At 74.9% G+C, this 115,343-nt stretch carries 96 protein-coding genes and 1 riboswitch (2 of these 97 cut by a window edge); of the genes, 40 read left to right on the plus strand and 56 right to left on the minus strand.

Annotation, left to right across the window (positions count from 1 at the left end; translation table 11 throughout):
• Together ACYVQV_RS09785 and ACYVQV_RS09790 are read left to right on the plus strand one after the other, a co-directional pair.
• A protein-coding gene (locus tag ACYVQV_RS09785) for a SpoIID/LytB domain-containing protein (protein ID WP_461023095.1) crosses the window boundary here: on the plus strand, positions 1-1,715 show its 3' portion. 970 nt of this gene lie to the left of the window's left edge; 1,715 of the gene's 2,685 nt are visible here — the last part of the coding sequence; its start codon lies beyond the left edge, outside the window; its stop codon occupies positions 1,713-1,715.
• Complete coding sequence (locus ACYVQV_RS09790) at positions 1,712-2,707, plus strand: glycosyltransferase family 2 protein (protein ID WP_461023096.1); 996 nt, start codon at positions 1,712-1,714, stop codon at positions 2,705-2,707. The genes ACYVQV_RS09785 and ACYVQV_RS09790 overlap by 4 nt, the downstream gene beginning before the upstream one ends.
• A gap of 3 nt (positions 2,708-2,710) precedes the next feature.
• Here ACYVQV_RS09790 and ACYVQV_RS09795 read toward each other — a convergent pair whose 3' ends face one another.
• From ACYVQV_RS09795 to ACYVQV_RS09825, 7 genes are all read right to left on the minus strand, one after another.
• Positions 2,711-5,230 (minus strand): glycosyltransferase, encoded by a 2,520-nt coding sequence (locus ACYVQV_RS09795; protein ID WP_461023097.1) that lies wholly within the window; start codon positions 5,228-5,230, stop codon positions 2,711-2,713.
• Positions 5,227-6,435: an ABC transporter ATP-binding protein gene (locus tag ACYVQV_RS09800; RefSeq protein WP_461023098.1), complete on the minus strand. Its 1,209-nt coding sequence runs from the start codon at positions 6,433-6,435 to the stop codon at positions 5,227-5,229. Before ACYVQV_RS09800 ends, ACYVQV_RS09795 begins: the two co-directional genes overlap by 4 nt.
• Positions 6,432-7,268: an ABC transporter permease gene (locus ACYVQV_RS09805; protein WP_461023099.1), complete on the minus strand. Its 837-nt coding sequence runs from the start codon at positions 7,266-7,268 to the stop codon at positions 6,432-6,434. The genes ACYVQV_RS09800 and ACYVQV_RS09805 overlap by 4 nt, the downstream gene beginning before the upstream one ends.
• On the minus strand, positions 7,265-8,215 hold the full coding sequence (locus ACYVQV_RS09810) for a class I SAM-dependent methyltransferase (protein WP_461023100.1): 951 nt from the start codon (positions 8,213-8,215) through the stop codon (positions 7,265-7,267). The genes ACYVQV_RS09805 and ACYVQV_RS09810 overlap by 4 nt, the downstream gene beginning before the upstream one ends.
• Positions 8,216-8,338: 123 nt before the next feature.
• On the minus strand, positions 8,339-11,059 hold the full coding sequence (locus ACYVQV_RS09815) for an N-acetylmuramoyl-L-alanine amidase (RefSeq protein WP_461023101.1): 2,721 nt from the start codon (positions 11,057-11,059) through the stop codon (positions 8,339-8,341).
• A 127-nt stretch (positions 11,060-11,186) separates the two neighbouring features.
• The gene (locus tag ACYVQV_RS09820; RefSeq protein WP_461023102.1) at positions 11,187-12,173 is read right to left on the minus strand and encodes an LLM class F420-dependent oxidoreductase; all 987 of its coding nucleotides are present in this window, start codon (positions 12,171-12,173) and stop codon (positions 11,187-11,189) included.
• Positions 12,174-12,267: 94 nt separating this feature from the next.
• Entirely contained in the window at positions 12,268-13,758 is a 1,491-nt protein-coding gene (locus ACYVQV_RS09825) for an LCP family protein (protein WP_461023103.1), read from the minus strand.
• Between the two features lie 134 nt (positions 13,759-13,892).
• Here ACYVQV_RS09825 and ACYVQV_RS09830 point away from each other — a divergent pair, with 134 nt between their 5' ends.
• On the plus strand, positions 13,893-14,336 hold the full coding sequence (locus ACYVQV_RS09830; protein WP_461023104.1) for a CoA-binding protein: 444 nt from the start codon (positions 13,893-13,895) through the stop codon (positions 14,334-14,336).
• A gap of 19 nt (positions 14,337-14,355) precedes the next feature.
• On the opposite strand, the gene purE is transcribed toward ACYVQV_RS09830, so the two are convergent.
• The 4 genes from purE to ACYVQV_RS09850 form a co-directional block, all read right to left on the minus strand.
• On the minus strand, positions 14,356-14,841 hold the full coding sequence (gene purE, locus ACYVQV_RS09835; protein WP_461023180.1) for a 5-(carboxyamino)imidazole ribonucleotide mutase: 486 nt from the start codon (positions 14,839-14,841) through the stop codon (positions 14,356-14,358).
• A gap of 62 nt (positions 14,842-14,903) precedes the next feature.
• The gene (locus tag ACYVQV_RS09840) at positions 14,904-16,100 is read right to left on the minus strand and encodes a 5-(carboxyamino)imidazole ribonucleotide synthase (RefSeq protein WP_461023105.1); all 1,197 of its coding nucleotides are present in this window, start codon (positions 16,098-16,100) and stop codon (positions 14,904-14,906) included.
• 493 nt (positions 16,101-16,593) lie between these two features.
• The gene (locus ACYVQV_RS09845; RefSeq protein ID WP_461023181.1) at positions 16,594-17,499 is read right to left on the minus strand and encodes a hydroxymethylglutaryl-CoA lyase; all 906 of its coding nucleotides are present in this window, start codon (positions 17,497-17,499) and stop codon (positions 16,594-16,596) included.
• A 119-nt stretch (positions 17,500-17,618) separates the two neighbouring features.
• Positions 17,619-18,422: an enoyl-CoA hydratase/isomerase family protein gene (locus tag ACYVQV_RS09850; RefSeq protein WP_461023106.1), complete on the minus strand. Its 804-nt coding sequence runs from the start codon at positions 18,420-18,422 to the stop codon at positions 17,619-17,621.
• Positions 18,423-18,654: 232 nt separating this feature from the next.
• On the opposite strand from ACYVQV_RS09850, the gene ACYVQV_RS09855 reads away from it, so the two are divergent.
• Entirely contained in the window at positions 18,655-20,022 is a 1,368-nt protein-coding gene (locus ACYVQV_RS09855; RefSeq protein ID WP_461023107.1) for a CAP domain-containing protein, read from the plus strand.
• A 31-nt stretch (positions 20,023-20,053) separates the two neighbouring features.
• Here ACYVQV_RS09855 and ACYVQV_RS09860 read toward each other — a convergent pair whose 3' ends face one another.
• From ACYVQV_RS09860 to ACYVQV_RS09875, 4 genes are all read right to left on the minus strand, one after another.
• On the minus strand, positions 20,054-21,205 hold the full coding sequence (locus ACYVQV_RS09860) for an adenylate/guanylate cyclase domain-containing protein (RefSeq protein WP_461023108.1): 1,152 nt from the start codon (positions 21,203-21,205) through the stop codon (positions 20,054-20,056).
• Positions 21,202-21,759: a PH domain-containing protein gene (locus ACYVQV_RS09865; protein WP_461023109.1), complete on the minus strand. Its 558-nt coding sequence runs from the start codon at positions 21,757-21,759 to the stop codon at positions 21,202-21,204. Before ACYVQV_RS09865 ends, ACYVQV_RS09860 begins: the two co-directional genes overlap by 4 nt.
• A 3-nt stretch (positions 21,760-21,762) precedes the next feature.
• A complete protein-coding gene (locus ACYVQV_RS09870) occupies positions 21,763-22,620 on the minus strand; it encodes a biotin--[acetyl-CoA-carboxylase] ligase (protein WP_461023110.1) in 858 nt (285 codons plus the stop codon).
• An 86-nt stretch (positions 22,621-22,706) separates the two neighbouring features.
• Complete coding sequence (locus ACYVQV_RS09875) at positions 22,707-24,485, minus strand: DUF5585 domain-containing protein (RefSeq protein ID WP_461023111.1); 1,779 nt, start codon at positions 24,483-24,485, stop codon at positions 22,707-22,709.
• A 343-nt stretch (positions 24,486-24,828) separates the two neighbouring features.
• On the opposite strand from ACYVQV_RS09875, the gene ACYVQV_RS09880 reads away from it, so the two are divergent.
• The 6 genes from ACYVQV_RS09880 to ACYVQV_RS09905 all read left to right on the plus strand — a co-directional run bounded on the left by ACYVQV_RS09880 (position 24,829) and on the right by ACYVQV_RS09905 (position 31,703).
• The gene (locus ACYVQV_RS09880) at positions 24,829-26,466 is read left to right on the plus strand and encodes an acyl-CoA carboxylase subunit beta (protein ID WP_461023112.1); all 1,638 of its coding nucleotides are present in this window, start codon (positions 24,829-24,831) and stop codon (positions 26,464-26,466) included.
• Complete coding sequence (locus tag ACYVQV_RS09885; protein ID WP_461023113.1) at positions 26,463-26,999, plus strand: hypothetical protein; 537 nt, start codon at positions 26,463-26,465, stop codon at positions 26,997-26,999. The genes ACYVQV_RS09880 and ACYVQV_RS09885 overlap by 4 nt, the downstream gene beginning before the upstream one ends.
• Positions 26,996-27,229, plus strand: coding sequence for an acyl-CoA carboxylase subunit epsilon (locus tag ACYVQV_RS09890; protein ID WP_461023114.1), 234 nt, complete (start codon positions 26,996-26,998; stop codon positions 27,227-27,229). The genes ACYVQV_RS09885 and ACYVQV_RS09890 overlap by 4 nt, the downstream gene beginning before the upstream one ends.
• 56 nt (positions 27,230-27,285) lie before the next feature.
• The gene (locus ACYVQV_RS09895; RefSeq protein ID WP_461023115.1) at positions 27,286-28,968 is read left to right on the plus strand and encodes a DUF885 domain-containing protein; all 1,683 of its coding nucleotides are present in this window, start codon (positions 27,286-27,288) and stop codon (positions 28,966-28,968) included.
• A 66-nt stretch (positions 28,969-29,034) separates the two neighbouring features.
• Positions 29,035-31,032 (plus strand): M15 family metallopeptidase, encoded by a 1,998-nt coding sequence (locus tag ACYVQV_RS09900; RefSeq protein WP_461023116.1) that lies wholly within the window; start codon positions 29,035-29,037, stop codon positions 31,030-31,032.
• Positions 31,033-31,073: 41 nt separating this feature from the next.
• Complete coding sequence (locus tag ACYVQV_RS09905; protein ID WP_461023117.1) at positions 31,074-31,703, plus strand: Maf family protein; 630 nt, start codon at positions 31,074-31,076, stop codon at positions 31,701-31,703.
• A gap of 117 nt (positions 31,704-31,820) precedes the next feature.
• Here ACYVQV_RS09905 and ACYVQV_RS09910 read toward each other — a convergent pair whose 3' ends face one another.
• Positions 31,821-32,624 carry a hypothetical protein gene (locus ACYVQV_RS09910; protein WP_461023118.1) on the minus strand — a complete coding sequence of 268 codons (804 nt, stop codon included), beginning with the start codon at positions 32,622-32,624 and terminating at the stop codon, positions 31,821-31,823.
• Positions 32,625-32,860: 236 nt separating this feature from the next.
• Between ACYVQV_RS09910 and ACYVQV_RS09915 the strand changes: the two genes are divergently transcribed.
• Positions 32,861-33,889 (plus strand): DUF4190 domain-containing protein, encoded by a 1,029-nt coding sequence (locus tag ACYVQV_RS09915; RefSeq protein WP_461023119.1) that lies wholly within the window; start codon positions 32,861-32,863, stop codon positions 33,887-33,889.
• A gap of 33 nt (positions 33,890-33,922) precedes the next feature.
• Here the strand turns inward: ACYVQV_RS09915 and ACYVQV_RS09920 are convergent, their stop codons facing one another.
• Positions 33,923-35,509 carry an acyl-CoA carboxylase subunit beta gene (locus ACYVQV_RS09920; RefSeq protein WP_461023120.1) on the minus strand — a complete coding sequence of 529 codons (1,587 nt, stop codon included), beginning with the start codon at positions 35,507-35,509 and terminating at the stop codon, positions 33,923-33,925.
• A gap of 53 nt (positions 35,510-35,562) precedes the next feature.
• Positions 35,563-36,750 carry an acyl-CoA dehydrogenase family protein gene (locus tag ACYVQV_RS09925; RefSeq protein ID WP_461023121.1) on the minus strand — a complete coding sequence of 396 codons (1,188 nt, stop codon included), beginning with the start codon at positions 36,748-36,750 and terminating at the stop codon, positions 35,563-35,565.
• Positions 36,751-36,895: 145 nt separating this feature from the next.
• On the opposite strand from ACYVQV_RS09925, the gene ACYVQV_RS09930 reads away from it, so the two are divergent.
• The 3 genes from ACYVQV_RS09930 to ACYVQV_RS09940 all read left to right on the plus strand — a co-directional run bounded on the left by ACYVQV_RS09930 (position 36,896) and on the right by ACYVQV_RS09940 (position 40,608).
• On the plus strand, positions 36,896-37,315 hold the full coding sequence (locus ACYVQV_RS09930) for a MerR family transcriptional regulator (protein ID WP_461023182.1): 420 nt from the start codon (positions 36,896-36,898) through the stop codon (positions 37,313-37,315).
• Positions 37,316-37,379: 64 nt separating this feature from the next.
• Positions 37,380-39,194 (plus strand): acetyl/propionyl/methylcrotonyl-CoA carboxylase subunit alpha, encoded by a 1,815-nt coding sequence (locus ACYVQV_RS09935; RefSeq protein ID WP_461023122.1) that lies wholly within the window; start codon positions 37,380-37,382, stop codon positions 39,192-39,194.
• 907 nt (positions 39,195-40,101) lie between these two features.
• A complete protein-coding gene (locus tag ACYVQV_RS09940; protein WP_461023123.1) occupies positions 40,102-40,608 on the plus strand; it encodes an endonuclease domain-containing protein in 507 nt (168 codons plus the stop codon).
• A gap of 238 nt (positions 40,609-40,846) precedes the next feature.
• On the opposite strand, the gene ACYVQV_RS09945 is transcribed toward ACYVQV_RS09940, so the two are convergent.
• Complete coding sequence (locus ACYVQV_RS09945) at positions 40,847-42,277, minus strand: NAD(P)H-quinone dehydrogenase (protein WP_461023124.1); 1,431 nt, start codon at positions 42,275-42,277, stop codon at positions 40,847-40,849.
• A 133-nt stretch (positions 42,278-42,410) separates the two neighbouring features.
• Between ACYVQV_RS09945 and ACYVQV_RS09950 the strand changes: the two genes are divergently transcribed.
• The 3 genes from ACYVQV_RS09950 (at position 42,411) to ACYVQV_RS09960 (ending at position 45,491) form a co-directional block, all read left to right on the plus strand.
• The gene (locus tag ACYVQV_RS09950; protein ID WP_461023125.1) at positions 42,411-42,860 is read left to right on the plus strand and encodes a gamma-glutamylcyclotransferase family protein; all 450 of its coding nucleotides are present in this window, start codon (positions 42,411-42,413) and stop codon (positions 42,858-42,860) included.
• Between the two features lie 97 nt (positions 42,861-42,957).
• A complete protein-coding gene (locus tag ACYVQV_RS09955; protein ID WP_461023126.1) occupies positions 42,958-43,794 on the plus strand; it encodes a purine-nucleoside phosphorylase in 837 nt (278 codons plus the stop codon).
• Between the two features lie 11 nt (positions 43,795-43,805).
• Positions 43,806-45,491 (plus strand): phospho-sugar mutase, encoded by a 1,686-nt coding sequence (locus ACYVQV_RS09960; protein WP_461023183.1) that lies wholly within the window; start codon positions 43,806-43,808, stop codon positions 45,489-45,491.
• A 115-nt stretch (positions 45,492-45,606) separates the two neighbouring features.
• Here ACYVQV_RS09960 and ACYVQV_RS09965 read toward each other — a convergent pair whose 3' ends face one another.
• Positions 45,607-46,272 (minus strand): hypothetical protein, encoded by a 666-nt coding sequence (locus ACYVQV_RS09965; protein ID WP_461023127.1) that lies wholly within the window; start codon positions 46,270-46,272, stop codon positions 45,607-45,609.
• A gap of 176 nt (positions 46,273-46,448) precedes the next feature.
• Between ACYVQV_RS09965 and deoC the strand changes: the two genes are divergently transcribed.
• From deoC to ACYVQV_RS09980, 3 genes are all read left to right on the plus strand, one after another.
• Positions 46,449-47,387, plus strand: a complete 939-nt coding sequence (deoC, locus tag ACYVQV_RS09970; protein ID WP_461023184.1) for a deoxyribose-phosphate aldolase — start codon at positions 46,449-46,451, stop codon at positions 47,385-47,387.
• A 67-nt stretch (positions 47,388-47,454) separates the two neighbouring features.
• A complete protein-coding gene (locus ACYVQV_RS09975; RefSeq protein ID WP_461023128.1) occupies positions 47,455-48,900 on the plus strand; it encodes an aldehyde dehydrogenase family protein in 1,446 nt (481 codons plus the stop codon).
• Positions 48,897-49,829, plus strand: coding sequence for an aldehyde dehydrogenase family protein (locus ACYVQV_RS09980; protein WP_461023129.1), 933 nt, complete (start codon positions 48,897-48,899; stop codon positions 49,827-49,829). The genes ACYVQV_RS09975 and ACYVQV_RS09980 overlap by 4 nt, the downstream gene beginning before the upstream one ends.
• Before the next feature lie 115 nt (positions 49,830-49,944).
• Here ACYVQV_RS09980 and ACYVQV_RS09985 read toward each other — a convergent pair whose 3' ends face one another.
• A complete protein-coding gene (locus ACYVQV_RS09985; RefSeq protein WP_461023130.1) occupies positions 49,945-51,453 on the minus strand; it encodes a diguanylate cyclase domain-containing protein in 1,509 nt (502 codons plus the stop codon).
• A 78-nt stretch (positions 51,454-51,531) separates the two neighbouring features.
• Here ACYVQV_RS09985 and ACYVQV_RS09990 point away from each other — a divergent pair, with 78 nt between their 5' ends.
• Entirely contained in the window at positions 51,532-52,170 is a 639-nt protein-coding gene (locus ACYVQV_RS09990) for an ATP-binding protein (RefSeq protein WP_461023131.1), read from the plus strand.
• Between the two features lie 32 nt (positions 52,171-52,202).
• Here ACYVQV_RS09990 and ACYVQV_RS09995 read toward each other — a convergent pair whose 3' ends face one another.
• From ACYVQV_RS09995 to ACYVQV_RS10045, 11 genes are all read right to left on the minus strand, one after another.
• Positions 52,203-53,342: an adenosine deaminase gene (locus tag ACYVQV_RS09995; RefSeq protein ID WP_461023185.1), complete on the minus strand. Its 1,140-nt coding sequence runs from the start codon at positions 53,340-53,342 to the stop codon at positions 52,203-52,205.
• A 50-nt stretch (positions 53,343-53,392) separates the two neighbouring features.
• On the minus strand, positions 53,393-56,278 hold the full coding sequence (locus ACYVQV_RS10000) for a BTAD domain-containing putative transcriptional regulator (protein ID WP_461023132.1): 2,886 nt from the start codon (positions 56,276-56,278) through the stop codon (positions 53,393-53,395).
• 63 nt (positions 56,279-56,341) lie between these two features.
• Positions 56,342-56,851, minus strand: coding sequence for a pilus assembly protein TadG-related protein (locus ACYVQV_RS10005; protein ID WP_461023133.1), 510 nt, complete (start codon positions 56,849-56,851; stop codon positions 56,342-56,344).
• Positions 56,848-57,219, minus strand: a complete 372-nt coding sequence (locus ACYVQV_RS10010; protein WP_461023134.1) for a TadE/TadG family type IV pilus assembly protein — start codon at positions 57,217-57,219, stop codon at positions 56,848-56,850. Before ACYVQV_RS10010 ends, ACYVQV_RS10005 begins: the two co-directional genes overlap by 4 nt.
• Before the next feature lie 56 nt (positions 57,220-57,275).
• Positions 57,276-57,704 carry a TadE/TadG family type IV pilus assembly protein gene (locus tag ACYVQV_RS10015; protein ID WP_461023186.1) on the minus strand — a complete coding sequence of 143 codons (429 nt, stop codon included), beginning with the start codon at positions 57,702-57,704 and terminating at the stop codon, positions 57,276-57,278.
• 38 nt (positions 57,705-57,742) lie between these two features.
• Positions 57,743-57,943, minus strand: a complete 201-nt coding sequence (locus ACYVQV_RS10020) for a hypothetical protein (RefSeq protein WP_461023135.1) — start codon at positions 57,941-57,943, stop codon at positions 57,743-57,745.
• Positions 57,944-58,003: 60 nt separating this feature from the next.
• Positions 58,004-58,915 (minus strand): type II secretion system F family protein, encoded by a 912-nt coding sequence (locus ACYVQV_RS10025; RefSeq protein ID WP_461023136.1) that lies wholly within the window; start codon positions 58,913-58,915, stop codon positions 58,004-58,006.
• A complete protein-coding gene (locus tag ACYVQV_RS10030; protein ID WP_461023137.1) occupies positions 58,912-59,808 on the minus strand; it encodes a type II secretion system F family protein in 897 nt (298 codons plus the stop codon). Before ACYVQV_RS10030 ends, ACYVQV_RS10025 begins: the two co-directional genes overlap by 4 nt.
• The gene (locus ACYVQV_RS10035; protein ID WP_461023187.1) at positions 59,805-61,097 is read right to left on the minus strand and encodes a CpaF family protein; all 1,293 of its coding nucleotides are present in this window, start codon (positions 61,095-61,097) and stop codon (positions 59,805-59,807) included. The genes ACYVQV_RS10030 and ACYVQV_RS10035 overlap by 4 nt, the downstream gene beginning before the upstream one ends.
• Positions 61,098-61,122: 25 nt before the next feature.
• Positions 61,123-61,896 carry a hypothetical protein gene (locus ACYVQV_RS10040; RefSeq protein ID WP_461023138.1) on the minus strand — a complete coding sequence of 258 codons (774 nt, stop codon included), beginning with the start codon at positions 61,894-61,896 and terminating at the stop codon, positions 61,123-61,125.
• On the minus strand, positions 61,896-62,624 hold the full coding sequence (locus tag ACYVQV_RS10045) for an SAF domain-containing protein (RefSeq protein ID WP_461023139.1): 729 nt from the start codon (positions 62,622-62,624) through the stop codon (positions 61,896-61,898). The genes ACYVQV_RS10040 and ACYVQV_RS10045 overlap by 1 nt, the downstream gene beginning before the upstream one ends.
• A gap of 341 nt (positions 62,625-62,965) precedes the next feature.
• On the opposite strand from ACYVQV_RS10045, the gene ACYVQV_RS10050 reads away from it, so the two are divergent.
• Positions 62,966-63,268: a WXG100 family type VII secretion target gene (locus ACYVQV_RS10050; RefSeq protein WP_461023140.1), complete on the plus strand. Its 303-nt coding sequence runs from the start codon at positions 62,966-62,968 to the stop codon at positions 63,266-63,268.
• Between the two features lie 307 nt (positions 63,269-63,575).
• Here the strand turns inward: ACYVQV_RS10050 and ACYVQV_RS10055 are convergent, their stop codons facing one another.
• The gene (locus tag ACYVQV_RS10055) at positions 63,576-68,027 is read right to left on the minus strand and encodes an FtsK/SpoIIIE domain-containing protein (protein WP_461023141.1); all 4,452 of its coding nucleotides are present in this window, start codon (positions 68,025-68,027) and stop codon (positions 63,576-63,578) included.
• A gap of 213 nt (positions 68,028-68,240) precedes the next feature.
• On the opposite strand from ACYVQV_RS10055, the gene ACYVQV_RS10060 reads away from it, so the two are divergent.
• Both ACYVQV_RS10060 and ACYVQV_RS10065 read left to right on the plus strand, forming a co-directional pair.
• The gene (locus ACYVQV_RS10060) at positions 68,241-68,537 is read left to right on the plus strand and encodes a hypothetical protein (protein ID WP_461023142.1); all 297 of its coding nucleotides are present in this window, start codon (positions 68,241-68,243) and stop codon (positions 68,535-68,537) included.
• 11 nt (positions 68,538-68,548) lie between these two features.
• Positions 68,549-70,903, plus strand: coding sequence for a DUF6571 family protein (locus ACYVQV_RS10065; RefSeq protein ID WP_461023143.1), 2,355 nt, complete (start codon positions 68,549-68,551; stop codon positions 70,901-70,903).
• 55 nt (positions 70,904-70,958) lie between these two features.
• Here ACYVQV_RS10065 and ACYVQV_RS10070 read toward each other — a convergent pair whose 3' ends face one another.
• The 11 genes from ACYVQV_RS10070 to ACYVQV_RS10120 all read right to left on the minus strand — a co-directional run bounded on the left by ACYVQV_RS10070 (position 70,959) and on the right by ACYVQV_RS10120 (position 84,036).
• A complete protein-coding gene (locus ACYVQV_RS10070) occupies positions 70,959-72,287 on the minus strand; it encodes a thymidine phosphorylase (RefSeq protein WP_461023144.1) in 1,329 nt (442 codons plus the stop codon).
• On the minus strand, positions 72,284-72,727 hold the full coding sequence (locus ACYVQV_RS10075; RefSeq protein WP_461023145.1) for a cytidine deaminase: 444 nt from the start codon (positions 72,725-72,727) through the stop codon (positions 72,284-72,286). The genes ACYVQV_RS10070 and ACYVQV_RS10075 overlap by 4 nt, the downstream gene beginning before the upstream one ends.
• A 4-nt stretch (positions 72,728-72,731) precedes the next feature.
• On the minus strand, positions 72,732-73,997 hold the full coding sequence (locus tag ACYVQV_RS10080) for an ABC transporter permease (RefSeq protein WP_461023146.1): 1,266 nt from the start codon (positions 73,995-73,997) through the stop codon (positions 72,732-72,734).
• Complete coding sequence (locus tag ACYVQV_RS10085; protein WP_461023147.1) at positions 73,994-75,124, minus strand: ABC transporter permease; 1,131 nt, start codon at positions 75,122-75,124, stop codon at positions 73,994-73,996. Before ACYVQV_RS10085 ends, ACYVQV_RS10080 begins: the two co-directional genes overlap by 4 nt.
• Positions 75,121-76,749, minus strand: coding sequence for an ABC transporter ATP-binding protein (locus ACYVQV_RS10090; protein ID WP_461023148.1), 1,629 nt, complete (start codon positions 76,747-76,749; stop codon positions 75,121-75,123). Before ACYVQV_RS10090 ends, ACYVQV_RS10085 begins: the two co-directional genes overlap by 4 nt.
• Before the next feature lie 94 nt (positions 76,750-76,843).
• Complete coding sequence (locus ACYVQV_RS10095; protein ID WP_461023149.1) at positions 76,844-77,905, minus strand: BMP family lipoprotein; 1,062 nt, start codon at positions 77,903-77,905, stop codon at positions 76,844-76,846.
• Between the two features lie 211 nt (positions 77,906-78,116).
• Positions 78,117-79,274, minus strand: coding sequence for an amidohydrolase (locus ACYVQV_RS10100; RefSeq protein WP_461023188.1), 1,158 nt, complete (start codon positions 79,272-79,274; stop codon positions 78,117-78,119).
• A gap of 92 nt (positions 79,275-79,366) precedes the next feature.
• Positions 79,367-80,419: a hypothetical protein gene (locus ACYVQV_RS10105; protein WP_461023150.1), complete on the minus strand. Its 1,053-nt coding sequence runs from the start codon at positions 80,417-80,419 to the stop codon at positions 79,367-79,369.
• 22 nt (positions 80,420-80,441) lie between these two features.
• Positions 80,442-81,089 (minus strand): hypothetical protein, encoded by a 648-nt coding sequence (locus ACYVQV_RS10110; RefSeq protein ID WP_461023151.1) that lies wholly within the window; start codon positions 81,087-81,089, stop codon positions 80,442-80,444.
• 74 nt (positions 81,090-81,163) lie between these two features.
• A complete protein-coding gene (locus tag ACYVQV_RS10115; RefSeq protein WP_461023152.1) occupies positions 81,164-82,819 on the minus strand; it encodes an acyl-CoA mutase large subunit family protein in 1,656 nt (551 codons plus the stop codon).
• Between the two features lie 98 nt (positions 82,820-82,917).
• Positions 82,918-84,036 carry a mannose-1-phosphate guanylyltransferase gene (locus ACYVQV_RS10120; RefSeq protein ID WP_461023153.1) on the minus strand — a complete coding sequence of 373 codons (1,119 nt, stop codon included), beginning with the start codon at positions 84,034-84,036 and terminating at the stop codon, positions 82,918-82,920.
• Between the two features lie 114 nt (positions 84,037-84,150).
• On the opposite strand from ACYVQV_RS10120, the gene ACYVQV_RS10125 reads away from it, so the two are divergent.
• The 6 genes from ACYVQV_RS10125 (at position 84,151) to ACYVQV_RS10150 (ending at position 90,588) form a co-directional block, all read left to right on the plus strand.
• On the plus strand, positions 84,151-85,359 hold the full coding sequence (locus ACYVQV_RS10125; protein WP_461023154.1) for a glycosyltransferase family 4 protein: 1,209 nt from the start codon (positions 84,151-84,153) through the stop codon (positions 85,357-85,359).
• A 170-nt stretch (positions 85,360-85,529) separates the two neighbouring features.
• Positions 85,530-85,928 (plus strand): succinate dehydrogenase, cytochrome b556 subunit, encoded by a 399-nt coding sequence (sdhC, locus tag ACYVQV_RS10130; RefSeq protein ID WP_461023155.1) that lies wholly within the window; start codon positions 85,530-85,532, stop codon positions 85,926-85,928.
• 3 nt (positions 85,929-85,931) lie between these two features.
• Positions 85,932-86,378, plus strand: coding sequence for a succinate dehydrogenase hydrophobic membrane anchor subunit (locus ACYVQV_RS10135; RefSeq protein WP_461023156.1), 447 nt, complete (start codon positions 85,932-85,934; stop codon positions 86,376-86,378).
• Between the two features lie 25 nt (positions 86,379-86,403).
• A complete protein-coding gene (gene sdhA / locus ACYVQV_RS10140; protein WP_461023157.1) occupies positions 86,404-88,188 on the plus strand; it encodes a succinate dehydrogenase flavoprotein subunit in 1,785 nt (594 codons plus the stop codon).
• Positions 88,189-88,481: 293 nt separating this feature from the next.
• Positions 88,482-89,180, plus strand: coding sequence for a succinate dehydrogenase iron-sulfur subunit (locus ACYVQV_RS10145; RefSeq protein ID WP_461023189.1), 699 nt, complete (start codon positions 88,482-88,484; stop codon positions 89,178-89,180).
• Between the two features lie 124 nt (positions 89,181-89,304).
• Positions 89,305-90,588 (plus strand): D-alanyl-D-alanine carboxypeptidase family protein, encoded by a 1,284-nt coding sequence (locus tag ACYVQV_RS10150; RefSeq protein WP_461023158.1) that lies wholly within the window; start codon positions 89,305-89,307, stop codon positions 90,586-90,588.
• Here the strand turns inward: ACYVQV_RS10150 and ACYVQV_RS10155 are convergent.
• From ACYVQV_RS10155 to ACYVQV_RS10185, 7 genes are read right to left on the minus strand one after another with little or no spacing between them, the layout of a single operon-like run.
• Complete coding sequence (locus ACYVQV_RS10155; protein WP_461023159.1) at positions 90,560-91,636, minus strand: YihY/virulence factor BrkB family protein; 1,077 nt, start codon at positions 91,634-91,636, stop codon at positions 90,560-90,562. The genes ACYVQV_RS10150 and ACYVQV_RS10155 overlap by 29 nt on opposite strands.
• Positions 91,633-92,196 (minus strand): 2'-5' RNA ligase family protein, encoded by a 564-nt coding sequence (locus tag ACYVQV_RS10160; RefSeq protein WP_461023160.1) that lies wholly within the window; start codon positions 92,194-92,196, stop codon positions 91,633-91,635. Before ACYVQV_RS10160 ends, ACYVQV_RS10155 begins: the two co-directional genes overlap by 4 nt.
• Positions 92,196-93,257: a tryptophan--tRNA ligase gene (trpS, locus tag ACYVQV_RS10165; RefSeq protein ID WP_461023161.1), complete on the minus strand. Its 1,062-nt coding sequence runs from the start codon at positions 93,255-93,257 to the stop codon at positions 92,196-92,198. Before trpS ends, ACYVQV_RS10160 begins: the two co-directional genes overlap by 1 nt.
• 13 nt (positions 93,258-93,270) lie before the next feature.
• Positions 93,271-95,550 carry an alpha-galactosidase gene (locus tag ACYVQV_RS10170; protein WP_461023162.1) on the minus strand — a complete coding sequence of 760 codons (2,280 nt, stop codon included), beginning with the start codon at positions 95,548-95,550 and terminating at the stop codon, positions 93,271-93,273.
• The gene (locus ACYVQV_RS10175) at positions 95,547-96,464 is read right to left on the minus strand and encodes a carbohydrate ABC transporter permease (RefSeq protein WP_461023163.1); all 918 of its coding nucleotides are present in this window, start codon (positions 96,462-96,464) and stop codon (positions 95,547-95,549) included. Before ACYVQV_RS10175 ends, ACYVQV_RS10170 begins: the two co-directional genes overlap by 4 nt.
• Complete coding sequence (locus ACYVQV_RS10180) at positions 96,461-97,396, minus strand: carbohydrate ABC transporter permease (protein WP_461023164.1); 936 nt, start codon at positions 97,394-97,396, stop codon at positions 96,461-96,463. Before ACYVQV_RS10180 ends, ACYVQV_RS10175 begins: the two co-directional genes overlap by 4 nt.
• 59 nt (positions 97,397-97,455) lie before the next feature.
• Entirely contained in the window at positions 97,456-98,784 is a 1,329-nt protein-coding gene (locus tag ACYVQV_RS10185) for an ABC transporter substrate-binding protein (protein WP_461023165.1), read from the minus strand.
• A 309-nt stretch (positions 98,785-99,093) separates the two neighbouring features.
• On the opposite strand from ACYVQV_RS10185, the gene ACYVQV_RS10190 reads away from it, so the two are divergent.
• Genes ACYVQV_RS10190 through galK form a run of 4 tightly spaced genes read left to right on the plus strand, consistent with a single transcriptional unit; the run spans position 99,094 to position 104,340 of the window.
• Positions 99,094-101,109: a beta-galactosidase gene (locus ACYVQV_RS10190; protein ID WP_461023166.1), complete on the plus strand. Its 2,016-nt coding sequence runs from the start codon at positions 99,094-99,096 to the stop codon at positions 101,107-101,109.
• Between the two features lie 9 nt (positions 101,110-101,118).
• Entirely contained in the window at positions 101,119-101,961 is an 843-nt protein-coding gene (locus ACYVQV_RS10195) for a DeoR/GlpR family DNA-binding transcription regulator (protein WP_461023167.1), read from the plus strand.
• A gap of 35 nt (positions 101,962-101,996) precedes the next feature.
• On the plus strand, positions 101,997-103,106 hold the full coding sequence (gene galT, locus ACYVQV_RS10200; RefSeq protein ID WP_461023190.1) for a galactose-1-phosphate uridylyltransferase: 1,110 nt from the start codon (positions 101,997-101,999) through the stop codon (positions 103,104-103,106).
• A gap of 25 nt (positions 103,107-103,131) precedes the next feature.
• Entirely contained in the window at positions 103,132-104,340 is a 1,209-nt protein-coding gene (galK, locus tag ACYVQV_RS10205) for a galactokinase (protein WP_461023168.1), read from the plus strand.
• Between the two features lie 46 nt (positions 104,341-104,386).
• Here galK and ACYVQV_RS10210 read toward each other — a convergent pair whose 3' ends face one another.
• The gene (locus ACYVQV_RS10210) at positions 104,387-105,013 is read right to left on the minus strand and encodes an ArsR/SmtB family transcription factor (RefSeq protein WP_461023169.1); all 627 of its coding nucleotides are present in this window, start codon (positions 105,011-105,013) and stop codon (positions 104,387-104,389) included.
• A 53-nt stretch (positions 105,014-105,066) separates the two neighbouring features.
• Here ACYVQV_RS10210 and ACYVQV_RS10215 point away from each other — a divergent pair, with 53 nt between their 5' ends.
• A complete protein-coding gene (locus tag ACYVQV_RS10215) occupies positions 105,067-106,374 on the plus strand; it encodes an MFS transporter (protein ID WP_461023170.1) in 1,308 nt (435 codons plus the stop codon).
• 34 nt (positions 106,375-106,408) lie between these two features.
• Here the strand turns inward: ACYVQV_RS10215 and ACYVQV_RS10220 are convergent, their stop codons facing one another.
• Together ACYVQV_RS10220 and ACYVQV_RS10225 are read right to left on the minus strand one after the other, a co-directional pair.
• Positions 106,409-107,089: a CAP domain-containing protein gene (locus ACYVQV_RS10220; RefSeq protein ID WP_461023171.1), complete on the minus strand. Its 681-nt coding sequence runs from the start codon at positions 107,087-107,089 to the stop codon at positions 106,409-106,411.
• A 75-nt stretch (positions 107,090-107,164) separates the two neighbouring features.
• Positions 107,165-107,968 (minus strand): exodeoxyribonuclease III, encoded by an 804-nt coding sequence (locus ACYVQV_RS10225; RefSeq protein WP_461023172.1) that lies wholly within the window; start codon positions 107,966-107,968, stop codon positions 107,165-107,167.
• Between the two features lie 84 nt (positions 107,969-108,052).
• Between ACYVQV_RS10225 and ACYVQV_RS10230 the strand changes: the two genes are divergently transcribed.
• Together ACYVQV_RS10230 and ACYVQV_RS10235 are read left to right on the plus strand one after the other, a co-directional pair.
• Complete coding sequence (locus tag ACYVQV_RS10230) at positions 108,053-109,267, plus strand: M20 metallopeptidase family protein (protein WP_461023173.1); 1,215 nt, start codon at positions 108,053-108,055, stop codon at positions 109,265-109,267.
• 124 nt (positions 109,268-109,391) lie between these two features.
• The gene (locus ACYVQV_RS10235) at positions 109,392-110,165 is read left to right on the plus strand and encodes a DUF4190 domain-containing protein (protein WP_461023174.1); all 774 of its coding nucleotides are present in this window, start codon (positions 109,392-109,394) and stop codon (positions 110,163-110,165) included.
• A gap of 76 nt (positions 110,166-110,241) precedes the next feature.
• On the opposite strand, the gene ACYVQV_RS10240 is transcribed toward ACYVQV_RS10235, so the two are convergent.
• Both ACYVQV_RS10240 and glyA read right to left on the minus strand, forming a co-directional pair.
• Positions 110,242-111,123 carry a bifunctional methylenetetrahydrofolate dehydrogenase/methenyltetrahydrofolate cyclohydrolase gene (locus tag ACYVQV_RS10240; RefSeq protein WP_461023175.1) on the minus strand — a complete coding sequence of 294 codons (882 nt, stop codon included), beginning with the start codon at positions 111,121-111,123 and terminating at the stop codon, positions 110,242-110,244.
• A complete protein-coding gene (gene glyA, locus ACYVQV_RS10245) occupies positions 111,120-112,466 on the minus strand; it encodes a serine hydroxymethyltransferase (protein WP_461023176.1) in 1,347 nt (448 codons plus the stop codon). Before glyA ends, ACYVQV_RS10240 begins: the two co-directional genes overlap by 4 nt.
• Before the next feature lie 39 nt (positions 112,467-112,505).
• A riboswitch (ZMP/ZTP riboswitch) is annotated at positions 112,506-112,594 on the minus strand.
• Positions 112,595-112,630: 36 nt separating this feature from the next.
• On the opposite strand from glyA, the gene purU reads away from it, so the two are divergent.
• From purU to ACYVQV_RS10260, 3 genes are all read left to right on the plus strand, one after another.
• Complete coding sequence (gene purU / locus ACYVQV_RS10250; RefSeq protein ID WP_461023177.1) at positions 112,631-113,539, plus strand: formyltetrahydrofolate deformylase; 909 nt, start codon at positions 112,631-112,633, stop codon at positions 113,537-113,539.
• Positions 113,540-113,606: 67 nt separating this feature from the next.
• Positions 113,607-114,440, plus strand: coding sequence for an aldo/keto reductase (locus ACYVQV_RS10255; RefSeq protein WP_461023178.1), 834 nt, complete (start codon positions 113,607-113,609; stop codon positions 114,438-114,440).
• 91 nt (positions 114,441-114,531) lie between these two features.
• Positions 114,532-115,343, plus strand: partial view of a metal-dependent hydrolase family protein gene (locus tag ACYVQV_RS10260; protein ID WP_461023179.1) — the 5' portion only. The gene runs 391 nt beyond the window's last position; 812 of the gene's 1,203 nt are visible here — the first part of the coding sequence; it begins with the start codon at positions 114,532-114,534; the stop codon falls past the right edge of the window.

The following is a 115,343-nucleotide window of genomic DNA, read 5'->3' on the forward strand; positions in this document are numbered from 1 at the left end:
CGTCCAACGGCGGGTGGACCGTCGCCACCTCCCACCCCGCGTTCGTGGCGAGGGCCGACCCCTACGACGCCATCGGTACCGGGGCCGCCGGCACCACCGACTCCGTGCACCGCTGGGCGGACCAGCGACGCAACATGGCCGACCTGGAGTCGCGGTACGCCCTGGGCACCCTGCGCGAGATGCGCGTCGTCCAGCGGGACGGCAACGGCGAGTGGGGCGGCCGCGTGCTGAACGTCCAGCTCGTCGGGACCAGCCGCACGGTCAACGTCACCGGTGACGCCATCCGCTCCGCCTGGAGCCTGCGCAGCAACTGGTTCGACGTCCGCCCCGTCGTCGCGCCACCCAGTGCACCCGGCCAGGTCGCCGCCGACCCGGCCCCCGGCGCCGTGTCGACCTGGTGGACCCCCGGCGAGGGCGGCGGACCCGTCGACCACTGGTGGGTGTCCCTGCAGCCCGGCAACCGCGTGGCCAAGCTCCCCGCGGGCACCCGCGAGTACCTGTTCGACGGCCTCGACCTCAACACCGCCTACACGGTGACCGTCACGGCCGAGGGCCCGGGCGGCGCGTCAGCCCCGAAGCAGGGCCCGACCGTCGTCCCGGGCCCGGAGCTCGGCGAGTACGTCCCGCTGGACCGGCCCCACCGCCTGCTCGACTCGCGGACCGAGGGCGCCGCGGGACGGCTCGCTCCCGGGACCACCCGCCTGGTCGGGGTGGCCGGCAAGGGGCCCGTGCCCGGCAGCGCCACGGCCGCCGTCCTCAGCGTCGTCGCCGTGGGCACGAGCCGCGAGGGCAACGTCTCGGTCTGGCCGGCCGGCTACGTGCAGCCGCCCACGTCGAACGTCAACTGGACGACGGCGGAGACCGTGACGGCCAGCGTGTTCGCCGACCTCGGCGCCCTCGGCGCGGTGTACCTGCGCAGCCAGGGGGACTCGCCGTACGTCGTCGTGGACGTCGTCGGGTACGTCACACCCCAGCCGGGAGGCGGGCAGCGGTACACGGCCCTGGACAGACCCTCCCGCGTCTACGACACGCGCCCGATCGCCCGCCCGTTCAGCACGCCCCAGGAGACCCGGGCGATCCCGCTCGCCGGCCGCGGTGGGGTCCCGGCCGGCGCCCGCGGGGTGCTGACCACGGCGACCGCCGTGGGCGTCACCGCACCGGACACCCACCTGAGGCTGTGGCCGACCGGCCAGCCCCCGGCCCCGACCTCGGTGCTCACGATGCAGCGTGGCGACACGCGGGCGGTCACCGCCCCCGTGGCCCCGGGCACGGGCGGCCAGGTCACGGCCTACGTCGCGACCCCGTCCACCCACCTCGTGCTGGACGCCACCGGGTGGTGGGGTGACGCAGGGAGCCGGTTCAGCCCGCTGTTCCCGCGGCGCGTCGTCGACACGCGCTCCGGCCTCGGCGGTGGGGCCCTGACCAACGGCGGGGAGCTCGTGGTGGACGCGCGCGCCGCCGGTGCCCCGGCGAACGCCACGGACGTCGTGCTGAACCTCACCGCCCCCCGCGGGTCCGGGACCGGCTACCTGCAGGCGTGGGACGGGCAGGGCGCCGCCCCCGCCACCTCCGTGCTGAACACCATGCCGAACCGGACGACGGCCAACGTGGCGGTCGTCCCCATCGGACCGGACGGCACGGTCCGGATCCGGTACGCCAGCGACGGCCCGTCCCGTCACCTCGTCGCCGACGTCCAGGGGTTCTTCGCCCCGTGACCCGACCCGTCCCCGGGGGCCGGTGGCCCACCACGCGCGTCGTCGTGGTCACCTACGGTTCGCCGCAGCTGCTCGACCGGTGCCTGGAGTCGTTGGCCGGTCAGAGCGTGGGCCGTGAGGCGCTCGACGTGGTGGTCGTCGACAACCTCGGCGACCCCGCCACCGCCGAGGTCCTCACCCGGCGCCCGTGGGTCGGCGTCCGCCGACCCGAGCGCAACCTGGGGTTCGCCGGGGGCGTCGCGCTCGGACTGGCCGACAACCCCCACCCCGTGGCGGTCCTCGTCAACGACGACGCGTGGGCCGAGCCCCGCTTCGTCGAGGCGCTGCTGACCCGCCTGGCCGACCCCGCCGCCGCGGGCGTCGGCGCCCTCACCGGACTCGTCCTGCTCGACGGCGAGGGCACGCGCGCGAGCGGCGACGACGCCGTCGTCAACTCCACCGGCAACCTCGTCGACCGCTGGGGCAACGGGCGCGACCGCGACTGGCTCGTGCGCCGCGGCGAGGAGAGCCCGGCCGGGCCGGTGTTCGGCTTCTGCGGCGCCGCCGTGGCACTGCGCCAGCAGGCGCTCGAGGAGACCGGCGGCTTCGACCCGTCGCTGTTCCTCTACTACGAGGACACCGACCTGTCGTGGCGGCTGCGGGCCCACGGCTGGCAGGTGGAGTACTGCCCGGAGGCGGTGGTGCACCACCGGCACGCGGCCACGTCCACCGAGGGCAGCCCCCTGTTCACGTACTACAACACGCGCAACCGGGCGCTCGTCGCCGTGCGCAACGCTCCCGCGGCGACGGCCGTCCGCGTGCTCGCGCGCGCCGTCCTGGCCGCGTTGGCCGCTCCCCTGCTCGGACGGCGGCTCGGTCCCGTGGAGCGGGCACGGCTGCGCGGGGTCCGGGACGCGCTGCTCGCCCTGCCCCGCGCGCTGCGCGGACGCCGGGACCTGTGGGCGGGCACGCCCACGGGTCGCCGCCGGGAGGTCGCCCGCCTGCTCGCCTGAGGCTCAGTGGGCCGCGCCGGTGAGGCGCTGGCGCAGGATGCGGCGCACCCGGCCGAGACCGCGGCGCACCACCTCGCGGGCGCCGCCCTCGGAGAGGTACCGACGGGCGAGCGCGACGTCGTCGCGCACCGTGGGCCGCGGGGCCTTGAACGTCCGGCCACGGACCACCGGCTGCCCGAGGGCGTCCACGAGGTCGGCCGCCCGCCGCGGGTCGCGGCAGAACGTCGTGAGCGGCTCGAGCGTGCGGCTCCAGTGGAAGTCGGTGGCGATGTCGGCGACCGCGGCCCGCGCCGCGGCCACCGCCTCCTCGTCGTAGAGCATCCGCTCCAGCGCCTGCTCCAGCGCCTCCACGTCCTGGGCCGGGACGGTCACGCCCAGCCCTCGCTCGCGGATCAGCGAGCCGAAGGTGTCGCCCTCGGTGGCCACGACGGGCAGTCCCGCCCACAGGTAGTCCAGGATCCGGGTCCGGAAGGAGAACGCCGTCTCGACGTGCTGCAGGTGCGTGCTCACGCCCAGGTCGGCGTCCAGCAGGTACTCGGCGCGCCGCTCGTAGGGGACCCACCCCTCGTTGAAGAACACGACCTCGTCGGTCAGGCCCAGCCGGTCCGACAGGTCACGGGTGTCCCAGCCCATCTTCATGTCCGGCACGCCGGGGTTGGGGTGCCGGGTGCCGAGGAAGAACAGCCGGACCTCGGGGCGACGCTCACGCAGCCGGGCGACGGCCTGCACCAGGGTCAGCGGGTCGAACCAGTTGTAGATCCCGCCGCCCCACAGGATGACCTTGTCGTCCGGCCCGATGCCGGGGACGACGCCCTTGATCGCGCCCCGCTCCCGCGTCGGCGGCGTGTCGGGGATCCCGAACGGCACGACGGCGATGAGCGAGCGCAGGGACTCGTCCTGGTCGTAGGTGGCGGGATTCAGCCGGCCCAGGGCGGCCATCTGGCCCATCCAGAAGTCCCGCTGCTTCTCGGAGGCGCACAGGATGAAGTCGCCACGCTCCAGCTGCTCGTTGAGCATGCGGGTGGTCTCGGCGACCATGTGCTCGCGGCCCTCGGGGCCCTTGTCCTTGGCCTGCTCGAGCTGCTCGAGGTGGATGGGGTCGTAGACGTCGACGACGATCGACTTCCGGGTCTCCTTGACCCACGGGAAGCTCTCCAGCAGGAACCCCTGGAAGATGATCACGTCCGACCAGGCGACGTGACCGCGCAGGTCGCTGCCGCTGGCGTAGGACACCTCGTAGTCCGCCGCGGTGACCTTCGCCCCGGCGAGCGAGACCAGCCGCACGTCGTGCTCGGTGGACAGGGTCCGCGCCATCTCCCAGGCGCGGATAGCCGGCCCGGCCATCCGCTCGGACAGCGGCTCCCCGGTGACCACGAGGATGCGCCTGCGGGTGGCGAACAGCTCCTCGATGCCCGCCGCCTCGACGACGTGGGTGTGGGCCTCCAGGTAGCTGGCGACCGGGTACGCGGGCTCCATCGCCTGGCGGAAGAGCGGGAAGAGGTCGCGGTCCGAGCGACGGCGCGCCTTCTGCAGCCGCCGCCGCTCCTCGGTCAGGCCGGGGAGCTGCTCGACGAGGTAGTCGATGGCGTAGGGGCCGGTCAGCGCCGTCTTGTCGAGCGTGAGCGTCGGCACGTCCTCCTGGCCCGGCGAGCGCTGCAGGTCCAGCGCGGTGGTGTCGGTGTCGGTGCGGGCCAGGCTCCGGCGGACCGCCAGCGCCATCGCGGCGGGCAGCACGCGGGCGAGCGTCTCGTCCGAGTAGTTCTTGTACATCGACAGCAGAGCGTTGCGCTCGAGCAGGTACGTCTCGCGGTAGCTGCCGAACTTGTTCATCGTCGCGTGGTGGCGGTGGTAGGCGATCGACCTCGGCTCGTAGCGCACCCGGTGCCCGAGGAGGTTCAGCCGCCACCCGAGGTCGACGTCCTCGTAGAACATGAAGAAGCGCTCGTCGAAGCCGCCGACCTCCCGGAAGAGCCGCGCCGGCATGAGCATCGCCGCACCGGTGCCGAAGAGGACGTCGCGGGGGACGTCGTACTCCGGCGAGTCGGGTCGGGTGACCTCGCGCTTGTACCCCATGCCGAACCAGGTCATCGACCCGTCGACGTAGTCGATGGTCTGGCCCTCCCAGTCCAGGACCTTGCTCGCGACGCAACCGATCCCCGACTGGCGGGACAGCGTCTCCACCGCGGCGGAGACCCACTGGGGGTGGGGACGGGCGTCGTTGTTGAGGAAGGCGACGACGTCCCCGGACGCGTGCGCGACGCCCAGGTTGCAGCCGCCCGCGAAGCCCAGGTTGGAGGGTGCCTCGACGAGGACGACGTCGGGGCACTCGCGCCGGATGACCTCGGCGCTGTCGTCGCCGGAGGCGTTCTCGACGACGACCACCTCGAGCTTGTCGGCGGGCCAGTCGAGGTCGGCCAGCGAACGGACGCAGGTCACGGTGTCCTGCGCGCCGCGGTAGTTGACGACGACCACGCTGACGGTGCCGGGGCGCGTCACCTTGCCGCCGACGTGCTGGTTGCTCACGAAGTGGTCTCCTCCAGGTCGGTCCAGCGGGCGCCGAAGGCCACGATGCCGCCGGACTCGCGCGGCTGGCCGAGGTGCACGTCGAATCGGTAGCAGTGCCGCAGGAAGTCGAAGACGTGCTGGGTGGTCCAGTCCACGACCGAGGCGATGACGTCGAACGTACCGGGCTGCAGCGGCAGGCTGGGCACCCGACAGTCGACGTGGCCGGTGCCGCTGATGCTGTCGTAGACGACGCCGGCGTCCCGGCTGTTGTACGCCCACACGTACACGCCGTCGACGTTCTCCAGCGCCAGGCCGAAGACCGGCTTGGTGATCGTCTCGTCGGCCCGGTAGTGCAGCCGGATGGTCATCTCCTCGCCCGTGCGGACGGTCGAGGTCTCCCGGCCCTGGCCGTCGAGGACCTCCACCTTCGTCAGCCGCGCCTCTCCGGAGCCGTGCCGGGCCTGGGCCGACACGTCGGGCTCGACCCGGTCCTCACGGGTCTCGTCGACGTACTCGTCGACGAGCTGGTCCGCGCGCCCGGCGCGAACGAGGCGCCCGTGCTCCAGCCAGGCCGCCTCGTCGCACATCGTCCGCATCGTGCCCATGGCGTGGCTGACGATCACGACGGTCTTGCCCGCCCGGCGGAAGTCCGCGAACTTCTCCATGCACCGCGCCTGGAAGGACGCGTCGCCGACGGCGAGCACCTCGTCCACGAGCAGGATGTCCGGGTCGACGTTGATGGCGACCGAGAAGCCCAGCCGCACGTACATGCCGGAGGAGTAGTTCTTCACCGGCTGGTCGATGAACTGCTCGACCCCCGCGAACTGGACGATCTCGTCGAAGCGCCGCTCGATGTCGGACTTGCCGAGACCGAGGATCGAGCCGTTGAGGTAGACGTTCTCGCGCCCGGTCAGCTCGGGGTGGAAGCCGGAGCCGAGCTCCAGCAGGGCCGCCACGCTGCCCGTGGAGCGGACGCTGCCGTGGTCGGGGGTGAGGATCCGGGCCAGGCACTTGAGCAGCGTCGACTTGCCCGAGCCGTTCTCGCCGATGAGCCCGAACGTGCTGCCCACCGGCACCTGGAAGCTGACGTCGCGCAGGGCCCAGAACTCGTCGTACTTGGCCCTCCCGCCACGCATCAGCGCCGCCTTGAGGGACTGGTTGCGCTCCTTGTACAGGCGGAAGCGCTTGGAGACGTCGCGGACGTCGATCGCGACCTCGCTCACAGCTCCTCCGCCAGGGCGTGCGCACGGCGCCGGAAGACCCACGTCCCGACCACCAGGCTCACGGCGGCCGCCCCGACGCACCACAGCACGTCGTCCGCGGCCGGCGCGACGTTGTCGTAGAGCATGGCCCGGAAGGCCGAGACGAAGTGCTCCACCGGGTTGAGCCCCCACAGCTGCTCGAGCGGCACCGAGCGGCCGAGCCGCTCGGCCAGCGCCTCCTCGGCCTGCCGGACGTAGGGCAGCGGGTACAGGATCGGCGTCAGGTAGAACCAGACCTGCAGGGCGATGGTCGTGAAGTGGCGGGTGTCGCGGAAGTAGACGTTGGCCACGGCGAGCAGCATCCCGAGCCCGAGGGCGAAGCACAGCAGCAGCAGCATGAAGACCAGCACCAGCGGGATCCACACGAGCAGCTCGGAGCCGAACAGCAGCAGGGCCACGACGAGCACGAGCATCTCGGTGCAGAAGGTCACCCCCAGCGCGAGCACGGCCGAGCCGACCAGCACCTCCCGCGGGAAGTAGACCTTCTTGACGAGGTTCGCGTTGCCGACGACGGAGTCCAGACCGGCCGTGATGCCACCGCTGAAGAAGGTCCACGGGACCAGACCGCACAGCAGCCACAGGGCGAACACGTCGATGCCGGTCTTCTCGCCCGGTGGCACCTGGACGCGCAGCAGCAGCCCGAAGACGACCGTGTAGATCAGCATGGTCGCGAGCGGGTTGATGAGCGACCAGAGGTTGCCCAGCAGCGTCCGCTTGTAGCGGCCGCGCACCTCGCGCATGGTCAGGTTGAGCAGCAGCTCCCGCGACGCGACGGCGTCCTGGAGGACGCTCACGACCCGTTGGCCGATCGCAGGCGGCCGTACACCGCCCGCACCAGCCGGGTCGAGCGCAGGGTCCGGGTCGCGTACAGGCGCTCCACCTCGGAGCCGGCGTGCTCGGCGGCGTGCTCGGCGGCCTCGGCGCGACGCTGCTCGCGGTCGAGGTCGGCCCGCAGCCGCTGGACGAGCCGGTCGCGCTCCCCCAGCTCGCGGTGCGCACGCGCGAGGCGCTCACCCGCGACCTGCAGCTCGAGGTTGAGCTCGTGCAGGCGCTTGACCGCCTCCGAGCCGCGGTGCGGCACCGCGCTGAGCACGAACTGGTAGGTGGTGGCGTCGGCGTCCTGCTCGATCCGCTCGACGAGCTCGGGCGGGAAGTCCTCGCGCCGGACGCCGAGCTCGGTGGTGAACAGCGGCGTGGTGGTGCGCCGGAAGTCGGCGGCCACGAAGCCGGACTCGGAGAGCATCTGGTGCACCGCCGAGCGGGTGAAGAACCGCAGGTGCGTGCTGTCCAGCAGACCCGTGGGGGTGTAGTCGAAGCGACCCTGCAGCAGCGCGAGGCGGACGTCGCCGTGCGCCACGTGCGGCAGCGAGATGACGACGTACCCGTCGGGGGTCAGCAGGTCCGCGGCGCGGCGCAGCACCCGCTGCGGGTCCTTGAGGTGCTCGAGGACGTCGCCGAAGACCACGACGTCGAACGTGTCGGCACCGCAGACCTCGACCAGGTCCACGGTCTCGAGGTCGGCGACGACGACCTTCTCCAGCACGTCCTCGGCCTGGGCCGCGGCCTCGGGGTCGTACTCGACACCGACCACCGTGCAGCCGCGGTCCATGAGCACGCGGCCGAGGTAGCCGCTCGCGCACCCGACGTCGAGGACGCGCTTGCCGGTGCCGACCAGGTCGACCATGAGCCCGTGGCTCGACGACAGGTTCGTCGGGTCCACCGTGGTGTCGTACTTGGACATCGTCCTCCAGCCGTCGCTGCCGGTTCGCCGCCACCGGTCGTCGCCGCCGGGCGTCGCGGCGTCGAGCAGTGTAGGTGGCCCGGCGGACCCCCGGCCAACCAGGTCAGCGACGGCTGGAGGGCCTCAGCGGTAGTAGCCGAGGACGTCGACCACGAGGTGCGTCCCGCCCGTGGTGTAGAGGTTGATGCGTCCGTCCGCGCCGACCGGGACCACGGCCAGGTTCGCCTGCTCGCGGCCCGAGCCGATGTTGAGGTCGGACGTCGCGGTGCGGGGCTGGCCGCTCGCCCACGCCGTGACGTAGGCGGTCCGCGCCGTCGTCCCGGTCGAGGTCAGCGTCACCACGGCCGCGGACACGCCCGCGGGCAGCGGCCGGCCGGTGCCCGCGACGGGCACCGCGCGCGTCTCCTGGGCGGCGAGGGCGCCGCCGCTGCTGCGGGTGTCCAGGGCACGGACCGGCGCCACCGGGGTGAACGTCCGGCTGCCGGAGGACCCGAACGTCCCGACGACGTCGACCACCACGTGCGCCTGGCTGCCCGAGGTGTACAGGGCGATCCTGCCGTCGCGCACCGGCACGATGGCGCGGTTGGCCACGTCGGCACCCTGCTGGTAGTTGGTGGTGGAGGTGCCGGGGACGGCGGTGCCCGCGGCGTACGCGGTCACGAAGCCCTCGCCCTTGGCAGCGGTCGTGGTGACGTTCACCATCACCGCCGACGCCGAGGACCCGCCCGGCAGCGAGCGGACGTCGACCGTCCGCACCTGGCCGTGGCCGACGGGACCCGTCGCCCGCGTGTCGAGCACCCGGGAGGCGGGCAGCGGCGTGAAGCGGCCGCCACCGGAGACCGGGAAGTAGCCGACGACGTCCACGACCACGTCGGTGCTGCCCTGGCCGTTGGTGACGGTCACCTTGCCGCCGGAGCCGACCGAGGTCGTCACCAGCGCCGCGGCCGACCGGCCGGCGTCGAGGTTGACCGCCGACGTCGAGGAGCCGGAGGTGCCCGTCGGGGCGACCGTCAGGTAGGTCGTCGTCGTGGCGCACGTGCCGGTGACGTTCAGCGCGACCGCCCCCACGCCGGAGGACGGCACGCCGGCCCGGCCCAGGACGGGGACGTCGACCCGCTGGTGGGCGTTCAGGGCGTCACCGTCCCGGGTGTCGAGGAGCCGGGTGGGGGTGACGGGCACGTAGCCGAGCTCGCCGCGCACGGGCGCCGGCGAGGCCTGCGGCGGCGCCGCCCCGGTGACGGTGAGCGGGAAGGTGTAGGGCAGGCCGGAGGTGCTGCCCGCCCAGGTGAGCAGCTCGACCCGGTACGCACCGCTGCCGAGCACCCGCCCGTCGTGACCGCGTCCGTCCCAGCCGATGGTCACCCGTGCGCCGCCGGGCGCGGAGGACTGCCGCGCGGCCACCTCCCGGCCGGTGCACAGCTCGATGACGCGCAGCCGGTACCCCTGGTGGGTCAGCAGCCCGGCCGTCACGGTCAGGCCGGCGCCCTTCTCGACGGTGGTCGCGCTGGCGGTCGGAGCCAGCAGGCTCGGCCCGACCAGCGCTCGCGCGGCGGTGCGGATCGCCCGCATCTGCGCGTACAGGTTCTTGCCGGGGCAGGCGGTGGACTTCACGTCGCGGTGGGCGAAGACCGTCGGCAGCGTCACGACGCGACCGGCGGGGTAGCTGCTGCTGCCGCCGGCGCTGGTGAGCTGGACGCTCGCCGCGGGGTCCACGAACGCGTTGCCGAGCTTCCAGGCGATGACGCGGGTGATGGCGTCGACCATGACCTGCGGTGCGGCGGCGGTCTCGTAGTTGCCGATCGCGGAGACGCCGACCGTGGAGGTGTTGAAGCCCCCGGCGTGCGCGCCGATGACGTTCTTGTCGATCCCGCCCGCGCGGCCCTCGTAGATCCGGCCCCACTTGTCGACGACGAAGTTGTAGCCCACGTCGGACCACTGCAGGGACTGGGTGTGGTACGCGTAGATGGAGCGCATCATCCGCACCGCGCCGGCCTGGTCGTAGTTGTTGGTGTCCGCCGTGTGGTGCACCGTGGCGGCCTTCAGCGTGGCGCTGTAGGACGGCGCCCCGCGGGTGAGGCGCTCGTCGGCCCCCCACTGCGCGCGGCTGATGATCTGGGGGGCGCCCACGGCCGCGTCGGCGGAGGCGAGCGGCGTGCGGCCGGTGACGTGCTCGTCGGTGGGCGAGTCGCCGGCGTCGACGAGCTCGACCTTCATCCCGGCCGGCAGCGTGCCGTCGACGGCGTCGTCACCGGCGACCCGCACCTGCACCCCGTCGGCGCCGTCGGCGAACAGCGGTGCGGTGCCGGCCCGGGTGGCGTTGCGGGCCTCCTCGCTGCCCGGGTCGGGGCCGGAGTCCTCGACCTCGAGCGCGTACCAGTCGGACCAGGTGCCCTCCTCCAGGACCCTGACCTCGACCGCCAGGTCGACGCCCGGGGTCTTGTCCCAGGTGACCGCGACGAGGTCGAACTCGTCGGTGCGCTGGGCGGCGGTCACCAGCGGGGCCGGCTCGGTGCCCGGCCGCGGGGCCGCCTGCGCGCCGGCCAGCAGCCCGGCGCCGTCGCCCGCGTCCTCGGCTGCGTCCCGCTCGGCGTCCGCGCCCTGCTCGTCGGCTGCGTCCTGCTCCTGGACCGCGGCCTGGCCGGCGCGCTCCCGGGCGTCGGCCTCGACCCCCGCGAGGGCCTGGGCGGTCGGCTCGCCGGCGGCGTCGGTCAGCTCGAAGCCGCGCAGGTCGGGCGTCACGGCCTGCGCGGGTGCGGTCGGCAGGCTGAGCACCGGGAGCCCGACGGAGGCGACGGCGAGCCCGCTCGACACGGCGATGGACAGGAGGGCACGTCGAAAGCTCATGACCGTCTTCTCGGCGTGGGACGGGTGTGACTGAAGAGCCGAATCGTGCCCGCTCCCGACCCGAGCGGTCAATCACCGAAAGTCACGAGCAACAACTGATTGTCAATGCCGGATCACCCGGTCGCCCTCACCCCAGGGCGGGCACGACCGCCTGCTCGAACAGCCGCACCGACGTCAGGTCGTAGGCCGCGTCGACGAAGTAGCAGATCGCGTACGTCATCCCCAGGCCCTCGAGCTCGCTCAGCCGCTCGGCCACCTGCTCCGGGGTGCCGACCAGGGGGCCGGTGCGGAACTGCTCGACGACCCGGTCGGCCCGCTCCGGCACCGTCCGGGCGTAGTGGTCGCGGATCCAGGCCAGCCGGTCCTGCACGTCCCGCTCGGTCTCACCGACCACGACGTTGTAGTTGGCCGAACGGGTGATCTCGGCGGGGTCGCGGCCCAGGTCGCGGCAGTGCCCCGCGAGCACCTCGCTCTTGTGGGCGAACCCCTCGGGGGTGCCGTCGAAGTTCGTGTACGCCGCGTGCTGCGCCGCGATCCGCAGGGTCTTGCGCTCCCCCCCTCCGGCCACCCACAGCGGGATGCCCCCCTCCTGCAGGGGCAGGGGGCGGCAGATGGCGCCGTCGACCTGGTAGTGGCGCCCGTCGAGCGTCGCCGTGCCGGTCTCCCACAGCTGGCGCATCACCTGCACGCCCTCGTCGAGCATCCGCAGCCGGTCCCCCGCCGACGGGAAGCCGTACCCGTAGGCGCGCCACTCGTGCTCGTACCAGCCGGCGCCGATGCCCATCTCGACCCGCCCCCCGGAGACGACGTCCACGGTGGCCGCCACCTTCGCCAGGTAGGCCGGGTTCCGGTAGGCCGTGCAGGTGCACATCTGCCCCAGCCGCACCCTGGACGTCGAGGCGGCGAGCGCCGCCATCAGCGTCCAGGCCTCGTGGGTGGCCTCCTGCGTGGGCTCCGGCACCGTGTGGAAGTGGTCGTAGACCCAGACCGACTCCCAGGTCGTGCCCGCGTCGGCGTGCTCGGCGACGGCGTGCATCGCGGACCACTGGTCGGCCGGGTCGATGCCGGTGAGGTCCAACCGCCAGCCCTGCGGGACGAACAGCCCGTATCTCATGCGGCGACCCTAGTGCGGCCGGCCGGGAGCGGGCAGGTCTAACCCGGGCAGGTCGAACCCGGGCAGGTCGAACCCGGGCGGCCGGCCCGCCGGGTCAGGCGGAGCAGACCGCCTCCACGGGCTGGGGTGCGGGCGCCGGGACGCCCTCGTCACCGGGGCCCTCGTCACCGGTCCCCTCGTCCGCCGGCTCGTCGGCGCCGCCAGCGGCCGAGCCCGACCCGCCGTCGTCCGCGCTCCCCGCGCCGTCCTCCCCCGCCGCCTCCGAGGCCGCCACCGCGTCGGCCACCATCTGCCGGGTCACGTCGAAGTCCGGGTCCCCGGTGTCCACGGCGGGAGGCACCAGCTGCACGCTGGTGATCGTGCGACCGCGGGCCTCGAGGGCCAGGTCCACGAAGTCGCCGAGGTGGGACTGCGGGATGTCGGTGCTGACCGCCTGCGGCGAGGCGGCGGCGACGTCCTGGAAGCGCAGGAGGAGGGTCTGCGGGTCGAGCTGGGCGAGCATCGCGGACATGACGCAGCGCTGGCGCGTCATCCGCTCGTAGTCGCTGCTCTCGAACCGCGACCGGGCGAACCACAGCGCGTCGTGCCCGTTCAGGCGCTGGCGACCGGGCTCGATCCAGGCGGTCGCCCGACGGGCGGTGACCGCCGCCTTCGGCACGCGCTGCTGGACGTCCACCTCGATGCCGCCCATCGCGTCGATGAGCTGCTCGAAGCCGCGCAGGTCGATGAGCGCGTAGTACTGGACCTCCAGCCCGGTGACACCCTCGACGGCGTCCTTGACGGCCTCGGCGCCGGGGTCCTTCGCGTCGCCGAAGAGCTCCGGGTGCTCGGAGCCGTACTTGTAGACGGCGTTGAAGTACCCCTCGTCGGCGGTGAAGCCGTCCGGGAACTGCGCCGCCAGCGGCGAGTCCGCGGGGAACGGCGCCCCGACCAGGTTGCGGGGGATGCCGACCTGCACGGCGGCGCCGGTGTCCGCGTCGACGCTGACGAGGATGTTGGTGTCGTTGCGCAGACCGAGGCGGTCCTCGCCCGCGTCCCCGCCCATCAGCAGCACGTTGTAGCGGCCGTCGACGGCGTCCGCCCGTGCGCCGCCGCCGAACACGTCGACGACGAGGTCGCGCTGGGCGGAGACGAGGTAGCCGCCGTACAGCAGGGGGCCGGAGGTGACCAGGACCATCACCGCCGTCACGCCGGTGAGCGCCTTGCGCGCCCGCGGCCCGAGCCGCCCGGGGCGCGCCAGCCGCCAGGCGTCGAGGAACAGCACGGCCCAGAGCAGGCCCATGGCGACGAGGACGACGACGAGCAGCAGCAGCGCGAACGGGTGCGTCAGCAGACCGAAGACGACCGACCGGTCCAGCCACACGAGCAGGGCCACCAGCGCGGCGGCCGCCAGCACCCCGAGGAACACGCGCAGGCCGAGGCGTCCGAGCCGCCGGTCCCCCGCCACCACCTGCGCGCTGCCGGGCAGCACCAGGGTCATCGCCACCAGCCAGAAGGCACGGCGGCTGCGCACCTGCTCGGGCGCCCCCTCGGGGTCCCGCAGCGGGTCGGTGGTCGGTCGGCGCGACCGGTGGGTTGTGCTCACGACCGACCAGTATCCGCTCGCGGCGCCCGCGCGCCGGTACCGACACGACACGCCCCCGTCACGTGCACACGCCCTGCACGCCCGTCCCCGGTCACCGGGTGCCCGGGCGGACCGGCCCGGCTAGCGTCGGCCGGGTGGAGACCCCCGACGCCAGCAGCCCGCACGCCAACGACCCGGACGTCGTCCGGCGCCTGCTCGCCACCCGGGGCCGGTGGGCCGTGGTCGGGCTGAGCGCCAACCGGGCGCGCACCGCCTACTCCGTGGCCGGCTTCCTGCAGGAGTCGCTCGGGATGACGGTGCTGCCGGTGCACCCCCGTGCCGAGGAGGCGCTCGGCAACCCGGGGTACGCCTCGTTGCGCGACGTCCCGGGCCCCGTCGACGTCGTCGACGTCTTCGTCCGCAGCGAGCTGGCCGGGGCCGTGGTCGACCAGGCGATCGAGGTCGGCGCCGGGGCCGTGTGGCTGCAGCTCGGCGTGGTGGACGAGGCAGCGGCCGCCCGGGCCGCCGCTGCGGGTCTCGACGTGGTCATGGACACCTGCCCGGTCATCGAGGCACCCCGGGTGGGTCTGCGGGGGTGACCCGGCCGGCCCGGTGACCTCAGCGCCCGGCGCGGGACCGCAGGCGCGCGCCCTTGTCGTGGGCGCTGCGGCGCAGGTCCTCCTGGAACCGCGTCATCCGCTCCCGCAGGCCCGCCCCCGCCTCACCGGCGTCGACGCCGAGGACGCGCACCGCGAGCAGGCCCGCGTTGCGCGCACCCGCCACGGACACCGTCGCGACGGGCACCCCGGCAGGCATCTGCACGATCGACAGCAGCGAGTCCATCCCGTCGAGGTGCTTGAGCGGCACGGGCACGCCGATCACCGGCAGGGGTGTGACGGAGGCGAGCATCCCGGGCAGGTGGGCCGCGCCGCCGGCGCCCGCCACCAGGACGCGCAGGCCGCGCTCGGCGGCGCCGCGCCCGTACTCGATCATCTCCACCGGCATCCGGTGCGCGGAGACGACGTCGACCTCGTAGGGGACGTCGAACTCCTCGAGCGCCTCGGCCGCGGCCTGCATCACCGGCCAGTCCGAGTCCGAGCCCATCACGAGCCCGACCAGCGGCTGATCGTCCACCAGGTGCCTCCCGTCCGTGCCGCGCGTCCGCGTCAGCCGTCGATCGTGCCGGTGATGAAGTCGGCGGCGTGGCGGGCACGGGCGCGCACGTCGTCCAGGTCGTCTCCGCAGACGGTCACGTGCCCGACCTTGCGGCCGGGCCGGACGGCCTTGCCGTACAGGTGCACCTTGACCGCGGGGTCGTGGGCCATCACGTGCAGGTAGGACCGGTAGAGGTCCTCGTGGTCCCCGCCGAGGACGTTCGCCATCACCGTCCACCGCGCGCGGGGGCGGGTGTCGCCCAGCGGGAGGTCCAGGACGGCGCGCAGGTGCTGCTCGAACTGCGACGTCACCGAGCCGTCGATGGTCCAGTGGCCCGAGTTGTGGGGCCGCATCGCCAGCTCGTTGACGAGCACGTGGCCGTCCCGGGTCTCGAAGACCTCCACGGCCAGCACGCCGGTCACCCCGAGCTCGCCGGCCAGCCGCAGGGCGGTGGCGGTGGCCTCGGCCGCCGTGTCCTGCGCCAACCCCGGCGCGGGCGCGAGCACCTCGGTGCAGACGCCGTCGGTCTGCACGGTCTGCACCACGGGCCAGGCGGCAGCCTGGCCGGAGGGGCTGCGCGCGACGAGCACCGCGAGCTCGCGGACGAAGTCGACCGCCTCCTCGGCCAGCAGCGGCTCGCCCGCGGCCCGGTCGAACCAGTCGGCGGCCGCCGCCGCGTCCGCGGCGTCGGCGAGCAGGCGCACGCCCTTGCCGTCGTAGCCGCCCCGCGGGGTCTTGAGCACGACCGGCCAGCCCACCTCGGCGCCGAAGGCCCGCAGGTCGGCGACGTCCCGGACGGGTGCCCACCGCGGGCACGGGACGCCGAGGTCGCCCAGGCGGGCGCGCATGACCAGCTTGTCCTGGGCGTGCAGCAGGGCGCCCGGCGGCGGCTGCACGCTGACGCCGGCCTGCTCGAGCGCGACCAGGTGCTCGTGCGGCACGTGCTCGTGGTCGAACGTGAGGGCCGCCGCACCGCCGACGAGGTCCTGCAGCGCGGCCAGGTCGGTGTGGTGGCCCACGCTGGTGTCGACGACGACCTGCGCGGCGCTGTCGTCCGGGTCGACCGTCAGCAGGCGCAGCCGGACGCCGAGCCCGACGGCCGCCTGCTGCATCATCCGGGCCAGCTGCCCGCCGCCGACGACGGCGAGGACCGGGAAGCCCGGACCGCCCGTCGGCGTGGTGGGGGTCGACGATGACGATCCGGTCACGATGCGAGCCTAGCCGCGTCCCCGGATGCGCCCCCCGAGGGGCCGGGACAGACTGGTCGCGCGACCCCGGAGCGGCCGGCACCTGGTCCGGACGGGGCACTCGTCCCAGCGACGGGTTCGCGAGCGGGACGCCGGCGGGGCGGCGTCCGGGGCACCGGGAGGACCCGGGGCCGGCCACCGGCGGGGCACAGCGACCGACCGGAGCAGAACCGGACGACAACCGGACGACCGAGGGGAAACCTGAGACATGCTCGAGATGGCAGCCGTCGTGCTGGCCGTCGTCGGAGCCCTGGTCTTCGTCATGCGGATGGACGACGACCCGACCCGTTGGGGGGCTCGGACGGACGGGACCGGAGGAGGACGTCACCGCGCGGGTCGGGGGGTGGCCTCACCCGTCGCGGACGCGGTCGCCGATCCCGCGCCCGCGAGGGCGCGCGCCGACTGACCGCCGCGCCGCCCGACAGGCCGACCGGCTCTCGCCGCCCGGCGTCGCTCAGGCGGCGACGGTGCGGCTGCGCGGTCCGGCCTTGAGCACACCGCTCGGCAGGTCGTGACCGACGACCTCCTGGGCGTAGGCCGCGGCCTCGAGCAGCGCGTCGAGGTCGACCCCGGTCCCGACGCCCATGTCCTCGAGCATGTGCACGACCTCCTCGGTCGCGACGTTGCCCGACGCGCCCGGCGCGTAGGGGCAGCCGCCGAGGCCGCCGACGCTGGCGTCGAACTCGCGGATCCCGTGCTGCACCGCGGTGAGCAGGTTGGCCAGGGCGGTGCCGCGGGTGTTGTGGAAGTGCATGAGGACGTCGACGTCGGGGTGCGCCCCGCGGACGGCGTCCGCCAGGGCGGCCACGCGGGTGGGCGTCGCGACGCCCGTCGTGTCCCCGAAGGCCAGCCGGTCCGCGCCCGCGTCCACCGCGCGCCGGACGACGTCCAGCACGCGCCGCACCGGGACGTCGCCCTCGTAGGGGCACCCGAACGAGGTGGCGACGATGACCTCGAGGCTGGCCCCCGCGTCGTGCGCGGCGGCCGCGACCTCCGCCACGGCCTCCAGGGACTCCTCGGTGGACCGGTTGAGGTTCTTGCGGTTGTGCGTGTCGGAGGCTGACACGACCACCTCCAGCTCCACGAACCCCGCCGCCAGCGCGCGCTGCGTCCCCCGCAGGTTCGGCACCAGCGCGGAGTAGCGCACGCCCTCGACCTTGTCGGCGGCGGCCCACACCTCGGCCGCGTCGGCCATCTGCGGGATGGCCCGCGGGTGCACGAAGCTGACCGCCTCGATGCGACGCAGGCCGGTGCGGGAGAGCATGTCCAGCAGCCGCACCTTCGCGTCGGTGGGCACGGGCGGCTCGTTCTGCAGCCCGTCGCGGGGTCCGACCTCGCGCAGGCTCACGCTGCGGGGCAGCTCGCTCATCGTCCTCGTCCTCTCCTCCGGGCGCTCACCCGGTGCCAACCAGCCGCGGTGCCCGGGTAGTCCCCGGGGCCGTCGGCCGTCGTGCGTCGCGCCGTCGTCCGCCGGGTCGCTCAGACGCCGGGCCAGCGGGGGCGGCGCTTCTCGGCGAAGGCGCGCACGCCCTCCGCCCGGTCCGCGGAGAAGGCGGTCGCGCGCCACGCGCCGTCCTCGACGTCCAGCCCGGTCGGCAGGTCGACGTCCATGCCGCGGCGCATCGCCCGCTTCGCCTGACGCAGCCCGACCGGCGAGTGGGCGGCCACCTGCGCCGCCAGCTCGAGGGCCGCGGCCCGGGCGGTGCCCGCGTCGACGAGCCGGTCCACCAGCCCGATCCGGTGACCCTCCTCGGCGCTCACGCGCCGGGCCGTGAACACGAGGTCCGCGGCCCGGGACCAGCCGAGCCGGCGGGTGAGCAGCTGGGTGCCGCCGCCGCCGGGGATGACGCCGACGGAGACCTCCGGCAGCCCGAGCACGGCGTCCGCCCCGGCCACGAGCAGGTCGCAGGACAGGGCGATCTCGAGGCCGCCGCCGAGAGCGAACCCGTCGACCGCGGCGACCGCCGGCACGGGCAGGTCCAGCACGCCGCCGTACGCGCGCCGGGTGACCTCCCGCTGCCGGCGCAGGTCGTCGTCGGTGAAGCGGTTGCGCTCCTTGAGGTCGGCGCCGACGCAGAACGCGCGAGGCGAGGACGAGGTCACCACCACCACCCTGGTCGCCGGGTCGTCGGCCAGGCCCCTCGTGGCGTCCGCGAGCGCGGACGCGAGCGCCGTCGAGACGGCGTTCATCGCGTCCGGCCGGTCCAGGACGAGCTCACGGACGCCGTCCGGGTGCTCCTCGACGCGCACGGGGCCGGGCTGGGACGCGGTGGGGTCGGTCATGGACGCCGGACCCTAGCGGCGCGACAGCGGCCGACTCCAGCGGCCACCGGCGACGTGCAGCGCTGAGTCGGGCTGTGAGCCTGCGGCTGAACCGGCCTGGTCCGCCCACCGGCCTGCCGAGGCCTGCGCGGTGCGCGCCCGTTTTGCGCACACCCGAACGGATGAAATACTCTGGGTGTCCGTGCGAACACGTTCAGTTGCTCTTGCGGCCCTCCTCGTCGCCGTCACGTGGATGAGCGCCCTCGTGGCCCCCTCCCCGGCGAGCGCCTCCCCGCAGCTGCTGTCCCTGGTCAACCAGGAACGCGCGGCGGCCGGTGTCGCGCCGCTGGCCCGCGCCGCCGACCTCGACCAGGTGGCGCAGCGCTGGAGCGAGCGGATGGCCGCCGAGAACCGGCTGCGCCACAACCCCTCCCTGTCCAGCGAGGTGGGCGGGTGGCGGCGGATCGCCGAGAACGTCGGCGTGGGCGGCAGCGAGGCCCAGGTGCACGGCGCCCTGATGGCCTCCGCCGGGCACCGCGCGAACATCCTGGACAGCCGTCACAGCCAGGTCGGGATCGGCGTCGCCACCGGGCACGGACGCGTCTGGGTCACCCAGGTCTTCCGCCAGCCGGTCGACGGCGCCGCGCCCGCCCCGGTCGCGCAGGCGCCCGTCGGCGCCGTGGACGTCGCGCGGGCCACCGCCCCGGGCCGCGCCGAGGTGCGCGTGGCCGGGTGGGCGCTCGACCCCGACGGGGGCACCACCTCGGTGCACGTCTACGTCGACGGCGGCTGGGGGACGGCGCTGGCCGCCGACCGCAGCCGGCCCGACGTGGCCTGGTCCTACCCGGGGCACGGCGACCGGCTGGGCTTCGACGGCACCGTCGCGGTGGGTCACGGCACCCACCGGGTGTGCGTGTTCGCCATCAACACCGGCCCGTCCGCGCCCAACCCCCTGCTCGGCTGCCGTCAGGTGACGGTGAGCGCCAACCCCTTCGGCACCCTGGACCGGGTGGCGGCCTCGGCGACCGACGACCGCGTCGCCGTCAGCGGCTGGACGATCGACCCCAGCAGCACCGCGCCGACCACCGTCCACGTGTACGTCGACGGCAGGTGGGGCACCCAGCTCGCGGCCGACCGGTCCCGGCCCGACGTGGCCGCGGCCTACCCCGGGCACGGTGACCGCCGCGGCTTCGCCGGCGAGCTGCGCCTGCCCGACGGCACCCACCAGGTCTGCGCGTTCGGCATCAACGTCGGGGCGGGCGACGCCAACACCCTCCTCGGCTGCCGGCGCGTCTCGGTCAACCGCAGCCCCCTCGGCTCCTTCGACAGCGCCAGCGCGCAGTCCGGAGGGGTGCGGGTGACCGGCTGGGCCGGCGACCCCGACAGCGCCGCCCCGACCAGCGTGCACGCCTACGTCGGCGGCCGCTGGGGCGGCGCCTACCCGGCCGACGTCCTGCGGCCCGACGTGCGCCGCGTGCACCCCGGCCTCGGCGAGCGGACCGGCTTCTCGGCGGTCGTGCCCGCCCGTGCGGGCGAGCAGGTGTGCGTGTACGCCATCAACGTCGGGCCCGGGTCCACGAACCCGCTGCTCGGCTGCCGGACGGCGGCTCCCTCGTCCTGACCGGCGGGCATCCCGCCAGCCCGCTCGACCGCTAGCCCGCCGGCACCTCGGGCGCGTCGTCCGGCGTCCCCGTCCCGTCCTCGGGGGCGACCGGCCCCGACTCCGCCCCGCGGACGACCCGGCGGGTCACCCGGTACGGCGTGACGGGCCCGATGCCGCGCAGCGTCCGGCGCGGCATCGCCTGCACCGAGAAACCCGACACCTCGTTGAGGGCGTTGGCCGTCGCCTCGTCCACGAGCACGGCGCCGGCCTGCGTGAGCGCCGTGAGCCGGGCCGCCCGGTTCACCGTCGTGCCGAAGACGTCGCCCAGACGGGCGACCACGGGCCCGGTCGCCATCCCGACCCGGACGTCGGGCAGCACCGGGTCGTGGGACATCTCCTCCGCCACGTCGAGCGCGATGCCCGCGGCCGACGACGCCCGCTGGGCCACGAAGAGGACCTCGTCACCCACGGTCTTGACCACCCGCCCGCCGTGCGAGGCGACGATGTCGGACGCCGTCGCCTCGAAGCGCTGCACCAGCGCCGCGAGCTCCCGCTCGCTCAGCCGGCGCACCACGCGGGTGAACGACACGAGGTCGGCGAAGCCCACGGAGCGCGACACCGCCTGCACCTCCTCGTCGGGCGCGTGCTCGACGACGAAGCGGCGCACGTGCGCCTCGAGGTGCCGGCGCCAGGCGTAGACCACCAGGGACTCCAGCCGGTCCGCGAGCGCCATCACCTCCTCGGCGACGCCGGCGGCGGCGTCCTCGCCGGTCCCCGAGGCACCGCCCTGCCCGCCGGCGGCCCGGCGGGCGGCGCGGCGCTCGTCGTGCACCTCGGCGACGAGCTGCAGCTGCCAGGACGCCATCCGGTCCACCGTCCGGCCGACCGCACGGGTCAGACCCAGCGCCGTCGCCTCGTCGACGAGGCCCTCGCGGACGAGGCCGGAGACCTCCCGCAGCGCCGCCACGTCGGCCTCCCCGAAGGCCGCCGCGCCCTCCTCGACGTTGGGGAAGCCCAGCGCGCGCCAGAACTTGCGCGCCGACAGCAGCGAGACGCCGGCCTCTCCGGACACCTCCCGGGAGCGCAGCCGGCGACCCGAGGTCCGCTCCCCGCTCGCCCGGTCCGTGACCGCGTCGCAGTCGCAGCGCGGAGGGTCCCCCTGCAGCGGGCGGCCGTGGTCGCAGTCGCCTCCCGAGGTCACCACGCCTCCTCCGCGCCCGTCGTCCCGCGCTCGGCCCGCCGGCAGTCCGCGGCCAGGGTGGACAGCCGGTCCTGCAGCCGCTGCGACCACGGCAGGCCGGCCAGCACCACCTCGGAGCGTCCCTCCCCCGCGCCCTCCACCTGCAGCACGAGGGTGCCCGCGCCGGTCAGGCGCTGGCGCAGCGTGCGGCGCAGGTCGACGGCCACGACCCGGCTCAGCGGGACGTCGCGCCGGTGGCGCGAGAACGTCCCCGTGCACAGCACGAGCCGACGGGTGGTGAGGCGGGTCGTCGTCGTCCACCACCGCGCGAACGGCCGGACGCAGAACCGCAGCACCACCACGGCCAGGACGGCGGCCACCGCGGCCCCGAGCGCGGGCGGACGGCCGTCCAGGAGCCCCACGAGCACGCCGGTGAGCGCTCCCACCAGGACGAGGACCAGCGCGGGTGGGACGAGGCAGGAGGCGTGCGGGCGGACGGTGACGACCTCCTGCTCCGCGGCTCCCCCGCCCGTCGCGCCGTCCGCGCGGTGCTCGTGCACCCCCAGCCCTCCCACGGCTCAACGCTCCTGCGGGCGCAGGTGGACGACCTCCCCGGCGGAGACCGCCACGGGACCGGCCGCCGTCGCGACCACGAGACGGCCCTGCGCGTCGACCTCCCGCGCCGTCCCCAGCAGCGGCGGCCTGCCCCCGGGGAGCTCCACCCGCACCGGCCGGCCCAGGGTCAGGCACCGCTCACCCACGGCGGCGTGCAGACCGCTGGCCCGTGCGTCGCCGTCGGCCGCGCACCAGTCCCGGTAGCGGCGGACGAGCCGGTCGAGGACGGCGGCGAGGACCGCCGGCGGGTCGGCCTGATCGGCGCCCGCGAGCAGGAGCGAGGTGGCCGTGGGCACCGGCAGCCGCTCCGCCGGCTGGCGGACGTTGACCCCCGCGCCCACGACGACCGCGTCGCCTCGGGGCGCGACCTCGGCGAGCACGCCGCAGACCTTGCGGTGCGCCCCGTCGGGCCCGGGGACGAGCACGTCGTTCGGCCACTTCAGACCGGCGTCCACCCCGGCCACGGACCGCAGCGCGTCGACCACCGCGAGGCCCGTGAGCAGCGGAACCCACCCCCAGCAGGCGACCGGCGGCGACGGGCGCAGCAGCACCGAGACCGCCAGCGCGTCACCCGGGGGCGTGGTCCAGGTGCGCCCCAGCCGGCCGCGGCCGGCGCGCTGGTCGTCGGTGACGAGCACGGACAGGTCCGGCCACGCCGGGTCCCCGGCGACCGCCAGCAGGTCGGCGTTGGTCGACGCCGTCGAGGCGACGACGTCCAGGCGCGTCACGGGCCCGGCCGGGCCGGCGAGCAGCCGGCGCAGGGCGGCTGCGTCCAGCTCCCGGCGGCTCCCCGCCTCGGCGGCCCCCATGACGTCGGTCACGCCGACAGCCTAGGCCGCCGGCCCGGCCGTCCCGTGGACGGCACGCTCGCCGTCCCCCGGGCGGCCGGGCCGGGTGGCGGGTCGGCTCAGGACGCCGCCCCGAAGTAGCCGAGCACGTCGACCAGGACGTCGGCGGACCCCTCGTTGAGGCGGATGCTCGCGCGACCCTGCGAGTCCAGCGGCACCACGGCCATGTTGGCCGCGGGCAGGCCGGGGGCGACGTTGACGTCGGAGGTCGGCGGCTGCGGCCGCCCCGCCTGCCACGCCGTCGCGTAGGTCCAGGTCGTCGCGCCGTCCAGGGTCAGGCTGACCACGGCCGCGCTGGCCCCGGTGGGGACGCCGCCGCGGCCACCGAGCTGCACGGTGCGGGTGGTCCCGGCGGTGAGCCGGGGGACGCCGCCGGTGCCGTCGCGCGAGTCCACGACCCGCGACGGGGACAGCGGGCGGTACCCGGCTCCCGCACCGGGCGCGAAGTACCCCGTCACGTCGACGACGCCCCGACCGCGGGCCGAGCTGAAGACGGACAGCCGGTCACCGGACAGGCCCATCAGGCTGCGGTTGGCCACCGCGGTCCCGGACCGTGCGTTGACGCTCGAGGTCGACGGCCCGGCGCCGCCCGGCGTCCCCGGGGCGAGGGTCAGGAAGCTCTCGCTGGGGGCGACGACGGTGGCGTTGGCGCTGACCGCCGTGGCTCCGGCCGGGACGCCGGGCGGCACCGCCGTCCACGTGCCCGGAGCCAGCGTGGCGTCCAGGGCGCGCGACGCCGGCAGCGGGGTGTAGCGGGCACCGGAGCCGTCGGCGGGGTGGTAGCCCACCACGTCGGCGACCAGGTCGGTGCGGGCGCCACCGGTCCGCAGGCTGACCTCTCCACCCGTCCCGACCGGCACGGTGACGAGGGCGGCGACCGAGCCGCCCGCGCTGGAGTTGAGGCTGGACGTACCCTGGTACGTGGCGCCGGCGGCGTGCGCGCCGACCCACAGGGCGCCGGCCGCGTTGGCGGCGGTGACGTTGAGGACGACGGCGGCGACGCCCGAGGCCGGCACCCCGCCGGTGCCGGTCACGGCGACGTCGACCCGCCCGAACCCGGGCACCCAGCACGCGCCGTCCACACCCGTCCCGTGCCGGGTGTCGAGCACCCGGTGCGGCTGCACCGGGACGTAGCCCAGGGCGGCGGTCGACGGCGCCGGCGGGGCCTTCGGGGTCGGCGGCGTGACGCAGGGCTCGCGGGTCTCACCGGCGAGCGTGTACCAGGTGGTCTGCTGGTGGGCGCCCGCCCAGCTCAGCGAGATGTGCACGTGGTTGCGGTGGCAGATGTTGTCGAACTCCGGCCCGGTCCGGACCCGCTGGCAGTCGCTGTACTCCCGCCAGTAGGCGCCGTTGCGGCTCAGGGAGAAGGTCATGCTGTCGTAGATGATGTACGAGACGCCGAGGCGGCGGGCCATGGCGTTGGGGTTGCCGTGCTGGTCGGTCGCCAGCAGCCACGTGATCAGCTCGTCGGCCATCGCGTCCTGGGCCGGGATCCGGGCGTTGGTCATCCAGTCGATGGAGCGCCCCTCCTCGTGCCCGCTGTTGCTCGCCGTGCAGCTGCGGCTGATGTTCGAGCCGGGTCGGCTGCCCCACGTGCGGTGGATCAGCGCCTGCAGGCTCAGCGCCCCGGGCTTGGCGGTGGGGTCGCACCCCGACTCGGTCTCCCAGCCGGCGTACGCGTCGATGTACCGGGGGAACACGGGCGTGGCGGGGGTGGCGGCGCCCGCTGTGGGGGCGACGGCGACCAGCCCCGCGACGGCGAGGACGGCGGTGACCAGCACCGCGACGAGCCGGCGGGGCGCCGCGGCGCGGCGACGAGGGGTCCTGGGGGTGGGCACGAGCGGGTTCTCCTGCGGTTCGGGGACGCGTGCGGGCGCCGTGGGGCCCGTGGTGGTCTCGGCACCGACGGCGCGGACCTTGAGCCCGCGGACCGGACGAACCCAGGTGATTTCGGTACACGCTGGACATATCGGGCAGCACATCCTCGCACGCGTCCCCCGGCTCGACGGCCCGCCCCGCACCGAGGCCGCACCGACACCGAGCTCCTCGGGTGTGGCCGACGCCATGCGGCCGCCCCGTGCGCGCCGCACTAGGCTTCGCGGCCAGGACGCCCGAGCCCGCCGTGCGCACCGCACGCCGCCGGGGGGCGTCAGAGGTCCGCACGCCAGAAGGAGCCCGAGCATGGCCAGCCCCCTGACCGAGCCGTCCCCGACTCCCGACGGCGACGCCACCGAGCCCGACCTGCACAGCACCGCGGGCAAGGAGGCCGACCTGCGCCGCCGCATCGACGAGGCGGTGCACGCCGGCTCCGCGCGGGCCGTCGAGAAGCAGCACGCCAAGGGCAAGAAGACCGCCCGCGAGCGGATCGAGGCGCTGCTCGACGAGGGGTCCTTCACCGAGCTCGACGAGTTCGCCCGGCACCGCTCCACGAACTTCGGCCAGGAGGCGAACCGCCCCTACGGCGACGGCGTGGTCACCGGCTACGGGACGGTCGACGGCCGCCCGGTGTGCGTGTTCGCCCAGGACTTCACCGTCTTCGGCGGCTCGCTCGGCGAGGTCTTCGGCGAGAAGATCGTCAAGGTGATGGACCTCGCCATCAAGACCGGCTGCCCCGTCATCGGGATCAACGACTCCGGCGGCGCGCGGATCCAGGAGGGCGTGGCATCCCTCGGCCTGTACGGGGAGATCTTCAAGCGCAACGTGCACGCGTCGGGCGTCGTGCCCCAGATCTCCCTGATCATGGGCCCGTGCGCGGGCGGCGCCGTGTACTCCCCCGCCATCACCGACTTCACCGTCATGGTCGACCAGACCTCGCACATGTTCATCACCGGCCCGGACGTCATCAAGACGGTGACCGGCGAGGACGTCGCGATGGAGGACCTCGGCGGCGCCCGCACCCACAACACCAAGAGCGGCAACGCCCACTACATGGGCACCGACGAGGACGACGCGATCGAGTACGTCAAGGAGCTGCTCTCGCACCTGCCCTCGAACAACCTGTCGGACCCGCCGGTGCTCGGCGGCGACGACCCCGCCGCCCTCGAGGTGACGGACGCCGACCGCGAGCTCGACGGGTTCATCCCCGACTCGGCGAACCAGCCCTACGACATGCACACCGTCATCGAGCACGTCCTCGACGACGGCGAGTTCCTCGAGACCCAGCCGCTGTTCGCCCCGAACCTGCTCACCGGCTTCGGGCGGGTGGAGGGACGCAGCGTGGGGGTCGTGGCCAACCAGCCGATGCAGTTCGCCGGGACGCTGGACATCGACGCGTCCGAGAAGGCCGCGCGCTTCGTCCGCACCTGCGACGCCTTCAACGTCCCCGTGCTGACCTTCGTCGACGTCCCCGGGTTCCTGCCCGGCACCGACCAGGAGTGGGACGGCATCATCCGCCGCGGCGCGAAGCTCATCTACGCCTACGCCGAGGCGACCGTCCCGCTGGTCACGGTCATCACGCGCAAGGCCTACGGCGGCGCCTACGACGTCATGGGGTCCAAGCACCTGGGGGCCGACGTCAACCTCGCCTGGCCGACCGCCCAGATCGCGGTCATGGGCGCCCAGGGCGCGGTGAACATCCTGTACCGCAACCAGCTCAAGGAGGCCGCCGAGCGCGGCGACGACGTCGAGGCGGCGCGCCAGCGGTTCGTCACCGAGTACGAGGACACCCTCGCCAACCCCTACGTCGCCGCCGAGCGCGGGTACGTCGACGCGGTGATCCAGCCCTCGTCCACGCGCAGCATGGTGGTCAAGGCCCTGCGGATGCTGCGGACCAAGCGCGAGTCGCTGCCGACGAGGAAGCACGGGAACATCCCCCTGTGAGCGACGGACGACGCGGCCCCGACCCCACCACCGGCGACGACCTCGACGCCGCCGTCGAGGACGCGGTGGCCGCGCTGCGCTCGTACGTGACGCTGGCACGCGGGGTGCGCGGGGAGTTCGACCCCGAGCAGGCCGACCTCGACCCGAGGGTCGAGGAGTCGGCCGTCTCGCTCGGTCTGGCGCTGGGGCGCCTCGAGGACGAGTTCGAGTCGACGGTCGGCTTCGTGCCCACCATCGAGCCGATGTGGGAGGACGACGGCGGGCCGGTCGAGGACGACGAGCCGGAGGCCGTCCCGCCGCTGGCCGCCGACGCGTTCAGCGTCGGGCTGGTCGTCGGGGTGGACGAGGGACGCTCCCCGGACCAGCTGGACGGCGTGATCGAGGTCCTCGACGAGGCGGCGGGCGACCTGGTCGCGCGCCTGGAGGCCGACGGCTTCGTGGTCTCGGAGTACTTCGTGGCCCGCGGCGAGCACGCCGGGGGCGGCCCGGGTGACGACGAGGGCCCGCTGGGCCCCGACGAGGAGGACCGGTGAGCGACCACGAGAACGCCGCGGACACCGCGCGCCCCGCGCTGCGGGTCGTGCACGGTGCGCCGACGGCCGAGGAGGTCGCCGCGCTGGTGTGCGTCCTCGCGGCGACGGGCGGCGCGACCGGCTCCGCGGACGCCGGGCCCACGAGCGCGTGGACGCACCGCGAGCTGGCGCTGCGGGGCACCGTGTCCCCCGGGCCCGGCGCCTGGCGCGCGTCGGCGCTGCCCCGCTGACGGGGCGCCACCCCGGCGCGGCCTTCCCCGGGGCGGGACGTCGGTAGGGTGCGCGCGTGACGAGCCAGCGAGACCCGCGCCCCACCAGCAGGATCGACGAGATCGCGAACGCGTACGTCGACGACGTCTGCGCCCTCGACCCCTTCACCGCCACCTACCTCGGCGTCGCCGGGCACGACGACGAGGTGACCGACCTGTCGCCGGACGCGGTCGACGAGCGCGCCGCGCTGGCCCGACGGTTCCTCGAGCAGGTGACCGCGGCCCGGCCCGCGGACGCGGTGGACGAGGTGACCGTCTCCGCCGTCCGCGAGCGCGTCGGCCTGGAGCTGGAGATCCACGACGCCGGCCTGGCGTACGGCGGGCTCAACGTCATCGCCTCCGACGCGCAGACGATGCGCGACGTCTTCGACCTGATGCCGACCGCCACCCCGGACGACTGGGCGACGGTGGCCCGCCGCATGTCGCGGCTCGGCCACAGCGTCGACGGCTACGTGGCGGGCCTGCGCCGCGCCGTCGCCGACGGCAACGCCCCGGCGCGCCGGCAGGTCGAGGCGGTCCTGGAGCAGGTCTCGCGGCTGTCGGAGCCGGGGTCCGGCTTCTTCGCCGACCTCGCCGGCCGCGGCGGGACGGGCGCCGGCCCCGCGCTGGCCTGCGACCTGGACGCGGGCGCGCGGTCGGCCGCCGAGGCGTACGGGCGGCTCGGGGCGTACCTGCGCGAGGAGCTGCTGCCCGCCGCCCGCGCCGAGGACGCGGTCGGTCGCGACGCCTACCAGCTGTGGTCGCGGTACTTCCTGGGCGCCACGGTCGACCTCGACGAGACGTACGCGTGGGGGCAGGAGGAGCTCGCCCGGATCGAGGCGGAGATGCGGTCCGTGGCCGACCACGTCCTGCCCGGCGGGTCCATCGAGGACGCCGTCGCCCACCTCGACGCGGACCCGGCGGTGAACATCGAGGGCAAGGAGGCGTTCCGCGACTGGATGCAGGAGCGCGCCGACGCGGCCGTCGAGGCGCTGGCCGGCGTCCACTTCGACGTCCCGGACCCGGTGCGCCGGATCGAGTGCATGATCGCCCCGACCAGCTCGGGCGGGATCTACTACACCGGCCCGTCGGAGGACTTCTCCCGTCCCGGCCGGATGTGGTGGGCGGTGCCGGACGGCGTCACGACGTTCGCCACCTGGCGCGAGACGACGACCGTCTACCACGAGGGAGTCCCCGGCCACCACCTGCAGGTGGGCCAGACGATGGTCCGGGCCGAGCTGCTCAACCGGTGGCGCCGGATGATGTGCTGGACGTCGGGGCACGGCGAGGGGTGGGCGCTGTACGCCGAGCGCCTGATGGCGGACCTCGGCTTCCTCGACGAGCCGGCGGACCGGCTCGGGATGCTCGACGGATCCGCCTTCCGCGCCATGCGCGTCGTCGGCGACATCGGCCTGCACTGCGGTCTGGAGGCGCCGGCCGAGCTCGGTGGCGGCACGTGGGACGCCGACCGGCTGTGGGCGTGGATGACCGCCCACACCCGCCAGCAGGAGGAGTTCCTCCGCTTCGAGCACCTGCGCTACCTGGGCTGGCCCGGCCAGGCGCCGTCCTACAAGGTCGGTGAGCGCCTGTGGCTGCAGCTGCGCGACGAGGTGCGCGCCCGCGAGGGGGAGGCCTTCGACCTCAAGGCGTTCCACCGTCGCGCGCTGGACGTCGGCTCCGTCGGGCTGGACACGCTGCGGGAGGCGCTGCTGCCGCGCTGAGCGCCCGCCCGACCCGTTCCCCTCACGCACTGTCCGCGGGACGTGACGGCGGGTTAGTGTCCCGGCATGGAGGCCAGGACGTCACGCCCGCGGGCGCTCGCCACCGTGCTCGCGGCCCTGGCGGTCGCCGCCGCGCTGGTGGTGGCCCCGTCGAGAGGCCAGGGACCGGCCGACGCCGCGGCGCCCACGCCCGCGTTCACCGGCTCGGTGCACCGGGTCACCTCCGCCGACCTGCCGTCCTCCTGGCGCGCGGGGTGCCCGGTCGGCCCGGCGGACCTGCGGCTGCTGCGGCTGCTGCACCACGGGTTCGACGGCGCGGTGCACCAGGGCGAGCTGGTCGTGCACGCCGACTCGGCGCACCGTGTCCTGCGGGTCTTCCACACCCTGTACCGCCAGGGGTTCCCGATCGAGCGGATGCAGCGCGTCGACGCGTTCGGCGGCTCGGACGACGCGTCCATGGCCGCGAACAACACCTCGGCGTTCAACTGCCGGCCCGTCGCCGGCGGCACCTCGTGGTCCGAGCACGCCTACGGTCGCGCCATCGACCTCAACCCGGTCCAGAACCCGTACGTGTCGGGCTCCACGGTGCTGCCACCGGCGGGCCGCGACTACCTGGACCGCCGGGTCGTGCGCCCAGGGATGGTGCTGGCCGGGGACGCCACGACCCGCGCCTTCGCCGACCAGGGCTGGGGCTGGGGCGGCTCGTGGACCCGACCCGTTGACTACCAGCACTTCTTCGCCGGCAGCGACGGCCGCAGGCCCCACCCCGACCCCGGGACGGCGCCCGTCGGCGCCGTCGACGGCGTCTGGAGCGACGGCAACACGGTCACCGTGTCGGGGTGGGCCCTCGACCGCGACCACCCCTGGGAGTCGATCCCGGTCGCGTTGTACGCCGACGGTCGCGGGGTCGGCTGGTACGCCACCGAGGTCCACCGCGCCGACGTCAACGCCGCGTACGGGGCCAGCGGCAACCACGGCTTCGTGCTGGAGGCGCTCCTGCCCGACGGGGTGCGGGAGCTGTCGCTGTACGGGATCGCCGTCGGGCCGGACGCCGGCGCCAACCCCCTGCTGGGACGGGTCGTCCACCACGTGAACCCCGCGCACCCGCCGGTGGGCAGCATCGACTCGGTGAGCACCGTGGCCGAGCGCCCGGGCGGCGAGAGGGTGCGCGTGCGCGGGTGGGCGGTGGACCGCGACGACCCCGCCGCGGCGATCTCGGTGGCCGTGTTCGTCGACGGCGCCGGCGTGGCGTGGTTCCCGACCGGGGTCCCGCGGCCCGACGTCAACCGCGTCCTCGGGGTCACCGGCGACCACGGCTTCGACCTCGAGCTGGACCTGCCCGACGGGCGCCGGCGCATCGACGTCGTCGGCATCGCCGTCGGGGCCGACCGCGGCCGCAACCCGATCCTGGGCACCCGCGTCGTCGACGTCGGACCGCGCGCGCCGTTCGGTCGCGTCGACAGCGCGGTCGGCGCCGGGGGCCAGGTGACCCTGCGCGGTTGGGCGCTCGACCCGGACACCCCGGCGGACCCGGTCACGCTCGTCGTGCGGCGCGACGGCGCCGTCGTCGCCGAGGTGGTGACGTCGCAGCCCCGTCCGGACGTGAACCGGGCGCACGGCACGACCGGGGACCACGGCTTCGAGGCGCGGTTCCCCGCGCCGGTCGGCCCCTCCGGCCTGACGGTCCACGCCCGGGACACCGCCGGGCGGCTCGCCGACGTCCTCGTCGACAGCCGGACCGTGAGCGTGGCGCCCCTGGGGCCCCTGGGCAGCGTCGACGCCGTCACGGCCGTCCCCGGGGGCCTGGAGGTCCGCGGGTGGGCGCTGGACCGCGACACCCCGGCCGCCGACGTCCCGGTGGCCGTCTACCTCGACGGCGTCGGCGTCGCCTGGTTCCCGACCGGCATCCCGCGGCCCGACGTCAACGCCGCCTTCGGGACGGCCGGCGACCACGGCTTCGCCGTCCGGCTGGACGCCGCCGCCGGCCGGCGGACCGTGACCGTGTACGCGATCGGCGCGCACGGCACCGCGCTCGCCGGGTCCGGCACGGTCACCGTCCCCTGACCGCGTCGCGGGCGCACCCGCCACCTCCGTAAGGTGGCCGCGTGCCCACGCTCGTCCTCGCCTCAGCGTCCCCTGCCCGCCTCGCGACCCTGAGGCGCGCCGGTCTCGACCCGGTCGTCGTGGTCTCCGCGGTCGACGAGGACGAGGTCGTCCGACGCTACGGCGTCACCGACGCCCAGGACGTGGCGCTGGTGCTCGCCCGCGCGAAGGCCGAGGACGTCGCCGGCCGCGAGGACCTCCCGGACGACGCCGTCGTCCTGGGCTGCGACTCGGTGCTGGAGCTCGACGGCGAGGTCCACGGCAAGCCCGCGGACGCGGCCGAGGCCGTGAGCCGCTGGCGGCGCATGCGCGGCGGCTCCGGCATCCTGCACACGGGGCACTGGGTGGTCGACGAGCGCGCCGAGGACGGCTCCGGCGCGACGCTGGGCGCGGTGGCGTCGACGACCGTCCACTTCGCCGACCCCACGGACGTCGAGATCGAGGCCTACGTGGCCACCGGGGAGCCGCTGCGGGTGGCCGGTGCGTTCACGGTGGACGGTCTCGGCGGGGCGTTCGTCCGCGGTCTGGACGGCGACCACCACAACGTCGTCGGGGTGAGCCTGCCGCTGGTGCGCGACCTGCTCGGCGAGCTGGACCTCACGTGGACATCCCTGTGGGCCGACCGGCCCTGACCCCGGCCGGCCTGACCGGGGTGGCGCTGCGCCACCCCTGCCGCGTCCGGACGCGGCACGCCCCCGGGTGCGGCGTGCACCCGGGGGCGTCCCCCGTCCGGCCGGACGGCGCCGACCTCAGCGCTCGTCGGTGCGGTGCTCCGCCCGGGTGTCGTGCTCGGTGAGGTCGACCCGGTGCGGGTCACTCTGCGCGTCGTCACGGCGCGCGTCGTCACGGTGCGCGTCGTCACGGTGCTCGTCGTCACGGTGCTCGTCGTCGGGGTGGCCGTCGTCCGTGGTCGGACCGCCGGCGGGCGGGTCGTCCGGCGTGCGGGCCTGGTGACGCCCGCCGCCGCTGGTGCTGTCGGCTGCCCCGCCCGCGGTGTCGGCGTCACCGACGAGCCGCTCGACGAGCGAGCGGTAGTGCACCATCGCCCGGCGCAGCTCCTCGGTGGTCGCCTCGTCACCGGCGTCGTGGTGACGATGTCGCGCGTCGAGCGCGGCCCGGTAGTCGCGGACGACGTCCGGGTGGTCGGCCGCGACCATGTCGGCGCGGGTGTCCATGTCGTCGACCGGGTAGCCGCGCTCACGCATCAGGTCGACGACGAGCGCGTCGGCGGCGTCCACCGACTCTCCCGGCCGGTCGACGAAGTCCGCCTGGACCGTCTGCCAGCGCTGCAGGTACCGCTCTCGGGCCGCCGGGGCCAGGTCACGGATCCGGACCTGCTCCCGCCGCTCCTCGACCTGCGACAGGTGACGGCGCGCGGCCCGCTCGTCGCCGGACTCCTCGACCCGGCGGTCGTACTCGTCACCGAAGCGCTCCCGCAGGTGCTCCTGCTGCCGGCGCTCCGTGCGCTTGCGCGTCAGGAACCACACCAGCAGCCCCACGAGCAGCAGCGCGGCCACCGCCACGACCACCCAGATCACGGTGTCGTCGTTCACGAGTCCTCCCTCGACGTCCTCCGCACCAGCCGGTCCGGCACGGTCGCAGGCCCCCGAACCCGCACCGATCTTGCCGCCGGAACCGAGGTCCCGCTCGTCGGAGCACGCGGCCCGGGCGGCGAGGTGCCGGCGACCGGGTGACGCCGAGGAGATGACGCCGAGGAGGTGACGCCGAGGAGGTGACGCCGACGCCGTGCGCAGCCACCCGGCAGCTCGGGCCCTCTACGCTCCCGCCCGTGACCGAACCGTCCCCACCCCCGGCGCCGCCGACCCCACCGCCGTCGGACCCCTTCGCCGTCTGGCAGCCGCCGACGGCGCGCGAGCCGGGCGACGGGACGCCCGAGACGTCGCCCGACGCCGGTGGGACCGGTGCCTCGACCTCCACCACGACGCACCCGTCCGCGCAGACGCCACCTCCGCCCGGGCCGTACCCGTACGCGCACCACCCGCACCCGGGCAGCACCCCGGCACCACCCCCTGCGCACGCAGCCGCCCCCCACGCAGCCGCCCCGTACGCAGCCGACCCCTACGCAGCCGCCCCGTACGCAGCCGACCCCTACGCAGCCGCCCCGTACGCCACGAACCCGTACGCACTCGGGCCCTACGCCCACCACCCCCACGGCTACCCGGGGCCGGGGTACCCCGCGCACCCCGTGGCCCCACCGGCCGGCCCGACCAGCGGGACGGCCGTCGCCGCCCTCGTCACCGGCGTCCTCGGCCTCGTCCCCGTGGCCCTGGCCCTCGGGACGGTCGCCCTCGTCCGGATCCGCCGCAGCGGCGCGGCCGGCACGGGGTTCGCGGTGGGCGGCATGGTCGCCGCCGCCGCGTGGACCGTGGTGGGTGCCCTGGTCGCCGTCGCGTTCCTCGGGTTCTCCGACCTCGACGACCCGTGGCCCCCCGCCGGGCCCGCGGCCGTGGTCGCGGACCTGGACGTCGGCGACTGCTACACCCTCCCGGGCCGCGGGCAGACCAGCGCGACGGCGGTGCCGTGCTCGTCACCCCACGACGGGGAGGTCTACCACCGCTGGACGCTCACACCGTCGGCCTCCAGCTCCGAGGACGACCTGCGCTGGCAGGCCGACGACCGGTGCTGGAGCCGGTTCGCGTCCTACGTGGGTACCGCCTGGGAGGACTCCGAGCTGAGCTACGAGTACTACCTCGCCGACCCTGCGGAGCGCGCCGACGGCGTGCGTGACGCGACGTGCGTCGTCGTGCCGTGGGAGGACGAGTCACTCAGCGGGTCCGCCCGCGGCTCCGGGCGCTGAACCGGGGCGCTGGCCGGGCCGCGGGGCGGAACCTCAGACCGGTGGGACGCCCCGCCGGCGCTCGGAGAACCGGCGGTCGCGCCGCGCCGCGTACCGCAGCCGCAGCACCAGCTCGGAGCGCAGGTCCTCGGGCTCGACGACCCCGTCCAGGACGAGGTCGGCCAGCAGCCGCTCGAGGTCGACGTCCTCCTCGTACTCGGTGCGCCGGGCCGCGACGAACGCCTCGCGCTCCGCGTCGTCCTCGATCGCCGCGATCTTGTTGGCGTACACCGCGTTCACGGCCGCCTCCGGCCCCATCACGGCGATCCGCGCCGTCGGCAGGGCGATGCACGCGTCCGGCCCGAAACCGGGCCCGGCCATCGCGTACAGCCCGGCGCCGTAGGCCTTGCGGACGACGACGCTCACCTGCGGGACGGTGGCCTCGGACACCGCGCTGACCATCTTGGCGCCGTGCCGGATGATGCCGCCGCGCTCGACCTCGCTGCCGATCATGAAGCCGGGGACGTCGGCCAGGTACACCAGCGGGATGCCGAACGCGTCGCACCACCAGATGAACCGGGCCGCCTTGTCGGCGCTGTCCGCGAACAGCACCCCGCCCTTGACGGCGGAGTTGTTCGCGACGATGCCGACCGTGCGGCCCTCGAGCCGGCCGAAACCGGTGACCAGCTCGGCCGCGAACAGCGGCTTGACCTCGAAGAAGGAGTCGTCGTCCACCAGGCCGTCGATGACGTCGTGGACGTCGAACGGCTGGCTCTCCACCTCCGGCACGACCCCCGCCGTCAACGGCTCGGACGGAGGCTCGGGCAGGTACTCCGGCGGCTCCTGCCGCCAGCTGCCCGGCAGGTAGGAGAACAGCAGCTTCGCCTGCTCGATCGCGTCCTCGTCGTCCGAGGCCAGCAGGTCGCCGCACCCGGAGACCGAGCAGTGCATCCGCGCCCCGCCCATCTCCTCGAGCGTGACCCTCTCCCCCACGACCATCTCGGCCATCCGCGGGCTGCCGAGGTACATCGACGCGTTGCCCTCGACCATGATGACGACGTCGCAGAAGGACGGCGTGTACGCGCCACCGGCCGCGCTCGGGCCGAACAGGCAGCAGATCTGCGGCACCCGGCCCGACAGCGCGACCTGGTTGTGGAAGATCCGGCCCGCGCCGCGCCGTCCGGGGAAGAGCTCGACCTGGTCGGTGATCCGCGCGCCGGCGGAGTCGACGAACCAGAAGACGGGCAGCTCCTCGCGCAGCGCGGCCTCGGTCGCGCGGACGATCTTCTCGACGGTGCGCGCACCCCACGACCCGGCCTTCACGGTGGGGTCGTTGGCGATGACGATCGCCGGCCGGCCGCCGACCGTCCCGCGGCCGGTGACCACGCCGTCGGCGGGCAGCCCGTCGGCCAGCGCGTTGGCGTAGCGGCCGTCCTCGACGAAGCTGCCCGCGTCGAACAGCAGGTCGATCCGGTCGCGGACGTAGAGCTTGCCCTGCGAGGCCAGCTTGTCGGCCGCCTTGGACGTGGGGGCGGCGGACGCCGCGTGCGCGGCGTGCAGCCGCTCGCGGACGTCGGCGACCCGCGGGTCGGCGGGGTAGCCGGTCGCGGTGCCCTCGGCGGGCTGGGGACGTGCGGTCACCGGGCATCACCTTCCGGGCCGTGGACGGGGCTCCTGCTCATGGTCGCCGCCTCTCAGGCCGACGGCAGGCCGAGACCGCGGGCGATGACCATCCGCTGCACCTCGCTGGTGCCCTCGCCGATCTCGAGGATCTTCGCGTCGCGGTAGAAGCGCGCGACGGGGTACTCCTCCATGAAGCCGTTGCCACCGAAGACCTGGGTGGCGATCCGGGTGGCGGTGACCGCGGCCTCGGTGGAGTAGAGCTTGCACACCGCGGCCGCCTGCTTGACCTCGGCGCTGCTGCGCCGCCCGGCGGCCAGCTCGTCCTTCAGCCACGCGGCCTTGTACGTCAGCGTGCGCGCGGCCTCGACCATGACGGCGAGGTCGGCGACCTGGAACGACACGCCCTGGTTGACGCCGATCGGCTTGCCGAACGCCGTGCGGGTGCGCGCGTAGTCGGTGGTCAGCTCCAAGCACGCCTGCGCCAGGCCGACCGCCAGCGCGGAGATCGCCACCCGGCCGTCGTCCAGGGTCGCCAGGAACTGGCGGAAGCCGTCGCCGCGGCGTCCGAGCAGGTGGTCCTCGGGGACGCGGCAGCCGTCGAAGGTCAGGCCGTGGGTGTCGGAGGCGTGCCAGCCGAGCTTGTCGTAGGCCGGTTCGACGGTGAAGCCGTCGGTGCCGGCGGGGACCATGATCGCGCTGATCTCCGCGGACCCGTCCTCGCGCGTGCCCGTGCGGGCGGTCGCGGTGACGACGGACGTGATGTCCGTGCCGGAGTTGGTGATGAACGCCTTGGCGCCGTCGAGGACCCACTGCCCGTCCTCGAGCCGGGCGCGGGTGCGGGTGGCGCCCGCGTCGGAGCCGGCGTCCGGCTCGGTCAGCCCGAACGCGGCGAGCGCCCGGCCGGCCACGAGATCGGGCAGCCAGCGCTCCTTCTGCTCCTGGGTGCCGAAGGTGAGGATCGGGTTGATGCCCAGGCCGACGCCGGCGGACAGGGTGATGCCCACGGACTGGTCGACCCGGCCGAGCTCCTCGATCGCGACGCACAGCGAGGTGAACGCCCCCTCGTCGGCGCCGGCGCCGCCGAACTCCTCGGGCGCGACGAGGCCGAACAGCCCCAGGTCCCCCATCCTCGGCACGAGGTGCACGGGGAAGTGGTGCTCCCGGTCCCACTGCGCGGCGTGCGGGGCGACCTCCGACTCGGCGAAGTCGCGGACGGCGCGGCGGAAGGCCTCGTGCTCGGGGCTCAGCTCGAACGACATGGGACAGCTCCTTGTGGGCGCTTGACGTTGACGTCAACGTAAAGCAGGCTGGTGGACCGTGGCAAGGCACGCGACCGAGCCGGTCGAGCAGCCCCCGCCGTCCGAGGAGCACGACCCGGACGGCGGCGACGGGCGCGCCTGGACCATCGCCGAGGTCGCCGAGGAGTTCGGCGTCACCCACCGGACCCTGCGGTACTACGAGGACAAGGGGCTGGTCACCCCGGAGCGCCGCGGCACCCAGCGGCTCTTCCACCCCCGCGACCGGGTCCGCCTGGCCCTCGTGCTGCGCGGCAAGCGGCTCGGCTTCCCCCTCGACGAGATCGCCACGATCGTCGACATGTACGACCAGACGCCCGGCGAGGTGGGGCAGCTGCGCTACCTGCTGGCGCAGATCGACGACCGGCGCGAGGACCTCGAGCGCCGCCGCGCGGACGTCGAGGCGGCGCTGGCCGAGCTCGCCACCCTGGAGCGCCGGTGCGCGGAGCAGCTCGCGGACCTGGGCGCCGGCCGGGAGACGACGGCAGCGGCACGGACACGGGACGACGCGCACGGGCGACCGACGTGACGCTCCCGACATCGGACGGAGGTCCGGCGGCCGATAGGCTCCGGACCCGCTGGGAGGAGCGTTGATGACCACGAGTGAGGCGGAGAGCATGGGACGTCGCGGGAACCGGGTGATCACCAAGGTCCTCATCGCCAACCGCGGTGAGATCGCGGTACGGATCGCACGCGCGTGCAAGGACGCCGGCATCGGCTCGGTGGCCGTCTACGCCGACCCCGACCGGGACGCCCTGCACGTCAAGGTCGCCGACGAGGCGTACGCGCTGGACGGCTCGACGCCCGGCGACTCCTACCTCGTCCAGGAGAAGCTGCTCGACGTCGCGGCCCGGTCCGGCGCCGACGCCGTCCACCCCGGCTACGGCTTCCTCGCGGAGAACGCCTCGTTCGCCCAGGCCGTGCTCGACGCCGGCCTGGTGTGGATCGGCCCCTCCCCCGAGGCGATCGACGCCCTCGGCGACAAGGTCAAGGCCCGGCACATCGCCGAGCGCGCCGGTGCTCCCCTGGTCGCCGGCACCAAGGACCCGGTCGCCGGCGCGGAGGAGGTGCTCGCGTTCGCCGACGAGCACGGCCTGCCCATCGCGATCAAGGCCGCCTACGGCGGCGGGGGCCGCGGCCTGAAGGTCGCCCGTGAGCGCGGCGAGGTCGCCGAGCTCTTCGACTCCGCGGTCCGCGAGGCGGTGTCGGCGTTCGGCCGCGGCGAGTGCTTCGTGGAGAAGTACCTCGACCGCCCGCGGCACGTCGAGACCCAGTGCCTGGCCGACAACCACGGCAACGTCGTCGTCGTCTCGACCCGCGACTGCTCCCTGCAGCGCCGTCACCAGAAGCTCGTCGAGGAGGCGCCCGCGCCGTTCCTGTCCGAGGAGCAGAACGCCGAGCTGTACCGGGCGTCCAAGGCGATCCTGCGCGAGGCCGGCTACACCGGCGCGGGCACCTGCGAGTTCCTCGTCGGCCAGGACGGCACCATCTCCTTCCTCGAGGTCAACACCCGCCTGCAGGTCGAGCACCCCGTCACCGAGGAGGTCTCGGGCATCGACCTGGTCCGCGAGCAGCTGCGGATCGCCGCGGGCGAGGAGCTGGGCTACGACGACCCGCCGCTGCGCGGGCACTCGATCGAGTTCCGCATCAACGGCGAGGACGCGGGGCGCAACTTCCTGCCCGCGCCCGGCGGGGTGTCGCGGTTCGAGCCGCCGTCCGGCCCCGGTGTCCGGCTCGACTCCGGCGTCGTCACCGGGGACGTCGTCGCGGGCGCGTTCGACTCCATGCTCGCCAAGCTGGTCGTGACGGGCGCCACCCGCCAGCAGGCCCTCGAGCGGTCCCGCCGCGCGCTGGACGAGTTCGTCGTCGAGGGCATGCCCACCGTCCTGCCGTTCCACCGCACGGTGGTGCGCGACCCCGCCTTCGCCCCCGAGGACGGCACGCCGTTCACGGTGCACACCCGCTGGATCGAGACCGAGTTCGACAACACCATCGAGCCGTGGTCCGGTGACGCCGCCGAGACCCCGGAGGCCGAGGAGCGGCAGCGGGTCGTCGTCGAGGTCGGTGGCAAGCGCCTCGACGTGGTCCTGCCCGCCGGACTGGCGCTCGGTGGCGGCGGCGCGGCGGCCCCCGGCCGCCAGAAGGCGCCGAAGCGCTCCCGCGGCGGCAAGGCCGCGGCGGCCGCCGGGGGCGACGCGCTGCCCTCGCCGATGCAGGGCACGATCGTCAAGCTCGCCGTCGCCGACGGTGACACGGTCGCCGAGGGCGACCTGGTCGTCGTCCTCGAGGCGATGAAGATGGAGCAGCCGCTGACCGCGCACAAGGCGGGTGTCGTGACCGGGCTGACCGCCGAGGTGGGCCAGACCGTCACCTCCGGCGCCGTCGTCTGCGAGATCAAGGACTCCTGAGCGCGACCTGAAGCACCGCACCACGCGGACAGGACCCGAGCCCGCACCACGCGCGCACGACCTGAGCCCGCACCGCGCGGACGGGGCCCGAGCCCGCACCACGCGCGCACGACCTGAGCCCGCACCGCGCGGACGGGGCCCGAGCCCGCACCACGCGCGCACGACCTGAGCCCGCACTGCGCGGACGGGGCCGTCTCCCTCCCGGGAGGCGGCCCCGTCCGCGTCCACCCGCCCCGTCGACCGCACCTTTCCACCAACCTGCGGGCCCTGACCCTCTAGCGACCGCACCTTTCCACCAAGCTGCGGGCCCTGCCCCTCCCGCGACCGCACCTTTCCACCAACCTGCGGGCCCTGCCCCTCCCGCGACCGCACCCTTCCACCAACCTGCGGGCGGGTCCCTCGCTCCGCGAGTCGGGCCGCACGCACGGCGAGTCGTCCACAACCCCCGAGGTGGTCGACGTCGTCCACAAACCGCCCTGGGTTCGCTGACGTCGAGCGAGGTCGCTGCCCCATCCTGCATCGCGTGCGCCGACGCCGAGATGCCCCTGTCCTCCCCGACGTCTTCCGGGGCCGTGACGCCGTCGACGAGGGCGTGCTCACGCCTTCGCAGCTGCGGTCGTCCGGTCTCGTCCGCGTGCTCCACGGCGTCTACCGACCGGTCGGGGTAGCAGACAGCCACGAGCTGCGATGCCGGGCGGCTGCACTCGTCCTGCCGCGGACGGCGCGATTCACCGGTCGCTCGGCAGCGCACCTCCTGGGCTGCTCGTCCTCGAGAGCCAGCGACGACATCGAGGTGCTCCTGCCCGAGGGCGTCCCCTGCAAGACGCGACCGGGCGTTCGCATCCGTCGGAGCAGGTTGCCGATCGACGGCGGGCCGACGACGGCCGACGGCTTGCGCCTGGCCCCCGTGCAGCGCATCGCCTTCGACCTCGCTGCGAGAAGATCACTGCCGGACGCCGTAGGTCACCTCGATGCGTTCGTGCGCTCCGGCACCTTGACGGCGGCGGACTTCCGGGACTGGTGCGACACCGTCCGTCTCAACGACGTCGTCGCGGTGCGTGCCGCCGCGGCGCTGGTCGACCCACGATCCGAGTCCGTCCCCGAGAGCCGGCTCCGAGTCGTGCTCCACCTCGCCGGGATCGACCTCGAGCCTCAGCACGTCGTGCGCGACGGTGGACGGGCGGTGGCGAGAGTCGACCTCGCGGACGTCGAGCGCCGGGTCGCCGTCGAGTACGACGGTGTGTGGCACGTCCTGAAGGAGCAGCTGGACCGAGACCGGCGGCGCCTCAACGCGCTGCGGGCGCTGGGGTGGTCCGTCGTCCACGTCACGGCCGAGATGATGGGCACCCCGGACGAGGTCGTCCACACGGTCCGCCGGGCCTTGCAGAGCGCAGACCGCCGCGACCTGGCGTAGCACTCGCAGGTTGGTGGAAAGGTGCGGTCACCACCGGTTCCGCAATCGCACGTTGGTGGAAAGGTGCGGTCACCACCGGTTCCGCAATCGCACGTTGGTGGAAAGGTGCGGTCACCACCCGTCCCGCAATCGCACGTTGGTGGAAAGGTGCGGTCACCACCCGTCCCGCAGCCGCAGGTTGGTGGAAAGGTGCGGAGGGTGCGGCGGGTCCGAACGGGGTGGCGATGGGGACGCGCGGTCAGTCCGTGACGTGCAGGCGCCGAGCGGCCTCGGCGATGGAGCCGGACAGCGACGGGTAGACGGTGAAGGCGTGGGCGACGTCGTCCACGGTGAGCCGGTGCTCGACGGCGAGCGCCACCGGGAAGACGAGCTCGGAGGCCCGCGGGGAGACCACGACGCCGCCGATGACCGTCCCGACGCCCTTGCGGCAGAACAGCTTCACGAACCCGTCGTGGATGCCCTGCATCTTCGCCCGGGCGTTGCCGGCCAGCGGCAGCTTGACGACGTCCCCGGCGACCTCCCCCGACTCGATCCGCGCCTGGCTGACGCCGACGGTCGCGATCTCGGGCGCCGTGAAGATCGTGGCCGACACCCGGCTCAGGCTCAGCGGCTGGACGGCGTCCCCGAGCGCGTGCCACATCGCGATCCGGCCCTGCATCGCCGCGACCGAGGCCAGCGGCAGGACGCCGGTGCAGTCCCCGGCGGCGTACACGCCGCGCGCCGACGTCCTCGACACCCGGTCGACCTCGACGTGCCCGCTGGGCGACAGACGCACCCCCGCCTCCTCCAGGCCCATCCCCTCGGTGTTCGGCACGGAGCCCACGGCCAGCAGGCAGTGCGAACCCTCCACGGTGCGCCCGTCCGACAGCGTCACGAGCACGCCGTCGTCCGTGCGCTGCACCGACTGGGCGCGCGAGCGCGACAGCACCGTCATCCCGCGGCGACGGAACACGTCCTCGATCACCTCGGCGGCGTCGGCGTCCTCCCCGGGCAGCACACGGTCGCGGCTGGACACCAGCACGACGTCCGCACCGAGGGCGTCGTAGGCACTCGCGAACTCGGCGCCGGTGACACCGGACCCGACCACGACGAGGCGGGAGGGCAGCTCGGTCAGGCCGTACAGCTGCGTCCAGGTCAGGATCCGCTCGCCGTCGGGCATGGCGTCGGGGAGCGTGCGCGGGTGCGCCCCGACCGCGACGAGGACGACGTCCGCGTCCAGCGTGCTCGTCGAGCCGTCGCGGGCCTCCACCACGACCCGGTGCGGGCCGTCCAGCCGCCCGCGCCCCTGGACGACGGTCACGCCGTCGGCGCGCAGCCGGCGCTCGATGTCGGCGGACTGGGCCTGCGCCAAGGCGTTGACCCGCTGGTTGACCACGCCGAGGTCGACCCCGACGGAGGACTCCGGGTTGTCGGAGGACCCGCGGCCGGGGAAGCGGACGCCGAGCTCGACGGAGTCGTCGACGAGCGTCATCACCTCGGCGGTCGCGATCAGCGTCTTGGACGGCACGACGTCGGTCAGGACGGCGGACCCGCCGCAGCCGGCGTCCTCGACGAGCGTGGTGCGCGCGCCGAGCTGCGCGGCGACGAGGGCGGCCTCGTAGCCGCCGGGGCCGCCGCCGACGACGACGACGTGGGTCTGCGGGGCGGGGGCGTCGGCTGGAGTGCTCATCGGGACCCATTGTGCCGGTCCGTGACCGGGACCACCGCCCCGCACACCGGCCGCACACCGGCACGCGCCCGGGCGGGTGCACCCGGGGTGGAGGTCACCGCGCGTGACCCGCTGGTCGCTAGGCTGCCCGCCCGTGGCCCTGTACGCGGCGTACGCCAGCAACCTGCACCCCGAGCAGATGCTCCGGCGCGCTCCCCACTCGCCCTCCCGCGGGACGGGGTGGCTGCACGGGTGGCGGCTGACGTTCGGCGGCGAGGAGCGGGGCTGGGACGGCGCCCTGCCGACCGTCGTCGAGGACGCCGACGGCTCGGTGTACGTGGCCCTGTACGACGTCACGGACGCCGACGAGGACCGTCTGGACGACTGGGAGGGCGTCGGGATCGGCCTGTACCGCAAGCTGCGGGTGCGCGTGGCGACCCTGGACGGCGAGCAGCTGGCCTGGGTGTACGTGCTCGACGACTACGAGGGCGGCCTGCCCAGCGCCCACTACGTCGGGCTGCTGGCGGACGCGGCCGAGGCGGCCGGGGCCCCGGACGAGTACGTCGCGGCGCTGCGCACGCTGCCCTGCCGCTCGGTCGGCTGACGGCACGCCGCCGCGCGCGCGTTAGCACGTCGAGGCGCCGCGCGGGGGCGCACGTTCACCTCCTGCCTCCCCGCCGTCGTCGCTAGCATCCCGACCCATGACTGCTGAGCGCCTGGACGACCCGGCGACCGACCCCAGGGACGTCGCCCGCGCCGCGGCCGACGTCATCGCCGAGCGCACCGGCGCGCAGCGGCACGACGTCGCCCTGGTGCTGGGCTCGGGCTGGGCCGCGGCCGGCGACCTGCTCGGGGAGACCCTGGCGGAGGTGCCGGCTCCCGAGGTCCCCGGCTTCCCGCCGCCCGCGGTGGAGGGGCACGTCGGCACGATCCGGTCGATCGCCGTCGGGGACACCGGTGCCCGGGCGCTGCTGTTCGGCTCCCGCACCCACCTGTACGAGGGTCGCGGCGTGCGCCGGGTCGTGCACGGGGTGCGCACCGCCGCCGCGGCGGGGTGCCGCACGGTCGTGCTGACGAACGGGTGCGGTGGGCTGAACCCCGCCTGGCCGCCGGGGACGCCGGTGCTGATCAGCGACCACATCAACCTGACGGCCACCTCACCGGTCGAGGGCGCCAGCTTCGTCGACCTCACGGACCTGTACAGCGCGCGGCTGCGGGCGCTGGCGCACGAGGTCGACCCGTCCCTGGCCGAGGGCGTGTACGTGCAGTTCCGCGGTCCCGACTACGAGACCCCGGCCGAGGTGCGGATGGCGGGCGTCCTGGGCGGTGACCTGGTCGGCATGTCGACCACGCTGGAGGCGATCGCCGCCCGTGAGGCCGGCATGGAGGTCCTCGGCATCTCCCTGGTGACGAACTTCGGGGCCGGCATCAGCGAGACGCCGCTGCACCACACGGAGGTCATCGAGGCCGGACGAGCCGCCGGACCGCGCATCGGCGCCCTGCTCGCCGAGGTGACGCGCCGGCTGGTGGTCGCGTGAGCGCCGTCCCGCTGGGCGAGGACCTGGAGCGCACCGCGCGGGCGTGGGCCGCGCAGGACCCGGACCCGCAGACCGCGGCCGAGCTGCGTGACCTGCTCGCGGCCGCCGCGTCGGGTGACGGCGGCGCGGCCGCCGACCTGGCGGACCGGTTCTCCGGCACGCTGCAGTTCGGGACGGCGGGGCTGCGCGGGGCGCTGGGCGCCGGGCCGAACCGGATGAACCGGGTCGTCGTGATCCGCGCCGCAGCCGGCCTCGCGGCCTTCCTGCACCGGCGGGTCGGCGCGGCCCGCGTCCGGCCGCGCGTCGTGGTCGGCTTCGACGCCCGGCGCAACTCCGACGTCTTCGCCCGCGATACCGCCGCCGTGCTGACCGCGGCCGGCGTGGACGCCCTGGTGCTGCCCCGGCCGCTGCCCACGCCGGTGCTGGCGTTCGCCGTCCGGGACCTCGGCTGCGACGCGGGCGTCATGGTGACTGCCAGCCACAACCCGCCGCAGGACAACGGCTACAAGGTGTACCTCGGCGGCCCGGGTGAGGAGGGTGCGCAGATCGTGCCGCCCGCGGACGCCGAGATCGCCGCGTGCATCGACGCGGTCGGCGACGTCACCGACGTGCCCCGCGCCGACGGCGGGTGGACGACGCTGGACGGGTCGGTGCGCGAGCGCTACCTGGCCAGGGCCGCGTCCGTCGCCCGCAGCACCGGACCGCGGGACGTCTCGCTCGTCCTGACCCCCTTGCACGGGGTGGGTGGCGACACCGTCGTCGACGCCCTGCACCGCGCGGGGTTCACCGACACGTACGTGGTGCCGGAGCAGGCGGAGCCCGACCCCTCTTTCCCGACGGTCGCGTTCCCGAACCCGGAGGAGCCGGGCGCGATGGACCTGGCGCTGGCGGCGGCGCGCGACCGGGTCGCGGACCTCGTCGTCGCCAACGACCCGGACGCCGACCGCTGCGCGGTGGCGGTGCCCGACCCCTCGGCGGACGGCGGCTGGCGGGTGCTGCGGGGCGACGAGGTGGGCGGTCTGCTCGGGGAGCACCTGGCGCGCCGCGGCCTGCCGGAGGGGTCGGTCCTGGCGTGCTCGGTGGTCTCCTCGCGGCTGCTCGCGCGGATCGCCGCGGAGCACGGTCTGGAGAGCGCGGTGACCCTGACCGGCTTCAAGTGGATCTCGCGGGTGCCGGGCCTGGCCTTCGGGTACGAGGAGGCCCTCGGGTACTGCGTCGACCCCGACGCCGTGCGCGACAAGGACGGCGTCAGCGCGGCGGTGCTCGTGGCCGAGCTGGCCGCGGGCCTGAAGGCCGAGGGCCGCACCCTGCTGGACGCGCTGGACGACCTGGCCGTGCGGCACGGTCTGCACGCCACCGACCAGCTGTCGGTGCGGGTGGAGGACCTCGCCGTGATCGCGACGGCGATGCGCCGCCTGCGCGAGACCCCGCCACCGGCCCTCGCCGGCTCCCCCGTGGTGTCCGCGGTCGACCTGGCGGAGGGCGGCGAGGAGCTGCCGCCGACCGACGGCCTGCTCTACCTCACCGAGGACGACGCCCGGGTGGTGGTGCGGCCCAGCGGCACCGAGCCGAAGCTCAAGTGCTACCTCGAGGTGGTGGTGGCCGTCCCGGGCGGGGACGCGGCGTCGGCGAGGGCCTCGGCGGCTCGACGGCTGGCAGCCCTGCGCGCCGACCTGGCGGCGGCGCTGGGTCTGTGACCCGCGGCTGACGCGCCGGCCCGGCGTGCGGTGACCGCGCTGGCCGCCCGCCGCCGCACGGTCGGCGCAGCCGGACGGTCGGCGCGCAGCCGGGCGGTCGGTCGGAGCAGGAAGGTCAGAGCAGGAAGGTCAGAGCGGTCAGCACCGCGGACACCGCGAGGACGGCGGCCAGGGGCGTCACCCACGTGACCCGCGGGCCGGCCGGACCCGCCGTGGACGCCGTGCGACCCGGCCCGTCGTGGCGCTCCTGCCACCGCAGCCAGCGGCTCTGGACGAGCAGCGCCGCGCCGCCGGACTCGGTGTTCGGTGCCGACGACGCCCGCAGCCCGTGCTCGACGTCGACCCCGAGGTGCCGGACGACGGCCCCCTCGCTGCGGGACAGCCCCATGGCCGAGAACCGCCCGGGGGCGGGCGCCGCCCACGCCGACCAGCGCCGTCCGCCGGACTCCAGGCTGAGCGCGTACCGGGTGTCGACGACGTCGAGGGCGGCGAACGGCACGCGCACGTCCCGCAGCACGTTGACCAGGGTGACCGCGTCGTCGTCCACCACGACGCAGGGGCGCCACAGCAACGCGTAGGCGGCCGCGCCGACGAGCACGAGCGCCGGGGCGGTGACCGCGAGCTGGCCCGCTCCCTCGAGCACGGCCAGGCCGGCGAACAGGGCGAGCAGCACCCACACGACGGCGGCGAGGACGCGCACCAGGACGGGGCGCAGCACCCTGCGCCCGTCCAGGTCACCGGGCGACGGGACCTCACGGCGCCCGGGACGTCGGCTGCTCACCCGCGCATCGTGCCACGCCCCGCGCGGACGTCGGTGAGGCCGACGTCGGCCCCGCACGGCGCGGGTAGACTCCCTTGGTGACCACGACGGCGTCCTCACCGGCAGACGCGCGCGCCTCCGACGGCGCTGCGCACCCCGCGGCGTCCGCGGACCTGGCCGCCCGCGCCCGCGAGGTGATGGGGGTCGCCACCCTCGACGACGCCTCGCTGCGCCGGTTCCTGCACGGCCTGCCCGGCGTGGACCAGGTGGGGGCCGAGCAGCGCGCCGCCGGCCTGGGCACCCGCTCGATCAAGACGACGGCCAAGGCCTGGGCCCTGGACACGACGATCCGGATGGTCGACCTCACGACCCTGGAGGGCGCCGACACCCCGGGCAAGGTGCGCACCCTCTGCGCCAAGGCGCGCGTCCCGGACGCCTCGGACCCGACCTGCCCCCAGGTGGCCGCGGTCTGCGTCTACAACGACCTGGTGCCCGTGGCGGTCGAGGCCCTCACCGGCACCGGGATCAAGGTCGCCGCCGTGGCCACCGCCTTCCCCAGCGGCCGGGCCCGGCTCGACGTCAAGCTCGCCGACACCGCCGACGCCGTCGAGTCCGGGGCCGACGAGGTCGACATGGTCATCGACCGCGGGGCGTTCCTGTCGGGGCGCTACCTCCAGGTGCTGGAGGAGGTCGCCGCCGTCAAGGAGGCGTGCCACGCCGGCGGCCGCGACGCCCACCTCAAGGTCATCCTCGAGACCGGCGAGCTCGCCGGCTACGACGACGTGCGGCGGGCGTCCTGGCTGGCGATGCTCGGCGGCGGCGACTTCATCAAGACGTCGACGGGCAAGGTCTCCCCCGCGGCCACCCTCCCGGTGACGCTGGTGATGCTGGAGGCCGTGCGCGACTGGCGGCTGGCCACGGGCGAGGTGGTCGGCGTGAAGCCGGCCGGCGGCATCCGGACGGCGAAGGACGCGATGAAGTACCTCGTGGTCGTGAACGAGACGGCGGGCGAGGACTGGCTGGACCCGGACCGGTTCCGGTTCGGGGCGTCCACGCTGCTCAACGACGTGCTCCTGCAGCGGCAGAAGCTCGCCACGGGCCGCTACTCCGGCCCCGACTACGTGACCCTCGACTGACCGACCGCCCGCACGGACGCCGGGCCGACCCGTCGACCGCACGAGCAGAACCCCTGGTGGTAGAGCGATGAGCCTCTTCGAGTACGCACCGGCCCCGGAGTCCCGGTCGGTCGTCACCCTGCGCAGCAGCTACGGGCTGTTCGTCGACGGCGAGTTCGTCGCCGGCAGCGGCACCCCGTTCAAGTCGACCTCCCCGGCCACCGAGGAGGTGCTCGCCGAGGTCGCCGAGGCGGACGCGGCGGACGTCGACCGCGCCGTCCGTGCCGCGCGGCGCGCGTACGACCGGGTCTGGTCGCGGATGCCGGGTGCCGAGCGGGGCAAGTACCTGTTCCGGATCGCGCGCATGATGCAGGAGCGGGCTCGCGAGCTCGCGGTGCTGGAGACGCTCGACAACGGCAAGCCGATCAAGGAGAGCCGCGACGTCGACGTCCCCACCGCGGCGGCGCACTTCTTCTACTACGCCGGCTGGGCGGACAAGCTCGAGCACGCCGGCCTCGGCCCGGCCCCGCGCGCGCTGGGCGTCGCCGGGCAGGTCATCCCGTGGAACTTCCCGCTGCTCATGCTCGCGTGGAAGATCGCACCGGCCCTGGCCACCGGCAACACCGTCGTCCTCAAGCCGGCCGAGACCACGCCGCTGACCGCCCTGCTGTTCGCCGAGATCTGCCAGCAGGCCGACCTGCCGCCGGGTGTCGTCAACATCGTGACCGGAGCCGGTGCGACGGGGCAGGCGCTCGTCGAGCACCCGGACGTCGACAAGGTCGCCTTCACCGGTTCCACCGCCGTCGGCAAGGCCATCGCCCGGTCGGTGGCCGGCAGCCGCAAGAAGGTCACCCTCGAGCTCGGCGGCAAGGCCGCGAACATCGTCTTCGACGACGCGCCCGTCGACCAGGCGGTCGAGGGCATCGTCAACGGGATCTTCTTCAACCAGGGCCATGTCTGCTGCGCCGGGTCCCGGCTGCTCGTCCAGGAGTCCGTCGCCGACGACGTCGTCGACCGGCTCAAGCGGCGCCTGGCCACCCTGCGTGTCGGCGACCCGCTGGACAAGAACACCGACGTCGGCGCCATCAACTCGGCTGCGCAGCTGGCCCGGATCACCGAGCTCGCGGACGCCGGTGAGGCCGAGGGTGCGACGCGCTGGTCCCCTGAGTGCGAGCTGCCGACGTCCGGCTACTGGTTCGCCCCGACCGTGTTCACCGGGGTGTCGAACAGCCACCGGATCGCCCGCGAGGAGATCTTCGGGCCCGTGCTGTCGGTCCTGACGTTCCGGACGCCCGACGAGGCGATCGCCAAGGCGAACAACACGCCGTACGGGCTGTCCGCGGGGGTGTGGACGGAGAAGGGGTCACGGATCCTGTGGGCCGCCGACCGGCTGCGCGCCGGCGTGGTCTGGGCCAACACGTTCAACCGGTTCGACCCCACCAGCCCGTTCGGTGGCTACAAGGAGTCCGGGTACGGCCGCGAGGGCGGCCGGCACGGGCTGGAGGCGTACGTGCGCACGGAGGAGACGGCATGACCCCGCCCGCCCAGCGGAGCACCCGGACGGCGGCCCGCGGCGACGCCGCGCCGCAGCGCCTCGACGTCCGCAAGACGTACAAGCTGTACGTCGGCGGGGCCTTCCCGCGCAGCGAGTCCGGCCGGTCGTACGAGGTGACGGACTCGCGCGGGCGGTTCGTCGCGAACGCCGCGCTGGCCAGCCGCAAGGACGCCCGGGACGCAGTCGTCGCCGCCCGCAAGGCGTTCGGCGGGTGGGCCGGCGCGACCGCGTACAACCGCGGCCAGGTGCTCTACCGGGTCGCCGAGCTGATGGAGGGCCGGCGCGCGCAGTTCGTCGACGAGGTCGTCCGGGGCGAGGGCCTGACGCGCGCACGGGCCGAGGCCGTGGTGTCCGCCGCCGTGGACCGCTGGGTCTGGTACGCGGGCTGGACCGACAAGGTCGCCCAGGTCGCCGGCAACGCCAACCCCGTCGCCGGCCCGTACTTCAACCTCAGCGCGCCGGAGCCGACCGGTGTCGTCGCCGTGCTGGCCCCGCAGCGGTCGTCGCTGCTCGGCCTCGTCAGCGTCGTGGCGCCCGTGCTCGTCACCGGCAACACGGCCGTGGTGCTGGCCAGCGAGGACCGCCCGCTGCCGGCGATCACGCTGTCCGAGGTGCTGGCGACGTCGGACGTGCCCGGTGGCGTCGTCAACGTCCTGACCGGGCGGACGGCGGAGGTCGCGCCCTGGCTGGCGTCGCACGGCGACGTCAACGCGATCGACCTGACGGGCGCCGCCGCGGCGGCGGACGTCGAGTGGGCCGACCTGGAGGCCGCCGCCGCGGAGAACCTCAAGCGCGTGCTGCGCCCCGCTGAGGGCGACGAGCCGAGCTGGTCGCGTCCCCCGGCCGGACCGCAGCGCATCCTGCACTTCACCGAGACCAAGACGGTCTGGCACCCCAAGGGCACCTGACGGCGGCGCACCGGCGGTCACCCGCCGGTATCGCCCCGCCCGCCGGCATCGCCCCACCCGCCGGCACCGCCCCGCCCGCCGGCATCGCCCCGCCCGCACCGGACCCGACGTCGGGTCAGGGGACGCTCTCGACGGCGGGAGCCCCCAGCGCCCGGCCGGGTCCCCCGTCCAGGGGGTCCTGCCCCGCGGCGGCCGCCCGGTGCGCCCGCTTGGCGACGTACATGCGTGCGTCGGCGTCGCGGATCACCTCGTCGGCGCTGCGCCAGGTGGCCGCCGTCACCGCGGTCGCCCCCACGCTGGCGCGGATGGGCACCCGGTGCTCCCCGAGGACCACCGGCACCCCCAGGGCACCGTGGATCCGCTCCACCACGTCGGGTGTGCCCTGGCACGACCCGGTGGGGCCGTCCTCCCAGAGCACGAGGAACTCGTCCCCGCCGAAACGGGCCACCACGTCCCCCGGTCGGACGCTCGCGCGGATGCGGTCGGCTGCGGCGACCAGGAGCGCGTCACCGGCCTCGTGACCCAGCTCGTCGTTGACGCGCTTGAAACCGTCCAGGTCGACGAACAGGACGACCACCTCCCGCGTCTGCCCGGTCCCCAGACGGTCCAGGGCCTGCTGCAGCCGCTCCAGGAAGCGGCCGCGGTTGACCAGACCGGTCAGCTGGTCGTGGCTCGCCTGGTGCGCCAACGCCGCTTCCGCACGGGCGCGCTCCCGCATGAGCACCGCGAACCGTGCCAGCACGAGCGGGACGACGAGCGCGCTGACGACCGCGACCCGGACGGCGTCCGCGTGGCCGTCGCCACCGTCCCCGACGGCGCCGAGCACCGGCGTGACGAGCAGGGCGGCGCCGAGCAGCACGAGGCGCAGGACGGACAGCCCCTCGGGCTGCTGGTCGCCGGGTCGGTGCAGCTGCCCGGCAGCCGGGTGCAACGCCGCGGCGCCCAGCAGGAAGTACGAGGCCAGGAAGGAGGTCACGACCCACGGCCCCGCGACGTCGTCCGGCACGTCCAGGGCGGCCGGGCCCACGTAGCCGAGGAAGGCGACCGTCAGGCAGCCGAAGACCAGGCCGAGGGCGCCGTTGCGGAACCCCGCCCCCCGGTACAGCCGCAGCATCGCGCCCAGCATCGCCACGAGGACGAGCAACCGGACCAGCGTCGACAGCTGGTAGGCGACGTCACCGGACGTCCCCAGCTCCGGCTGCAGCACGTACTGCCACAGCACCCCACCGGCCACCACCGACAGGATCATGGAGTCGACCACGCCGCCGGGGTCGCTGCGCCGCCGGGCGCGCAGCAGGGTGACGAGGCCGACCAGGTTCAGCAGGAAGCCCGCCGGGAAGAAGAGGGTGGAGACGATGTCCTCCTCGGCGCCCGGCACCGCGATCAGCCGCACGCTGTACGCGATGTTGCCGATGCCCATGCACGCGGTGCCGAGCTGCACCGCCCGCCAGGACCGGCGGGCCAGGCCCCCGCGCCGCAGGCCCAGCTCGATCGTCACCACCGGCGACAGCGCCCCCAGGCAGTACACGGCGGCGTCGGGCACCCCCGGGGGGACCACGGTCGCGTACGCCAGCGTCGTCGCGACGGCGAGGACGACGTAGATCCGGTACGCGGACAGGGGCACGTACCCCTTGTCGGCAGGTCACCCGGGCGGATCAAGTGGGTCCGGCGGGCACGCCCCCGACTGGCAGAATGGCCGCCCGTGACCGTCGACCAGCCGGGACTCTTCGACGAGCCGCCCCACCACGTCGCCCGGCCGGTGACCCGGGTGGTGCTCCTGTGCGGGCCGTCCGGGTCGGGCAAGACGTCCCTGACCCGCCGTCTCGGCCTGCCGGTGCTGCAGCTGGACGACTTCTACCGCTCGGGCGACGACCCCGCGCTCCCCCGCCGGTTCGGCATCGTCGACTGGGACGACCCGGCCTCCTGGGACGCCGAGGCCGCGTTGCACGCCCTGCTGGAGCTGGCCGCCCACGGGCGCACCGACGTCCCGGTGTACGACATCCCGACGTCGCGGCGCACCGGGACGTCGCACCTCGACCTCACGGGGTGCCCTCTGGTCGTGGCCGAGGGCATCTTCGCGGCGCACCTGGTCGACGCCTGCCGGCGGGCCGGCGTGCTCGCCGACGCGATCTGCCTGCGGCTGTCGCCGCGGGTGACGTTCTGGCGGCGGCTGCTGCGCGACCTCGGGGAGGCGCGCAAGCCGCCGGTGACCCTGGTGCGCCGTGGGCTGGCACTCATGCGCGAGGAGCCGGCGCTGGTGCGGCGGTGGACGGACCTGGGGTGCCGCCCGCTGGGGGTCGCGGAGGCCGAGCGGGTGATCCGCACCGCCGTGCCCGTCTGACGTCGCGGTCTGACGGTCTGACGGTCTGACGGTCAGGCGCCCAGGGCGGCGTACCCGGGCTTGACGACGTCCTCGATGAGCGCGAGCCGCTCGTCGAAGGGGATGAAGGCGCTCTTCAGCGCGTTCACGGTGACCCAGCGCAGGTCGGCGAGGGTCCACCCGGCCTCCTCGACGAGCAGCCGCATCTCCCGGGTCATCGACGTGCCGGACATCAGCCGGTTGTCGGTGTTGACGGTCACCCTGAAGCGGAGGTCCTTGAGCAGGGTGACGGGGTGCTCGGCCACGTCCGGCGCGGCGCCGGTCTGGACGTTGGACGACGGGCACATCTCCAGCGGGATCCGCTTGTCGCGCACCCAGCCGGCGAGGCGGCCCAGGTGCACCCGGGAGCGGTCGAGGACCGGGCCGTCCCCACCCGGCCGGTGCGCCCCCGGCCCGACCGTGATGTCGTCGACGATCCGCACGCCGTGGCCGAGGCGGTCGGCGCCGCACACCTGGACGGCGTCCCAGATGCTCGGCAGGCCGAAGGCCTCCCCGGCGTGGATGGTGAAGGGGAAGTTCTCCCGGTGCAGGTACTCGAACGCGTCGAGGTGGCGGGACGGCGGGTACCCGGCCTCGGCGCCGGCGATGTCGAAGCCGACGACGCCCTTGTCCCGGAACGCCACCGCGAGCTCGGCGATCTCCCGGCTGCGGGCGGCGTGCCGCATCGCGGTGAGGAGCGTGCCGATGCGGACCGAGCGGCCGCGGCGGGCGGCCTCCTGCTCACCGGCGCGGAAGCCCGCCTCGACGGCGGCGACGACCTGCTCCAGGCTGAGACCGCCGTCGAGGTGCTGCTCGGGGGCGTAGCGGACCTCCGCGTAGACGACGCCGTCCTCGGCGAGGTCGACCGCGCACTCGCGGGCGACCCGGACCAGCGACTCCTCGGTCTGCATGACCGCCACCGTGTGCGCGAACGTCTCCAGGTAGCGCTCGAGGGAGCCGGAGTCGGCGGCGTCGCGGAACCAGGTGCCCAGCGAGTCGGCGTCACCGGCGGGCAGCTCGTGCCCGACCTCGGCGGCGAGCTCCAGCACGGTCTGCGGCCGCAGACCGCCGTCGAGGTGGTCGTGCAGGAGCACCTTGGGGGCGGCGGCGACGGGGTCGGTCGCGGTCGGCTGGGACGCGTCGGCTGGGGTCACGTCGGGCGCTGGGGTCACGTCCGGCACCGTACCGTGGCCGCGCGCTCGGCTCAGGCGGTGTCGGCGCGCGCGGGGCCGACGGGCGTCCCCTCCGGGAGCAGCTCGGCGACGAGCTCCTCGGTCTCGGCGTCCGGTGGGACGTCCGCCCGGCGCAGCTCGCTGATCATCGCGTCGACGACCTGCGGGACGTCGCGGCTCGCGCCGCCCGCGGCGGTGGCGCCGAGCAGCGCCCGCCACAGGCGCTGGTCGGTGGGCGCCGCCCGCAGCCCGGCACGCAGGGCGTCTGCCGCGGCGTCGTGACGCCCGGCTGCGGCGTCCAGCTCGGCCAGGCGCGTCGCGGCGGCCACCACGAGCACGGCGGCCTGCCGCTCCAGCCCGGTCCGGGCGAGCCACGCGTACCGACCGGGCGGCACGTCGTCGAACGGCTCACCGCGCACGAGCCGCAGCGCCTGGCGCAGCGCCTCGGTCTCGGTGTCACCGCTGCTGGCCTGGGCCCGGCGGAGCAGGGCGGCGAGCAGGTCCACGTCGGCGACGACCTGCTCGGTCAGGCACAGGCGACCGTCCTCGCGCTCGCCGAGGCGGTAGCTCCCCGACTCCTCGCTGCCGAGCAGGTCCCGGGCCCGGGCGACGGCGGCGTCGCGGACCTGGTTGGTGACGCCGCGCGGCCACACGTCACCGGCGAGAACGGTCGGGTGCACACCGTCGCGGTGGGTGGCCAGGTGGACGACGACCTCGGTGACGAGGTCACGTCGGCTGTCGTCCACGGGGCCGGGCGCGTCGAGGCGGACGGGTCCGAGCAGGTGCAGCCGCACCGGAGCGGTGGCCCACGCGGACTCGTCGACACCGCCGGCCGGGGCGGGCGGCAGCGGCGGGCACCAGCCGGACCCGGCGCCGGCCGCGTCGGCGGGCACGGACCGGGCGGCGTCGAACAGGCCGGCGAGCGCGCTCGCGTCGTCGGCCCGCAGCCGGGTGCCCTCGACCGCCAGGTCCAGCAGCGGCACGTCGAGGTGCCCCGCCGAGTCCACCCGCAGCTCCCAGCGGGCGCCGCGGACGGGCCCCGCGGACACCAGCGCCAGGGGGCTGCGCCCCTGCCCGGCCGGGACGACGAGCTGGTCGACGAGCTCCGCGGCGGGCGGTCGGCCGAGGACGAGGTACTCCCCGACCGTGCTGCCGCGGCCTCCCACCCTGCCGGTGAGGACGTCGCCACCTCGGTGGGGACGGGCGGCGCGGCGCAGCAGCACGCCGGCGTCCTCGACGACGTCGACGACCCCGGACGCGGCCTGTCCGAGCGCGTCGGGAAGGTCCATGACGCTGACCCGCACGTCGTCCGACCAGGGGTTGGTGGCCAACCCGAGCGCCAGCGCGCTGACGACCTCGAGCGCGGCCCCGGGGTCACCGGTGACGGCGACGGGACCCTCGGCGGCCTCGAGGTCGAGCAGGACGTCGCGTCCCCGGGCGTCCCGTCCGAGCCCGACGAGCGCCGGGTAGGGCGCCCGCTGGTCGTCCGGCGCCGGGACCAGGTCGGCGGGGGTGAGCCGCCACGTGCGTCCGTCGTCCTGCGCCGACCACGGCGGTACGACGGCCTCGTCGGCGGGGGCGAGCCGCAGCTCGACGGCCTCGTCGTCGAGGACCGCCGCGTACACGGCGGGGAGCGGCCGGCCGGCCTCGCGGCACAGGGCCGCCAGGGACCGCAGCGCCTGGTCGAGGAAGCGTGCGCGACGGACGTCGGCCGCGGCGCGCAGGGCGACCTCCGCCTCTCGCGCCGCGTCGTCCGGCTCGGTGCCGAGGCCGCGGCGGCGCTGGCGGACGAGCGCGGCGAGGACGCCGGCCGCCGCGAGCCCGCCGAGGCCGAGGTCGCCGGCGCGCCCGTACCCGGTGACGCCCCCGTCGGTCCAGGTCTTCGGGGCCGAGCCGTCGTGCGAGCCGGAGCCCCCGGCACCACCCGCGCCGGCGCCTCCCGCACCCTGCGACGCGCCGTCCGGGCCGGCGGTGTCGCCGGTGCCGTCGGAGGCGTCACCGGCAGCGGGCGCTCCCGTGTCGGCCACGGGGCTCGCGGGGGCGGGTGCGTGGAAACGCTCGACGCCGACGGCGTCCTCGGGCATGACGAGCTGCCAGCCGGGCTGGATGAGCCGGGCGAGGTCGAGCGTGCGGCCGTCGGGCTGGGTGCGGCCGTGGTTGAGCTCGAAGATCTCGGCGTAGCGGCGCCCGTCCCCGAGGTGCCGTTCGGCGATGTCCCAGAGGTTGTCGTGGTAGCGGCCCTCGGGCGGCATCACGGTGTAGACCTTGCGGCCGTCGAGGGCGGCGAGCTCCGGGGGCAGCGCGGGCGCGGCCTGCGCCTGCGCGTCAGGAGCCTCGGCGGTCGGGGTGGCGGGAGCGGCCACGGCGGTGCCGCCACCGGCCTGCGGGCCGGTGGTGACGTCGGCGACGGGCGCGTCGACGGTCTGGACGGCGGCGACGTCGCCACGCTCGGCGACGCCCTGGTGGGCGGTGACGGCGGCGGACGCCTGCCCGGCGACGGTGCCGGTCAGCAGGAGGGCGCCGACGAGGGCGCGCGCGAGGCGCTGGCTCGGCCCGGCGAGGGGCACGGGACGGGCGAGCAGTCCGCCGCGCGTGGCGGCGACCACCTCGGTCACCAGACACCACATGAACTGCAGCCAGGCGAGCCAGACGACGGCGACGAGCAGGGTGAGCAGCTGCTCGGCGCCGACCTCCTGGGTGAAGGTGTCCCGGTCGGGCAGGGAGGTGGGGACCGGGGGCAGCCCGTGCAGGTACAGCAGGGCCGCGGGGACGCCCACGACGAGCAGGAGCAGGGCCAGGGCGGCGCCGAGCACCTCCAGCGGTGAGCGCTTGCGGCGGACGAGGGCCGGCTGCTGCTGGAAGCGGGCGGCGCCCCGGGCCTGGTCGGGCCCGCGGCTGGTGCGCGCGTCGGTGGGCATGGGTCCTCCGGTGGTCCTCACTGGTCTCTGCGGTTCGGCTCGCTGCTCGGCTCGCAGATCTGCTCAGAACTCGGCATCGATACCTGCCGCGGGTCGTGCGGTGGCCTCGCCGGTGACGGTGAACTGGCCGAACCCGACGATGCCGAGGATCGTCGACTGAACGGTGGTGCTGGTGCGGACGGTGACCTCGGTAGGGGTGGCGACGACCCGGGCGTCGGCTCCGCTGTAGCCGCCGCCGGGGGCTCCGGCGAGGTACCCGTAGGCGGCGGACGTGGCGGCGCCGGGGTCGATGACGACGTCCCCGCGGGTGCGCAGCGCCGCGACGTCGACCTTGTCGGCACCGACGCGGGCGGCCTGCTCGGCGTCGTCCGCGACCCGCTGGCGGGCGTTGATGGCGCGGCCGCCGTCGATGACGAGCCCGCCGATCGCGAAGAGCGCGACGGCGATGGCCACCACGAAGGCGGCGACGGCCCCGGCCTCACGGTCGGCACCGCGGACACGACCGAGGACGGCGCGCAGCAGCCGCCGTGGTCGTCCGCTCCGGGCCAGCGGCTGTGCGTCGCGGCCGGTCATCCAGTCCTCCGGTAGGTGTCGATGGGCGCCTGGCTGGTCGACTGGACGTTGACCGTCCCGCTCAGCCCGATGAGCCCGAGGTCGTTGAGCGGCACGCGGCAGCTCACCGTGGCCGTGACCGACCCGCCGGACCGGAAGTCGGCCGTGTTGAGGGTGACCGGGCAGACCCGGCCCTGGAGCGTCGTCGTCGCGGCGGCCGACGCGCTGGCCGTGGCGGACCCGACGGTCCTCTCGAGGGACGCGGCGCGGGCCGCCTCCCGGCTGGCCGCCTGGACCTCGCCCTGGGTGTTCACGTACCGGCCGAGGCCCACGATGAGCAGGACGAACGCCATCAGCACCGGGACGAGCAGGACCACCTCGACGGACATGGACCCGGTGTCCCGTCCCCCGGGTGGTGGTGCGCCCCCCGAGCGCAGCCCCCCGCTCACGCGTCCGGCCTGAACGACTCGACCGGCCCCTGCACGGTCTGCGTGATCCGCCCGCCGAACGCCGGCAGCAGGGTGAAGGAGTCCGCGGTCACCGTCGCCCGGACGGTGTCCGGGCCGACGGCCACCACGTCCACCTGCACGTCGAGCAGCACGCCGCGGCCGACCTGTCCGGCGTAGGTACGCCCGCGGGCCTCGGCCTGCGCCAGCCCGGCGGGGGTGGGCCCGACGGTGCGGGCCACCCGCGCGGCCTCCCGGGCGGTCGCCGTGGCCGCCTGGTTGCCCAGGTGGACCATGCCGAACTGCACCGCGAGGAACGTGATGAACATGATCAGCGGCGCGTAGAGGACGAGCTCGACCGAGCTCGCGCCGGCATCTCGTTCTGAGGACGCTGAGGAAGCACTGGCCCGCCGTGAGTGACGCCGCAGGCTGACACCGGAGACGGGACGGGCCTCCTCAGTTGTCGTCAGCCGAGGTCGATCTCCTCGGCCTTGGTCTCGACGAGCTGGGTCAACAGGACTCCGAGCCCCACGGCGATCCCCACGAGGACCGCGGTGATGATGACCCACTCGACCGCCGAGGCACCGTGGTCCGACCGCGTGTCGACACGCGAGCGCAGGTGCATCAGCAGGAAGCCGACCGGGTGCAGCGGGTTGTTCCAGGGCATTGCTCCCCCTCAGGGTGACGGCCCCGACCCGGGCGGGTCGGGGGTTCGGGCTGACCGGGCTCACAGGCCCACCACCTCGGCGACCGCAGGGTACGCCAGGAAGACGAGGAAACCGGCGCACAGCAGGAGCTGGGCGACGAGCATGGACTGTGACCGCTCCTCCGCCGCCCCCTCCAGATCGGCGAGCTCCTTGCGGCGCAGGGTCTCGGCCCGGGCGGCCAGGGACTCGCGGACCTTGGCGCCGTCCTCGGCGACGAGGGCGAGCGCGGCGGACAGGTCGACGAGCTCCTCGACGCCGGTGTCGCGGCCGAGGTCGCCGAGCGCCTGCCACGGGGTGACGCCCTGGAGCCGGGCGGTCTCCAGGTGGTCGCGGATGCGCCGCATCGCCCAGTGGTCGCTGATGCCCGTGGCCGCCTGCAGGGCCTCGGGGATGCCGCGCCCGCCGGCGAGGTTCATCGAGACGAGGTCGAGGAACGCACCCACGGCGTGCCGGAAGTCCCGACGCCGTTCCTTGGCCTCGCCCCGGATCTGCAGCGTGGGCAGCAGCGCGCCGACCACTGCCCCGAGGAGGCAGAGCCACAGCGGCGCGACGGAGCCGACGCCACCGGTGCCGAGTGCCCACATCAGCAGGGCGAAGACCGGGAGCAGGGCGCACATCACCGCCGTCAGGACGCTCTGCGCGAGGTGCGCCTCGAGCGACTTGCCGAGGACCGAGAGGTCCGCCTGGACCGAGGGGAGCGTGATCGCGCGATCCTCGAGGACCTCGCGCAGGCGCTCACCGACACGCCGCATGCCGGCGGACCCACCGGCCGCCGTCTGCTGAGGCACCGTCGGGCGGCGCCCGGCCCGTCGCCGCTGCAGGTCCAGACGTGCGAGCGCCGCCGGGCCCTGGGGCTGCGGGCTCCAGAGCGCTCGGGTGAGGAGCAGGAGGCCGAGACCCGCGAGCGCCCCTCCGAGCAGGATGCCGGTCACCGCGCCACCCTCGGCGCCGGGGACGCGTCACCCTGCAGGAACCGGCCAGGCAGGTCGTAGGCCGACAGGCGGCGCATCCACCAGAAGCCGGCGGCGAAGAGGCCGATGATGACGAGCAGCACCACCTGGCCGAGCACGCTGCCGTAAGGCGCCAGGTAGCCGGGGTTGACCACCCGCAGCAAGAGGACGAAGCCGACCGTGACCAGCATGATGATCTGCACGCTGCGACGGGTGCTCCGCCGCTGCGCGGCGATGCGGCGGCGCATGTCGAGCTCCTCGCGCGTCGACACCGCGAGCGAGGACAGCACGTCCTTCAGCCCCGGGCCGCGCAGCCGCGCGTTGAGCATGAGCGCCGCGACGGTGAGGTCGACGCTGGGGTCCGCCAGCTCGTCGGCGAACCGCTTGAGCGCGGACACGAGCGGCGTACGGACCGCCAGGCGGTTGGCGAGCGTCATCAGCGCGGGGCGGACGGCCGGTGACGCCGCGTGCGCGGTCGCGGGGATGGCCTGCTCCAGCCCGACCGCACCGGCGATCGTGTCGCGCAGCGACTCGATCCACGTGGCCAGGCCCTCGAGCCGGTCCATCGCCCGCTGCTCCTCCTTGGCGCCTCCAAAAAGCTGGTCCCAGACCAGCACGATGACGGCGACCGCCACGGCCAGCACGACCCACCGCGTCACGACGAGGACGAGCAGCGCCGCGCCGATCGCGACCGGCACCCGCCGCCCGGCCGCGACGCCGAGGCGTCGCAGGTCGTCGGCCAGGCCGGTACCGCTAGGGGCCGCCTGCTGGACCGGCCGCGGGACGAGCGCGAGCACGAGCAGCGCCAGACCCCCTCCGACGGCCGCGCCAGCGACGACGATCCCCAGCAGCCCCAGGGTGATCCCGGACGTCACGACGTCCACCCGGCGGTCGGGGCGCTCTGGTAGCCGTGCTCCATCAGCTCGTCCATGCACGAGATCGGTGCGGCCGGCACCGCCCGGCCGTCCGGGCCCGCGGCGAAGACCTCGCTGGACAGCACCCGGCCGTCCACGCCGTTGACCTCGCGGACGCTCGTGACCATGCGGCGCAGGGTGCCGCCGCGCGAGTAGTCGTTGCGGCGCTCGACGAACACCACGAAATCGATGGCCCCGGCGATGAGCATCGCGGTCGCGTCCTGCGGCAGGCGCTCCTGGGACTGGATCGCGTACGTGGCGATGCGGTTGAAGACCTCGAGGGAGCTGTTGGCGTGGATCGTCGACAGCGAGCCGTCGTTGCCCTGGCTCATCGCGTTGAGCATCGTGACGATCTCGTCGCCGAGGACCTCGCCGACGATGACGCGGCTGGGGTTCATGCGCAGCGAGCGCCGGACCAGCTCGGCCATGGTGATGGCGCCGTTGCCCTCGGCGTTGGGGAGGCGCTCCTCGAAGGAGACGACGTTGGGGTGCAGGTCCTCGTGGTCGCCGAGGCCGAGCTCGAGGGCCCGCTCGACCGTGATGAGCCGCTCGTGCGGCGGGATCTCGTTGGCCAACGCCCGCAGCAGCGTCGTCTTGCCGGCGTTCGTCGCCCCCGCGATCATGATGTTCTTGCGCGCCGCCACGGCGGCGGAGCAGAACGAGGCCAGCTCGGGGGTCATGGACCCGTTCTCCACCAACGTGTCCAGGCTGACGCGCTTGACCCGGGCGCGGCGGATCGACAGCGCCGGCCGGGCGCACACGCCCATCACGGCGGACAGCCGGCTGCCGTCGGGCAGCCGCAGGTCGAGCTGCGGGTTCGCGGAGTCGAACGGGCGGGACGCGAGGCCCGAGTAGGCGCCGAGCAGCTGGACGAGCTCGACGAGCTCCTCGTCGGTCTCGGCGACGGGCGGCAGGCTCGCCTCCCGGCCGTCGGCGTACCCGACGAAGACCCGGTCGCACCCGTTGATGTCGATGTTCTCGACCATCGGGTCGTCGAGCAGCGGCTGCAGGCGGCCGACGCCGAAGAGCGCGGCGTGGATGCCGTCGGCGAGCGCCTCCTCCTCGGCCGCGGACGGCGGCGTCCGGCCCGCCGCGATCTCCTGCCGGGCGTGCTGCTCGAGCACCCGGCCGATGACGGCGCGGGCGAACTGGCGCTCGTCCTCGGCGCTCATCTGCGGCAGGCCGCTCACCGCGTCCTCGCGCCGCTGGCGGGCGAGCAGGTCGGCGACCTCCTCGCGCAGGCGCCGCATCAGGATCTGGTCCACCGCTACCTCCTCAGGCCCCGACCCGGGCGCTGCGCACGACGAGCTCCTGCACCGCCGGCACCAGTCCGCGCACGGAGCGGACGTAGGCGCTGCGGCCGGCCCGGCCCTGCTGCCCCTCGACCGCTCGCACGCCCTTGGCGTCCTCGGCCACCAGGCCGAGGACCGGGACGGCGAGACCGGACGAGCGCAGCAGCTTCTCGACGTCCTGCGCCGCGGAGCGCTGACGCTCCGGTGCCACCACCACGACGCCGGTGGTCATCCGCTCGGGGCGACCGATCCCCAGCGGCTCCTTCAACGAGTGCAGCCGCTCGCGCAGGTGGGCCAGCTGCTCGACCCGGGGCCGGACGACGAACACGACCGCGTCGGCGGCCTGCAGCACCGGCTGCACCGGCGATCCCGGCACCACCCGGCCGCAGTCGGCGACGACGTCGTGGTCACCGTCACCGGCGAGGGTGCGCGCGAGGTAGGGCCAGACCGGGCCGAGCCCGACGAGCTGGTCGGGGCTGCGCACGCCGGCGAGGACGTCCAGCCCGCCGCCGACGGTCTGCAGGTGCGGCCACAGGTCGGTGTGGTCCCCCCGGCGCACGGCGGCACCGAGGGACAGCAGCCCGCGCTCGACCTCCAGCGGCTTGCCCTGGGCGTCGCGGTAGCGCAGCGCGACGTCCCCGCCGGCCGGGTCGCAGTCCGCCATCACCGCGGCGCGCGGCCACAGCGCCGCGAGGGTCACGGCGAAGGCGGTGGTGCCCGGCGACCCCTTGGACGACGTCACGGCGACGAGGGCCATCAGCCGGCCCGTTCCACGAGGACGAAGGCCAGCTGGTCCGCAGCCGAGGCGGCTGCGACGGCCGTGGCGTCGGCCGGGCTGACCACGAGCGTCGCCACCGGGTCGCCGGTGGCCGACGTCGACAGACCGCCTCCCTCGGAACCGGGCTCCGCCACGTGCGCCACGGTCGCGCGCGGCACGACCTCCTCGCCGGTCCCGTCGACGACCCGCACCACCTGGACCACGTCACCGGGCTGCAGCCCCTGCGCGGGTGCCCGGCCGGGCAGCAGCTTGACGCCCACCGCCGCCTGCCCCGGCGCGTACAGGCCGTCGGTGGTGAGCATCTGCGCGTCGAGCAGCCGGCCCTGCGGGATCCGGCCGGCGCTGAACCGGCCGACCACCTGGCCGGCGACGTCGGCGGGCAGCAGGTCCACGTCGCCCGGGGCCACGGACACGGTGGCCAGGTCGGCCCTCGTGATCTCCTGGCCCGCCGGGATGTCGCGGCTGGCGACCAGGACGGGGACCCGGTCGTCGGCGCGGACGGCGAGCAGGCCTGCCGTCGCGGCGCCACCGACCACGAGCAGCACGGCCAGCGCCGCGAGCGCAGGGCGACGCTCGCGCGGCGGGGCCGGCAGGCGCTCACCCGCCGGCGGGCCGGCAGGGCCGGCGGGACGGGCGCCGCGCGGCGTCCACTGCCCCTCGCGCCTGCCGTCCACCTGGTCCCCACGTCCGGTCGTGACCACGCTCATCGTCGTGCCCCTCGCGCTCGCGGCCGTCCACCGGCCCTGGTTCCGCCGGGTGCCGCCTCGCCCCCGTCACCGTCCGGTCCACCCCGCGCTCTGCTCCCCGTACCCGGGGCGGACCGGCCGCGACTGTACCCGACCTCGACGGCCTCCCGAGGGCTCCGTCCACAGCCCGCGCGGGCCGGTCGAGGCCGTCGCCGAGGGCTGTGGACGAACCGCCCGCGGGCCCGACGGCCCGGCCTATCCTGACCAGCGCTGACGACGACGGGCCGCCACCAGGGCGTCCGGTCGCAGCCGAGACCTCGCCCGCCGCACGGTTGGGGGGGCACGACGGCGAAGGAGAGACCATGGCTAACGGTGGTGGCGGCGTCCACGTCGAGCACGGCGCGCTCGAGGCCCAGGCGGCCAACCTCGCGAACACCAAGAACGAGCTGGAGTCCGTGCTCACGCGGCTCCAGGGCCAGATCCAGGAGCTCATCTCCAGCGGCTTCGTCACCGACGCGGCGTCGGGCAGCTTCGGCGAGGCGCACGAGCGCTGGACGACCGCTGCGCGCCAGTGCGTCTCCGAGCTCGAGCTGATGAGCCAGTACCTCGGCAAGGCCTCCGAGGCCTTCGCGAGCGTCGACCAGCAGTTCCGCGTCAACCTCTGAGTCACCCCCGGCGGGCTCTCCGCCGACCCGGCGGAGGACTGCCCCAGGAGCCCCGGACCGCGTGCGGTCCGGGGCTCCTGCCGTCCCCCGCGACGCCCACGGGTCCCGGCCGGTGTGGCGTGGGTCATCGCTGCGACGGTCCCGCCCGTGACCCTGTCGGCCGACAGCCACCACGCAGGGTCCGCGGGCCCGACGCACCGTCACCCCCCACCGTCACCCCGCACCGTCGACCCGCACCGTCACCCCGCGCCGTCGGTGCGAGGTGCGTGCCCGGGTCGCCGACTCCGACGCCTCGGCCGGGCTCCCGTCAGCCGGTCTCGTCGACCAGGGGCACCTGGACGCTCACCGCGTCCTCTCCGGGCGCCACGAGCAGGCCACGGCCCGGCAGCACCCGCCCGGCCAGCTGGCTGCGCTGCACACGGACCCCGACCGCGTCGCCGTCGGTCAGGCTCTGCGGTGACAGCAGCAGCCCCTGCCGACCGCGGCGTGCCTCGACCAGCCAGCCCGTCAGCCCGGTGGTCAGCTCGCTCGTCAACCCCGCCAGCAGGATCCCGAAGCCCTTCTCGCGCGCCTGGCGCACGGCGGCCTGCATCGCCGGGGCCAGGGCGCCCTCGCGGAGCGCCTCGGCGTCGTCGACGACGACGAGCCCGGGCGACGGCAGGGCCCTCAGCCGCTCCACCAGACCCTCCAGCGGACCGGACGTCCCGACCTCCACCGCCCCACCCGCGGCCCGCACCTGCGCCGCGAGCGGCCCCTCGCCGCGGGGGCACAGGGCGAGCAGACCCACCCCCCGGGCGCTCGCCGCGGCGGCCGCGAACCGCAGGACGGAGGTCCGCCCGGACCGCGCCGGACCGGCGACCACGGCGACCGGCGAGGCCGCCAGGTCCAGCCCCAGCAGCTCCAGGTCGTCGCCGCCCACGCCCAACGGCGTCCACAGGGGCCCGCCACCGGCCGCCCCCGCGACGAGGTCGGCCAGCACCGGCGCGGCGGGCGCCGAGGTGGGCAGCGCCTCGAGCCGGAACGGCCGGCGCCCACGCGGCACGGCGGCGTCCCGCTCGTGGCAGGCCGCCGCCACCTCGCGCACCGCGGCCGCCTGTCCCGCGCCGCTGAGGTCGCCGGGCAGCACCGCGACCTGGACCTCGACGGCGGACTCCGCCCACAGCCCGCGCCCGTCCGGCATCGACGTCGGGACCTGCTTGAGGGACAGCCCGGCGAGGGTGTAGTCCGAGCGGTCCGGCAGCCGCAGGACGAGCTTGCGCTCCACCGCGGTCCCCATCCGCCCCGACATCAGCGACCGGTCACCGGTCAGGACCACGTGGACGCCGGCCGAGGAGCCCTCGCGCAGCAGCCGCTGCACCTCGTCGGACAGCCGGCCGGCGTCGACCTCCCCCAGGCTGGTGACGAAACCCTCCCAGCGGTCCAGCAGCAGCACCAGGTAGGGCAGCCGCTCGTCCGGGTCGACCGCGGCCCGCTGCTCGCCCACGTCGGACCAGCCGCCGAGGGACAGGAGCTCCTGGCGGCGCGTGACCTCGGCGGACAGGCGGCGCAGCAGCCGGTCGGCGCGCTCGGTCTGGGTGCGGGTCACCACGGCGCCGGTGTGCGGCAGGTCCTCCAGCGGCAGCAGGGCGCCGTTGCCGCAGTCCAGCCCGTACAGGTGGACGTCCGCGCTGGACGCCGACCGAGCCAGGCCGGTCGCGATGGTGCGCAGCGCGGTGGAGCGCCCGCTGCGCGGCCCGCCGATGACGTAGAGGTGGTCGTCGACGCCCGGGGTGAACGTGCGGGGCTCCTGCGCCTGCCGGGCCGGGTGGTCCTCCAGCGCCCAGGCGGCGCCGCGCGGGGCGGCCACCTGCGAGCCCGGGACGCGCGGGTCCCCGTCGGCACCGTCGGCACTGCCGGCCCTGTCGGCACCGCCGGCCCCGACCGCCGGCAGGTCGTCGACCGTCAGCACCTCCGGCAGCGACGGCAGCCACGGACTCGGCTGCCGGGCGACCCCCAGGCCCTCGGCGGCACCCCGGACCGCGTCGACGAGGGCCTTGAGGTCGGTCTCCCCCTCGTCGGTGTCGCTGCCCCGCGCCACCGGCCGGGCCGGTGCGGGCAGCCCCACGGCCGACCAGGGCAGCGGCCAGGCCAGCGGGCGGGGCGGACCGGAGTCCGCCCGTGCCCCGGGCCGCCGCCCGCCGACCCGACCGGACTGGAACGGCAGCAGGGAGGAGTGGCCGGTGCGGGCGTAGCCGCGGCCCGGCGTGGACTTGGCGATCCGGGCGGCGTCGGGTGCGTCGATGACGTCCCGGCTCTCGCCGTCGTCGGTGACGCGCAGCGCGATCCGCAGGTTCGTGTTGGCGCGGATCTCCGGGGAGACCACACCCGTCGGCCGCTGGGTCGCGAGCACGAGGTGGATGCCCAGGGACCGGCCCCGCTGGGCGATGGAGACCAGCCCCTTGACGAAGTCCGGCAGCTCGGCGACGAGGCTGGCGAACTCGTCGATGACGATGGCCAGCCGGGGCAGCACCGGCAGCGACGGGTCCTTGTCCGCCAGCGCCCAGTAGTCCTCGAGGTCCTTCGCGCCGGGCACGCCGAGCAGGTGCTCGCGTCGCTTGAGCTCGGCCGACAGCGACTCCAGCGCCCGGGACACCAGGTGCTCGTCCAGGTCGGTGACCATGCCGACGGTGTGCGGCAGGCGGGCGCAGTCCTTGAACGCCGAGCCGCCCTTGTAGTCGACGAGCACGAACGTCAGCGCGTCGGGCCGGTTCACCAGCGCGAGGGAGCCGACGAGCGTCTGCAGCAGCTCGGACTTGCCGGAGCCGGTGGTGCCGGCCACGAGCGCGTGCGGGCCGTCGCGACGCAGGTCCAGCCGGAACAGGCCGTCGTAGCCGTAGCCGAGCACCGCCTCGGTGGTGCGGCCGTCGGCCCTCCACCGCGCCACCACCCCCTCGGGGGTCGGCGGGTCGAGGTCGACGCACTCCAGCAGGCGGGCCGAACCCGGCAGGCCGGCGTCGTCCTCCTTCGGCGTGGTGTCCCGCACCGGCGCCAGGGCCCGCGCGACCCGGTCCGCCCACTCGACGTCCACCAGGTCCGCGAGCACGTCGGAGACGTCCTCGGCGAGGGTCTGGCGCACCTCGAGCCGGTCGTCGGCGACCCGCACGACCCCGCGGCACTCCTCCGGCAGGTACCGCTCCTCGGCGTCCAGGCAGACGACGTGGACGCCGGCCAGAGGCCCGTCGCGCAGCAGCGCCACGACCCCGGGCAGGGCGCGCAGCCGCCGCGCGCCGTCCAGCACGACGACGACGTCCGGCCCCGGCGGGGTCCACGAACCGGTCACCGGCCGGTCCGCGAGCCGCTCGGTGACGAGCTGGCCGAGCTCGGCGAGCCGGCGTCCGACGGACTCCTGCTCGGTGCCGACGACGGCGCCCACCAGCTCGCCATCGACCCGGCAGTGCGGCAGCCACCGCACCCACGCCCACTCGCGCTCACCGTCGCCGTCGGTGAGGACGACGACCCGCACGTCCCGCGGGCTGTGCAGCACGGCCGCCTGGGCCAGCAGCCACCGCCCCACCGCTTGCGCCGCGCCGTCCGCCCCCGCGACGCCGACGACGCCGAGACGGCGCAGGTCCAGGGCGACGGGCACGTGGCTCAGGCTGCGGGGCGCCGGGTCCTCGTCGTCGCGGAAGCCCGCCTTCTTGACCGTCACGGTGCTCGGCCGGTCGGCCAGGCCCACTCGCAGGGACAGGTGGTCGGGGTCGCTGCGCCGGCGCTCCCACAGGCGCCGGCCCGGTCCGTGGGCGGTGAGCAGGACCGTGGCCGGGTCCGGGTGGGCGCTGCGCCGCTCCGCCCGCTCGGCCAGCTGCGCGACGCGGATGCGCTCCTCGACCTCCTCGGTCTCCTTCTCGAAGCGGGCGAGGTCCTCGAGGTACTTCTTGCGCCCGCCGCGCCGGTCGGACAGCCAGTTCGCGAGCGCCATCAGCGGCGACATCACCACGAACAGCAGCACCCGGGCGTTCTGGAAGACCAGGTACATGGGGACGACCATCGCCACGGGCGCGAACACCATCACCCAGGGGATCGGCCGCTTGACCTGCTCGCCCGGCTCGCGCGGCAGGGTGAACGACTTCTCCCGGGCCGGTGGCAGCAGCCGCGGCGGGCGGTTGAAGTCGCTGCCGAGCTGGTCGCGGGCCGGGGTGACGTCGACGTCCGGGGGCTCGACGTCGACCAGCTCGAGCACCGTGCTGCCCGCGGCCAGGTAGCTGCCCGCCTCCCACGTCGTGGCCCCGTCCAGGGGCTCGTCGGCGAGGACGGCCTCGACGTCCCCACCCGCCTCCACCTCGACCTCGCCGTCAGGACGGACGCGGACGGCCAGGGCGTCGGCAGGCAGCAGCAGGTCGGGCAGGGACAGCCCCGGGGCGCCGCAGCCGACGAGCGTCTCCCCGAGCGCCAGCCGGTGCACCCGCCCCGCCCCCGGCCCGCTCACCACCCGCAGCTCGGCCACACCCGACGGCGAGCCCACCGTCCGCCCGTCCGGGCCGCCCAATCCGAGGACGCTGCCGGGCCGCACGCCGTTCTCACGCAGCGTCCGGGTGGGGTCGGCGGTGACGCCGTCCACCCAGACGTCCATCCGGGCGGCGAACGAGGGGTGCACCTCGCCGCCGAGGGCGCCGACCACGGACGGCAGGACGTCGGCGAGCGGCTGGTCCGGGTCGGCGTCGAGCAGGACGTCGTGCCGCGACCGCGAGCGGGCGTCCGCCACGGTGACGCTGAAGCGCACGGGTCGACCTCCTGCTCGTCTGCTGTCGTACCGGCACGGGAGGCCGGGCCGCGACCCTTACCAAACCCCGCCGAGTATGGCGGCTCGCCCTCACCCGCCCGCGCACCTCCCCCGCGAGCCTGTGGACGACGCCGGCCCGCGCCCGCACGCCCGACCTACGATGCGAGCGGTCACCAGCCGTCACCAGCCGCCGCCACGAGGAGGAGGACGACGATGTCGGTCCACGCCGAGTACGGGACGCTCGACGCCGCGAGCAACCGGTTCGACGACCTCGCGGCCGCCTTCCGCAACGCGACCGGGCCGCTGGAGCGGCACCACGGGCAGGCGATGGCCGGGGCGGGTGAGTTCTCGGGGGCGCTCGCGGACGGCGCGGCGACCTTCCTCATCTCGTGGTCCGAGGTGTTCTCCGTGTGCTCCCAGACGGCCGGTCTGATCGCGGGGAACATCGGCCGCACCGCGGTGGACCTGCAGGCGGTGGACGTCGACGCCAGCACCACGATCACGCTCTGAGGGGGCACCGCATGGCCGACCACTTCACCCTGGACGTCGACCCCGACGCGACGCAGGCCGCCGCCGACGCGCTCGGCGAGCTGTCCGGTGTGCTCGGCTCACGCGCCGAGCAGGTCGCCGGCGAGCCGTCGGCCATCGGGTCGGCCTGGACGGGGCAGGCGGCCACCGCGGTCAAGGCCGAGATGCGCGGGCTGGCCGACCACACCGAGACCTTCTCCACCCACTTCGCCACCGCCTCGCAGGCGCTGTCCACGCTGGCGCAGACCTACCGCGACGCGCTCCGCCAGGTCGAGGACGCCAACCGCCAGTGGGTGCTCGCCGACGAGGCGTACGAGGAGGCGGTCGACGCCGCCGGGCGGGAGTACCGCCGCTCGCTCGACGCCCTGGACCCGGGGCCCGGGCGCACGTTCCTGCAGCACGAGCTCGAGCAGTCCCGGGGCTGGGCGGTGTCGGAGGCGGGTGACGCCCGCCGCCGGCGCCGGCACGACCTGGAGTACTCCGTCGGCATGCTCAGGCTCTGGCTGGGCCAGCAGACCCGCGCGGCCGGGGACGCGATGGCCGCGGCCGTCGTCGCCCCCGTTCCCGACGAGACCGTGAGCACCTACGTCGCCAGCGGCGTCTCCGACGGCTTCGCGGCCGCCCCGTACCTCGTCGCCGGCATGCCGCTGTCCGAGCAGCGCAACCGGCAGGCCGCCGAGCTGACCGCGGGCCGGCTCTGGGAGCGCGTCCTGCCGATGGTGCAGGGCGGGCGGTTCGACGACGCCGCGCTCGACGAGCTCGAGGCCGCGCTCGCCGACCCGTGGGTGGCCACCGCCCTCGTCGAGCGGATCGGCCCGGAGAACCTGGCGACGCTGCCCTTCTGGGTGGCGCAGGGCGCCGACTCCTACGGGCCGCTGCGCTTCCCGGAGCAGGGCTACGGCGACCCCGACGACCCGTACGGCGGCCAGGACTACCTCGAGGACGGGGAGCGACTCGTCGACCTGCTCGCCGGTGCCCTCACCACCGCCACGCACGACCCCGGTCTCGACCCGGGTTTCGTCCAGGGCCTGCAGGACGCCGTCGGGACGCCCGAGGGCGGGTACGGCCTGTCCGCGCTGATGACCCGTGGCGGGACGTGGGACACCGACGTGGCCGTCGCCGTGTCGCAGGCCGTCCTCGCCCGGGACCGCCAGGTCGACGGCGCGCTCGGCTGGGTGAACGGCCTGCCCCCGGGGGCCGGCATCCCCCGGCTGTTCGGGACCGACAACCACGGCGACCCGCTCATCGGCGTGTCGAACCTCCTCGCGCGCGACCCCGCGGCGGCGCAGCAGTTCCTCGTGGAGGACGGCGTCGTCGAGTACCTCGCCGGCGAGCGGGAGTGGCCGTGGCACGACGACAAGGGGGCGGCGTTCGGTGCCCTGCTGGAGACGGCCACGACGACGCACCGCGACTCCGGCCCGGTCGGCGGACCGGGGTGGACGTCCGCGGAGATCACCGGCCGCCTCGTCGAGGCGCTCGGTGGCGAGCGCGGAGGGGACGTGCCGGACGGGATGCAGGCCAGCATCGGCACGATCCTGTCGCAGTACGTCGACGACGTGCACCGCGTCGGGGCCAGCCGCAGCGGCGACTCCGTGCACGGGGCGCAGCAGGGTGAGGGCGCCTGGGGCGCCGGGATGGACCGGGACAGCCTGCGCGCGCTGGTCGGCGGTCTGTCCGACGAGGCGTACGCGGACCTGCTGGCGCACCAGGGGCTCAAGGCGCAGTCCGTGATGGACGCGGCCGCCGCGTCCGGCGACCCGGAGCGCATCGACGCCGCCCTGCAGGACATCGCCTCGACGCTGGGCATGCTCACCGAGGGCATCAGCTCCGAGCGCATCGCCGAAGGGGCGGCGAGTGACGCGCGGACCAAGGCGTTCCTCGACCTGGCCGGCGGGGTCCTCGGCCTGCCGACCGTCCCCGGCGGCTCCGTGGTGAACTTCGTGGTCGGCCAGGGGACCGAGCAGGTCCTGTCCCGGTTCGAGACCGACCACGCGGGCGACGCGGTCCGCGACGCCAACGGCCGCGTCGACGTCGTCCGGGCGCTGATGGAGGACCTGACGTCGAGCGCGATGCTCGAGCACGGGTTCTTTCACGAGCCGGACGGCGACGGCGGGACCCGGCCCGCGCCGACCCACCCGTGGAACCAGCCGTACGCCGAGCGCGGCAGCGCGGGCGACTTCCTCGACCGCAGCGGCGACCTGCTCCCCTGGGACGAGATGACACCGGCCCAGCGCGACGCCTACCAGAACTGGCGCTTCGCCGACCCGGAGGTCGGGGCCGTCTTCGAGGACCGGGACACCTCGATGGAGGCGCACCTCGGTTCGCAGTTCCCCGAGTACCGCGACTGACCCCGGCGGCCTCGCCTGGCCTGACTGTGAGTCTGGCCGGGTCCCGGCCCCGTGGTCAGTCCGCCGCGACCCGCTCGAGGACGACGTCCGGGGTGTCCGGGCGGCTGCCCTCGGGCACGACCTCGAAGGCGTCCTCCAGGGCCGCGACCGCGCGGTCGAAACGCTCCGGGGTGTCCGTGTGCAGGGTGAGCAGGGGCTCGCCGGACCGCACGGTCGCCCCCGGCTTGGCGTGCAGCTCCACGCCCGCGCCGGCCTGCACCGGGTCCTCCTTGCGGGCCCGTCCGGCGCCGAGACGCCACGCCGCGACGCCCACGGCCAGGGCGTCGAGCCGGGTGAGCACGCCGTCCGCGGGTGCGAGCACCTGGTGCGTCTCGCGCGCGACGGGCAGGTCTGCGTCCGGGTCACCGCCCTGGGCGGCGACCATCCGCCGCCACACGTCCATCGCACGACCGTCCCGCAGCGCGTCCGCGGGGTCGACGTCGCCCTTGCCGGCGGCGGCGAGCATCTCGCGGGCGAGGGCGAGGGTCAGCTCGACGACGTCGGGCGGGCCGCCGCCGTCGAGCACCTCGACGGACTCGCGCACCTCGAGGGCGTTGCCCGCGGTCAGACCCAGCGGCGTCGACATGTCCGTCAGCAGCGCCACCGTCGTGACACCCGCGTCCGTCCCCAGCGCCACCATGGTGCGGGCGAGCTCGCGGGCCGACTCCAGGTCCTTCATGAACGCGCCGGACCCGACCTTGACGTCGAGCACCAGAGCCCCGGTGCCTTCGGCGATCTTCTTGCTCATGATGGAGGAGGCGATGAGCGGGATCGCCTCCACGGTGCCGGTGACGTCGCGCAGCGCGTACAGCCGCTTGTCGGCGGGAGCGAGGCCCGAACCGGCGGCGCAGACGACCGCGCCGACGTCCTCGAGCTGGCGGAAGAACTCGTCGTTGCCGAGGCTCGCCCGCCACCCGGGGATCGCCTCGAGCTTGTCGAGCGTGCCGCCGGTGTGCCCGAGGCCGCGGCCGGACAGCTGCGGGACGGCCACGCCGTGCGCCGCGACCAACGGGGCCAGCGGGAGGGTGATCTTGTCGCCGACGCCGCCGGTGGAGTGCTTGTCGGCGGTCGGGCGGCTCAGGCCGGAGAAGTCCAGCCGCTCACCGGAGGCGATCATCGCGGCCGTCCAGCGGGCCACCTCCCGACGGTTCATGCCGTTGAGCAGGATGGCCATCGCCAACGCGGCCATCTGCTCGTCGGCGACGGCGTCGCGGGTGTAGGCGTCGACGACCCAGTCGATCTGCTCGTCGGACAGCTCGCCGCGGTCGCGCTTGGTGCGGATCACGTCCACCGCGTCGAACGGCTCGTCCTGCCGTGGGGGCCTGGGTGCGGCGTGCCTGCTCATCGTCTCTCCTCCAGGTCGTCCGGACCGAACGCGTCGGGCAGCACCTCACCGAGCGGGCGCACTCCCCGGACCGTCTCCAGCAGCATCTCGGGTCCGCCGTGCTCGTGCAGCAGCTGTCGGCACCGACCGCACGGCATGAGCACGCTGCCCTGGCCGTCGACGCAGGTGAACGCCCGCAGCCGCCCCCCACCGGTGGCGTGCAGCTGGGACACCAGACCGCACTCCGCGCACAGGCCCAGCCCGTAGGAGGCGTTCTCCACGTTGCAGCCCACCACCACCCGGCCGTCGTCCACCAGCGCCGCGGCACCGACGGGGAAGCCGGAGTAGGGCGCGTAGGCACGGCCCGCGGCGTCGACCGCCGCGGCCCGCAGGCCCTGCCAGTCGACGGCGGGCGCCGGCTCTCTGGGGTCCGGCTCGCGGGGGTCCGGCTCGCTGCTCACCGGGTCAGTGCTCCTCGCCTCGTCGGAACCGCGACCCGACCGCCTTGGGGGGTCGGAGCCGTTGGGAGGCGGTCGCCAGCACGACGAGGGTGACGATGTAGGGGGTCGAGGTGGTGACCTCGCGGGGCAGGGAGTCCAGCGCCGCCCACCCGGTCACCGCCAGCACCGCACCCGCCGCGAGCAGGCCGCCCTGCAGCCGCCGCGCCCGTCGCAGGGCCCTGACCGCGAGCACCGCCAGCACGATCGCGATGACCAGCAGCAGCGCGAGGACGGCCTGGGAGCTGCTGTCGCGCAACCGGATCGCGTCGGCGTACCCGAACAGCGCGGCGCCGGTGGCCAGCCCCCCGGGACGCCAGTTGCCGAAGATCATCGCGGCGAGACCGATGAACCCGCGGCCGCCGGTCTGGCCCTCGTTGTACTGGCCGGCGAAGAGCACGAGGAACAGGCCGCCCAGCCCGGCGAGCGCGCCGCTGACCACGACCGCCAGCCACCGCAGGGCGCTCACCCGCACCCCGAGGGACTCGGCCGCCCAGGGGTTCTCGCCGCTGGAGCGCCAGCGCAGACCCAGCGGGGTACGCCACAGCAGGAACCCGACGGCGGGGATGAGCGCGATGGCGATGAGCTCGAACGCCGTCAGGTCGCTGGTCAGGCCGCGCAGCACCCCGGCGGCGTCGGCGAGCACGACCAGGTCCGTCGACTCGAGGCGGCCCAGCAGGTCGGGCCCGCTGGACAGCACGGGCAGGGCGTAGGAGTCCCCCCGGCTGGCCAGGCTCGGCGACTGGGTGGGCCCTCCCCCGCTGCCGGCGCTGAAGCTGATCTCGGACAGGAAGCGGACCAGACCCGCGGCGAGGATGTTGATGGCGACGCCGCTGACGATGTGGTCGACGCCGAAGGTGACCGTCGCCAGGGCGTGCACGACGCCACCCAGGACGCCGCCGAGCACCGCACCGGCCAGCGCGGCCCACGGACCCCACTGGTACCCGGCGAAGCCGGCGCCCCACGTACCGAGGATCATCATGCCCTCGAGGCCGATGTTGATGACGCCCGCGCGCTCGGCCACGAGCCCGCCGAGGCCGGCCAGGGCGATCGGCAGGGCCAGCGTCACCAGCGCCTGCACGGTGCCGGTGTTCGTCAGCACCTCCTGCCCGGTGACCGCGCGGGTCACGGACAGCGCGACGAACGCCATCACCGCCACGTAGACCCACACCCCGAGGCGCCGGCGCCTACGGGACGGCGCGGCGGTGTCGGCGAGCCTGGTGTCGACGCTCATGCCGTCGCCTCCTGCACCTGGTCACGGCCGGTCGCGGGCGGGTGCGTGCGCGCCCAGCGCTCCTCGGCCCGGCTCAGGGCCCGGCCGACGACCTCGTTGACGATGACGACCGTCATCACGATCGTGCCCTGGACGATCGTGGCCACGGACGGTGGGATGTCCACGCCCTCCAGGCTGGGACCGGCCCGGTCGAGGAAGGCGAACAGCAGCGCGGCCAGCGCGATCCCGGCGGGGTTGTTGCGGCCGAGCAGCGCGACGGCGATCCCGGTGAAGCCCAGCCCGGCGGTGAAGGAGACGCCGTAGCGCATGTCCTCGCTGAGCAGCTCCGGCAGGCCGATCAGGCCGGCCAGGGCACCCGACAGGAGCATGGCCTGCATGACCATCCGCTTGGACGGGATGCCCGACGAGGCCGCGGCGCTCGGGTTGGCGCCGGAGGCCCGCAGCTCGAACCCGAACCGGGTCCGCGACAGCATCAGGCTGACCGCGACGCCGACGACCACCGCCACGACGATCATGCCGGTGACCGGGCGGGTCGGCGGCTGCAGGCCCAGGGTCAGGAACAGGTCCTGGAACCCGGGGAAGCGCGCCGACTCCGGCAGGACCTTGGTCGAGCCGTCCGTGGTCGGGTCGAGGAACGGCCCCCGCACCAGGTACGCCGCCAGGGCCACCGCGATGCTGTTCAGCATGATCGTGGTGATGACCTCGTTGACGCCGCGCGTGACCTTCAGGACGGCGGGCACGGCCGCGTAGGCGGCCCCGACGAGCATCGCCACGAGCACGATGACGAGCAGGTGCAGCACCTGCGGCAGCGCGAGCATCGCGCCGACGCCGGCGGCGACGACGGTCGCGACCCGGTACTGGCCCTCCACGCCGATGTTGAAGAGGTTGGCGCGGAAGCCGATGCTCACGGCCACCCCGGCGAGGAACAGGGCCGTGGTCCCGTTGAGCATCGCCCGCATCTGGTTGGCCTGCGCCTGGCTGGTGGGCCCGAAATCGAACAGGGCCACCAGCGCCTGGATCGGGTCGACGCCCAGGACGGCGAGCACGACCCCGGAGACGAGCAGCGCGACGAGCACCGCCGTCACCGGGACGAGCAGCTGCAGCGCCTTGCGTCCGCGTGGGCTCACGGGGCCTCCTGCCCTGCGTCACGGTCGGCCGGTCGGTCCGCCGGCCGGTCGGTCGTGCCCGTCGGGTCCCCGCCGGTCATGTAGCTGCCGAGCACCTCGGGGGTCGCCTCGGCCGGGTCGACCGTGGCCACCACGCGACCACGCAGCAGGACGTGGATGGTGTCGGACAGGCCGATCAGCTCGTCGAGGTCGGCCGAGACGAGCACGGTCCCGAGCCCGGCGTCCCTCGCCTCGCGGATCCGGCCCCAGATCGCGGCCTGCGCCCCGACGTCGACGCCGCGGGTGGGGTGAGCGGCGACGAGGACCTGGGGGGACCCGCTCATCTCGCGGCCGATGATGAGCTTCTGCTGGTTGCCCCCGGACAGGGCCCGGGCGGGCGTCTCGACGCCGGGTGCCCGGACGTCGTAGTCGCGCATGATGCGGGCGGTGTCCTCGCGGGCGGCGGCGCGGCGGACGAGGAACCGACCACCGACGGGCGGTGACGTCTGGTGACCCAGGACGCGGTTCTCCCACAGCGGCGCGTCGAGCAGCAGCGCCTGGCGGTGCCGGTCCTCGGGGACGACGGCCATGCCTTCGGCGCGCCGCCGGATCGTGGGCCAGCCGGTCACGTCCTGGCCCCGGTAGACCACGCGCCCGGCGTCGGCGGTCACCACCCCGAGCAGCGCCTCGACCAGCTCGCTCTGCCCGTTGCCCTCGACACCGGCGAAACCGACCACCTCGCCACGACGCACGGTGAAGGACACGTCGGACAGGGCGGGGGCACCCGCTCGCTCGACGGTCAGGCCCTCGACGCGCAGCACCTCCTCGGTGCCGACGGACGTGGTGCGCGGCGGTGCGGTGGGCAGCGCGCTGCCCACCATCATCTCGGCGAGCTGGCGGGAGGTGACCTCGCCGCGTCCGACCGTGCCGACCGTCGTCCCGCGGCGGATGACGGTGACGCGGTCCGCGACGGACAGCACCTCGTCGAGCTTGTGGGAGATGAAGACGACGGCGAGCCCCTGGGCGCGCAGGCCGCGCAGGCTCTCGAAGAGCTCGTCGACCTCCTGCGGGACGAGCACCGCGGTGGGCTCGTCGAGGATGAGGACGCGGGCGCCCCGGTAGAGGACCTTCGCGATCTCCACGCGCTGGCGGTCGGCGACGGACAGCTCGTCGACCAGGCGCTCGGGGTGCAGGTTCAGCCCGTAGCGCTGCGACAGCGCCTCGAGCTGCTCCTGGACGGCGCCCCGGTCGATGACGCCGCGACGGCTCGGCTCGCTGCCGAGCACGATGTTCTCGGCGACGGTGAGGTTGTCGGCCAGCATGAAGTGCTGGTGCACCATGCCGATCCCGGCCGCGATGGCGTCGCGCGGGCTGTGGAACACCACACGACGGCCCTCGACCTCGATGGTCCCCTCGTCGGGACGGTGCATCCCGTACAGGGTCTTCATCAGCGTCGACTTGCCGGCGCCGTTCTCCCCCACGACGGCGTGCACCTCACCGGTGCGCACCTCGAGGTTGACGTCCGAGTTCGCCACGACACCGGGGAAGCGCTTCGTGATCCCCGACAGCCGGATCGCGGTGGTCGTGCCACCGGCGTCCGCCGCGTCGGTCCGACCCTCCCCCGACCGGTTCGATCCGTTCTCCATGAGTACCGCCCTTCCCCGGCCCGCCGCATCGGGACCGGGACGTGAGGGCGGGGCCCGACGCGCGGACCCCGCCCTCGTGGAGGCTCGTCGACCGTCAGGGGGTCGGCGAGACCTCGACGTCACCGTTGAGGATGGCCTCCTTGGCCTCCTCGAGCTGGGGCACGATGTCGTCGACCATCCCACCGCTGGTGGAGTAGCCGACGCCGTCCTCCTCGAGCGTCAGCTCGGCGGACTCGACGGTGCCGTTCTCGTCGATGCCGACGAGCGCCTCGGTGACCGCGCTGTCGACGCGCTTGAGCATCGAGGTGAGGATCACCGACTGCAGGCGCGGGTCACCGACCGTCTCGTACTGGTCGGCGTCGACGCCGATCGCGAGCTTGCCGGCGTTGGCGGCGGCCTCGAAGACGCCGAGCCCGGACAGGCCCGCCGCGTGGTAGACGATGTCGGCGCCGTTCTGGTACATGGCCTCGGCAGCGACCCGGCCACCGGTGGTGTCACCGAAGCCGGAGCCGTCGTCACCGGGGGCGAGACGCTGCTCGTCGATGGTGATGCTGGGGTCGACCGACTCCACGCCCTGCTTGAAGCCGGCGTAGAACTTGTCGATCAGCGTCGACTCGTTGCCGCCGACGAAGCCGACGTGGTTCGTCTGGGTCTTCAGGGCGGCAGCCACGCCGACGAGGTAGGAGCCCTGGTGCTCGGCGAAGGTCAGCACCGCGACGTTCGCGCACTCGGACGGGCCGCCGTCGATCCGGATGAACTGGGTGTCGGGGTACTCGGCGGCGACGGTGTCCATGTCCTCGCCGTAGGCGAAGCCGACACCGAAGATGGGGTTGTGACCGGCGTCGGCGAGCTGGCGGAGCAGCTCGGCGCGGTTGCTCGCCTCGGCGTTGGGGCTGAGCTCCTGCGCCTCGAAGCCGAGCTCGGCCTGCGCGTCCTCCAGGCCCTTGACCGCGAGGTCGTTGAACGCGCGGTCACCGCGGCCGCCGATGTCGAAGGCCAGGCCGACGTCGGTCAGCTCGTCGATCGTGACCTCGTTACCGCAGCCGCTCGCCTCGGTGGTGCCGTCCCCCTCCGAGGACGTCGTGTCCTCGGCGCAACCAGCCAGGACCAGGGCTCCGAGGGCGGCGACGACAGCCCCACGGACAACTCGACGCACGGGCGTCTCCTTCCAGCGTGTGGGCCGGTGGCAGACGTTGCACCCCACCGGCTTGGCGGGCTGAGTCTGGCACACGCCGACGGCACCATCGCCGCATCCTCGGCGCCGTGCTCGATCCGTTATAGAGCCGGTGCAGCCGCCTCGACCGTCCGGCGGAGCGCTCACGGACGGTGGCCGGCGGTCGACACCCGGTCGATCCCGTGGGCCGCCGTCAGTCCCGGTAGGCGTCGTCCAGCGCGACGGCGGCCAGCACCCGCGCGCCGATGCCGACCGCCCGCTCGTCGACGGTGAGGTCGCCCTGGTGCAGGTCGTAGGTGCGCCCGCCCGGGGTGCGCGTCCCCAGCCGGGCGAGCGCGCCGGGCACGCCCTCCTCGAGGTACCAGCCGAAGTCCTCGCCGCCCAGGCTCTGCTCCGTCGGCGCCTCGGCGTCCTCGCCGACCGCGGCGCGCACGGCGTGGCGCAGGACGAGGACCGTGTCCGCGTCGTTCACGACCGGCGGGACGCTGTGCACGACGTCGACCTCGGCCCGCACCCCGTAGGGAGCGACGATCTCGTGGACGGCCCGGGTGATGACCTCCCCGGCCTCCTTCCACGCGGAGGTGTCGAGCACGCGCAGGGTCCCCTGCGCGCAGCCCGTCGCCGGGACGACGTTCGGGGCGCCACCGGCCTGGACCGTGCCCCAGGTGAGGTTGCTGCCGGCGCGCGGGTCGAGCCGGCGGCCGAGGACCGCGGGGACGCCGACGACGACCTGCCCGAGGGCGAAGACGAGGTCCTGCGTGCGGTGCGGGCGGGAGGTGTGGCCGCCGTCGCCGTGCAGGGTGACGGTGACGTGGTCGGACGCCGACGTGATCGGCCCCGTCCGCAGGCCCACCCGGCCGACGTCGAGGTGGGGGTCGCAGTGCAGCGCCACGATCCGGTGGACGTCGTCCAGGCCGCCGTGGGCGATGACGTGGTGGGCACCGCCGGGCTGGGACTCCTCCGCGGGCTGGAAGACCAGGCGGACGCGACGGCGCAGCCGGCCGGCGGCGTGCTCACGGGCGAGCAGCAGCCCCGCACCGAGCACGCACGTGGTGTGGACGTCGTGCCCGCAGGCGTGCGCCACGCCCGGGACCGTCGACTCCCAGGGCAGGCCGGTGCGGTCCTGCAGGGGCAGGGCGTCCATGTCGGCGCGCAGCCCGAGGACGGGACCGCCGTCCGGACCGACGTCGCAGACCAGCCCCGAGCCGGGCAGGAGCCGGGGCTCGAGGCCCTCGGCGCGCAGCCGGTCGGCCACCCGCTGGGTGGTGCGCCGCTCCTCGTGGCTCAGCTCGGGGTGGGCGTGCAGGTCCCGCCGGAAGGCGAGGAGCTCGTCCTGCAGCGCCGCGGACAGCGCGGGAACGTCCTCCGGCGCCGGGTGGTGCGTCGGGTGCTCGGACCGCGGTGTCGACCCACCGGGCGCGCCGTTGGACGTGTCGGCGCCCCTCACCGCGCGCCGGTCACGAGGGACTGGGACTCGGCCACCGGCACCTGGACGACGGTCGCGAGGGTGTCTCCCGCCAGCGGGCCGCTCTGGCCCGCGCTCGTGGTGAACGTCGCGGCCCAGGTCGCGCTCGCCTGCACGTCGTACCCGCCGGGGTGGCCCACCGACGAGCGCACGAACCGCACGGTGCAGCCGGCCTCGTCGTCCGCACCCGGTGCCCAGGCTCGCAGCGCCACCTCCGGCGGGCAGTCCGCGGAGCCGGCCGGGGACATCACGCGCAGGCCACCGCTCGTCGCGACGACCTCCGCCCAGACGGGACCCACCTGCGCGCGGATGGTCCGGGTGCCGTCAGCACCGCCGACGGCAGCCGGGTTGGTGACCCAGAACCACGTGTCCAGGCCGACGAGGGTCGCGCCCTGGGCGGAGCCGGCCACGGCCGGCGGGTTGCGCTCGATCACGGGCGTCTCGAGAACCATCTGGTCCCGGGCCACGTCGGCGAGGTCGCGCGGGTCGACGACCGGCGGCGGCGGCGCAGAGCCCTCGGCGAGCAGCCGCATGATCACGGGGTAGGTGCTCCCCCAGGCCGTGATGGTCTCGTGCGCGACGGCGAGCACGTCCGGGTCGGTCAGGTCGGTCAGGCCCTCGCGGCACTGCAGGGAGTACCAGGCCAGGTCCTCCCCGGCGGCCTCACGCTGCTCCGCGGCCTCGTAGCGGTCGCGCGAGCCGAGCAGCCGGACCCAGTCCGCGCCGCTGTAGTGCGGGACGCTGTACTGGTCGTCGACCCACTGGCGCACGGCCGCGGTGTCGCTGCCGCTGGGGCGGTCCCCGCCGCCGAAGAGCGTCCACCAGCACTTGGCCGGGACCGACACCGACCGCGTGCCGCCGCCCCCGGGGGCGGCGTCGCCGGTGAACACGATGCTGGCCACGACGCTGTACCCGCTGCCGGTGCCGACGCCGCCGGTGATGTCCGCCTGCGCGGCGGTCGCCGGCGCGACGGCCACCGCCACCGCAGCGAGGACGGCGACGCCGGCCCTCCTCAGCCACCTGGTCGGCATCGGCCCCGCTCCTCCTGCTCCGTCAGCCCGCACAGCGCTCCAGCCCCGCCTCTCGGATCTCGTCCACGACCCAGCCCCCTCCCGGGGTGCCGGCCAGCGTGCCCTCGAAAGAGTAGAGGGGCACCACCGGCGCGACCGGCTCCCCCTCGGTGTCGACGTCCACGGTCCCGTTCTCCAGGCAGCTGTGCAACGTCGCGGTCGCGCCGTCCACGGTCACCTGCGTGACCCGGACGGTGACCTCGCCGACGGTCCGGCGGCCCGCGGCCTCCAGGTCGGCCACCTGGGTGAGCACGCCGTTCAGCGCGTCGCCGCGCGACACGCGGCCGAGGCCCGTCAGGTCCGGCTCCAGGGTCGAGAGAGCCTCACCGCGCAGGGTCCAGTAGGTCATCCACGCGTCGGCCGCGGCCCGGGCCGGCGCACCCTCCGCCGCGACCTCACCCCGTTCGACCCGGATCCCGTCGGGCAGTCCGGACGCGAGGGTCGGCAGGGCGTCGGCCGGCTGCGGCGTGGCGTCCTGCGTGGGCGCGGCGGCCGAGGGCGTCGCGTCCGGGTCGTACTCGGGCAGGCCGCCGGTGCCACCACCCCCGTCCGAGCAGGCCGTCAGCGCCGCCAGCGCGACGCGGAGTGCACGGCGCGACCCTCCTCGCGCTCGACCACCTCGCGTGCTCACAGCGAACCCCCTCGACGTCGCGCGCACCCTACCCGCGCCCGGCACCGCCCCGCAGGACGCCTGTGGACGACGCGTCAGAAGGAGTCGGTCGGCGTGTACGTGCCCCAGACCTCGCGCAGCGCGTGGCACACCTCGCCGACCGTGGCGCGGGCCGCCAGCGCGTCGCGCATCGGGTACAGCACGTTGTCCGTCCCCGACGCGGCCCGCTTCATGGCGTCCAGGGCCGCGTCCACGGCCGCCTGGTCGCGCTCCGAGCGAAGCACCCGCAGCCGCTCGCACTGCTCGGCCTCGATCGCCGGGTCCACCCGCAGGGGCTCGTACGGCTCGTCGGCGTCCACGGTGAACCGGTTGACCCCGACCACCGTGCGCTCGCCGGAGTCGATCTGCTGGCTGATCCGGTACGCGGAGCGCTCGATCTCCTCCTTCTGGAAGCCCTGCTCGATCGCGGCGACCGCACCGCCGCGGTCCTCGACCGCGTCGATCAGCGCCGTGATCGCCTCCTCGAGCTCGTCGGTCATCGACTCGACGACGTAGGAGCCGGCGAACGGGTCGACGGTCTTGGTCACGTCCGTCTCGTAGGCGATGACCTGCTGCGTCCGCAGCGCGAGCCGGGCCGCCTTCTCCGTCGGCAGCGCGATCGCCTCGTCGTAGGAGTTGGTGTGCAGGCTCTGCGTCCCGCCGAGGACCGCCCCGAGGCCCTGCAGCGCGACGCGGACGAGGTTCACCTCGGGCTGCTGGGCGGTCAGCTGCACCCCGGCGGTCTGGGTGTGGAACCGCAGCATCTGGGACTTGGGGTTGGTGCTGCCGAACTCCTCGCGCACGATCCGCGCCCAGATCCGCCGGGCGGCGCGGAACTTCGCGACCTCCTCCAGGAACGTCGTCCGGGCGACGAAGAAGAAGGACAGCCGCGGTGCGACGTCGTCGACCGTCAGACCGGCGCGTTGCGCCGCACGCACGTACTCCTTGGCGTTGGCGAGCGTGAAGGCGACCTCCTGCGCGGGCGTCGCCCCGGCCTCGGCCATGTGGTAGCCCGAGATCGAGATGGTGTTCCAGCGCGGGAGCTCCTTCGCGCAGTACGCGAAGACGTCGCTGACCAGCCGCAGGGACTCCGCCGGCGGGAAGATGTAGGTGCCCCGGGCGATGTACTCCTTGAGCACGTCGTTCTGGATCGTGCCGGTGAGCTTCGCCCCGTCGACACCCTGCTCGGCCGCGACGAGCTGGTACAGCAGCAGCAGCACCGAGCCCGGCGCGTTGATGGTCATCGACGTGGACACCTCGTCGAGCGGGATCCCGCCGAACAGGACCCGCATGTCCTCGAGCGAGTCGATCGCCACGCCGACCTTGCCGACCTCCCCGTGGGCGATCGCCTCGTCCGAGTCGTAGCCCATCTGCGTGGGCAGGTCGAACGCGACGCTCAGCCCACCGGTGCCCGCGCTGACCAGCTGGTGGTAGCGCTCGTTGGACTCCTTGGCGGTGCCGAACCCGGCGTACTGGCGCATCGTCCAGGGCCGGCCCGTGTACATCGACGGGTAGACGCCGCGGGTGAACGGGTAGGCGCCCGGCCGGCCGAGCCGCTCGCCGGCGTCCCAGCCGTCGAGGGCCTCCGGGCCGTACACCGCGTGCAGCGGCAGCCCCGACTCCGTGCTGCCCCCGGGGTCGGCGGCCGGCGCGCGCCCGGGAGGGGCGTCCTGCGGGCTGGTCGTGCTGTCGGCACCGGTGCTGTCTGCCATGCGCGTGACTGTAGCCGCGAGACCCCGCGACGACGGCGCGGAGTTGCCCGGCTCACACCGCTCGGGGGCGGGCCGGCGCCCACCTCCGGGCGGCCGGCTCAGGTGAGGTCGACGCGACCCGCGCCCTTCAGCGCCGCGACCAGGCCCTTGACCTCCTGGGCACGCGAGCGGGTGCTGACGAGGACCGCGTCCTGGGTGTCCACCACGACGACGTCCTGCAGGCCCAGGACCGCCACCATCCGGCCGGCCGTGGGCACGACGAGGCCGGAGGCGTCCTGGGCGACCACCTGACCGGGGTCACCCAGGACCTGCACGCCGTCCGCACCGCCCGCGACCGTCGTCCCGGCCGGCAGCAGGCCCGCGAGCGAGCGCCAGTCCCCGACGTCGTCCCAGCCGAAGTCCCCCGGGACGACGGCCACGCCCCCCGTCGCGGCGACCGGCTCCGCGATGGCGTGGTCGATGGCGATGCGGGTCAGCCCCGGCCAGGTGCGGGCCATCACCTCGTCGTAGTCGGGGGTCCCCCACGCGTCGGCGATGGTCGTCACGCCCTCGTGCAGGCTGCTCTGGTGGGTCCGCAGGTGGTCGAGCAGCACGTCGGCCCGCGACACGAACATCCCCGCGTTCCACAGGTAGCCGGCCTCGACGTAGCCCGCGGCGGTGGCGGCGTCGGGCTTCTCGACGAACTCCTCCACCCGCAGCGCGTCCGGCGCGCCGTCCGCCTGCATCGGCGCGCCGGGGCGGACGTAGCCGAAGCCCGTCGCGGGGTGCGTCGGCGTGATCCCGATGGTGACCACCGCCCCCGCCCGGGCGGTGGCGACGGCCTGGCGCACGGACGCTGCGAAGGCCTCGTCGTCACCGATGCTGTGGTCGGCGGCGAAGGAGCCGACGACCGCCTCGGGGTCGCGGGCGAGCACCACCGCCGCGGCCAGGCCGATGGCGGCCATCGACTCGCGCGGCGAGGGCTCGAGGAGGAGGTTCACGGTGGGCAGCTGCGGCAGCTGGGCCCGGACGGCGTCCCCGTGCGCCGCCCCCGTCACCACGAGCAGGCGCTTGGGGCCGGCGAGCGGCACCAGCCGGTCCCAGGTGGACTGCAGCAGCGAGCGCCCCGTGCCGGTCAGGTCGTGCAGGAACTTGGGGGCCCCGGCCCGCGACAGGGGCCACAGGCGGGTACCGGCCCCGCCTGCGGGAACCAGCGCGTAGAAGCCGTCGACGGTCATGCGGCCGTACTGTGTCACACGGTGTCACAGTCGGGGCAGGCCGTTCCCCCGGACGTCCCCGCGGCGACGGGTCGTCGTCGGCCCGGCGTCACCGTCGGCCGGGACCGTGGGCGCGTGCGCGTCGCCGTGGTCACCGAGTCCTTCCTGCCGAGCGCCAACGGCGTCACGACGAGCGTGCTGCGGGTCCTGGACCACCTGTCGCAGCGGGGGCACGAGGGCGTCGTCGTCTGCCCCGGACCGGCTCCGAGCCGGTACGCCGGCCGGCACGGGGACTGGCCGGTCGTGACGGTGCCGGCGGTGACGCTGCGCGGCTTCCGCCTCGGCGTGCCGACCCGGACCCTGGTCCGGGCGCTGGACCGGGCCCGCGCCGACGTCCTGCACGCCGCGTCCCCCTTCGTGCTGGGGGCGCACGCGCTCGCGCACGCCGGGCGCTGCGGGCTCCCGTCGGTCGCCGTGTTCCAGACGGACGTGGCGGGGTTCGCCCGCCGGCACGGGCTGGGGGCGGCGCGCGCGCCGGTCTGGCGCTGGCTGCGCACCGTGCACCGGATGGCCGACCTCACCCTGGCGCCGTCGAGCAGCACGATGGCCGACCTGGCGGCGGCCGGGATCGACCGGACCGCCCTGTGGGGCCGCGGGGTGGACGCGGCGGGCTTCCACCCCGGTCACCGCACGTCCCCGGCGGGACGGCGGCTGCGGGCTGCGCTGGCCGCGGGCGACCGCGTGGTCGTCGGCTACGTCGGCAGGGTGGCGCCGGAGAAGTCCCCGGAGCGGCTGGTCCCGCTCGCGCGGCTGCCCGGGGTCCGCCTCGTGGTCGTGGGCGACGGGCCGAGCCTGCCCTGGCTGCGGCGGCGGCTCGCCGGGACGGACGCCGTCCTGACGGGGCGGCTGGACGGCGTGGCGCTGGCGACCGCCTACGCCGCGCTGGACGTCTTCGTCCACCCCGGGACCGAGGAAACGTTCGGCCAGACCCTGCAGGAGGCGATGGCCAGCGCGGTCCCCGTCGTCGCGCCGGCCGCCGGTGGTCCGCTCGACGTGGTCGCGGACGGCGTCAGCGGGCTGCTCGTCGCCCCGGGGGACGAGGCGGCGCTGACCCGGGCGGTGGGGACGCTGGCCGCCGACCCGGTGCTGCGGGCCCGCGCGGGGGAGGCGGGCCGCCGCCTGGTGCTGCCGCGGTCGTGGACGCGGGCCGGCGACGAGCTGCTCGGGCACTACCGGACGGTGCTCGCGCCGGGCGCGGTGGCCCGTCCCGCTGCCGGCTCGGCGGCGGGGGCGCAGGTGGTGGGGTCGGGCCCGACGCCGGCCGCGTCCCCCGGTCCGGGGTGAGCAGCGGGCCGGGAGACGGGACCGAGGACCCTGGCACGGCCTGAGGCATTTCTCACGAACGCCGCCCCGTGCGGGCCCTGCGTGCTGGGCGTCACTACAGTGAGATGTCATCTGACGCCGCCGTCGGCCCCTTCTCGCGTGACGGCGCGTGCCGACGAGGAGGGACTGTCGTGAGTGCACCTGCCGCGCCCGCACCGGCCAGACCGCAGGGGACCCTGTACCGAGGCCGCGAGGGCATGTGGTCCTGGGTCGCCCACCGGATCACGGGCTTCCTGATCTTCATCTTCCTGCTCGTGCACGTCCTCGACACCTCGCTGGTGCGGGTCTCCCCGGAGCTGTACGACGAGGTCATCGAGCACTACAAGAACCCGGTCGTCGGCCTGGCCGAGGTCGGCCTCGTGGGGGCCGTGCTCTTCCACGCCTTCAACGGCGTCCGCGTGATGCTGGTCGACTTCTGGTCGAAGGGCACCCGCTACCACCGCCAGCTCCTGTGGGGCGTGCTGGGCGTGTGGGTCCTGCTGATGGTCCCCTTCCTCATCCGCCACCTCGGCATCGTCTTCGGAGGCTGACCCGTGAGCGCACCCGCCCTGGACACCCCGCGGTCCCCCTACACGCGCCGCAAGTCCACCCGGAGCAACTACGAGCTGTACAGCTGGGTGTTCATGCGGATGTCGGGCCTGCTGCTCGTCGTCCTCGTCATCGGGCACCTCTTCGTCAACCTGATGGTCGGCGAGGGCATCAAGTCCGTGAACTTCGCGTTCGTCGCCGGCAAGTGGTCCTCGCCGTTCTGGCAGGTCTGGGACCTGGCGATGCTCTGGCTGGCGATGATCCACGGCACGAACGGCGTCCGCACCATCATCAACGACTACGCCGAGCGCGACGGCACGCGCTTCTGGCTGAAGATGCTGCTGTACGCGGCCTTCGTCCTGACGGTCGTCCTCGGCACCCTCGTGATCTTCACCTTCGAGCCGTGCCCGAGCGGCGCGGACCCCGCGCTGCTGCCGTCGTTCTGCAGCTGAGCCGGCCCGACCCGCAGGAGAGACCATGAACATCCACAGGTACGACGTCGTCATCGTCGGGGCCGGGGGCGCCGGGATGCGCGCGGCCCTCGAGGCCGGCCAGCGCGCCCGCACCGCGGTGCTGACCAAGCTCTACCCGACCCGCTCCCACACCGGCGCCGCCCAGGGCGGCATGTGCGCGGCCCTCGCGAACGTCGAGGAGGACAACTGGGAGTGGCACACCTTCGACACCGTCAAGGGCGGTGACTACCTCGTCGACCAGGACGCCGCCGAGGTGATGTGCAAGGAGGCCATCGACGCGGTCCTCGACCTCGAGAAGATGGGTCTGCCGTTCAACCGCACGCCCGAGGGCCGGATCGACCAGCGCCGGTTCGGCGGCCACACCCGCAACCACGGCGAGGCCGCCGTCCGCCGCTCCTGCTACGCGGCCGACCGCACGGGCCACATGATCCTGCAGACGCTCTACCAGAACTGCGTCAAGCACCAGGTCGAGTTCTTCAACGAGTTCTACGTCCTGGACCTACTGATGAACGAGGTGGACGGCGAGCAGCGCACCGCCGGCGTCGTCGCCTACGAGCTGGCGACCGGCGAGATCCACGTCTTCGAGGCCAAGTCCGTCGTGTTCGCCACCGGCGGGTACGGCAAGGTCTTCAAGACCACCTCGAACGCGCACACCCTCACCGGCGACGGCATGGGCATCGCGTTCCGTCGCGGCCTGCCCCTGGAGGACATGGAGTTCTTCCAGTTCCACCCGACCGGGCTGGCCGGGCTCGGGATCCTGCTGTCGGAGGCGGCCCGCGGCGAGGGCGGCATCCTGCGCAACAGCGAGGGCGAGCGCTTCATGGAGCGCTACGCCCCCACGATCAAGGACCTCGCGCCGCGCGACATCGTGGCGCGGTCGATGGCCAACGAGGTCCGCGAGGGTCGCGGGTGCGGGCCGAACAAGGACTACGTGCTGCTCGACCTGACGCACCTCGAGCCGGCGCACATCGACGCCAAGCTCCCGGACATCACCGAGTTCGCGCGCACCTACCTCGGGGTCGAGCCGTACACCGAGCCCGTGCCGGTCTACCCCACGGCCCACTACGCGATGGGCGGCATCCCGACCAACGTCGAGGCGGAGGTGCTGCGCGACAACGACACCGTCGTCCCCGGCCTGTACGCCGCCGGCGAGGTGGCCTGCGTCTCCGTCCACGGATCGAACCGCCTCGGGACCAACTCGCTGCTGGACATCAACGTGTTCGGCCGCCGCGCGGGCATCGCGGCCGCCGAGTACGCCCTGTCGGCGACGCCGGTGCCGCTCCCGCAGGACCCGGACCGCGAGGTCGTCTCGCTGCTGGAGTCGATCCGCGAGCGCCCGGCCGGCGAGCGGGTCGCGGCCCTGCGCACCGAGCTGCAGGAGACGATGGACCGCAACGCGCAGGTGTACCGCACGGAGGCCAGCCTCAAGCAGGCCGAGAACGACATCCACGCCCTGCGGGCCCGGTACGCGAACGTCTCCGTCCAGGACAAGGGCAAGCGGTACAACACGGACCTGCTCGAGGCGGTCGAGCTGGGCTTCCTGCTCGACCTCGCCGAGGTCTCGGTCGTCTCCGCCAGGGCGCGCAACGAGTCGCGCGGCGGGCACTTCCGGGAGGACTACCCCAACCGGGACGACGTCAACTTCATGCGCCACACGATGGCGTACCGGCACCTCGAGGCGGGCGTCGCGGACGCCGGAGTCCACTCCCCCGAGACCCCGTGGTCCGTCCGGCTGGACTACAAGCCGGTGGTCACCACCCGTTACCAGCCGATGGAGCGCAAGTACTGATGGCGGACGACATGAGCGCGAGGGACAAGGTCTTCGGCACGGGCGACCCCCAGGGCACCAGCACGCCCCAGGGCACCCCGCCCGTCGACCCCGAGACCTCCACCACGGGCGAGGACAAGCCGGCCCAGGCGTCCGACGCGGCGCAGCCGGCAGGGGCCCCGCGGGACGAGGCCGGCGGCGCCGCGGCGACGGAGCAGCCGGTCGAGCCCGACCCCGAGGACGAGAAGGCCGCCCGCGAGCAGGTCAAGCAGCAGGAGAAGGGCGAGGAGGTCGGCGCCGTCCCGAGCTTCGAGGTGACGCTGCGCGTCCGCCGGTACCAGCCCGAGCAGGACGACGCCCCGCACTGGGAGGACTACCGGGTCACGGTGCACGGCACCGACCGGGTGCTCGACGCCCTGCACAAGATCAAGTGGGAGCAGGACGGGTCGCTGACCTTCCGGCGGTCGTGCGCCCACGGGGTGTGCGGCTCCGACGCGATGCGGATCAACGGCCGCAACCGGCTGGCGTGCAAGATCCTCGTCAAGGACCTCAACCCGGACAAGCCGATCACCGTCGAGCCGATCAAGGGCCTGCCGGTCGAGAAGGACCTCGTCGTGGACATGGAGCCGTTCTTCCAGTCCTACCGCGAGATCATGCCGTTCCTCATCACCACCGGGCACGAGCCGACCCGGGAGCGGATCCAGTCGTCGGCCGACCGGGAGCGGTTCGACGACACGACCAAGTGCATCCTGTGCGCCGCGTGCACGTCGTCCTGCCCCGTGTTCTGGACCGACGGGCAGTACTTCGGCCCGGCCGCGATCGTCAACGCGCACCGCTTCATCTTCGACAGCCGCGACGAGGGCGGTGACCTGCGCCTGGAGATCCTCAACGACCGCGAGGGCGTGTGGCGCTGCCGCACCACGTTCAACTGCACCGAGGCGTGCCCGCGCGGCATCGAGGTCACCAAGGCGATCGCCGAGGTGAAGCAGGCGCTGCTGACCCGCAAGGTCTGACCTGCACGATCTGACCTGCACGATCCGACCTGCACGATCCGACCAGCACCCGGGCGGCGGGTCCGGGACGACACGACGGCCACGTCGGCCGGAGCGGCTCACGCTCCGGCTAGCGTGGCCGTCGATGCGTCCGCGACCCGTCGTCCTGCCCGCGGACCCGCGCCGTCCGCCGGTGGTCCGGCGACCACCCGCGGGTCGCGTCCGGCTGGCCATGGTGCTGGCGCTGGCGCTCTCCGTCGTCCTCGCCGCGCTCGTCGCGCCCGGGAGGGCCGTCGCCACGCCCCTGGCCGAGCCGGGTGTCCACGTCGACCCCGCCGCCTCGCCGCTCCCCCCTGTCCCCGCGGCCGCGTGGCTCGTCGCCGACGCCGACACCGGCGACGTCCTGGCCTCCTACGGCGCGCACGACCCCCTCGCCCCGGCGAGCACGCTGAAGGTCCTCACCGCGATGGCCCTGGTGCCGCGGATCGACCCGCAGGCGCGCTACACCGCCCGGTTCGAGGACGCGGCCGTCGACGGCAGCAAGGTCGGCCTGGTCGAGGGCTCCACGTACTCCGTCGACGACCTCGTGCACGGTCTGCTGCTCGGCAGCGGGAACGACACCGCGACGGCGCTGGCGGAGCTGGCCGGCGGTCAGGAGCCGGCGGTGCGGCGGATGCAGGAGGTCGCGGAGGCGGCCGGGGCGACGTCCACCGTCGTGCGCAACACGAGCGGGCTGGACCACCCGGAGCAGGTGACGACCGCCCACGACCTCGCGGTGGTCGGCCGGGCCGCCCTGGAGCAGGAGTGGCTCGTCGAGGTGATGACGACCCCCCGCTACGCCTTCCCGGGGGCAGGGGTCGCCGGCGACCCCTCCCGGCCGACGTACGAGGTGGGCAACCACAACCGGCTCCTCGGCGGCTACGAGGGCACCCTGGGTCTGAAGAACGGCTACACCGAGCTGGCCCGCGGGAGCTTCCTCGGCGCGGCCCGGCGCGACAGCCGCACGTACGTGGTCGCGGTGCTGCGCGTCGAGGGGCCGAGCTGGCGCCCGGCGCGCGACCTGCTCGACTGGGCGTTCGCCAACCCGGCGGCCGAGCCCGTGGGGCGGCTCGCCACGGGGCCCGCCCCCGGTGAGGACGGTGTCTCCGCGGAGGGCGGCGGGATCGCGGGGACCGGCGCGAGCACGCAGGCCCGCGCCGCGGCGGGCGTCGACGACGGCTCGGGGCTCCCGTGGCCGGTGCGCGCCCTGCTCACCGCGCTGGCCCTGCTCGCGGCGGCCGTGGTGCTCCTGCGGGCCCGCGTCCTGGTGCGCCGACGGCTCCGGTCGCGACGACGGTCCGCCAGCCGCTCCACAGGCCCTCGCAGCCGCACCGCACCACCGGCAGGACGCCGCGAGCCGGTCAGTCCGAGGAGCGCAGACCGTCCCTGACGGTCCGGGCCGCGCCGGCCACGGCACGCGCACCGGTCAGCGCGATCGCGCCGAGGACCGCGCCGGCGGCCAGAGTGGTGCGGTCCGCCGACCGCTGGCCGAACGAGGGCGTCAGCGGCGCGCGCGGGCCCGCGGCGGTGGCACGCGGGGCGGCCGGCTCCCCGACCGCGGACGCCGGCAGCGGCTCCGGCTCGGGACGGCGGTGCGTGGCGGCCCAGGCCGCGGCCAGCAGGACCACGCGCGACATGATGTTCATCCACAGCAGCAGGCCGGCCAGCACCGCGCTACCCGCCAGCAGCGGGTTCGAGCCGCCGGTGGCGCCGAGGAGCAGGCCACCGAAGAGCTTGAGCACCCCGATGCCCACGGCGCCGACGAGCGCACCGCTGCGCAGCGCGTCGATCGGCACCCGGACCCCGGCGAGCCACCGGAACAGCACGAGCAGGATGCCCGTGTCCACCGCCAGCACGACGAGCACGCCGAGCGCCCGCAGGAGGAACGCCCCGACGGGCGAGTCCTCCACCCCCACGAGGCCCAGCAGCCACTCGGCCGCCGTCGACACCACCAGCCCGAGGACCGCGGAGGCGAGCACCGCCAACCCCAGCGTGGCCAGGACCGCGGCGTCGCGCGCCATCTGCCGGACGACGAACGCGTCCTCCGTCGGCAGCACGAAGACGGACCGGATCCCCTGCCGGATGGCCCCGACCCACCGCACGCCGCTGACGAGCGCGAGGACGAACGCGACGACCCCGGTCCAGCTCAGCACGTCGGCCGCGAACAGGTCCTCCGGCGCGACGAGGCCGCCGTCCGGTGGCAGGTCCAGCAGACCGGGCAGCTGCTCGTCGACGGCGGCCAGGACCCGGTCTCGCAGCTCGCTGTCGCGCCCGAGCACCGTGCCCAGCACGGTGAACCCGACGACGAGGCTCGCCCCGACGGAGAACAGGGCGGTGAACGCGATGCCACCGGCCAGCAGGTTGCCCCGGCGCTGGCCGTAGTGCTGCCAGGTGCGCACGGGGCGCGATGCCGTCACGCGTCCCAGCAGCGCCCTCACCGCGGCGTCCTGCGGCGCTCCGGCTGGAAGCAGAACCGCTCCTGCGGCCGCCACACGCCGTCCGCGCCGTGCTCGAACAGGTCGAAGCCCGGGACGTGGAAGGTCACCTCGTAGTCCGCCAGGGCGGCGAAGGCGCGGTCGAGCGCCTCGTCGGAGAGGTGGTGGGCGACGGTGACGTGCGGGTGGTAGTAGAAGCTCAGCTCGCGCTCCAGCACCCCGGAGCGCACCCCCCGCTCGACCTGCTCGCACTCGGCGAGCCCCTCGGCCACCTGGACGAAGACGACGGGCGAGACGGGGCGGAACGTCCCCGTGCCCCGCAGGCGCATGTCGAACGCGCGCTCGCGGCCGGCCACCTGCGACAGGTGGTCGCGGACGGCCGGCAGGGCGTCCCGGGCCACGACGGTCGGCGGCAGCAGCGTGACGTGGGCGGGGATGGCGTCCGCGAGGGGGTCACCGAAGGAGTCGCGCCAGCGCGTCAGCTCCGTGGCGTAGGGCTCGGGCACGGCGATGGCCACGCCGATGACGACCTCGTCGTCACCGGGCTGCGCGGCGGCGTCCATCACCGCGCCCCGGGCAGGAACCCGACGCGGTCGTAGACCCGGGCGAGGGTGTCACGGGCGATCGTCCCGGCGCGCTCGGCGCCGTCGGCGAGGACGGCGTCCAGCTCGGCCGGGTCCTCCAGGTAGGTGGTGGCGCGCTCCCGGATGGGGGACAGCGCGTCGACGACCACCTCGGCGAGGTCCTTCTTGAGGTCGCCGTACCCGCGGCCGTCGTAGGCGTCCTGCAGGTCCTCGATGGTGCGGTCGGTCAGTGCCGAGTAGATCGTCAGCAGGTTGGACACCCCGGGCTTGCCCTCCGGGTCGTACACGACCTCGCGGCCCGTGTCGGTGACCGCCGACCGGATGCGCTTGGCGACGGCCTTCGGGTCGTCGAGCAGCTCGATGATGCCGTTCGGCGCGGACGCCGACTTGCTCATCTTCGCGGTCGGCTCCTGCAGGTCGGTGATCTTCGCCGTCTCCTTGACGATCCGCGGCTCCGGGACGACGAAGGTGCGGCCGTAGCGGGAGTTGAACCGCTGCGCGAGGTTGCGGGTGAGCTCGAGGTGCTGGCGCTGGTCCTCGCCGACGGGGACCCGGTCGGCGTCGTAGAGGAGGACGTCGGCGGCCATCAGCACGGGGTAGGTGAACAGGCCCACCGTGGTGCGGTCCGTCCCCTGCTTGGAGGCCTTGTCCTTGAACTGGGTCATCCGGCCCGCCTCGCCGAAGCCGGTCAGGCAGCCGAGCACCCAGGCGAGCTGGCTGTGCTCGGCGACGTGGCTCTGCACGAACAGCGTCGAGCGCCGGGGGTCCACCCCGGCGGCCAGGTACTGGGCCGCGGTGCGGCGGGTCCGCTCGCGCAGCCGGGCCGGGTCCTGGTCGACGGTGATCGCGTGCAGGTCGACGACGCAGTAGATCGCCTCGTGGTCGTCCTGCATCGCCACCCACTGGCGCAGCGCCCCCAGGTAGTTGCCCAGGTGCAGCGAGTCGCTGGTGGGCTGCATCCCGGAGAACAGCCGCGGGCGCCGACCGGCGCCCTCGACCGTCCCGGGCGAGGACGAGGTCTCGTCGGTCGCGTCCGGCATGGGCGGCATTGTGTCAGGCCCGCTCCGCGACGAGGTGCAGGACCACCGCCTGCGCCGGGCCCAGCACCGGCATCGCCAGACCCGCGTGCACCAGCACCGAACCGGAGACCAGCAGGCCGCCGGCGCAGGCCGCGTCCCACCAGCCCGGCGGCCGGGTCTGGACCGCGCGGGCGACGCCCACCTCGGTGCGCACGCGCACGCGGTACCGGAGCCCGGGGTCCAGCCAGGGCAGCCGCCGGGCACCGGGGACGGCGTCGCGACCGGTGGTCAGCCGCACCCACGCCAGCGCCGCCTCGGAGCGGTCGGGGGCGACGACGCCGTGCAGCACCTCCGGGTCGTCGTCCCGGCCGTCGGCGGCGGGCGGGCCGTGCGGCGGGTCGGCCCGCACGACCCGGCCGGTGTGCAGCAGCGAGCGCAGCTCGCGGTGCAGGCGCACCCACGCCGCGACGGCGTCCAGCTCCTCGCCCGTGCAGGCGGTGAGGTCCCACTCGAGGCCGGCGTGGCCGAACAGGGCCGTGACCAGCCGGACGCCGAGGTCGGTGGTGCGGCCCGTGGTGTGCGCGGTCGCCGGCCCGACGTGGGTGCCCACCAGCTCCGGGGGCAGGAGCAGCTGCGTCCACCGCTGGACGAGCTGGCGCTCGACGGGGTCGTTGCAGTCCGACGCCCAGACCCGGTCGGTGCGCTCGATCACCCCCAGGTCGACCCTGGCCCCGCCGCTCGCGCAGCTCTCGACCTCCAGGTGCGGGTGGCGCCGGCGCAGCTCGTCGAGCAGGGCGTACGCGGCCAGGGTCTGGGCGCGCACCCCCGGCGCGGGACCGTCCGGGCCGGGCACGACCGCCTCGTGCAGGTCGCGGTTGTGGTCCCACTTGAGGTAGTCCAGCCGGTACTCGGTGACGAGCGCGTCGAGCCGGTCCAGCACCTCCTGCCACGCGGAGCGGTCGGTCAGGTCCAGCACGTGCTGGTGGCGCCACGACCGCGGCGGCCGCCCCCGGCGCCCGAGGACCCGCTCGGGGTGGCTGCGGACCTGCTCGGAGTCGAGGTTCACCATCTCCGGCTCCACCCAGAGCCCGACCTGCAGGCCGAGGGACCTGACGTGGTCGACCAGCGGGTGCAGCCCGTCGGGCCACACGCCCGGGTCGACCTGCCAGTCCCCCAGCCCCCGCCGGTCGTCGCGCCGGCCGAGGAACCAGCCGTCGTCGAGGACGAAGCGCTCGACCCCGACCGCCGCGGCGGTGTCGGCCAGGGCGCGCAGGCGGTCCAGGTCGTGGTCGAAGTAGACCGCCTCCCACGTGTTGAGCACGACCGGGCGCGGCGACCTCGGGTGGCCGGGCCGGGCCCGCAGCCGGCGGTGGAGCCGGTCCGAGAGCCCGTCCAGCCCCTCCCCCGACCAGGCCAGGACGACGTCCGGGGCGCGGTAGGAGCCGCCCGCGGGCAGCCGCACCTCGCCGGGACGCAGGAGCTCCCCGGCACCGAGGACGGCGGCGTGCCGGCCGGCTCCCTCGGGCAGCCGCTCGACGAGGTGCTCGTGGTCACCGCTCCACGCCAGGTGCGCCGCCCACACCTCGCCGGCGCCGAACCCGAACCCGGGGGTGCCGGCGCACAGCAGGAGGGGCGCGTCGTGCCCGGTGCGCCCACGACGACCGGTCCGCCGGTGCGCGCCGTGCAGCAGCGGACGGCGCTGCGGGGCGCGCTCGCGCGTCCACCGTCCCGTCAGGTCGAGGACGTCGGTCGCCTGCCCCGGCAGCGGCAGCAGGGTCCGGACGGCGAGGACGTCGAGCGGCGCCCGGCCCGTCGTGGCCGTCGGGTCGGGCGCGTCCCGCGCGTCGGCGAGGTCGGTCAGGGTGGTGGAGACGACGACGACCCCGTGGGCGTCGAGCGCGAGGACCACCTCGACGCGCGCACCCAGGGCGGCGTCCTCGGCGCGCGCGGTGACCGTGCCTCCCCCGGTGGCGTCGCGCACGACGACGGGCTGCTCCACCGTCACCCAGCGCGGCGGGGCGCCGCAGCCGGCCCGGTGCACCTCGACGCCCGGTGTCCCGGACCAGCCGTCCGCCTCCGAGGGGAGGAGCGTGAGCGTCCACGGCTCGTCCAGCGCGCTGTGCGGGACCGGTGGGGCGCCTGCGGCGAGCAGGCCCAGCGGGCCGTCCGGACCGTCGTCCGCACCGTCCGGGAGGTCGGCGCCCCAGTGCAGGACGCGCGGCAGGTCGGGGCCGGCGACGTCCAGGACGAGCGCCGTCCCGGCGGCGCGCAGGGTCACCACGCGCGGCTGCTCGGAGGCCGGCGGCGGGCTCATCCCTTGGTCGACCCCAGCGTCAGCCCGGCGACGAAGTGCCGCTGGAGGAGGAAGAACACGAGCAGCACGGGCAGCGCCACGAGGACGGACCCCGCCGACAGCAGGTTGTAGTCGACGAAGAACTGGCCGCGCAGGTTGTTCAGGGAGCTGGTGATGGGGAACTTGTCCCCCCGCTGCAGCAGCACCGTCGCCCAGAAGAACTCGTTGTAGATCCACGTGGTCTGCAGCACGGCGAGCGCCGCGAGGGCGGGCCGGCACAGCGGCAGCGTGAGCTGCCAGAACTGGCGCCAGACGCTGGCGCCGTCGAGCATGCCGGACTCGTAGATCTCGTGCGGCAGCGTCTTCATGTAGTTGCTGAGGACGAAGGTGCAGAACCCGAGCTGGAAGGCGACGTTGACGAGGACGAGGCCCCAGTGGCTGCCGAGGAGCGTCCCGGTGTCGCTGAACCACTCCGGCACCTCGATCAGCCGGTAGGCGCGGAACACCGGCACCAGCAGCGCCTGCGGCGGCAGCAGGTTGGCGGCGAGGAAGACGCCCAGCATGAGCAGGTTGAACCGGTAGCTGAACCGGGCCAGGACGAAGGCCGCGCAGCTCGACAGCGCCAGCACGAGCAGGACGGCGGGCACGGTGATGACCAGCGAGTTGACGAAGCTGCGGCCGAAGTCGCCCCGCTCCCAGGCGGTGACGTAGTTGTCGAGCGTCCACCCGCCGAGGGACAGGTAGCCGTTCTGCGAGGTGTACGCGTAGTCGCGGAAGGAGTTGAGCACCGCCCACGCGACGGGGAACAGCCAGCCGACGGCGACCACGAGCAGGAAGACGTGCAGGACGACGCGCGCGGGCCGGGTGCCCCGACGGCGGCGGTCCGGCGCGGCCGGCGCGTCGCCGCGAGTGGCGGGGGGTGCGGTGGCGCTCATCGCCGGTCCTCCGTGAAGACGACCCGCAGGTACACGGTGATGAACACGGAGGAGATGAGCAGCATGATGACCGCCATCGCCGACCCGAACCCGATCCTGCTGGCCTCGCCGACGACGTTCTGGGTGAGCAGCGCGGCGATGAGCTCGAGGCCGTTGGTCCCGCGGTTGATGACCCACACGATGTCGAACGCGCGCAGCGACTCGATGACGACGATGACGAGCACGATGACGTTGATCGGGCGCATCACGGGGAACACGACGCGGAAGAACGTCTGCACCTGGGAGGCCCCGTCCATCTGGGCCGCCTCGCGCAGCGCGTTGTCCACGCCCTTGAGCCCGGCCAGGTACAGCAGCATGACGTAGCCGGTGTGCCGCCAGCCGAAGGCCACGAGGACCGCCCAGAGGTTGACGTCCGGGTCGCCGTACCAGTCGACCTGGGTGCCGAGGACGCCGTTGAGCAGGCCCTGGTCGCGCGAGTAGATCAGCTGCCAGATGAAGCCGATCAGGGCCAGCGACAGGACCACCGGCAGGTAGAGGGCCGTCTGGTAGAAGCGGCTGCCACGGATCTCCTTGTCCAGCAGCACGGCGAAGAAGATGCCGAGCGGGGTGAAGACGAGGAAGGTGGCCAGCAGCCAGACGAGGTTGTTCTGCAGCGCCGGCCAGAAGGGCGGGTAGTTCGTGGCGAGGTTGCGGTAGTTCTCCAGGCCGATCCACTCGATGTCCTCGACACCACCGAAGCCGGCCCACCGGGCGAACGACAGGGCGACCGACGCCAGGGCGGGCAGCCACACGAGCAGGACGACGAACAGGGTGGGCACCGCGACGAAGAGCGCCACGGTGAGCCGGTCGCGGCCGTTCAGCCGGCGGTCGCGGCGCGGCGGCGGTGGTGTGCGGGCGGTCTGCGGCGCGACGGGCTCGGCAGTCGTCGACACGGGTCCTCCAGGGGTCGGCGGCGCCCGGCCCCCGCGCTCGCGGGGACCGGGCCCCGGCGTCAGTCGACGAAGATCGTCTTCTTCTGGCTCTCGATGTCGGCGACCAGCGAGTCGACGTCGTCGGGGTTGCCGATGAACCGCTGCAGCGCGGGGATGATCACGGTGGAGGCGAAGTCCGGCCGGGTGTCGCGGTCGAGGAACTGGGCGATGTTCTCGGCCTGGCTGACGAGCTCGACGGACTTCTTCTGCAGCTCGGAGTACTGGCTCGTGTCGGCCTGGGAGTTCGCGGCGATGAACGGCAGGCCGGTGCTCGCGGCGGCGTCGGCGGCCTCCGGGGAGGCGAGGAACGCCAGCCACTCCTTGGCGCCCTCCTCGTTGTCCGGGTCGGCGGACATGCAGAAGCCGTCGATGGGGGCGTCGATCGCGCCCGCGCCGATGGACGGGTCGATCTCGGGGAAGGTGAAGAAGTCCAGGTCGTCCTCGTCGTCGGGGAACTGCTCGTTGAGGAACGTCCCGAGGATGTACAGGCCCGCCTCGCGGCGCTGCAGGGTCTGGGCGGCCTCCTGCCAGGTGCGCCCGAGCGCGTCGGGCTGGTGGAAGGGCAGCAGCTCGCGCCACTGGTCGAACACGGCCTTGACCTCGGGACCGTCCCACGTCTCGTCCCCGGCCATCAGGGAGATGTGGAAGTCGAAGCCGTTGATGCGCATGTTGAGCATGTCGAAGGTGCCCATCGCGGGCCAGCCGTCGCTGTCGCCGAACGCGATCGGGACCAGCCCGTCGGCCTGCATGCCCTGGCACAGGCTGATGAGCTCGTCGTAGGTGGTCGGGACGGCGTACCCGGCCTCGGCGAACATCGACTTCCGGTAGAAGACGGCCCACGGGTAGTACGACTGCGGGACGAAGTACTGGGCGCCGTCGTTGCCGGTGGACGCCTCCTTGAAGGAGTCGGCGATCCCCTCGATGGGCCACACGTCGCTGACGTCCCCGATGAGGCCCTGCTCGGCGAAGAAGCGCATCCGGTAGCCGGCGAACCAGGAGAAGACGTCGTCGGCGTTGCCCTGCAGGTAGGTGTTGATGTTCTCCTGGAACGTGTTGTGGTCGACGGCGTTGATGTCGATCGTCGTCCCGGACGCCTCGGAGAAGGCCTGGGCCATCGCCTCGCGCTGCTCCGCGAACGTGTTGCCGGTCTCGTTGGACCCGAAGGTGACCGACCCGGTGGCGTCACCGCCGGAGTCGGACCCGCAGGCGGCCAGTCCGCCGGTGAGGCCGAGCAGGGCCCCGGAGCCCAGCACGCCCTTGAGCAGGCTGCGGCGCCCGATCGCGGTGGCACGCACGGACGGTGGGACGAGCCGGGCCAGGTACTCGGCCTCGGACTGGGGACGGGACATGACGCCTCCTGAGACGGGTGCCGACGGTCGAACACGTTCCAACACGTTCGCCCACGATCACTCGTCAGCCTGTGTGGTCGAGGTCACCCCTGTCAAGACGTCCGGCGGACACGTTCCGGCAACGTGCACGACCCGCGATCCTTACCTGGACACGGCTACTCGGCCGAGCGCGTCCTCGACCGCGGGCGCCGTCGATGCACCGCACCCACCACCAGCACCGACCGCCAGCGTGGCGCAACGGACACACCCGAACACACTTCGTGATGGAACACGTTGACTTCACCACGCGGGCCGGGGCAGGCTGCTGGCATGCGCAGCTGGCCGTCGGACCGCGTCGTCCTCGGGGGCGACTACAACCCCGAGCAGTGGCCACCCGAGGTCTGGGAGGAGGACGTCGCGCTGATGCGCGAGGCGGGGGTCTCCTTCGTCACCCTGGGTGTCTTCTCGTGGGCGACGCTGCAGCCCGAGCCCGACCGGTGGGAGCTCGACTGGCTCGACCGGGTCATGGACCTGCTCGACGGCGCGGGCGTCGCCGTCGACCTCGCCACCGCCACCGCCTCCCCGCCCCCCTGGTTCTCCCGGGCCCACCCCGACACGCTGCCCGTCGACCGCGAGGGCCGGACGCTGTGGCCCGGGGGCCGGCAGGCCTGGTGCCCGAGCTCGACCGTGTTCACCGAGCACGCCACCGCCGTCACGGCGACGCTGGCCCGTCGGTACCACGACCACCCCGCGCTGGCCATGTGGCACGTCTCGAACGAGTACGGCTGCCACAACGCGCCCTGCTACTGCGACCGCTGCGCGGCGACCTTCCGGGTCTGGCTGGCGGAGCGCTACGGCGACGTCGACGCCCTCAACGACGCCTGGGGGACGGCGTTCTGGAGCCAGCGCTACTCCACGCTCGAGGAGGTGCTCCCCCCCAGGCTGGCGCCCACGCACCCCAACCCGACCCAGGTCCTGGACTACCGACGGTTCACGTCCGACGCCCTGCTGCGCCAGTACCTCGCCGAGCTCGACGTGCTCCGTCGGCTGTCGCCCGGCGTCCCCGTCACCACGAACTTCATGACGCTGGACTCCTTCCGGCACCTGGACTACCCCGCGTGGACCCCGCACGTCGACGTCGTCAGCACCGACCACTACCTCACCGGAGCCCTGGACGACCCCGAGGCCGAGCTGGCGTTCGCCGCCGACCTCACCCGCGGGCTGGCGGGCGGCGACCCGTGGCTGCTCATGGAGCACTCGACCAGCGCGGTGAACTGGCAGCCCGTCAACCTGGCCAAGCGACCGGGGCAGATGCTGCGCAACAGCCTCGTGCACGTGGCCCGGGGTGCCGACACCCTGGGGTTCTTCCAGTGGCGGGCCTCGCGCGCCGGTGCGGAGAAGTTCCACTCCGGCCTCGTGCCGCACGCCGGCACCGGCACGCGGCTGTGGGACGAGGTCAGCGGGCTCGGCCGGGCCTGCCGGGCGCTCGGCGAGGTCGTCGGCACCCGCGTCGAGGCCGAGGTCGCGCTGCTCTGGGACTACCAGGCCGGCTGGGCGTGCGACCAGGAGGCCCACCCCAGCTCGCGCGTGCGGTACGGCGACGTCGCGCACGACCTGCACGCGGCGCTGCGCCGCGCCCACGTCACCGTGGACGTCGTCCCGCCCGGCACGGACCTGACCGGCTACCGGCTCGTCCTCGTCCCGACGCTGTACCTGTGCAGCGACACCACCGCCGCCGCGGTGGCCGACGCCGCCGCGGCGGGTGCCCACGTCGTCGTCACCTACTTCTCCGGCATCGTCGACGAGAACGACCACGTGCGCCTCGGCGGCTACCCGGGGGCCTTCCGCGACCTCCTCGGCGTCCACGTCGAGGAGCTGCTGCCCCTTGCCGACGACGCCGTCGTCCACGTGTCGGCGGCGGACGGCGGCGACGCCCGCGGCGGCACGGGCACCCTGTGGACCGAGCACCTGCACCTGCGCGACGCCCGCGCCGTGCTGGCCTACGACGACGGCCCGGTGCCCGGCGTCCCCGCCGTGACCCACCGGACCGTCCCCGGCAGCGGCGCGGGCGCCTGGTACGTCGCCACCCGGCTCGACGCCGGCTGCCTGGACGCGCTGACGGCGCGCGTGTGCGAGGGTGCCGGGGTGGCGGCCGCCGCCGACGCGCCGACCGGCGTCGAGGTGGTCCGCCGCCGCGGGTCCGGCCGGTCGTACCTGTTCGCGGTCAACCACGGCGACGAGCCGGCGCGCGTCGAGGGGGTGCGCGGCGTCGACCTGCTGGTGGGGGGCGACGTCGACGGGCTGGACCTCGCGGCCGGTGGGGTCGCCGTCGTCCGGGAGAGCTGAGGGGGCACGGTGCTGGCACGGCAGCGGCAGGAGCTGATCCTCGAGCAGGTGCGCCGGGACGGGGGCGTGCGCGTGTCCGAGCTCGTCACCCGCCTCGGGGTGTCCGACATGACGGTCCGGCGCGACATCGAGGCGCTCGCTGCCCGCGGGCTGGTCGCCCGGGTGCACGGCGGCGCGACGGACCTGCGCTCGCACAGCGCCGACGAGCCCGGCTTCTCGGCGAAGTCGTCCCTGCAGACCCACGAGAAGCAGGCGATCGCCGTGGCCGCCGCCCGGCTCGTGGAGCCGGGCTCCTCGATCGCCCTGTCGGCCGGGACGACGACGTACGCCGTGGCCCGCCAGCTGCTCGACGTGCCGGAGCTGACCGTGGTGACGAACTCCGTCCCGGTCGCCCAGCTCATGCACGACAGCCAGCGCAAGGACCTCACGGTGGTGCTCACCGGCGGGGTGCGCACCCCGTCCGACGCCCTGGTCGGACCGGTCGCCGTCGCCGCGCTGCGCGGCCTGCACGTCGACCTGGTCTTCCTCGGCGTGCACGGCCTGGACGCCCGCGCCGGCCTGACCACCCCCAACCTCGTCGAGGGCGAGACGGACCGGGCGATGCTCGACTGCGGTCGCACGAGCGTCGTGTGCGCCGACGCCAGCAAGTGGGGCGTGGTGGCGCTGAGCACGATCGCCCCGCTGAGCGGCGTCGACGTCCTCGTCACCGACGACGGCCTGCCCGGCGACGCGCGGCAGGCCGTCGCCAGCCAGGTCGGGCGCCTCGTGCTGGCCCCCACGGGCGCCGGCCGCGCCGACGGGCTCGAGCCCGGGGACCTCCCGGCGGCCGGTGGCGCGCGGGAGGGCGCGTGAGCAGCGGGCCCGGCCGCCCGACGGTGCGGCCCCGGGTGCGCCGGACGGCCGCCCGCCTCGCCGACGGTCGCCCGATCGTCTACTTCGACGACCGCGAGCCGTGGGTCTCCGGCGCGGCGGACCGCACGGCCGCCGACCAGCGGGACCTCGGGCCGGCCGCCGGCGCCGGGACGCTGCGCTACGACGTCCTGACCGGCGAGTGGGTCGCCGTGGCGGCGCACCGGATGACCCGCACGCACCTGCCGTCGCGCGCCGAGTGCCCGCTGTGCCCGACACGCGACCCCGCCGTCCCCACCGAGGTGCCCGAGGCCGCCTACGACGTGGTGGTCTTCGAGAACCGCTTCCCCAGCTTCGCCGGTGAGGCGGAGCAGCCGCCCCCCTGCGTCGACGGCCAGCCGCTGTGGCCGTCGCGCCCCGCCCACGGCCGGTGCGAGGTGGTGTGCTTCTCCGACGACCACGGGGCGTCGCTGGCCGACCTCGGTGTGGGTCGGGTCCGGACCGTCGTCGAGGCGTGGGCGGACCGGACCCGTGAGCTGTCCGCCGTGCCGGGCGTGCGCCAGGTCTTCTGCTTCGAGAACCGCGGCGAGGAGATCGGCGTCACCCTGCACCACCCGCACGGCCAGATCTACGCCTACCCGTTCGTCCCGCCGCGCGCCGCGACGCTGCTGCGCCAGGCGCAGCGGCACCGCGAGGCGACGGGGCGCAACCTGCTGCGCGACGTCCTGGACACGGAGCGGCGGTCCGGCCGGCGGGTCGTGGCCAGCGGCGAGCACTGGACGGCGTACGTCCCCGCCGCCGCGCGCTGGCCCGTCGAGGTGCACCTGGCCCCGCACCGCGACGTGCCGGACCTCGCCGCCCTGGACGACGGCGAGCGCGACGACCTGGCCGCCACCTACCTGCGGCTGCTGACCGCGCTCGACCGCTTCTTCGACGGCGTGCAGCGGCTGCCGTACGTCGCGGGCTGGCACCAGGCGCCCGTGGGACCGCAGCGCGACCTGGGCCGCCTGCACCTCCAGCTGTTCTCCGTGCTGCGGTCCCCCGGCAGGCTCAAGTACCTGGCGGGCTCGGAGTCGGCGATGGGTGCGTGGATCAACGACACCACCCCGGAGGCGGTCGCCGACCGGTTGCGGGAGGTGGCCGGGTGAGCCGGCCGGCTGGGGAGACGGGGCGATGAGCCCCGACGTCGCGCCCGCGCCCTCGGCCGCCGAGGTCGCCGCCGGTGCCGTCGCCGCGTTCCGGATGTCCTTCGACGGCGAGCCCGACGGCGTCTGGTCCGCGCCGGGACGGGTGAACCTGGTCGGCGAGCACGTCGACTACGTCGGCGGGCTGTGCCTGCCGCTGGCCCTGCCGCACCGGACCGCGGTCGCCGTCCGCCGCCGCGACGACGACGCCGTCCGGTTGGTCAGCCGGCAGGACGACGCCGGCTGGCGGGGCCGGGTCGGCTCCGTCGGCCCGGGCACGGTCGACGGGTGGGCGGCGTACGCCGCGGGTGTGCTCTGGGCCCTGCGGGAGGACGGGCTGGACGTCCCGGGGGTCGACGTCGCCGTGGACGGCCGCGTCCCGCTGGGGGCGGGGCTGTCCAGCTCCGCCGCGCTGGAGTGCGCCGTCGCGCTCGCCGTCGCGTCGCTGGCCGGCCTGGACGACGACGAGCCGGGCCGGCGCCGCCTCGCCCGCGCGTGCGTGCGCGCGGAGAACGAGGTCGCCGGGGCGCCCACCGGCGGGATGGACCAGTCCGTCGCCCTGCTGGCCCGCGCGGGCCACGCGCTCCTCCTGGACTGCCGGGACGGCGCCACCGCCCACGTCCCGCTGCCGCTGGACGACCACGGGCTCGCGCTGCTGGTGGTCGACACCCGGGCGCCGCACCGCCTGGTCGACGGCCAGTACGCCGACCGCCGGGCCGCGTGCGAGCGCGCCGCCGCGGCGCTGGGCGTGCCGTCGTTGCGCGAGGTCGCGGACCACCCGGGCGCCGCCGCGGACGTCGAGGCGCTCCTCGAGCCTCTCCAGGACGACGTGCTGCGCCGTCGCGCCCGGCACGTCGTCACCGAGGTCGCCCGGGTCCGGCAGGTCGTCGACCGGCTGCGGGACGGTGACCTGCGCGGGGTCGGGCCGCTGCTCGACACCTCGCACGAGTCCCTGCGCGCCGACTACGAGGTGTCCAGCCCCGAGCTGGACACCGCCGTGGCCGCAGCGCGGGACGCCGGGGCGCTCGGCGCCCGGATGACCGGTGGCGGGTTCGGCGGCTCGGCGATCGCGCTGGTGGATGCGGGTTCGGTGCCGCTCGTCGCCCTGGGCGTCAGGGAGGCGTTCGCCCGCGCCGGCCACGGACCGCCCGGCCTCCTGCTGGCCCAGGCGTCGAGGGCGGCGGGTCGGGAGAGCTGAGGTCGGGGCCCACGGGAGCCGGATCCGCGGCGCTGAGCGCCCGGCGTCAGGCGCCTCGTCGTCGTCCGGGGCGCCCGCGGGCCGCCTCGGGGTGGAGCGCGACGAGGAGCGACCAGTCGCGACCGCCGGGTGCCGGTGGCCGGGCCGCCATCTCGGCCAGCAGCGCGTGCAGCCGGCGGCCCAGCTCGGCTCGGCCCTCGTCGTCCAGGCGCAGCCCCAGCCGCCAGATGTCGAGGTCCTCCTCCGGGACGTCCGCGGACTCGGCGAGGAAGGCGTCGACGATCGCCCGCGAGCCGGTGTCCTGCGTGAGGTACCAGGACTTGCCGGTGGCCCGGTAGGGCACCTCACGCGCCCCCCGGGTGCCGCGGCGCTCGTCGTCGGCGACGAGGAAGCCGGTGGCCACCAGGGTGCGCACGTGGTGCAGGACGGACGCAGGGTTGCGGTCGAGGCGCTCGGCGATCTCCTTGTTGGTCAGCGCGTCGCGCAGCGTCAGCCGCAGGATCTGCAGCCGCAGGCCGGACGCCAGCGCGCGGGCCTCGGCGTCGTCCGCGGGGCGGTGGCTCCAGGGACCGAACGGCGCGCCGGGCGGGTGGGGACCGTGCGGCGGCGGGGGCGGCGGCGGGGGCGGGCCCTCGTCGGGCTGCTCGGCGGGGTGCTGGACGGCGTCGGCCACGGTCCGAGGCTAACTGATTGACGGATCCCAATCGCTTGGGCCACCCTGGCCCGGTGACGTCCCCCGACACCGGCGTGACGCCTGCGCCCCCTGGCGGCGCCGGCGGTCGCCGGGACTCCCTCTTCCGCCACCACGACTTCCGCCAGCTCTGGTACGGCGACGCGGTCAGCCAGCTCGGCGTGCAGCTGACGATGCTCGCGCTGCCCGTCCTCGCCGTCCGGGAGCTCGCGGCGGACGAGGCGCAGATGGGCCTGCTGACGACGTTCGAGATGCTCGCGTTCCTCGTCATCGGCCTGCCCGCCGGCGCCTGGGTGGACCGCTGGCGCAAGAAGCGCGTCCTGATGGCCGGGGACGCCGTGCGCGGTGCGCTCCTGCTCACCCTGCCGGCGGCGTACGTGCTCGACGTCCTGACGATCTGGCAGCTGTACGCGGTGGCCGTCGGGGTCGGTGCGGCCACGGTGTTCTTCGACGTCGCCTACCAGTCCTACCTGCCGGACATCGTGCCCTCGGACCGGATCAGCGAGGGCAACGCCAAGCTGCAGGCCGTCCAGTCGGTGGCGCAGGTCGCCGGGCCGGCGGTCGGCGGCTCGCTGATCCGCGTCGTCGGCGCGCCGTTCACGCTCCTCGGCACGGCGGTCTGCATGATCGGTTCGATCGCCTTCGTGGGGCGGATCCGCCAGCAGGAGAGCCCACCGGACCGCAGCACGCGCCGTCCCCTGCGCACCGAGATCGGCGAGGGCCTGCGGTTCGTGCGCGACCACCCGCTGATCCGGCGGATCACCGCCTGCACCGCCCTGGCCAACCTCTTCGGGGCGACGTCCGGGGCCCTGCTCGTGCTGTTCGCGCTGCGGGACCTCGACCTCACGGCCGCGGCCCTGGGGACGGTCTTCTCCGTGGGGGCCGTCGGCGGTCTGCTCGGCGCGGTCGTGTCCGACCGGGTGCAGCGGCTGGTCGGCGAGGGCCGCGCGATCCCGCTGTCGGCGCTCGCCTGGACGCCCTTCTTCGCGCTGACCCCGGTCGCCGCGCACGCCGCCGACGTGGTGCCACCCGTCGTCCTGCTCGCCGTCGGCTCGTTCGGCGGGATGTTCTGCGTCGTCGTCTACAACGTCACCCAGGTGAGCTTCCGGCAGCGGGTCTGCCCGCGGCCGCTGCTCGGCCGGATGAACGCCTCGATCCGGTTCGTGGTGTGGGGCATCCAGCCGTTCGGCGGCCTGCTCGCCGCCGTCCTCGGCACCCGGTTCGGGATCGTCCCGACGTTGTGGGTCACCGTGGCCGGCAGCCTGGTCGCGACCCTGCCCGTCGTGCTGTCACCGCTGCTGCGGATGCGCGACCTGCCCCGCGAGCTGGACCAGCACGCGTGAACCACGCACCCGGGCCGCCGCCCCGCGACGGGACTCAGTAGCCGACGAACACCTGGACGGCGACCCAGCGGCCGTCGGGCGCCTGGGCGACGGCCATGCCCGAGTGCGTGTAGGCCCCGTCGACGATGTTGGCCCGGTGACCGGGTGAGCCCATCCACGCGGAGACGGTCTGCGCGGCGTCGCCGCTACCGCGCGCGATGTTCTCCCCGACGACGGCGGCGGCGCAGCCGTCGAGGACCGGCCGCAGGTCCTGGTGGGCCCACCGGCCCGTGGACGCCACGTGGTCGGCCCAGCGCTGGGCGTACCGCAGGGCACAGGACGACGGCCCGAGCGCCCGCAGGCCGCGGCTGGTCCGCTCGGCGTCCACGGCCGAGGCCAGCGCGTCGGCCCGGCCGGAGGTGGAGGGAAGCGGGTCGCGGGCGGTACCGCGGGACGCCGCCTGCTGCCCGCCCGGCCGCGCCACGGCCGGCGTCCCGGCCGCGTCGTGCGGCTCGGGCGCCGGCGGGGGGACGACGGAGGTCAGCGCCGCCGCGGCCGGCACCGGAGCGTCGGCGGGGGCCGTGACGGCCAGCGGCTCGGCGACCCGCAGCGCCTCGGCGGCCGGGGACGGGACGGTCCCGCCGCGCGCCGCACCCGGGTCCTGACCGCAGGCAGCCAGCGCCGGGAGCACGGCGACGGCCGCGATGGCAGTGACACTGCGAGTCCAAATGCTCACAGGGAGTCACTGTACGGCGACTCACCTCGCCCCGTCACGCCGAGGAACCCACCCCGGGCGCCCTGGAGCCCGTGCTCAGAGGTCGTACGACACGACCACGGGGGCGTGGTCGCTCCACCGCTCGGCGTACGAGGGAGCCCGGTCCACCTCGGCCTTGACGGCGGCCGCGGCCAGGGCGGGGCTGGCGATCTGGTAGTCGATCCGCCAGCCGGTGTCGTTGTCGTACGCCCGGCCCCGCCACGACCACCACGAGTACGGACCGGGCCCCTCCCCGGCCAGGGCGCGGACGACGTCCACCCAGCCGAGCTCGTCGAACCACCGGTCCAGGTACGCCCGCTCCCGCGGCAGGAACCCGGACTTCCTCAGGTTGCCCCTCCAGTTGCGCAGGTCCTCCTCGCGGTGCGCGACGTTGAGGTCCCCGCAGACCAGCACGTGGTGCCCGGCCGCGCGCAGCACCGTCATCCGGGAGGTCATCGCGTCGAGGAAGGCGTACTTGACGTCCTGCTTCGGGGTGTCGGCCTCGCCGGTGTGCACGTACACGCTCACCGCGGTGAGCAGCCCGCCACCGGGCAGCTCGAGGTCGGCCTCCACCCAGCGGCCGGCCCCGGCGAACGCCGCGTCCCCCACGTCGTCCCGGACCTCCCGGACTGGCAGCCGGGACGCGACCGCGACCCCCGCGCGTCCGGCGTGCCCGTCGAGCGTCGGCTCGCTGTGCGCCAGCCCCCAGCCCTCGCCGAGCGTCTGGCACAGCACCGCGTCCGGGGCGCGCACCTCCTGCAGGCACAGCACGTCCGGACGCCGCTGCTCGAGCCACGCGGGCATCCCGCGACGGTGCGCGGCACGCACGCCGTTGACGTTGACGGAGGCGACGGTGAGCACCCGGGGATCGTAGGAGGGGCCTGCTGGCGCGCGGGCGCCGGCCACGTGTGGCCCACCACCACGGCGCCGTGGTAGAGACGCCCCATGACCTTCTCCGAGGACGCCCGCGCCCTCCAGGGCGACCTGGCCGAGCTGCGGCACGCGCTGCACCGCATCCCCGAGGTCGGGCTCGACCTGCCCCGCACCCAGGCGACCGTCCTGGAGGCGCTGGAGGGGCTCGACCTGGAGGTCACCACGGGCACCGGGTGCACGAGCGTCACCGCGGTGCTGCGTGGCGGCGCCGACGTGCCGGACGCCGAGCGCCGCACGGTGCTGCTGCGCGGGGACATGGACGCGCTGCCGGTGACCGAGGAGGTCGACGTCCCGTTCCGCAGCGAGCACGAGGGACGGATGCATGCGTGCGGCCACGACCTGCACACGTCGATGCTCGTCGGCGCCGCGCGGCTGCTGCACGCCCGGCGCGACGAGCTGCCCGGTGACGTCGTCCTCATGTTCCAGCCCGGTGAGGAGGGCTTCGACGGCGCCGGGGTGATGATCGACGAAGGCGTCCTGGACGCCGCCGGGCGTCGTCCCGACGGGGCGTGGGCGCTGCACGTGTTCTCGGCGTCCATCCCGACAGGGGTCGTGACCGGCCGCGGCGGCCCGCTGATGGCCTCCAGCAACGAGCTGCACGTCACCGTGCGCGGCGCGGGCGGGCACGGGTCGGCCCCCCAGATGGCGAAGGACCCGGTGCCCGTGGCCGCCGAGATGGTGCTCGGCCTGCAGAACCTCATGACCCGCACCGTGTCGCCGTTCGCGCCCGCGGTGCTCACCGTCGGGCAGTTCTCCGCCGGCACCAAGGCCAACGTCATCCCCGACACCGCCCAGTTCGCCGCGACGGTGCGCTGCTTCGACGACGACGTCCTCGCCCGGCTCGAGAAGGACACCGTCCGGTACTGCCAGGGGGTGGCCGCCGCCCACGGCGTCGAGGTCGACGCCCGGTTCGTGCGGCAGTACCCCGTCACCGTCAACGACGCCACCGCCGTCGGCTTCGCGGAGCGGGTCGTCGGCGAGACGCTGGGGTCCGACCGGTGGCAGACCATGGACGACCCGATCACCGGGTCCGAGGACTTCTCCCGCGTCCTGCAGGCCGTGCCCGGGGCCATGCTCTTCCTCGGGGCCCCGGCGGGGGGCGACCACGAGAACGCGGCCTACAACCACTCGCCGTTCGCGGCGTACACCGACGACGTCCTCGCCGACGGCGCCGGCCTGTACGCGGACCTCGCCGCCGCCACGCTGGCGGCCAGGTCGCTCGGGTGACCCCGCCGACCGGTTGAGCCGGGCGGGGGCCTGCGTGCCGAACCCGCTGCGTCGCGCGGACGGCGCGCGCGAGACTGTGCGCCGGCGGGCGGCAGGCGCCCCGCACGAGACGGAGGCGCGCGGCGTGACCGAGCAGGATCGACAGGACGGCAGCCAGGCGACGCCCGACTGGGGGTCGCCCGGGCCCCCGTCGCACCTCACCACGCTGCCACCGCCACCGCCACCGCCACCGCCACCGCCGCTGCCGGCGGCACCGGCACCCCCGTGGGCACAGCAGGTTCCCCGCTCGGGCCGCACCAACGGCCTCGCCGTCGCCGCCTTCGTGCTGTCGTTGCTCGGTGGCGTTCTGCTCAGCGTCGTGTTCGCCGTCATCGCCCTGAACCAGATCCGCGCCCGGCGGGACGACGGCAAGGGGCTGGCCGTGTGGGCGCTGGTCATCAGCGGCCTGTGGGTCGTCGGGTTCGTCGTCCTGCTCGCGGTCGGCTTCGCGTTGCAGCCGCAGCGCGACAGTGCCGGCAGCGTGGTCGACGCCGGTACCGAGAGCGTCTTCACGCTGCGGGTGGGCGACTGCTTCGACGAGCCCTCCGCAGAGATGGTCCAGGGCGTCGCCGTCGTCCCGTGCGGCACAGCGCACTTCGCGGAGGTGTACGCCGTCCTCGACATGACGACGGGGCCGTCGTTCCCCGGCGAGCAGCAGGTGGCGGACGAGGCGTTCGACCGGTGCGCGGCGGAGTTCGAGTCGTTCGTCGGCGTCCCCTGGGCTGACTCCGCCCTCGACGTCTACCTGTTCTACCCGAGCGAGCAATCGTGGCGGCACAGCCACGACCGCACCATCCAGTGCGCCGCCTTCGACCCCGCGGGAGCCAGCACCGGCACGCTGCGGCTGGCCGGCCGCTGACCGTCGGTGCCCCGGTCACCTGCTGAGTGACCGGGGGCACCGGCGGTCGTGGACGGGTCACCCCACCCGCACCGTCTCAGGCGAGGGAGCGCTCGGCCGCCTCGACGACGTTCGCCAGCAGCATCGCCCGCGTCATCGGCCCGATCCCGCCCGGCACCGGCGTGAACCAGCCGGCGACCTCCTCGACGGCCGGGTCGACGTCACCGACGAGGCGCGCCCTCCCCGTCGCCGGGTCCTCGACCCGGTTGATGCCGACGTCGACGACGACGGCGCCGGGCCGGACCATCTCCGGCGTCAGCATCCCCGCGACCCCCGCGGCGGCGACGACGACGTCCGCGGCCCGGGTGTGGGCGGCGAGGTCCTTCGTCCCGGTGTGGCACGACGTCACGGTCGCGTTGACCTCACGCCGGGTCAGCAGCAGCCCGAGGGTGCGGCCGACGATGACCGACCGGCCGACGACGCAGACCTCCGCGCCCGACAGGTCCACCTCGTGGCGGCGCAGGATCTCGACGACCCCCCGCGGCGTGCACGGCAGCGGTGTCGTCACCGGACCGGACACCTTCGTCACGAGCTGACCCAGGTTGTACGGGTGCAGCCCGTCGGCGTCCTTGCCCGGGTCGATCCGGTCGAGCACGGCGTCGGAGTCGAGCCCCGCGGGCAGCGGCAGCTGGACGATGTAGCCGGTGCACGCCGGGTCGGCGTTGAGCCGGTCGACCGCCTCCTCGACCTGGGCGGCCGGGGCGTCCGCGGGCAGGTCGACCCGCAGGCTCTCGATCCCCACCTCCGCGCAGTCGCGGTGCTTGCCCCGCACGTACGCGTGGCTGGCGGGGTCGTCCCCCACGAGCACCGTGCCGAGGCCCGGGGTGAGCCCCCGGGCGCGCAGGACGTCGACCCGCTCCTTGAGCTCCGCCTTGATCGCGGCGGCGGTGGCGGTGCCGTCGAGACGGCGCGCGGTCACCAGTCCTCCAGGCCGTCGTAGAGCGGGAACTGCTCGGCGAGGGTCGCGACCCGGCCGCGCAGCGCCTCGACGTCGCAGCTCGGCTGCAGAGCGGCGGCGATGACGTCGGCGACCTCGGCGAACGCGGCCTCGTCGAACCCGCGGGTCGCCAGCGCCGGCGTCCCGATCCGCAGCCCGGACGTCACCATCGGCGGGCGGGGGTCGAACGGGATGGCGTTGCGGTTCACCGTGATGCCGACCTCGTGAAGCCGGTCCTCCGCCTGCTTGCCGTCGAGCTGCGACTCGCGCAGGTCGACGAGCACGAGGTGGACGTCGGTGCCGCCGGTCAGGACGGACACCCCGGCCTGCGCCACGTCGGAGCCCGTGAGGCGCTCGGCGAGGACCCGGGCGCCGTCCATGGTGCGCTGCTGGCGCGCCCGGAACTCCTCCCCCGCGGCGATCTTCATCGCGACGGCCTTCGCGGCGACCGCGTGCATCAGCGGACCACCCTGCTGCCCCGGGAACACCGCGGAGTCGATCTTCTTGGCGTGCTCGGCCCGCGACAGGATCATCCCGCTGCGCGGCCCCGACAGGGTCTTGTGCACGGTCGTCGTGACGACGTCCGCGTGCGGCACCGGCGAGGGGTGCAGGCCCGCGGCGACCAGGCCGGCGAAGTGGGCCATGTCCACCATCAGCAGGGCGCCGACCTCGTCGGCGATCGAGCGGAACGCGGCGAAGTCCAGGTGCCGCGGGTACGCCGACCAGCCGGCGATGATGAGCTTCGGCCGGCGCTCGAGCGCCACCTCGCGGACGGCGTCCATGTCGACCAGGAACGTCTGCGGGTCCACGCCGTAGGCGGCCACGTCGTACAGCCGCCCACTGAAGTTGATCTTCATGCCGTGGGTGAGGTGGCCGCCGTGCGCCAGCTCCAGGCCGAGGATCGTGTCGCCCGGCCGGATCAGGGCGTGCATGACCGCCGCGTTGGCCTGCGCCCCGGCGTGCGGCTGGACGTTGGCGTGCTCCGCGCCGAACAGCGCCTTCGCCCGCTCACGCGCCAGCTCCTCGGCGACGTCGACGAACTCGCACCCGCCGTAGTAGCGGCGGCCCGGGTAGCCCTCGGCGTACTTGTTCGTCAGCACCGAACCCTGGGCCTCCAGGACGGCGCGCGGCGCAAAGTTCTCGCTGGCGATCATCTCCAGCGTCCCCCGCTGGCGGCCGAGCTCGTCGCGCAGGACGGCGGCGATCTCCGGGTCCACCTCGGCGAGGGGCGCCTGGGTGACGGCACGGGTCGCGGCGGCTCCCACGGCCGGTCCGGCGGCCGCGTCCGCGGCCGGGGCGACGGTCTCGTTGCTCACGTCGGTCATCGACGTTCCTCCTCTGGGCTGGCGGGCACTCTGCAGCACGGCAGGGGCCCAGGCGGACGACCCCTCGTCGGTGGTGCGGTGCCGCTCCCCGGTGGTTGACCACCTGTACGCCAGTCGCGGCCCGGCCAGGCTAGCGAACGACGCCCCCGGCGCGCGCACTAGCCTTGACCGCCGTGACCGGCACCCCCGTCCCCGCGCGACCCGACGCGCTGCCCACCGCGACCCCGGGCCGCTCGTGGGTGCTCACCCTGTCCTGCCCCGACCGGCCGGGGATCGTGCACGCCGTCTCCGGGGCCATCGCGGCCGTCGGCGCGAACATCGTCGAGAGCCAGCAGTTCCGTGAGCCCTCGTCCGAGTCGTTCTTCATGCGGGTGCAGGCCGACCTCGCCCCCGGCGCGGACGTCGACCCGCTGCGCGAGCGGGTCGAGGACGTCGCGCGCGCGTTCGCGATGAGCGCCGAGCTGGTGCCGCTGCGCCCCGTCCGCACGGTCGTGATGGTCAGCCGCGAGGGGCACTGCCTCAACGACCTGCTGTTCCGGCAGCGCTCCGGCACCCTGCCCGTCGACGTGCGCGCCGTGGTGGGCAACCACACCGACCTGGCCGAGCTCGCCGCGTTCTACGGCGTGCCGTTCCACCACGTCCCGGTGACACCCGAGACCAAGCCCCACGCCGAGCAGGCGCTGCTGGACCTCGTCCGCGACACCGGCTCCGACCTCGTCGTGCTCGCCCGGTACATGCAGGTCCTCTCCCCCGCCCTGTGCGAGCGCCTCGCCGGCCGCGCCATCAACATCCACCACTCGTTCCTGCCGAGCTTCGCCGGCGCCAGGCCGTACCACCAGGCGTACGCCCGCGGCGTCAAGGTCATCGGGGCGACCGCCCACTACGTCACGGCCGACCTCGACGAGGGGCCGATCATCGAGCAGGACGTCGAGCGGGTCAGCCACGCCCACGACGTCTCCGAGCTCAAGGCGATCGGACGCGACCTGGAGTCCCGGGCCCTGGCCCGCGCCGTCCGCTGGCACGCCGAGCACCGCGTCCTCGTCGACGGACGCCGGACCGTCGTCTTCCGCTGAGTCGCTGGGTCACCGCGCCCCGCTCCCGAGCGGCGCGGGCGCGGACCCCGACCTAGGGTCGGGGACCATGAGCATCCCCACCACGAAGACCGTCCGCGGCGTCGCCGTCCCCACCCTGGGCATCGGCACCTGGGAGGTCACCGGCGACACCGCGACCGACACCGTCGCGGACGCGCTCGCGGCCGGCTACCGGCACGTCGACACGGCCGCCGCCTACGGCAACGAGGAGCAGGTCGGCGAGGGCCTGCGCCGCAGCGGCCTGGCCCGCGACGAGTACTGGCTGACCTCCAAGGTGTGGCGTGACGACTACGAGCCCTCCGCCCTGCGTGCCAGCGCCGAGCGCTCGCTGCGGTTGCTGGGCGTCGACCACCTCGACCTGCTGCTCCTGCACTGGCCCGTCGAGGACTGGGCGGTGATGGAGGCCGGTCTCGGCGAGCTCAAGGCGCTGCGCGAGCGGGGCCTCGTCCGCGAGGTCGGCGTCTCCAACGCGCCGTCCCAGCTGCTGCACAAGGCCCTCGACGCCGTCCCGGAGGTGTTCGCCGACCAGGTCGAGTACCACGCGCACCTCAGCCAGCAGAAGCTGCTGGCCACGGCGGCCGAGCGCGACGTCATGATCACGGCGTACTCGCCGCTGGCCAACGGCAAGGGCCTCCTCGAGGACCCGGTGCTGGTCGAGGTGGCGAAGGAGCGGGACGCCACCCCCGGGCAGGTGGCGATCGCCTGGCTGGCCCGCCAGGAGCGCGTCACGGTCCTGCCCCGGTCCACGAACCCGGACCGGCGACGCGAGAACCTCTCGGCGCTCGAGGTGGACCTCACCGACGCCGACGTCGCCCGCCTCGACGAGCTGTCGAGCGTCCGCCGCCGGTACATCGACCCGCCGTTCGCCCCGGAGTGGGACTGACCCCTCCGGCACGACCGACCGACGCCCCGGTGCCGCCCACGCACCGGGGCGTCGCGCGTGCGTCGCCGCCGCCGTGCGGCAGAGTGCGCCCATGACGCGCACGGTGTTCAGCGGTGGCCTGGTGTTCGACGGCACGACGACGGGCGAGGCGGACGTCGCCGTGGAGGGCGGTCGGGTCGTCGACGTGGGCCGCGGCCTGGACGGCGACGACGTCGTCGACTGCACCGGGCGCACCGTCCTGCCCGGGCTGGTGGACTGCCACGTGCACGTGATGATCTCGGGGGTCGACGTGCTGCGCTCCCTGCAGACGCCGTTCTCCTACCCGTTCTACGAGGCCGCGCGGAACCTGCGGTCGACCCTGGCCTGCGGCATCACCACGGTCCGCGACGCCGGGGGTGCCGACCTCGGGGTGAAGAAGGCCGTGGACGACGGGCTCGTGGTCGGCCCGCGGATGCAGGTCTCCATCAGCATCCTCAGCCAGACCGGCGGCCACGGTGACGACTGGATGCCCTGCGGCAGCGACGTCCCGTGGCTGATCCCCCACCCGGGCCGCCCGTCGGGGGTGGTCGACGGCGTCGAGGAGATGCGCAAGGCCGCGCGCACGCTGCTGCGCGCCGGGGCCGACGTCCTCAAGGTGTGCACCACCGGCGGCGTGCTCTCGGCCGCGGACGACCCCCGGCACGCCCAGTTCACCCCCGCCGAGCTCGACGTCCTCGTCGCCGAGGCCTCGGCGCAGGAGCGCCCGGTGATGGCCCACGCGCAGGGCGCCCAGGGCATCAAGAACGCCGTCCGCGCGGGCGTCCGGTCGATCGAGCACGGCATCTACCTCGACGACGAGGGCATCGAGCTCATGCTCGAGCGGGGCACGTGGCTCGTGCCGACGCTCGTCGCCCCTCGCGCCGT

The organism is Thalassiella azotivora (genome assembly GCF_054781695.1).

Excerpts from the sequence above, each read along its gene's own strand:
- ACYVQV_RS09810 (WP_461023100.1), bottom strand. The coding sequence starts at position 8,215 with ATGTCCAAGTACGACACCACGGTGGACCCGACGAACCTGTCGTCGAGC.
- ACYVQV_RS09815 (WP_461023101.1), bottom strand. The coding sequence starts at position 11,059 with ATGAGCTTTCGACGTGCCCTCCTGTCCATCGCCGTGTCGAGCGGGCTC.
- ACYVQV_RS09820 (WP_461023102.1), bottom strand. The coding sequence starts at position 12,173 with ATGAGATACGGGCTGTTCGTCCCGCAGGGCTGGCGGTTGGACCTCACC.
- purE (WP_461023180.1), bottom strand. The coding sequence starts at position 14,841 with ATGGGCTCGGACTCGGACTGGCCGGTGATGCAGGCCGCGGCCGAGGCG.
- ACYVQV_RS09850 (WP_461023106.1), bottom strand. The coding sequence starts at position 18,422 with ATGACCGACCCCACCGCGTCCCAGCCCGGCCCCGTGCGCGTCGAGGAG.
- ACYVQV_RS09855 (WP_461023107.1), top strand. The coding sequence starts at position 18,655 with ATGAGCGCCCTCGTGGCCCCCTCCCCGGCGAGCGCCTCCCCGCAGCTG.
- ACYVQV_RS09880 (WP_461023112.1), top strand. The coding sequence starts at position 24,829 with ATGGCCAGCCCCCTGACCGAGCCGTCCCCGACTCCCGACGGCGACGCC.
- ACYVQV_RS09900 (WP_461023116.1), top strand. The coding sequence starts at position 29,035 with ATGGAGGCCAGGACGTCACGCCCGCGGGCGCTCGCCACCGTGCTCGCG.
- ACYVQV_RS09925 (WP_461023121.1), bottom strand. The coding sequence starts at position 36,750 with ATGTCGTTCGAGCTGAGCCCCGAGCACGAGGCCTTCCGCCGCGCCGTC.
- ACYVQV_RS09935 (WP_461023122.1), top strand. The coding sequence starts at position 37,380 with ATGACCACGAGTGAGGCGGAGAGCATGGGACGTCGCGGGAACCGGGTG.
- ACYVQV_RS09945 (WP_461023124.1), bottom strand. The coding sequence starts at position 42,277 with ATGAGCACTCCAGCCGACGCCCCCGCCCCGCAGACCCACGTCGTCGTC.
- ACYVQV_RS09955 (WP_461023126.1), top strand. The coding sequence starts at position 42,958 with ATGACTGCTGAGCGCCTGGACGACCCGGCGACCGACCCCAGGGACGTC.
- deoC (WP_461023184.1), top strand. The coding sequence starts at position 46,449 with ATGGGGGTCGCCACCCTCGACGACGCCTCGCTGCGCCGGTTCCTGCAC.
- ACYVQV_RS09975 (WP_461023128.1), top strand. The coding sequence starts at position 47,455 with ATGAGCCTCTTCGAGTACGCACCGGCCCCGGAGTCCCGGTCGGTCGTC.
- ACYVQV_RS09980 (WP_461023129.1), top strand. The coding sequence starts at position 48,897 with ATGACCCCGCCCGCCCAGCGGAGCACCCGGACGGCGGCCCGCGGCGAC.
- ACYVQV_RS10000 (WP_461023132.1), bottom strand. The coding sequence starts at position 56,278 with ATGCCCACCGACGCGCGCACCAGCCGCGGGCCCGACCAGGCCCGGGGC.
- ACYVQV_RS10005 (WP_461023133.1), bottom strand. The coding sequence starts at position 56,851 with ATGACCGGCCGCGACGCACAGCCGCTGGCCCGGAGCGGACGACCACGG.
- ACYVQV_RS10010 (WP_461023134.1), bottom strand. The coding sequence starts at position 57,219 with ATGTCCGTCGAGGTGGTCCTGCTCGTCCCGGTGCTGATGGCGTTCGTC.
- ACYVQV_RS10020 (WP_461023135.1), bottom strand. The coding sequence starts at position 57,943 with ATGCCCTGGAACAACCCGCTGCACCCGGTCGGCTTCCTGCTGATGCAC.
- ACYVQV_RS10035 (WP_461023187.1), bottom strand. The coding sequence starts at position 61,097 with ATGCGGCGCCTGCGCGAGGAGGTCGCCGACCTGCTCGCCCGCCAGCGG.
- ACYVQV_RS10040 (WP_461023138.1), bottom strand. The coding sequence starts at position 61,896 with ATGGCCCTCGTCGCCGTGACGTCGTCCAAGGGGTCGCCGGGCACCACC.
- ACYVQV_RS10045 (WP_461023139.1), bottom strand. The coding sequence starts at position 62,624 with ATGAGCGTGGTCACGACCGGACGTGGGGACCAGGTGGACGGCAGGCGC.
- ACYVQV_RS10050 (WP_461023140.1), top strand. The coding sequence starts at position 62,966 with ATGGCTAACGGTGGTGGCGGCGTCCACGTCGAGCACGGCGCGCTCGAG.
- ACYVQV_RS10060 (WP_461023142.1), top strand. The coding sequence starts at position 68,241 with ATGTCGGTCCACGCCGAGTACGGGACGCTCGACGCCGCGAGCAACCGG.
- ACYVQV_RS10065 (WP_461023143.1), top strand. The coding sequence starts at position 68,549 with ATGGCCGACCACTTCACCCTGGACGTCGACCCCGACGCGACGCAGGCC.
- ACYVQV_RS10070 (WP_461023144.1), bottom strand. The coding sequence starts at position 72,287 with ATGAGCAGGCACGCCGCACCCAGGCCCCCACGGCAGGACGAGCCGTTC.
- ACYVQV_RS10080 (WP_461023146.1), bottom strand. The coding sequence starts at position 73,997 with ATGAGCGTCGACACCAGGCTCGCCGACACCGCCGCGCCGTCCCGTAGG.
- ACYVQV_RS10090 (WP_461023148.1), bottom strand. The coding sequence starts at position 76,749 with ATGGAGAACGGATCGAACCGGTCGGGGGAGGGTCGGACCGACGCGGCG.
- ACYVQV_RS10105 (WP_461023150.1), bottom strand. The coding sequence starts at position 80,419 with ATGCCGACCAGGTGGCTGAGGAGGGCCGGCGTCGCCGTCCTCGCTGCG.
- ACYVQV_RS10115 (WP_461023152.1), bottom strand. The coding sequence starts at position 82,819 with ATGGCAGACAGCACCGGTGCCGACAGCACGACCAGCCCGCAGGACGCC.
- ACYVQV_RS10120 (WP_461023153.1), bottom strand. The coding sequence starts at position 84,036 with ATGACCGTCGACGGCTTCTACGCGCTGGTTCCCGCAGGCGGGGCCGGT.
- sdhA (WP_461023157.1), top strand. The coding sequence starts at position 86,404 with ATGAACATCCACAGGTACGACGTCGTCATCGTCGGGGCCGGGGGCGCC.
- ACYVQV_RS10150 (WP_461023158.1), top strand. The coding sequence starts at position 89,305 with ATGCGTCCGCGACCCGTCGTCCTGCCCGCGGACCCGCGCCGTCCGCCG.
- ACYVQV_RS10160 (WP_461023160.1), bottom strand. The coding sequence starts at position 92,196 with ATGGACGCCGCCGCGCAGCCCGGTGACGACGAGGTCGTCATCGGCGTG.
- trpS (WP_461023161.1), bottom strand. The coding sequence starts at position 93,257 with ATGCCGGACGCGACCGACGAGACCTCGTCCTCGCCCGGGACGGTCGAG.
- ACYVQV_RS10170 (WP_461023162.1), bottom strand. The coding sequence starts at position 95,550 with ATGAGCCCGCCGCCGGCCTCCGAGCAGCCGCGCGTGGTGACCCTGCGC.
- ACYVQV_RS10175 (WP_461023163.1), bottom strand. The coding sequence starts at position 96,464 with ATGAGCGCCACCGCACCCCCCGCCACTCGCGGCGACGCGCCGGCCGCG.
- ACYVQV_RS10185 (WP_461023165.1), bottom strand. The coding sequence starts at position 98,784 with ATGTCCCGTCCCCAGTCCGAGGCCGAGTACCTGGCCCGGCTCGTCCCA.
- ACYVQV_RS10190 (WP_461023166.1), top strand. The coding sequence starts at position 99,094 with ATGCGCAGCTGGCCGTCGGACCGCGTCGTCCTCGGGGGCGACTACAAC.
- galK (WP_461023168.1), top strand. The coding sequence starts at position 103,132 with ATGAGCCCCGACGTCGCGCCCGCGCCCTCGGCCGCCGAGGTCGCCGCC.
- ACYVQV_RS10230 (WP_461023173.1), top strand. The coding sequence starts at position 108,053 with ATGACCTTCTCCGAGGACGCCCGCGCCCTCCAGGGCGACCTGGCCGAG.
- glyA (WP_461023176.1), bottom strand. The coding sequence starts at position 112,466 with ATGACCGACGTGAGCAACGAGACCGTCGCCCCGGCCGCGGACGCGGCC.
- ACYVQV_RS10255 (WP_461023178.1), top strand. The coding sequence starts at position 113,607 with ATGAGCATCCCCACCACGAAGACCGTCCGCGGCGTCGCCGTCCCCACC.